Origin of the sequence: Emticicia sp. CRIBPO, from assembly GCF_009905725.1 — a bacterium.
Lineage (GTDB): Bacteria > Bacteroidota > Bacteroidia > Cytophagales > Spirosomataceae > Leadbetterella.
This window is the reverse complement of record NZ_JAAAKV010000006.1, coordinates 288,358-403,700: the sequence shown is the minus strand read 5'-3', so window position 1 is coordinate 403,700 and position 115,343 is coordinate 288,358. Positions and strand designations below refer to the sequence as shown.

Genomic DNA, 115,343 nt, shown 5'->3' with positions numbered 1-115,343 from the left:
ATTTGCTAAGCAAATATGCTGTTGGTTCTAAACATAAAGGTACTGTTCGTAACCTGACTAACTTCGGCTTGTTCCTTGAACTTGAAGAAGGTATCGACGGTCTTGTTCACGTTTCTGACCTTTCATGGACTAAGAAAATCAAACACCCGTCTGATTTTGTTAAAATCGGTGATGAACTTGAAGTAGTTGTTCTTGAACTGGATGGTGAAAACCGCAGACTGGCCCTGAGTCACAAACACCTGGAAGAAAACCCTTGGGATACTTTCGAAACTGTTTTTGAAGTAGGTTCAACTCACGAAAGTACTATCCTTTCTAAAAACGACAAACAAGTTAGCCTTGAACTTCCTTACGGTATCGAAGGATACGCTTTATTGAAAGGTATTGCTAAAGAAGACGGTTCAGTAGCTGAAACAGGCGAAAAACTTCCTTTCGAAGTAATCGAATTCAACAAAGAAGAGAAGAAAATCGTTCTTTCTCATACCAAGACATGGGAAGCTCCGGTTGAAGAAGACAAGAGCAAGAAAAAAGCTCCTTCTAACAACAAATCTGAGAAAACAAAATTGCCTGAGGCTGAAAAATCTACTCTAGGAGATTTGTCTGCTCTTGCCGCTTTGAAAGACCAGATGGAGAGCGATGCAGCTGCCCCTAAGAAAAAGGCAGTTAAAAAGAAAACTGAAGAATCAGAGGCTGAATAAGAATCAGAGTCTGATGATCTATAAAAAAGGCCATTTCCTGTCATGGGAAGTGGCCTTTTTTCTGTTATATCAGCCTTATCTTGAAATGTTTATGTAAGGACTTGCCGGGAAACCGGCCCTGGAAACGGAATTATTTCAGATTTAGTTATCTGTTTTAATGGAAATAATTGATTAAAATTTTGGAATTTGAGTTTCCGGGCGTACCTTTGCAGTCCGATTAATACAGAGATATTTTTTGTGTTAATTTAATCTTTTTAAGGTCCTGTGGCCGAGTGGTTAGGCAGAGCTCTGCAAAAGCTTGTACAGCGGTTCGAATCCGCTCGGGACCTCTTAAATTCGTATAAAAGTCATAGGCAATTCTTGCTTTAGTACCATTTGTTTATCATCTTTCTGAGATATTAACAAATGGTATTTTCTTTTCAAATCATTGATAATCAGTATCCTCTGGTTTTATTTGTAATTATTCTAAATTTAGGAGCCTTATAAAAAAAAGGATAATAAGTATTTGATTGGTAGTAATCCTGAATTAGTTTTGCAATCAGAAAAATTGCCTTATTCTATATTCATATGTTAAGCAAAAAATACAAACATTTACTACTTTCCTTATTTGCGTTTTTTATCCTATCCGAAACAGCTTTTGCTCAGGACGGAGATGCCGCTGCTGGAGAGAAAGCATTCAAAGCCAATTGTTCACAATGTCACGCCGCTGATGCAACGCAAGTTGTAGGTCCGGGTTTAGCAGGAATAGAAGATCGCAGAGATTTTGCCTGGATTAAAAAATGGATCAATAATTCAGCTGCTGTTATTGCCAGTGGTGATAAATATGCTGTTGACCTTTATGAAAAGTTCAACAAAACACCGATGACCGCCTTTCCTGGTTACGGAGATGCTGAAGTTAAAAACATACTGGCTTACGTAAAAGCTGCCAATGCCGCACCTGCACCTGCCGCTCCCGGAGCTGCACCTGTTGCTGCTGCTCAGGGTGGTGACGAAACCGGTGGTGGTAAATTCTTCAACATTGTCCTGGTTACCCTCCTTGTTATTATGGGTCTGGTTCTTGTAGCTCTTTTGGCTATTCTGAGACTGTTGACTAAATTATCAGGTGGTGATGACGAAGATGGAGAAGATGGCGTTTCAGGCGGAGAGAAATTCAAATCCAGCTTCAAAAACCTGGTAGCTAACAAGACAGTTCGCTCTGCAGTGATCTGGTTGTTCATCATCCTTGGTACCAAAGCCACACTTGATGGTCTTTATGGTATCGGTGTTCATCAGGGTTATGCTCCGAAACAACCTATTTCTTTTTCTCACAAGCTTCACGCCGGAGAAATGGAAATCAACTGTGCTTATTGTCATACAGGAGTATACAAAGGAAAGCAGGCGGGTATTCCTTCTGCGAGCATTTGTATGAACTGTCATAACACCATCAAAAGAGAATCTCCTGAGATTCAGAAAATATACACTGCCATTGAAAAAGATCAGCCGATTGAATGGGTAAGGGTTCATAACCTTCCTGACCTGGCTTATTTTAATCACTCTCAGCACACCAATGTAGGAGGCCTGGCTTGTGAAAACTGTCACGGTGAAATTCCTAAAATGGAAGTAGTAGAACAAAGATCTACACTGACTATGGGCTGGTGTATTGACTGTCACCGTAAAACGGACGTTAATGCTAAAGGCAATGCTTATTATGATACCCTTCTGGATGCTCATAATAAGACTACAAAAGATGCAATGAAAGTTGAAGATATTGGAGGTTTGGAGTGTGCTAAATGCCACTATTAATCGGCCGTTCAATACAGAAATAAATAATATAATAATTCGGAAAAACCTCTTATATAATAAGGAGTAATCAATAAAAGCTCATGGAGAATACTAAAAAAAGGTATTGGAAAGGGATTGAGGAGTTAAAAAATGACATCAATGTTGTTAAAAACGCTGAAAGAGAATTTAATCTTGATGACGTTGATGGCGGAACACATCGTAGGGATTTTTTAAAAATGCTGGGCTTTGGGGTTGCTGCAGTTTCACTGGCAGCCTGTGATGCTCCGGTTAGAAAAACCATTCCATATCTGAACAAACCGGAAGATGTGGAGCCTGGTATTCCTAACTATTATGCAACAACCTATGCTTCAGGAGGTGATTACGCCAGCATTCTTGTTAAAACGCGTGAAGGAAGGCCTATAAAAATTGAAGGTAACAAGTTGTCGGGTGTTACAAAAGGTGGCGTGAGTGCAAGAATTCATGCTTCGGTTTTGTCCCTTTATGACAATGAGAAACTGAAAGAGCCTCAGAAAGGTGGTAAAGCAACAACCTGGGCTAAGCTGGATCAGGAAATTGCTGCTTCGCTGTCAAAGGCCTCCAGTATCAGAATCGTTTCCAATACGATACTTTCTCCTTCTGCGAAGTCTGTTATCGCTGATTTTATTGCTAAATATCCAAGTGCAAAACATGTCGCTTACGATACCAATGGTGCAGACGGACTGATTGAAGGAAATCTTAAATCTTTCGGAAAAGCAGTTATTCCTTCTTACAGATTTGACAAAGCCAAGGTAATGGTAGGTATCAACTGTGATTTTACCGGTACTTGGATCTCTCCTCTGGAATATTCAAACCAGTGGGCTGAAACAAGAAAGGTAAGCAGTGGTAAGCATGGCAGTAAAACCATGTCACGTCACTATCAGTTTGAAACCGGAATGACCGTCACCGGTGCCGCTGCCGATTACAGAGGAATGATCAAACCTTCTGAAGAAGCCGCTTTTGCTGCAAATCTTTATAATAAAGTAATTACATTACTGGGCGGTTCGCCTGTTTCTGCTCCTAAAGTAGATACCCAGTATATCGATAAATGTGCGAAAGACCTCGTAGCTGCCAAAGGAGCTTCCCTGGTTGTTTCAGGTTCTAATGATGTAAATGTACAGGTGTTGGTTAACGCCATCAACAATGCCCTGGGTAATATCGGTAACACCGTTGATTTCGGAACGCCCGTATACTACAGACAAGGTAACGCTGCTGAAATGAATCAGTTTGTAACAGAATTGAAATCAGGACAGGTAGGAGCAGTTATTTTCTACGAATCAAATCCTGTATTTGATCACCTGAGAGGTGCTGAGATTGCAGAAGGATTAAAGAAAACTACTCTGAGCATTTCTACTGCTGACCGTGCTGACGAGACCGCTAAATTGTGTCAATATATTGCCCCGGCTTCTCACTACCTTGAATCATGGGGTGATGCGATGCCTAAAGCAGGTTTTTATTCATTGCAGCAACCAACCATTTCGACGATATACAGCACAAGACAGACAGAAGTAAGTTTACTTACCTGGGCTGGAGCAAATGCTGATTATCAGGCATATCTGAAATCATTCTGGTCTAAAAATATACTAACCGGCAAATCCTGGATTCAGGCTTTGCACGATGGTGTGTATGAAGTAGCCCCGGCAGTACCTGCAGGAGCATCATTTACCGCCAATGTAGCCGAAGCCGCGGCTTCTGTTGCAGCTCCGAAAACAGACCTTGAACTATCTGTTTTTGAATCTCTTGCCCTTGGAACAGGTGCTTATGCCAATAACCCTTGGTTGCAGGAGCTTCCGGATCCTATTTCTAAAGTTACCTGGGAAAACACAGCCGCTTTCTCTCAGAAAACAGCTAAAGACCTTGGAATTGCACAGGGAGACTGGGTTAAACTGACAGTAGGAGATAAGAGCATCGAACTTCCTGTGTTGATACAACCAGGTCAGGCCCACTCTACAGTTTCTGTAGCAATGGGTTACGGTAGAACAGACGCCGGTAAAGCCGGTAATGTAGGTTCAAATCCTTTCCCTCTGTTGGGATCTTCTAAAACTGCTTCGAATTTCTGGACAGGTGGTGTTAAAGTAGAAAAAACAAAAGACGGATATACACTGGCTCAGACACAAACCCACGAAACCGTAATGGGTCGTGAGGCTGTTGTTCAGGAAACTATCCTTTCAGAATATCTTAAGAATGATAAAGCCGGCCGTTATGAGCCGATGATTGCTACTTCAGAAGGTCTTAAGAAACCATATTCTATCACGTTGTGGAACGGACACGAGAAAAAGAACCACAGCTGGGGTATGGTGATTGACCTGAACACCTGTAACGGTTGTTCAGCTTGTCTTATCTCTTGTCAGGCCGAAAACAACGTGGCTGTAGTAGGTAAGAAAGAGGTAGTAAGAGCACGTGAAATGCACTGGATCAGATTGGACAGATACTACAGTACCGATGCCGATCTTGATAGCAGAACATTCAGCGGATACAAAGCGATGGAAGTTGCTTCAGAAAATCCTGAGGTTATTTTCCAACCGATGATGTGTCAGCACTGTTCAAATGCACCTTGTGAAACGGTTTGTCCGGTATTGGCGACAACCCACAGTTCAGAAGGTCTGAATCAGATGACTTATAACAGATGTGTGGGTACAAGATATTGTGCTAACAACTGTCCTTATAAAGTACGTAGATTTAACTGGTTTAAATATTTCGAAAACGACAATTTCGATTATAACATGAACAATGAATTGGGACGTATGGTGTTAAACCCTGACGTAACTGTTCGTTCAAGAGGTGTGATCGAAAAATGTTCTATGTGTGTTCAACGTATCCAGGCCGGTAAACTTGCTGCCAAGAAAGAGAAGCGTCGTCCGGTTGATGGTGAAATTGAAACTGCCTGTTCTTCTTCATGTCCTTCAGGCTCTATTATTTTTGGAGATATGCTTGATCCTGAATCAAGAATTTCTAAAGTTCTTGAGCAGGAAAAAGAAGGCAGAGCCTTCCATATGCTGGAAGAGATCAATGTAAGACCTCAGGTTACTTACCTGGTGAAGGTTAAGAACAAGGATGAGATTGTGGCAAAGAGAAGCAAAGCGGGTGATAAGAAAAAACACGCTGCTGAACCTGAGCATGCTGCAGAGCACAAAGCACATAGTTAATTAGATAGAAAATTATTATTAAACTTTAAATAAACAATCCTAATCGGATTTAGGGTAGTATTATGCAAGTAGTTTCACCTATTAGAGAACATTTGGTAACGGGTGGTAAAACCTATCACGACGTTACTGAAGACATATGCAGACACGTAGAGTCCAAGCCTACCAAAGAATGGAAAATAGCTTTTATTATTTCCGTTGTGGTGTTAATTTATGGTGCTTCCTGGGTACTGTGGACATGGTGGGAAGGTCTTGGAGTATGGGGTTTGAATAAGACAGTCGGTTGGGCATGGGATATCACCAACTTTGTATGGTGGGTAGGTATCGGTCACGCCGGAACGCTTATTTCAGCCATCCTTCTTTTGTTCCGTCAGAAATGGAGAACCTCAATCAACCGTGCCGCTGAAGCGATGACTATCTTCGCGGTATTGTGTGCGGCTTCATTCATCCTGATGCACATGGGGCGTCCATGGTTAGCTTACTGGGCTTTACCACTTCCGAACACCTTCGGATCTCTTTGGGTTAACTTTAACTCTCCTCTTGTATGGGACGTTTTTGCGATCTCTACTTACTTCTCGGTTTCATGTCTTTTCTGGTATATCGGTATGGTTCCGGATCTGGCTACGATCAGAGACAGAGCTACAGGCATAAGAAAATCTATTTACGGTGCACTTTCATTAGGATGGACCGGTGGTGCCAAATCATGGGCCAGATATGAAGATGTTTCTTTGATTCTTGCAGGTTTGTCTACTCCTCTTGTACTTTCTGTACACACTATTGTATCCTTTGACTTTGCTACTTCGGTTATTCCGGGATGGCACACGACGATCTTCCCTCCATATTTCGTGGCAGGTGCGATCTTCTCGGGATTTGCGATGGTTCAGAACCTTATGCTGGTGACGAGGGTAGTGTATAAATTAGAAGATTACATCACTATTGAGCACATCGGTCTGATGAATAAGATCATTACAGTAACCGGTTCAATTGTAGGTGTGGCTTATATTACTGAGTTTTTCATCGCTTTCTACTCTGGCGTACAATATGAAAGTTATGCTTTCTTAAACAGGGCGACTGGTCCTCTTTGGTGGTCATATGCCGCGATGATGACCTGTAACGTACTTTCTCCGCAGATTTTCTGGTTCAAGAGCCTGAGAGAGAACATTGTAGTATCTTTCGTGATTGCAGTAGTTGTAAACATCGGTATGTGGTTTGAGCGTTTTGTAATTATTGTTACTTCGCTTCACAGAGATTACCTACCATCAAGCTGGACTTACTTTACGCCTCGTATGGGTGATATTGGAGATTATATTTTCTCTTTCGGATTCTTCTTTACCTTGTTTTTCCTTTTCTCTAAATACTTACCGGTGATTAACATGGCAGAGGTTAAATCAGTATTGAAATCATCATCAGAAAAAACAACAGAAGAGAAAGAAGTATCAGCTCATTAATCAAAGCATTAAATTATAGACAGAAATGGCAGATAAAAAATATATAGTAGGGATATTTGATGACGAGGATGATGTAATGCACGCCATCGGAAACATCAGAGGTAACGGAGTTAAAATCCATGAAGTGTTTACGCCTTACCCGGTTCACGGACTTGATTTAGCCCTTGGCTATGACAGACCAAGAATGGGTGTTGCCGCTTTCCTTTTTGGTATCACAGGTACTTCACTGGCTTTCCTTTTGACTTTCTGGACTTTGGGAGTTGACTGGCCTATGAACATCGGGGGTAAAAACTTTTTCCCGTTCCCGACTAACATACCTATCGTTTTCGAATTAACAGTTTTATTGGCTGCTTATGGTATGTCATTCACTTTCTTCTTTATGGAAGGTCTGGGGCCAACAGTCAAACCGGTTATTTTTGACCCGAGAAGTACAGATGATAAGTTTGTCATGGCTATTGATCTGGGTAAAAACAAATCTTCTGAAGGCGACATCACAGAATTACTTAAGGGCAATGGTGCTACTGAAGTAAATATTAAAGAAATATAATTGATACTGTAGAATAGAAATAAAATGAAAATTACATTTAAGCATATCAGCATATTATTGACATTAGCAGTATTTGCGTTTGTTGGCTTAACATCTTGTAATGATCCGAATCAGACAGGATGGGAGTTTGCACCCAACATGTATAATTCCAGGGCTTACGAAGCACAGACTCAATGGAAAGAAAATATGATCAATCCGCACGGAATGAACATGAGACTTCCGGTGAAGGGAACCATTGCAAGAAGAAATTATAAGACTTCATTTTTACAGGATGACAGCACTGTCGTCAATGATCTGATGATTTACACGATCAACAAAGACAGTATCAGCATTTCGGAAAGGGTTTTGGTAAACCCAATTCCATGGTCTGATCAGGCTGAAGAAGATGGTAAAGTACTTTACGAAAGATATTGTCAGCATTGCCACGGAGCAAGCGGAGCAGGTGACGGTAAAGTAGGTGCGGTTTACAAAGGTGTACCTAACTACTCTTCTGATGCTTACAAGAATCTGAACGACGGACATATTTTTCACGTGATCACACACGGTAAAGGAAGAATGTGGCCTCACGCTGCTCAGCTGACGCCTGAGGAAAGATGGAAAGTTGTACATTATGTTCACCGTTTACAACTCGGTAACTAAAATATAGTAATAGATTAATTTTAAATCCCTTTAGGGAGGTTTTTAAATTTTAAAATAATGGCTCATAAGCACGAAATACCTTCGATTGAAGAATCATTTGAATTTAGTTCTGGACTGAAACGAAAACTTATAATCTCAGTTTTGGTCGGAATTGCAATGGTAGCAATTGGTGCCTTTTTATCAAGCAAAGGCTGGGATATCTTCAGCCCGGATTTTGGACATCATGCAGGCGGACACGGAGCCGAAGGTGGACACGAAGCCGGTCATCACGGTGCTACTTTGTTATCAAGAATCATTGCGAATCTTTGGATGAACAGTGTATATTTCTTAGGTATTTCTGTAGTTGGCGTATTTTTTATGTCATACAATTATGTAGCAAAAGCCGGATGGCAGGCGTCTTTGAAAAGGGTTCCTGAAGCTTTCCCTTCCTTCATCATTGTTCCGGCTATCATCATTCTTGCCTTGTATCTTATCCCTTCGACAAGACATATCATTTTCCACTGGACTCATGATGGTATCATGACTCCTGGAAGTGACAATTATGACCCGATTATTGCAGGTAAATCATGGTATCTTAACCACGGATTTTTCCTTGCCCGTATCATAGCTTACTTCGTAGTCTGGTATTACCTGTGGACTCAGATCAGAAAGTACTCTTTGCTGGAAGACGAAAGCAAAGATCTTGCTTACTATCACAAAAGCAGGTCTTACGCAAAGATGTTCCTTATTTTCTTTGCTGTGACGTCTTCTACTGCTGCCTGGGATTTGTCTATGTCAATTGACGTTCACTGGTTCTCAACCATGTTTGGTTGGTATCACCTGGCTTCATGGCACGTAGCGGGTCTTGCTGCCATCATGCTGACTATCATAACACTGAAAGGTCAGGGTTATCTTAAAGCAGTAAATGACAGTGTTATCCAGGATTTGGCCAAGTTGATCTTCGGTTTCTCTATATTCTGGACTTATGTATGGTTTAGCCAGTACTTATTGATATTCTATGCCAACCTTCCTGAAGAAACCATCTATTTCAGAGAAAGAATCAGCGGATACGGCGGAAGGTACTTTGCACCATTCATTATCAATTTGCTGCTTAACTTCGTATTCCCTTTCCTTATTCTGATGGCAAGAGGATCGAAAAGAAATTATACATTCCTTAAACTCGCTTGCTCCTCGATTTTGATCGGTCACTGGTTTGATTTTTATCAGATGCAGATGCCGGGTATCGCTAAAGAGCAGGGTGGTATTGGTTTGATTGAGTGGGGTACAACTTTGGCTTTTGCTTCGTTGTTTATCTATTTTGTTGCTAATCAATTGTCTAAAGCCAATCTGGTTGCTAAAAATCATCCGTTCCTTGAAGAAAGTTTACATCACGATATTTAATTTATTTGTAAACAAAACCTTATCATTAAATAGTTAATAATTAACATATATGACTCTTTTAATTGTAATATTTGCGATCGTGTTTTTAGTACTTACGGCTCTCGTAATTGGTAAGACGCAATCTCTTTTAAAGAAAATAGACAAGACAAAATCTGACACAGAAGAAGTAAGCTCAACGAAAGCCGATAGTGCAAATGATGCCAATGGTATTGCTTTGTTTGTTTTCTGGATCCTGAGTATTGTAGGTATTGTCTGGTCATTCCTTGATGCAAGAAAGCACTTCTTACCGGAAGCCTCTTCTGAGCACGGAAGACAGACTGACTACTGGTTCTGGGTTTCGATGATCGTCATCATGGTAGGTTTCTTTGTTGTGAATACTTTCCTTTTCTATTTCCCGATGAAATATCGTTTTAATAAGAACAGAAAAGTAACTTTTTATACTCACAACAACAGTCTTGAAGTAATCTGGACGCTTATTCCTGCTGCCATCATGGCCGGTCTTGTATTTTCAGGATTGAGAGTATGGAACAAGGTAATGGATGATGCCCCTCAGAATGCCGAAGTAATCGAAATCATGGGTAAGCAGTTTGGCTGGTTGGTAAGATACCCTGGTGTTGATGATAACAAACTGGGTAACTACAATTACAAACTGATGGATGATGCCGGTGGAAATGACATGGGTATCGATTTTACAGATGTTCATTCATTTGATGATTTTGGTAACGCTTCGGAGCTGCATATTCCTAAAGGTAAACCTGTTTTACTGAAAATCAGATCGAGAGACGTTCTTCACTCTGTTTTCATTCCTCACATGAGGGTTAAAATGGATGCTGTTCCGGGGATGCCGACCAAATTCTGGTTTGTTCCTGAAAAAACGACTGCGGACATGAGAGCTGAGCTGAACAATCCTGATTTTAACTACGAGATTGCCTGTGCCGAAGTTTGCGGACGTTCGCACTTTGCCATGAAATTATTATTGGTAGTAGACGAGCCTGAAGAGTATGAGAAGTGGAAGAAAAGCCAGAAGCCGTTCCTGACAGTGAACCCGGCTCTACTGGAAAAAGTGCCTGATAATCTTAAAGCTAATGCATTGAAATATATTCAGGTAGAAGCAGCACCGGTTGCGACAACAGAGGTGGCGGCAGATTCAACAGGAGCAGGTAACGCTGGTACAATTTTAAAATAACAGAGCTTAACATTTTATATATATTATGGCAACAGTAACACATTCAGAAAGTCATACCCACGACCATGATCATGATCATGAGGAACATCATCATGAATTAGGGTTCATCAGAAAGTATATTTTCTCAGAAGATCATAAGGTTATTGCGAAACAATATTTGATTTCAGGTATCGCCTGGGCGGTAATAGGTGGTTTACTATCTGTACTTTTCCGTCTTCAGTTAGGTTTCCCTGAAATGGACTTATCATGGTTAAGATTCCTTCTTGGAGACTGGATCAATGAAACTGGCAAACTGGATCCGAACTTTTATCTTGCTTTGGTTACCATGCATGGTACCATCATGGTATTCTTCGTTTTAACGGCTGGTCTGAGCGGTACTTTCTCTAACTTCCTGATCCCTCTTCAGGTAGGTGCCAGAGATATGGCTTCAGGATTTATGAACATGCTTTCTTACTGGATATTCTTTTTATCAAGTGTGATCATGTTTGTGTCTATGTTCATCAAAACCGGTCCTGCCGGTGGTGGATGGGTAATTTATCCTCCTCTAAGTGCTTTGAAAGATGCTAACCCTGGTTCACAGGACGGTATGACCCTTTGGCTGGTAGCCATGGCTCTTTTCATCGTTTCAAGTTTATTGGGTGGTATTAACTACGTAACTACAGTAATCAACCTGAGAACAAAAGGTATGTCGTTTGACAAAATGCCTTTGACGATCTGGGCTTTTACTTTCACCGCTATTCTGGGTATTCTTTCATTCCCGGTTTTACTTTCTGCGGCGTTGTTGCTTATTTTTGACAGAAGTTTCGGTACAAGTTTCTACTTGTCTGATATCTATATTAACGGACAGGCTTTACCTAACCAGGGTGGTAGCCCGATTTTGTTCCAGCACTTGTTCTGGTTCCTTGGACACCCTGAGGTTTATATCGTAATTCTTCCTGCTTTGGGTCTTACTTCTGAGATCATCGCTACGAATTCACGTAAGCCGATCTTCGGATACAAAGCGATGATTTTCTCCATGGCGGGTATCATGTTCCTTGCGTTCATCGTTTGGGCTCACCACATGTTCATGACAGGTATGAATCCGTTCCTAGGATCTGTATTTATGTTGTTGACTTTGATTATTGCGGTTCCATCTGCGGTAAAAGCCTTTAACTACATTGCAACAATCTGGAGAGGTAATATCATCTTTACTCCGGCTATGCTTTTCGCTATCGGTCTGGTATCATTCTTCGTTTCAGGTGGTTTGACAGGTATTATCCTGGGTAACAGTGCCCTGGATATCCAATTGCACGATACTTACTTTGTAGTAGCTCACTTCCACCTCGTAATGGGTTCTGCAGCGTTCTTCGGTATGATTGCCGGTGTTTATCACTGGTTCCCTAAGATGTTTGGCCGCATGATGAATAATACTTTAGGGTATATTCACTTCTGGGCGACATTTGCAGGTGTTTACCTGATCTTCTTCCCGATGCACTACATTGGTATCGCAGGTTTCCCTAGAAGATACTATCAGTGGTCTAAATTTGAGACTTTCAATACTTACACAGATTTGAATGCTTTCATTTCGATTGCCGCTATTGTAACGTTCCTGGCTCAGTTTATCTTTATTTATAACTTTGTTTACTCAATTTTCAAAGGTAAAAAAGCTACTTCAAACCCATGGCGTTCAAATACTCTGGAATGGACTACCCCGATTCATCCGGGTCACGGAAACTGGGAAGGAGAGATTCCAACGGTATACCGCTGGCCATATGATTACAGCAAGCCTGGTGCAGCTGAAGACTTTATTCCTCAGCATATTCCATTCTCTCAGACGCCGGAATCTAACCTGCCTGAGGAGACTGAACTAATTGAAAAAGAACAGGAATTGGCTAAGATCGTTTTCGATCCTACGATTCATGATTAATAATATTTTATAAGAGTACAATGTAATTGAGATTTGTATCTCTTTTACATTGTACTTTTTTATTGATGTGGTAAGTTTATTCAGAAGATTTGGCATTTTGACAATTGTATCGGTTTATGTACTGATATTGGTTGGGGGAGTTGTCCGGGCGTCGGGTTCAGGGATGGGTTGTCCTGACTGGCCGAAGTGTTTCGGATCATGGGTGCCACCCACTTCTGTTGATCAGTTGCCTGTCAATTATAAAGAGGTTTTCGGAGAAAAATTAAAAGGTGAGGTGATATTTAATCCTGTCAAAACCTGGATTGAATATGTGAACAGACTGGTAGGTGTTTTAATAGGTTTCTTTATATTCATCACCTTCGTCATATCATTCATCGCATTCCGGAAAAGTGATAAGCTGATCGTAGGATTATCCTTTCTCTCATTCTTACTTGTAGGTTTCGAAGGGTGGTTGGGAGCTAAGGTCGTTTCCTCAGAATTGCATCCGGGAATGATAACCATTCATATGCTCGTATCGATAGTGATTGTTTTGCTTTTGATATACGTTGTGTTCAGATCCTTTTCTGTTGATTCAAGACATCAGCATTTTTCTCACAGCAGACCTGTCAATTTTTTACTTGTTATTGGTGTATTCCTGATGATCGCACAGATTGTTTTTGGAACCCAGTTGAGAGAAGGGGTTGATTTGGCACAAAAACTGCTTGGCGATGAAAACAGGGACAGCTGGATCGGTACTTTAGGCGGCAAGATTTTTTATCATGCTTTCCTTTCAGCCCTGATCCTTTTGGTAACGCTGATTTTTAACAGGAAACTGGGCAGGCTGTTTAATGAAAAAGGAATAAGAAACTGGGGTTTAGGACTGGTCATTGTGGTTTCAGTGAGTATTTTGACCGGGGCTTTGATGGGAATTTTCGGAATTCCACCCGTTTTTCAGCCGGTACACCTTTTGTTGTCGGTTTTAATTTTAGGAATTCAATTTGTATTGTATATGATGCTCAATCCCGGACTGGTTTACTGGGGATTGAATGAAGGGAAAAAGTAAGATGGTGGAGAATACAATTAAAATATCGTTGGGAGCTAAGCTGAAGGCCTTTTATGACCTGACTAAGTTCCGTTTGTCTGCTACGGTGGTGTTTTCGGCTTGTATTGGTTATGCCCTGGCTTCTGATCATCTGAATGTCGGTAAAATGTTGCTTTTCGCTCTTGCTTCATTTTTTACGACTGCAGGTGCTAATGTTATCAATCAGATCATTGAGAAAGATCTTGATGTGATGATGAACCGTACAAAAGAGAGGCCTTTGCCTTCCGGCCGGATAAGTGTTCAGGAAGCTAAGATATTCGGCTTCGTGATTTCGATGATCGCTTTTGCTATTTTGTATTTTGAGTTTAATGCGAAGGCAACGGCTTTAGCGGCTTTGTCTCTGATCTTATATGGTTTTGTTTATACCCCGCTTAAAAGGGTAGGGCCGGTGGCTGTGGCTGTGGGTGCACTTCCGGGAGCTTTTCCTCCGATGATCGGTTGGGTAGCTGCTTCAGGGCACTTCGGACTGGAACCGGGTATTCTGTTTGCGATTCAGTTCTTTTGGCAATTTCCTCACTTCTGGGCTATTGCCTGGGTTTTGGATGACGATTATCGTAAAGCAGGCTTCAGATTGCTTCCGTCAAAAGGTGGAAGAGATATCAATTCTGCGATACAAATCATGGTTTATACCCTTTATTTGCTGCCTTTGTGCTGGGTACCTTATTACCTGGGAATGACGGGGATTAATTCTGCGGTGATTGCGATGGTGTTCGGGATTCTGTTCCTGGCTCAGACTTTTCTTCTGATGAAAAGAGTGGACCACAAATCAGCGTTACAGCTGATGTTCGGGTCGTTTATTTATCTGCCTGTGGTGCAGATTGCATATTTAATGGATAAAATTTAATGATGGCTAAGAGTATAGATATTAAAGAAGAACCTAAGCAGATATTGACCGTTAATAAATGGAAGTTTATTATCTGGTTATTTATCATCACGATTGTGATGCTTTTCGCTTCACAAACGAGTGCTTACCTGGTAAGAAGGGCTGAGGGTAACTGGACGGAGTTTGATATCCCGGTTATTTTCTGGTACAGTACGGTAGTGCTGATATTCAGCAGTGTGTTTATGCATATGGCTTACCTGGCAGTTAAAAAGGACGAGTTTGGTAAACTGAAGATTTTTATCTCCCTGGCTTTTGCTACCGGGGTTATATTCCTGGTGATGCAATACCTGGGATGGCAGGACCTTCAGAAAGCCGGGATTTATCTTAAAGGGAACCCTTCGGGATCTTTTTATTACATCTTTACCGGTTTACACGGAGCTCACCTGGTGACAGGCCTGGCGGTATTGTTCTTTGCGTTTATTTCGGCGATGAAAATGAACATTCATTCCAAAAACCTTATCCAGATTGAGGTGTGTGCCACTTACTGGCATTTTCTGGATATCCTTTGGGTGTACCTGTTCGTGTTTTTATTATATTTCAGATAATTTTTTTAACCAAACAATTAAACTTAGGGCAAATACAAAATCATTTTTTAAATTTGCCAAGTAATTTTAACAAAGTAATTCTATGGCTGTTTCAAAAACTTCAGCAACCCCGGAACACTTGATTTGGGAAGGTGGTACCCAACCAATGAAAATTGGGTATGGTAAATTGATGATGTGGATTTTCCTACTCTCAGATACCTTTACCTTTTCGGCTCTCTTGATTTCTTACGGGTTGGTTCGTTTCAGTTTTCCGAGTTTCAAGGATATCAATCCTGAAATGACTCATAAAACTTTCGAACTATCACATGATTGGTGGCCGGTACCTGAGAAAGTTTTTGAAGCTGTTCCTTTCCTTCACGGTATAAGCCTTCCTCTTGTTTTTGTGGGTATCATGACCTTTATCCTCATCTTCAGTTCAGTTACCATGGTATTGGCTGTTGAGGCAGGACATAGAAGAGACAAGGCAGATGTTGAAAAATGGATGTTATGGACTATTCTTGGTGGTTTTACCTTCCTGGGTTCTCAGGCATGGGAATGGTCACACTTTATACATGGATCGGAAGAAGGTCTGACGCTTGCTAACGGAGCTAAAGTTTTTGGTGCCAACCTGGTGACCAATGAGTACGGCCCTGCTGCCTTTGCCGACTTCTTTTTCTTCATCACAGGTTTTCACGGCACTCACGTATTTTCAGGAGTTGTGCTTAATATCCTGATTTTTTATAACGCTTCGAACGGCGTTTACGAAAGAAGAGGTCATTATGAAATGATTGAGAAAGTCGGATTATACTGGCACTTTGTAGATTTGGTGTGGGTATTCGTATTTACCTTCTTCTATTTGGTGTAATCGTTCATTCTAAAAAAATTAAGAAAAATGGGAAATCATAGTACTACTCACGAAGGAGAAAAATTAAAGCCACAAACCAAGGAGTTGTGGAAAGTATTCTGGATTTTGCTGGTATTGACTGCGATAGAATTCGTTATCGCTTTCGGTCTTGATACTGACAGATTCAAATGGACTAAGATCATTATATTTATCATTATGACCATTGTAAAGGCCTATTTTATTGTAGGGACCTTTATGCACTTAAAAGGAGAGGTTAAATCCCTGATCTGGACTATTATTCTGCCGAGCCTTTTTGTGGTTTGGTTATTGGTAGCCCTGATCGTAGAAGGTGGTTATATTGGTAGTGTTTAATATATGAAAAGTAATTTTTTAAAGGCTGGAATTCTGGTAGTGATACTGGTAATTCCAGCTTTGGTGTTTATTTTCTTAAAGCTTTTTGGTAAAAATAACTTTGACTTACCTTACTACTTCCCTGTGATCAATGAACGGGATGAGGTAAAGATAGTAAAGGGCGATACGGTATTTAACCAGGCTCCTGCTTTTCAGTTGGTCAGCCAGAACGGAGATACGCTGAACTCAGAAGAACTGAAAGGGAAGATCTTTGTAACCAGTTTCTTTTTCTCCCGTTGCGGGACGATCTGCCCTCCGGTGAATACCAACCTTTCGAGGGTTCAGGAAAATTTCAAACACGAAGATTTACTGAAACTGGTGAGTATTACTGTGGATCCGGCCCATGACAGTTCTGAAGTGCTTAAGGCGTACAGTTCGAAGTACGGAGCTTTAAAGGACAAATGGTATTTTCTGACGGGAGATAAGGGTTATATCTATAACCTGGCCATTAAAGGATTTAAATTACCCACTGCAGATGCTTCTGAATATGATAAAGGAATTGAATCAATTGACGAAACCTTTATTCACTCTGATAAGTTATTATTGATAGATGGGGGGGGGTATTTCAGGGGGATTTATGAAGGAACTGATAAAGATGAGATCAACAGGCTTATTGTAGAAATCAAAGTGCTGCTGGATCATCAGAAAAAACAAAAATAATTTTTTAGAATGGATATTACAGAGAAAAAATCATCATTACGACTGATCAATATCATTTCAGTTGTTATTCCTGTGGTGGTAGCTCTTTTACTGGGCATCAGGATGAAATTTGACCTGGGAGCATGGACTAAAACGCTTCCTTTGATCAATGCGATCATAAACTCCGCTACTGCTGTTTTTTTGCTGGTCGGACTGTGGTTTATCAAAAGCAAAAATATTGAAGCCCACAGAAAAGCAATGACCGCTGCGTTTTCACTCGGAGCTTTGTTCCTGGTTTTTTATGTGATTTATCACTTGTCAAACCAGGCTACTCCATATGGAGGAGAGGGAGCCATCAGGTATTTCTATTATTTTAACCTGATTTCGCACATTCTGGCTTCTCTCATCGTTTTACCTTTTGTGTTGAGGGCTTATTATTTTGGTTTTACCGGGCGTTATGAAGAACACAGGAAGATCACTAAAATAGCGTATCCGATCTGGTTGTATGTTTCTGTTACCGGGGTGATTGCTTACCTGATGATTTCTCCTTATTATACCTGATATACTTATGAAAAAGAGCATTGTACTTTTCGTTATTTTACTTCTGGTTTCAGCCTCACCTTCATGGGCTCAGTGTGCCATGTGCCGGGCTACTGTCGGCAGTAACTTAAGCGAGGGAAGAGGAGTGATCGGTACCGGGATCAATTTCGGGATTCTGTATCTTCTTTCTACGCCGTATTTACTTGTGGCGGGATTGATTTACATGTGGTACCGTACAGGAAAGAAAGAGCTGAAAGAAAGGCTGGCTTTAAAACAACGCATGGACGAAATTTACCAGGGATAAGCCGAAGATATATCAAAAAGGCCGGAAGTAATTCCGGCCTTTTTGTTTTTATGCGATGTCACAAATCTTGACAGCCTGTGAAAGAGAAGCAAGAGGGTCACGTTTAGGAATGAATTCCTGTCCTACATATCCTTTGTATCCTGTATCCACGATGGCTTTCATGATGGCAGGGTAATTCAGCTCCTGTGTCTCATCAATTTCGGCCCGGCCCGGCACACCTCCGGTGTGATAGTGTCCGAAGTAAGGATGGTATTTCTTAATGGTAGCGATTACGTCACCTTCCATGATCTGCATGTGATAGATGTCATAAAGCAGTTTGAAACGCTCAGAACCTACTTTATCACAAAGGGCAACTCCCCATTTGGTTAAGTCACACATGTAATCTTTGTGATTGACTTTGCTGTTGAGCAACTCCATCACCATGGTTACACCGTGTTTTTCGGCAGACGGCATCAGTTTTTTAAGAGCTATGGCACAGTTTTCAATGCCCTGCTCGTCGCTCATTCCTCTTCTGTTGCCTGAGAAACAAATCACTTTGTCAAGTCCGGCAGCTTTCAGTTTAGGAAATATAGTTTCAAAACTCGCAATCAGCTCATTATGCAAAGCTGGATCATTAAAGCCTTTTTCGATACCCAGTCCGGCACCCCATGGCATAGCACAGGTAAGACCGTGTTTCTGAAGGATCGGCCATTCGTCCGGTCCCTGAAGTTCCACTGATTTGATACCCATTTTTTTAGCCTCCACACAAAGGTCTTCCAAAGGGATTTTGCTGTAGCACCATCTGGCTACAGAATGGTTGATTTTACCATTAAGGTCAGCACCAAGGGCTTTTTCTGAAGCCGCAAAAGCTTCTGTCAGTGATATCATCGGAGATGATACTACCGCAGCAGTGCCCAGGATGCTTTTCAGGGCTGAACGACGCGATGAGTTTGATTTCATGATTAATATTTGATTGAATATGTTTTTATATAATATCTCTTAAGGTCTGATGCTTGCTTTTTCGGCGTTTGGAAAGTCTTCCGGTACCTTCTGGGTCACTTCTCCTTTCGCAACCCATTCCGTGCCTCTCTGAAGTGTTGTAATAAAGCCGACACACTTTTGCGAATCATTGCCATGTCCGAGCGTGGTATGGAAAATACGGCCCTTGCCATATTTGGTAACCATCAATACAGGCTCATGTCTGCCGGATCCTCTTTTCTCCGTCTGACTGTAGGACGTGGCGAGCACTTCAAGGGTCAATGCCCCCGGTCCTCTGAGCCTATCATACAGCTCGTCATTTTCATGCATCCAGCTTTCAGGCAGTCCTTTGGTGATCGGGTGATTAGGGTCTCTGGCTTTCACCAGGAACTGATGCTGATCACCATGACTTCCTCCTCTGCCCGGGCTGGTGTCTTTTACAAATTCTCCGTTTTGTTCATTATAGTACAGGTAAGGGCCTGATTTTTCATCACGACCTTCCCAGCCTCCGATGCCGATCATCTGGTTGTAGGCTTTCCATTGCGGGAAAGCATTGTCGGCGGCATGTACAGAAACAAAGCCTCCGCCGTTCTGCACAAATTTTTCAAATGCCTTCTGTGTTTCCACCGGCCAGGGCTCTCCGTTATAGTTAGATACCACCGCATCATAATTGGAAAAGACCGGTTTGAAAGTAGCCATATTGCCGCCTTTCGGTGGAGTAGTGGCCACGGTAACTTTAAAAAGCCCGGTTTCTTCCAGGTATTTTTTCATCATGATGGTCGTTTCCGGCCAGTTGCCGTGGTTGTTCTGACCATCAATGAGCAATACCTTGATCGGAGCCTGTGCCATTGCCGAGAACGACAACAAAAGAGCCAGGCAAAAAAAGAGCGATTTCCTTATGTTTGATTTCATGAGTTACTTTTGGACTTTGGCTGTAAACATCTGATGTTTCTGATTCCCTCCTGAGGTAAGGAAAGCCATCAGGTCTTTTAATTCTTCCGGACTAAGGCTGTTGATCAGACCAGGTAACATCACCGAAACAGATGAATACTTGGTTGAAACCACATTCTTTTTCAACACCTTCAACACCATGTCAGGAGCAAACGGGTTCTGAGAAATATAATAGGCCTCCTTGTCTTCGTTGGTCAGACGACCAACTACGGTCTCTCCGTTCTTTAAAACGAACTGGGTGGCTGCATATTGATCGGAGATGGCTTTGTCTGGTTCGATGATCGCTTCAAGGATATCTTTGGATGAGAAACGGGTTGACAGCTGGGTCAGATCAGGACCAATGTTTCCGCCTTCTCCCGCAATGCTGTGACATCTGGAACAGGTAATGGCATTGTACATGGCTTTGCCCTGTGCAAAGTTCCTGTTTACCAGACCACTGTCAATAACGGCCGATGCATTTTTAACTGACCAGTTTCTGCCAGGACCTTTAGGATAAACCGCCTGCACCAGGTCATTGCCTGACTGGGTCAGTAATTCTCCACCTGAAAGTTTGTCGTAAGCCGTCTTTTTGTCAGCAGGCACATTCGCCAAAGCCATTTTACGGGCTTTGTCAATGAAACCGATATAACTCACACCACCTCTGTAGGTGAAGGCTTTATTAAACCATTTCATGTATTTTTCCTGTAGGGCAGGTGTCCAGCCACTTTTTGAATTGCTCAGCAAGGTAGCGTAAAAGGTTTGCTGTACCGGTGGTATTTTCTCCAGCATTTTAGCAATATCAAGACCATATTGAGGGTTTCTCATGATCAGGTCGGCAGAAGATTTGGCAGTTTCGCCACCGGCCATATCACCTGCAGCATCTTTTTTGTCAAGTAGAACCAATGTTTTAGCAATTACCCCGGGAGCTTCAATATAAACAAGGACCTTACTCAGGGCCATGTTGATCGTAGTATTGGCTGAAGGATACGAAGGATTCAGAGCAGCTACAATCTGGGCTTTCAGGGCCGCGTCAGGTTGTCCCATTCTGAATAATACCAATTCATACGCTCTCAACAAGTCCGTCTGGCCTGTTTCAGAAAGCGTTTTAAAATTAATCGCTGTCAGTGCTTTCAGCAAAGTAGCTTTCTCAGTTACCGCACTGTGACGGATCAGGCCTGTCAGGGCATTGATGGCCGTTACAGGGTCTTTTTCGGTCAGGGCTTTGTCTTTCCACTCAGATACCGGCTGGTGCTCCAAAGCAATCCTGGCGGCGTACCTGATAAAGCGGTCAGGGTGTTTCAGCTGAGGCCATGCAGCTGCTACAGCAGCCGGATCAGCCTTACCATGGAATTTCTCCAGGCTTCTTCTTAATTCATTTTCTTTGGTTACAGAAGCAGCTATTTGTTTTCCTGTATCTTCTGTGCCATTATAATACACCCTGTAAAGGTCAGACTGAAGACGACGGCCGCCGGTAAGGAAATACAAAGCTCCGTCAGGCCCGATGGTGCCGTCTGTTAACGGTAATGGCATACCGGAAAGGAATTCTTCTCTTTCTGCCGTGTAACTTGCTCCTGAAGATTTAAGGTGCACCAGGTGCATGATTCCGAAACTCCAGTCGAAGGCTAACAAAGCGTCTTTATATTTGGAAGGAAATTTAGCTCCTTTTAAATGCAACAGGTTGGTAGGGGATCCCTGGCCGATATTTAGGATAGCAGGAAGGTTATCTGAAAAAGTAGGAGACCATTTGGCGGTTCCTGTTCTCCAACCGAACTCTGCACCTGATGTTACATGGCAGATACGGGTCGGGCGGTACCATGGTAAACCGAAGTCCCACTCCATGTCTGAGTCATAAGTAAAAAGGTCACCGTTTTCGTTGAAAGCGATGTCATACGGGTTACGGAAACCACCGGCTACCATATCCCAGTGTGTACCAGTTGAATCCACATTGGCAATCCATCCTGCCGGAAGGATCGGATCCCTGTCATGACCACGCGGGTCTTTGATCATCGGCAAAAGGTTATCATCCTGCCATACAGGAGGAAGACGATGAGAGTTGACAGCCGGAAGGTGGGTAAAGTTACCTGCTACAACATATAATGATTTTTTGTCAGGAGACAGGATCACGCTGTGAGGTCCGTGCTCCCCTTCACCGGTCAGGCCTTTCAGAAGAGTAACTTTGTCAAACTGATCGTCATTGTCGGTATCCTGGAGGCGGTAAAGTCCGCTGCCACGGGGAGCTTTAGGGTTTGCCCTGTTGTTGACCATCACATATAAGCTGTTGAAAGCATACAGCAAGCCCTGTGCATTGCCCATGCCTAAGGTATCTGTAGCAGTACCGATCTTTAGTTTTTCAATAACCGGGGCAGTGCCTGAACCAATTGCAGGGATTTTCAAGCGGTAAAGAGCTCCGTACTGATCAGAAGTGATCATTCTGCCTTTGTCATCAAATGCCATGGCCACCCACGATCCCTGCATGGATTCTGAAGGGCTGTAAAGGTGCTCAGCCACAAATCCTGGCTGTAGTTTAAGCTTCTCTGTTTTGGGATTGTCAGTATGACTGACAGCCGGTTCAGTCCGCTTGAGTTTGGTGTAAGAGGCCGCAATCAGCAGAAGCATTGAAAAGGCCAGAACAGTTTTAAAGATTTGATTCATTGATTCTTCAGGTTGAATATTTGTTTAATTTCAGGTGTTCGGTTGTTATTCTGTCAAATTTAGTTCTCTTCTGTTAAAAATACTCTCAGGCTGGGGCTTTTTATTGAATAAAATAGCCAAAACGTTACTGACAGTAGATACACACATGTTTTTATAAGTCGTAGCGGTCAGACTACCCACGTGTGCCGTAATGATGGTCTTGGGATGAGCAGTCAGGGGGTTGTCGGGGGATGGCGGTTCCACGTCCAGTACATCTGCTCCGAAACCTGCTATTTCGCTGTTATTCAAAGCCTCCAGCAAAGCATCGTGATCTACCAGGCCACCTCTGGCGGTGTTGATCAGGATGGCGTGTTTCTGCATCTTTTTCAACTCTTCGCTGCCGATCAGGTTTTTGGTATCTTCCAGTAAGGGCAGGTGCAGGGTGATGATATCTGACGAACTCAGGACTTCCTCGAGCGGCAGATATTGGTATGGCGTTTCCGGTTGAAATTTGTCCCAGTAAACGACATTCATCCCAAAGGCATCTGCTATTTTAGCTACCCTTTTTCCGATGTTACCCATACCGAGAATTCCCAGGGTTTTGCCGTTTAATTCGTCGCCTTCAAACTGGTTTCTCCATTCCCAGTTGCCTGCTTTAACCTGCCGGGCCGATTCATACAGATTTCGTTGCAGCATCAGCATGAGGGTCAGGGCATGTTCGGCGATGGTGCCGGAGTTTGATCCGGGGGCGTTAACCACCTTAATGTTTCTTGAAGTCGCCTCTTTCACATCCACATTGTCTAATCCAACACCGCAGCGGGCCACCACAGCCAGATCAGGACAGGCATCCATCAGCTTGGGATTGACCTGACCCTTACCCCTCGTGATGACGGCGTGAATGGGATTTTCAGCCAGGATCTGATCCACCGGAACAGACCCGTAAGCCGTAAAAATCTGGATATTTTCTTTTTCTGCTTCCAGCAAAGCCAAGGCTTCATCAGCGATGGTTTCCAGAAGGATCACATTTTTTTTCATTCCCGGTTTTTTTCACCATTAATAGATCAGTCTTTAAAGCCTGCATTCTCAATGGTTTTCTATAAGACAAAAAACTAAACGAATACCTTACCCATGATACAAAGTAGCATTCTCAGATTTGTAGCCTCTGAAGTCGTTTCTTCCTGAAACATATAATCCTTCCTGGTAAAGTTCATCTTCAAATATCGCCGGATCTACTTCGCTTCCCGGTACAGATGAAAACTCAACAAGATTGCCGGACGGGTCGCGTACAAACATCTGCATGGCTCCGTCAGGCAGTTGTCTTACTTTACCCCAAGGTGAGGTGTCGATCACTCCGAGTTCTTTCATGCGGTGAAAAATAGCATTGAAATCATCTACCTGCACACAGATATGACCTCTGAAAGACACTTTATCATCCCACTCCGAAAGGTGCAGCTGCTGGTCTTCATTGAACTTGAAGAAGGCGGTCGGGTAATCGAATACAAAAGCCGGAAGGGGAGTAAGACCCAGTTCATACTCATAAAACTCACAGGCTTTTTCAAGGTTGTCCACGATCAGGGTGACGTGGTTGATTTTTACTGCTTTTGCCATATTTTTATTGGTTTATGTCCGGGAGATGGCCCGGACTTATTCACATTTTAAGTTTCGTCAGTGCTCAGACTGTCTGTTTAAATTCATTTACAAAATCCCAGTTCGGCGTCAGACCTAATCCCGGTGCTGTCGGAGCTGAAATCATACCATCGACTGCTTCGATTTTCTCTTTAACGAGATCATACATCATCGGATTGCCACCCAGCGAGAATTCGATAACCGTAGCTGCAGGAGCAGCAAAAGCCACGTTAACCCCCGCCATGAATGAGAACGCAGAACCCCAGCAGTGCGGGGCAAGTTCAAGCTGATGTGCATGAGCCAGCTGGGCCACCCTCATCGATTCGGTAATCCCGCCGATGATGGCAGAATCAGGCTGAACGACGTCCAGTGCTCTTACCTCAATCAGGTCACGGACATCAAAGGCGGTGTACTCACTTTCACCTGCGGCAATCGGAATCGCTGTTGACGCCCTTACTTCTGCCGTGCCGTGTCTGTTATCAGGAGAGATCGGTTCTTCAAACCAGTACAAATTACAATCTTCCACACCTCTGCAGAATTGCTTGGCTTCCGGCACACTGAAGGTTCCGTGGGCATCGGTCATTAGTTTAATGTTTTCGCCTAAAGCTTCCCTTGCGGCTTTTACTCTTCTGACACTTTCGCCGACGGTTTCGTCCATCACACCCACACGCATTTTAACGCCTTTGAAACCTTTGGACACATAACCTAGTAATTGCTCACCGATCTTTTCTGTACCGGCCCAGCCACCACTGGCATAAGCTTCCATTTGATCGCGGCAGGCTCCGCCCAGTAGTTCTACCACCGGCACTCCCAGGGCTTTGCCCTTCAGGTCCCAGAGGGCGGTATCTACCCCACTCATGGCGGAGATGGTCAGCCCTCTTCTGCCCAGGATAGGGAATTTACGGCCTCTTTTCAATGCGTAATGATCACGGGTGCCGTTGTAAACGTGCTCCCAGATCCTGGTGATATGACGGGCGTCTTTGCCCACTAACAAAGGTTTAATTTCTTTTTCGACACAGGTTACGATCGAAGCACACACGCCTGAAGAACCTACTGCGGCTTTGGCCTCACCGAAACCCTGTAATCCTGAGTCGGTGGTAACGACCACCAGTGTCATGTCAAAATCAGTCAGAAGTCCGTAATCAGAAAAGTGTTGTTTTTCTTTAGGTATCGGACATCTCAGCCAAAAGGCTTCTACATTGGTAATTTTCATTAAATATTCTGTCTTGGATGTATATTTTAAACTAATAATTCTTTTTCTGCTTTGCCTTTCCCGTCAGGGGTGGTGTAAAACGGCCGCTTTTCCACTTCATATTGTGTATCCGGTGGAATCCCCAGGGCATGGTAAATGGTCTGATGGATCTGGTCTATCTTAATCGGTTTTTCTATGGTTTTACAAGGCCTTTCGTCGGCAGTTTTACCGTAGACAAACCCTTTTTTAGCCCCCCCGCCAAACATCAGCATGGAGCATCCGTCTGTAAAGTGACGATGCATACCGTAAAACTTCAGGTCGCTGAGGATATCGGGCTGGTTAACCTGTTCCAGTACCTTGGCATCCGGACGGCCCTCCACCATCATATCCCGGCTGAATTCGCTGGCCAGTACGATCATGGTCCTGTCGAGACGACCACTTTTGTCAAGGTCTTTGATGAGCTGGGCTACGGGTCCGTCGATCAGCTTCTTCATTTTTTCGAGGCGGGTATGGCCGTTTTCGTGGGTATCCCATCCCATAAAGGGCTCATATTCGGTGGTGACGCTGATAAATCTTGCTCCTTGCTCGGTCAGCCTGCGGGCCAGTAAACAGCCCAGACCAAACCGGCCGGTGTTATAAATATTGTAACTTTCTTTGGGTTCGGTTGAGAGGTCAAAAGCCTTGGCTTCGGGCGAATTAAGCAGCATGTAAGCCTGCTCCATCGATTGTTTGAGTGATTCTTTCTGGTAATCACTACCAAATTCTCCGACAGGGCTGCTTTTGATCAGTTCATTGTACAATTGATTGCGTCCTTCAAAACGTTTGGTCGTCATGCCCACAGGAGGTCTGACGCTGTCGAGGCCGGTGGTCGGGTCAGGGATCATGAAAGGGGCATAGGCATTGCCCAGGAATCCGGAAGTATGAAAAGCCTTAAGTTCTTCGGCTTCGCCCACGGTGAAACGCTGCCCGATGTCTACAAAAGCAGGGATTACCGGGTTCTTTGGGCCCAGTTGCTTCGCTATCCAGGAACCTATATGAGGAGCGGCCACGGTTTGGGGGGGCTCATAGCAGGTGTGCCAGTGGTACTGATGCCTCGAATGCAGGATGTGGCCCATGTCGGCCGCCACATAAGAGCGGATCAGCGTACCTTTGTCCATGATTTTTCCGATGGATTCCAGTCCCGCGGAAAAGTTAATGCCGTCAAGTACAGTAGGCACGGGTTTGAAAGTACTCAGAACCCTGTTACCCTCCATTCCTTTTTCATAAGCCGTATATCTTTTCGGATCAAAAGTCTCTGTATGGGCCATGCCTCCGGCCATCCACAGCAGGATGACGGTATCTGCTGAAGCTGAACTTCCGATACCGGTTGAGCAACCGCTCAGCATACTGGCTACGGGGGCATTGGCGGCCATCGCTGCCAGGGTGGCGGCACTGGTCTTCTTTAAGAAATCGCGTCTGTTCCAGGTGTATTTCATAAGACTCGCCTCATTTTTTGATCAAAATATCAGTTGAAATTCAGGATGCAAGGTAATGGCCCAGACCAGGTCCTGTATGCTTTCTTCCGTCGGACTGGCCCCTAGTACTTTCTGAGCTACCGCCATTTCCTTCGGCAAAGGATTTCTGTTTAAAGCCTTCTGATAAAGCAATTTAACGATTTGTTCCGGTTCAGCATATTTCTGTTTCCATGCTTTTGAACCCTTTTTGAGGGTCTCGTTAAAGAGCTTGCCATTGCTAAGCTCAAGGGCCTGTAAAAGACTGGCCTGGGAAGATCTTCCCGTCGAAACGGTCTCCCGGTTAGGTCTGCCCAATGCCGTCAGGAACTGGTCGTTTTTCACGATAGAGGCCCTGACAAAAGGAATGTTCTTTTTAATATCTTCCGGCAATGATTTCACGACGATCGCAGAATCAGAATAAACAGGTTGAAACACCGAACTCACGGCGTCTGAAAACTGCTCGGCCGTCAATCTTCTTCTGACCATGCCTTCAAATACAAAATCCTGGCGGGTGAGCAGGGCCACATCTTTGGCTCCTACCGAAGGCAATTGATAGGTATTGGACGTGAGTATTTTTTCAAGTAATCTTTTGATATCCGAGCCGTTGGCTACAAAATCTGAAGCCAGGTAATCCAGCAGGTCCTGGTCCCAGGGCATGTTGTCCATCATGTCGACGGGTTCTACAAGCCCTCTGCCCATCACCTGTGCCCAGACGCGGTTAACCAGCGTCCGGTAAAGTCGGCCGTCTTTAGGCTGGGTGAGGTATCTGGCCAGCATTTCCAGTCTTTTCTGTGTATTGGCTTTCGGGTCAATTTCCCCCAGGTCCTTGAAAAGCATCCGGGTGGAGGCCATCTTGCCGGTCGGCTTGTCGCAGCGGTTAATCTCCAGCGGCTTTTCCGCAAAAATATTGGCAAAAGCATAGGCATCGTCCAGTTTCCAGTCGCTGATAAAGCTGTCGTGACACGAAGCACATTTCAGGTTAAGCCCCAAAGCAATCTGTGAAACATTCTGGGCAGCCTGCATTTCAGTTCTCTGGCTGGCGTTGATCGTTCCCCGCCATTCTATTCCCCTGATAAACCCCCTGGATTCTTCCGTGGGACTGATCAGTTCGGATATAAATGTATTGTAAGGCTTGTTGTTAACCAGCGATGTGTACAGCCATTTCGAAATGTCGGACCGCCCCCCGGTGATGTACCCGGTGCCTGTGTAGTCATTTCTCAATAAATCATTCCAGAAACTCAGCCAGTGCTGTGCGTAATCATGTTTGCGGTTCAGCAGCTCACGGACCACGATCAGTCGTTTGTCCGGCCGCATATCATGGGTAAAGGCTTCCACTTTTTCAGGTGGCGGCAGCAGGCCGATGACGTCCAGGTAAACCCTTCTGAGGTAAGTACGATCATCAACAACCGGTTTCCATGAGATTTTCTTTTTATTGAAATAAGCATTCACAAAACGGTCGATCGGTTCAGTAGCCTGGGCGGTAGCAGCCGGGATGACGGGCATTCTCGGGGCCATTTCAGCGATCCGGTAAATGCTCTTTTCATTACCAGTTGGCCACGGGGCACCTTGCTTGATCCAGTATTCGATGATGGCTATTTCTTTGTCGCTGAGATGCTTGCCTTTGGTAGGCATCAGTTCTTTGTGACCCTCCGGCAAGGTTATTCTTCTGTAAAGTTCGCTGTCGCCGGGTTTTCCGGGGATGATCACTTTGCCGTCTTCGCCGCCGGCCATGATAAATTCTTTTTTGTCGAGCCTCAGGCCTCCTTTGCTTTTGGCTTCGCCATGACAATTGTTGCAGCTGTGGGCAAAGATGGTTCTGACCTCCAGGGTCAGTTCCTGCACCTGTTGTTCATTAAGCGGTTGACCGTCGCTGTTGGCCACAAAGGCTATGTCTCCCCGCTTTTCTGCAGGTTTCTCCTGGCCAAAAGGAAGTACTTCCGTCAGGAAATCTTCTCCATGGGTCAGTGAGGCCCCGTAATGTCCGGCGATGATGACACTGACAACGGTGGCGATCAGTAAACCTCTGAACCATTTGGTTTTTTGCACCCACAAAGCCCAGGCCGTAAGTAAAGTGATAGCCAGACAAGCGATGCCTGACCATTTATGAAATTCTGCCAGCCCTCCGGAGTATTCACCTTCTGTGACGAGTTGTAACCCTGCCAGAACGGACAGAGCTGTAGTGGCGGCACCGGTATAAACCAGGGCTTTTACGCCGTTGGCATAAGTTTTGGTTTTCTTTCTCCAGTCGATCACTTCCAGGGCAAAAGCAATGATCAGTAAACTCACCGGAAAATGCACCAGCAAAGGATGAAGCCTGCCGTAAAAGTTCAGCAGCCAGAAACCTTCCGCTGCTTCCGGTTCACCAGCAGCCAGAAGAGGTTTGGATACCAGCAAAAATACCAGGAACAACAGCCATTTTTTTTGAAGAAAATGGCTGCCGTTTTTGAAACTCTGGTATTCCTGATGCAGGAGATTCACGGTTTAGAGGTATTATTTTGAAGAAAGGAACCCCCGCAGGGATTCCAGTCATGGTAAGATTATTGGATCAGCGGTCTCAGTTCTTCGATAGACCTTTTGGTGAGCATGGTATAAAACTCTTCTGTTACAGACGAGCTGCCGTGGTCTTCCAGGAATTTCTTTTGCTCAGGTTCAAGACCGGTCGGGTCCAGGTCGATCGAGTTGGGGTAAGGATTGGCCGGGGTTCTGTCGAGCGGTGAACAGAATTCTACAGAAAGTACTTCGTCGTATTCAATTTCACGAAGGGTTTCAATGATTTTCGGCCAGTTGATGGTTCCCATGCCCGGGGCCATGCGGTTGCTGTCGGCTACGTGGAAACCCACCAGTCTGCCTTTGGCCCTTCTGATGGCGTCGTAGGTGTTGTCTTCTTCGATGTTCATGTGGAATGTATCCAGACAAACGCCGCATTTGGGACCTACTTCCTTCGCCAGGGCAAGTGCCTGGTCGCCGCGGTTGATAAAGTAGGTTTCAAAGCGGTTGATAGGTTCGATGCCCAATAATATTCCTACACTTTCAGCATATTCATAAATCTCTTTCATGCCTGCCACTGCCCATTCCCATTCTTCCTCAGGGCGGCCGTCAGGGATGATTTTACCCACTGTTCCGGGAACAACGGACACCATGGTACCGTCCAGTTCCTTTACCATCCTCACTACATCTTTGACATATTGTACGGATTTTGCCCTCTGAGCTTTGTCTTTGGCCAGGAGGTTACGGTCTTCGAGCATAAGGGTAACAGAACCCCAGCAGCCCAGTCCATGACCTTTAAGTAATTTTCCGATTTTTTTGGTGTCGTATAATTCCGGACTTCCCTGAATTTCGATTTTGTGGTATCCTAGTTCTGCGATTCTCCTGATAGTTTGCTCTATAGGCTCGGCACGCATCCAATTGTGAATTGAAAGTTCCATTTTAAGATTTGAGGTTGAATAATGACGAACATTAACCCGGGGTTTCCGGGATAGTGCTATAAACAAAAATAGTGGTTTAAATTGAATTAAACAGGGTTTGATTCTAAATTTTTAATTTTTATGACAGAAAGTATTGAAATCTGCGGGGAATATAAAATAAAATTGGGACGGTGGGATATCGTCTGCCTGTGCAGGCAAATTGTTTGATAAACCCAAAATAAAGACCTATTTTTGATCTTCACCTGTGGTAAGATTTTCATCATTTTAACTATCATTCCTTGAATTCACTGGCCCCGCATCCGCCGCGTATTTTCTATGAAATATTTGTCCGCTCCTTTTGTGATTCCAACCGGGACGGCAAAGGCGATCTGAACGGCATCACTTCCAAACTGGATTACCTGCAGGACCTTGGCATAGAAGGCATCTGGCTTACACCGTTCTTTCAGTCGCCTTCTTATCACAAATACGACGTGACGAATTACATGGAGATCGACCCGGAATACGGGAATAAGGATGATTTCCGGAGATTGCTGGATGAGGCCCACAAAAGGGGACTCAAAGTCATCATTGATTTTGTGATCAACCATACCAGCAGCCAGCATCCCTGGTTCCTGGAAGCCAAAAAAGGGAAGGATAATCCGTATCGGAATTATTACCTGTGGATGACGCCGGCTGAGATCGATTCCATGGGCGTAGCCGTCAGGGAAAAAACGGCCGACTCCTGGGAAACACAACCCTGGCACTGGGCCAACCGCGGTGATAAAGAGAAGTATTACGGGATGTTCTGGAATGGTATGCCCGATCTGAACATGGACAACCGTGAAGTAAGGGAGCAGATTTATGCGGTCGGCAAATACTGGCTTGAATTCGGGGCCGACGGCTTCCGGATGGATGCCGCCAAGCACATTTACCCTAGCTGGGAAGTGGAAAAATCACACGACTTCTGGGTGGAGTTCAGAGAAAGGATGGAAGCGGTGAAACCCGGCTTTTACCTGGTGGGTGAGGTCTGGACTTCGGCTGAGAAAGTCGCCCCGTTTTTCAGGGGCCTCAAAGCCAACTTCCACTTTGACCTGAGCCTGGCTTTGCAGAAGATCGCTTCGACCCAAACCGAAAGTGAGAACCTGGTGAATATGCTTTTAAACAATTACGACATTTTCGGAAGGGAGAACCCGGCATTTATTGATGCCACGATGCTGACCAACCACGACCAGGAAAGACTGGGAAGTGCGGTAGGCAACGATAAAAATAAGATGAAACTGGCTGCCAACCTGTTGCTGACCCTGCCTGGCAATCCCTATATTTATTACGGAGAAGAGCTGGGGATGCTCGGCAAAAAGCCCGATGAAAATATCCGGGAGGCTTTTCTTTGGAACACAAGGGCCAATGACAAAGACCGGACTAACTGGAAGAAACCCAATTTCAACACCGATTCACGGGTGACACCGCTCAGACTGCAGCAGCAGGACCCGGAGTCTGTTTACAACCATTACAAAAAACTGATCAGCTTAAGAAAGTACCATCCGGCCCTGTGGCAGGTTTCCCCGCCGAACCTTCAGGCGGCACAAACGGCCTGGGAAGGCTTTGTGACCTTCATCCGTCCGCATGAAACGGGTAGCCTGCTCGTCGTCCAGAACCTGCAGAGCAATACAGCCCTGGTGGAAATAAAAGACCCGGTCACAGAGACTGTCTTCAGTACATCAGGCTTTAAAAACATTGAAGGTAGTGTGATGGAGATACCGGGTTTTGGGATGGTGGTTTTCAGGTTGGGGTAGGCGGTCGGAGACTGCGTGACGCTTGTTCGAAGGTGGAACCTTCGAACAGCAGGGTCAATAATTAAATGAATATAAATATTTTATGAACCTGAGGATGAGATGCCTGATTTACTTCTTGTTGGTTTTAGGTGGGATGGCCTGCACCGCAGATGACGGCATTGCTGTCTATGAAAAAAAAGGAAGCAAACTATTCAGTAAATACATCTTTGCGATGGACGGCGGGTTCTTTTTTACCAACCTGAGAGATTCTTCTGACATTACGGTCATCGGGAAAAACAAAATACTGGTCAATAAAGACATACTATTTAAAAAGCTGAACGATCTGAGTGCACAGGTAAACGGGCCCTTGCTTCTCGAAGCATCCAATCATGAATCCGGCAGATACAGCATTGATAACAACTTTAATTATGACCTGAGATTTAATGGTGATGAGTTGCTGGTGAGGGAATATCGTTCTGACAGCACTTCAGTTTGTTACCTGGTAACACCTGATCAGGAATATATAGATTTACTAAAGAAGGCGATCAATAATTTTGCTCAGAAGCGGGGAAGCCATCACCGGGTGAGTGAAACAGACAACTCGGTTACCTTCAATATAAAGCTGAATGGAAGGACTTTCCGCCGCTCAAAATCGATTAATGATGACGATGTGATACTTTTGTACGAGTCGATCCGGTTTACACTCATGCAAAACCTCAAGGATAGTAGTAAATACCAGGCCATTCCGGATACGCTTAAAGTGCAAACTTCGGAGCGGTATTTTGGGTTGAGATAGTTTACCCTGTTAACAATCATTTATTCACATCGAAAGTATACCACTCCTCTTTTAAGAGTTCCGGAGCATCTTTTCACCGCTGCTTAATCACACCATGGCGGTCGTGATATTTAGAAACACTCCGCTGATACTCTTTTTCTTATTATTTACAGGTTAAAAGCTCGGGCCGATAGGTTCTGAGAGTATAAATTGGAGCTAAAAGCTCGGGCCGATAGGTTCTGAGAGTATAAGTTGGAGCAAAAAGCTCGGCCGAATAGGTTGAGAGAGCATAAGTTGGAGCTAAAAGCTCGGGCCGATAGGTTCTGAGAGTATAAATTGGAGCTAAAAGCTCGAGCTGATAAGTTCTGAGAGTATAAATTGGAGCTAAAAGCTCGGGCCGATAGGTTCTGAGAGTATAAGTTGGAGCAAAAAGCTCGGCCGAATAGGTTGAGAGAGCATAAGTTGGAGCAAAAAGCTCGGGCCGATAGGTTCTGAGAGTATAAGTTGGAGCAAAAAGCTCGGGCGAATAGGTTCGGAGTGTATCTGTCCGAGCTATTAGCTCGGAATTAGTGGCTTTTAACCATTATCTATAGTCTTGCAACTGGAAAGGAATAGCTTTGGGCGATGATAAAATATGTTTCAGGCAATGAACTGATGCCTCGAGTGGTTAAGGAGTAAGTTTTGTTAACTTAGAAAAGGCCTGGAGGTGCTTGAAGATAGTCTTATATTGTCATACACAGATAAAAGAAGACATTATTAAATAACTGAAAGAAGCAGTAAGTTTGTGAAAACAGACTTGTCCGGAAAATATTCCGACTGATGATTGAAATTATTGTTGCTATGAAAAGAGGCCGGGTAATACTTTTTGTTATTTTTTTTGCGTGTTTATTTGGATATAATGCTTTCAATGAATACCGGATGAAAAAGTGTCATAGGATTATTATTGCAAAACAGGAAAGGATTTCGGGCGGTTATAAGAACCAATTTGCAATGCATTATAGCTTCTCATATGATAGCGTAGTTTTCTTTTCATCGGGTTCTTTAAATAGTGATTTATACAGCGAGAAAGACCATTATAAATTGAAAGGGAAGCGGTTTTTCTTAAAAATTTTATGTAGCGACCCAAAAAATAGCAGAATAATATGGGACGTAAAAGTTCCGGATACTTTATCCTATGTTCCTGAAAAAGGATGGGAGAAACTGCCTTACGGACTGGATAGCTTGAGTAAATGAAAAATCCCGGGCTTCAGTGATATGCTGAAACCCGGGTTTGGGATCTTACAGATTCTTATATTCGTATTCGATGACAGTTGTCAATGCATTTCCCGGATTTAATTCCTGGGTTTTAACGATCTGGGCTCTTAAAGGATAGTTGCTTTTAGAGTCAGTAACCTTAAAGTCGAAATTAGCCGGAGATGGCGGATTGTTTGATGATGTACCCGGGTCTGTAAACTTCGCCGGAAATTTCGCATAAAAATTAACCGCCTCAGAGTTTCCTGCATAGAACTCAGGCCCTAAAACAATCGCTAAGCCTTTATCCATCGTCGAAAGTGGGTTTTTGAACTCACTGAACTCAAACTTGGCACCACCTGAGTAGGTCAGGGTATTGTTCTGATAAGTGTAGGTGTTTTCCGAAGTGCCTGATTTACGTTTTACGATATTACCGGTCTCATTGTAGACAAAAGACACGGTGGTAGAACCTTCTATCTGGTAGGAATCCAGAGTTTCACCTGCATAAACAAAATTGTATTTTGCAGCGGTGATATAAGGCTTGGACGGGTCACCCGGTAAAACCTGGATACCTTTTGCAGTATTGCCGGTTTTGTAGTCGATCAGGAAAGACCCCGACTGTGTGTCTGAAAGCTGACCGGTTTGGGTAAACAATTCGTATTTCTTGTTCACTTTCTCCACTTTTTTGCCAGTGGCGTCATAAATCAACTCATATTCAGAACTGGAAACTTTAATCCCGTTTTTGTTTAACAGGCTTGATTTTACTTTGCTCAGTTGTACCTGGTCTTCCTGGTTCTGGATAGGATCAGCCTCTTCTTTTTTACATGAATAAAAGGCGAAAATCAGGGCGGAAGCCAAAAGAATTTTTTTCATAACAGTAAAGGTATTAATGTGTTACAAATGAAATATGCTCCAAGGTAAAGCATTTTATAATGGTGTGCAAGTGTGTAAACGAAAAACTGATTTAACGGTCAGGAAATAATAAAACCACACCACTCACGGTTGCACGATGATCTTGTTGGCAGGTTTTTCAGTTTGTTTTATTCAGGTTTATGAAATACATGGATCGAATTTACATAGTGATCGTTTTGCAAACGACGGAGATGTTTTTATATTGGTTCTTTAATCAACCATCCCTTAAAACATGCTGATCACTGTCACCATCACTTCACTCCTTTTTATTCTTATTTCATTTTCTGTCACGGCTGATAACGCTAAATACCTGCTTTCGGGATATAATACCATGCCGGAAGCAGAAAGAGATTTGTTTGACCTGACAGGATATCTGAAATTCTTTAAACGTTTCTTCCAGGTGCTCGGGGTAGGTCTGCTTACTGTGTTTCTACTGCTTCAATACACGGTCGGGCCGGAGGTGGCTGGTATGTTCTTTATATTTTTGGTGCTGCTGAGTTTTGCAGGATTCGTCGCCTTCAGTACCCGGTTTAACCAATCCCCCGCATCCCGGAAAAAGACTTGGGTTAATTATGCTGTGGCTGCGTTGTTGCTTTGCATCGCCGTTGGGACTGCCGTTATGATGTATTCCGGCACCCGGCAGACGGAGATCGTTTTCAGAGAAAAAGAAATGGAGTTTACAGGTATGTACGATATGTCAGTTCCTTATGATAAAATTGATAGCATTGGCGTCGTAGATTCCATCCCGGCCATCAAAATGCGTAGCAATGGTTTTGCTCTGGGCAGATACCTCAAGGGCGATTTCAAAACCATGAACCGGGAGACCATAAGGCTGTATGTCGACACCAGTCACAGGAAATACCTGCGGATCAAAACCGATGACAAGGTTATTTTCTGGAGTGGGGAGGGGGTGGACGAGACTCTCAGGGAGTTGGAAAATAAAATATAACAGCGTCTTCAGATCTTAATGATCTCCGCAATAAAAATGATGACGTGGGCCATCGGGATGAAAAGGAATTGGCCGAGGATCGTTCCGAGAACCCTGGCTATGGCTACAAAGGCAAAATACTTCCGCATGTATCCTTCGGTTACAGCTCCGTCGATGACCTTGTCAACCAGGATCGAGTTAAAAGGTTCAATAAAAAGCATCATACCCAAAGTTCCCAGGCCAAGGGCCACACCGTTGAGCGAAAGGGCGGTGGTCCTGAGCAGAGGGTTTAAATACCCGGCATATAAACATGATAAGATGCTGATGGTTATAAAGCCATAAACCAGGATATTGATCACCAATAGTTTTACAGGCATGTCCTGGTAGGAGCTCAGCCGCCTGAAGTTCTCCCGGTTAGGAAACGCCAGGTGTTGTTTTATTTTAGCAAAAGACGACGGACGCAGAGAGGCTGTAATGACTTTAAGTACAGATTGTTGTCTGTAAAGGGACTCCACTCCTTTTTTTAGAATTCTGTGGAGACTGGGAATTGAAAAGGCACCAGCTATAGATCCGATTGTCGCAGAGAATATAATGAGTCTGAAAAGAAAATTATATGGTTGGTGACCTTCTATGATGCTCTTCTCAATGGTTTTCGCAAGAAGCGGTGCCTGGGTTGCACCGGCTACATTGGCTGCCAGGGCAATAATATTAAAAACAGAATTTGATGAAGCCACTTTTCTGGTCTGAACCCCGACAATCCTGGTAGAAATGATTACCACATTTACCCAGTTGATAAATGCCGTCAAAAAACATACGATGATAATGGAAGCGGGGATTTCAGACATTTTTATCAGGTTTTATTTTTCCAGGGAAAATGGCCCTCTTTTTCAGGTTGTAAATCAATAAAATCACATAACCGGTAATAATCCTCATGGTTGGCCAGATTGATAACCAATAAATTATTTCTTCCGGTAAAGTAATTAATTATCTCCTGATTATATTCCAGGTAATGATTTTTTAATATTTCCGGATGATAAAGATTATCCTCCGGCGTATTGTATAGCCAGTTGTGTGTATCCCAGTAATAGCCTTTGTAGGCATACTTTGATCTTTGGAGATCTTTTTTTTCAGGTAAATAGCCAAAACATTTCCGGCGAAAATTAACCACTGAATTATACCATTGTTCCGGAGAATCTCTGAGGGTAAGAATAAACTGACTTCCCGGAAATGCCTGATCAAGATACTTGTAAGTTTCAGGATAGGAGAACGGGCAGTCCTGGAATACCTGGGCTGTATGACAATATTCTATAATAGCCTGAAAGTTTCCGGCTTTATATTGAGGAAATAATTTTTCAGCTTTAGACTGGTTCCCAACAGGATAGCCCCGTGACTCAAAGAAATGTTTCAGAGAAGTTGTTCCGGTTTTATTTCTTCCGATACAGAAAATCTTCTTGCTATTGCCGTGACGGCTTTTTTTTCCTTTAATGTAATCTGTTAATATAGTGATTAAGTGACTCATTATGTTTCTGAATAACATCAGGTTAATTTAAAGACTTAAGGATTTCAGTCAATCCAAACGCGGCGGAAACGTATTTAGATTTGACGTTTTAATTGAAAAGACCTTTTTATATAATTTGACAGGGGCGTGTAAATAGATAAAAAGTTTTACCACAAAAGGATTTTGAATATCTATTCTCGTTTTCATCGAAAATATCTTTTTCCTTATACGGATTTTAGGACCGAAACGATTATAATAGGATATAAAACGACCGGTTGTTTTTACAGCGTTGTTTCCAAAGTGGGAGTAACACTTACACCAGAAATTCACATCATTTGCATAGTATTTTTCTGAAGCCCATCTCACGTGTTCAAGCACAGAGTGATGACAAATTACCATTCCTGAATCTATAAAAGATGTCTCAGGGTTAGAACTCAGCGAGAGGGGGAGTCCTGTCGGGAAGAGTCTGCTGCTGGCCCCATATTTCTGATTCCCGATCACCATTCCGATGAAATCCTGATCTGCATATTCCCGGTAAGTCAGATAGGCTTCATCAAGGAAAACAGTATCATCATCCAGCAGGAAGAAGTACCCGTCTTTGATATGATCAAAAATGGCATTCCTTTTTTTGACGGTGTCTGAGTCAAGGCAATCAACTTCATATACCCTGATCCGCTTGTCTTTGAGAAAGTCATTGGTCAGAGCCGGAGTATGTTTACTCTTTGAAATATGCCATATAATATCTTCGTGCCGAGGAATTGAATTATATACCTGGTCAAGAAATTGTGTCCTGTAAAGCGGTGTTGCAATGTGAAGCATTTCAGATTTCTTTAATTACTTTAGCAGGAGAGCCATAAACCATCACATGATCCGGAACATCTTTAGTGACCAGGGCACCCGCTCCGACGATGCTGTTCCTGCCGATTTTAGTGCCGTCGATAATGTTAGCCCCCATCCCGATCTGGGTATTTTCGCCTATAAATACATTTCCAGCCACATGGCAGCCGGGATTTAAAGTAACAAAGCCGGAAATAACTGTGTGGTGTCCCACTGAAGCATTCCTGTTCACGGAAACAAAATCTCCCAGTTCCGACCACGCCGCTATGGACACCAGGCTGTTGATCAGGCACCCGTTTCCCAGCTTTACCGTGCTCGAAACAGATGACGAAGCATGAATAATAGTCGCAAATTTTGAAGGGCTTAAACCAAAGTTTTCAAACAGCCGGCGTTTTGTACCTGTCTGAAACCCACCCAGAACGAACGAGGTTTCTTCATTTTGTCCTTCGAAAGATTTGAGGATTTCTATATCGAATTTTTCATTCCTGTATTCTTTTTCAAAAGTCAGTTCCAGGTTATTGATGATTTTTATCCGGGGAAAGCTCTGGCATGATTCGAGGTTATCTAAAATCATGGTAATTGTGGCTTCACTTTTACCCAATATAAACAGGTCTTTTATTGACATATCCTAAGGTTTTAAATACTGCGGCATCCATATAACTCATTCCCAATTCGTTCATGATCCTGTGTATCCGTTGGACCAGCTGCAGGTTAGTGGCCAGTTTTTTATCTTCAAAATAGTAATTATCTTCCAGACCTGTCCTTACTCCGTCACCTTCCATCAGACCTGTGACATTTGCCTTTAGCTGGGCCTTACCGATTCCTCCGAAACAAACTGTCGCTTTAGGAGGAACGTTCTGTAATAATGAACTGATGGTGGCTACATCGGTACCGGCATTGAACAGGTTTCCAAGAATAATATTGATGTAAACATCTTCAGGTAGGATGTCTTTGCTGATCAGGTACTTTGTATAGTTAAGCATTCCGGAATCAAAACATTCAACTTCCGGATTAACACCATACCTTTCCATTTCAGAAATCAGCCACAAAATAGTTTCGGGAGAATTGACAGAAGCCGATAGCGGAAAATTTAAAGAGGACATCGTCAGGGAGCCCATATCCGGCCTGAGACTGAGAACTTCGGTACGTAAAGATCTGTCTTCAAAATACCGGCCGCTTAGTGAGACGCCGATGACCAGGTCCGGAGCGTATTTTTGTATACCCTCGATGATCCTCTGGAATACTTCTTTTTTATAGGTATTAGCTCCGCTTTCATCACGTGCGTGGAGGTGCACAAGTGTAATTCCGACTTCATTACAGGATAAAACGTCATCTATGATTTCATTATAGAAAATAGGTGCGAGCGAGTTAGCAGATGAGGACTGAGTGCCTGTCGGACAAAGGTTGATTATTTTAGAGACCATGGAAATAATATGTTTAATGGTAGAGGTAGATTTTCTAAAAACGAATCTTAACTTCTGTGTCTTATGAAGGGCTTGTTAAGTCAGACATATATTCCGGATTATATTTCCGGACATACGACTTATCAGAAAAGCCAACTGTCTTAATCAATGCACGTAACAGGGAAAGCTGCCTAGTTTTCACGAAAATTTAGGCGAAAATAATAGTGAAATGTGTTAATTCAAAGGAATTTTATGAAGTTTTTGGAGCTAAACTTATCGAGTGGACACAGAATGAACTATGAAAATTGCGAAACCTTCAGCTTTTGATACGAATCCTTTTACTTCCTGCTTCTCAGGCTAAAGCCTTGTGAACATACCTGGGCAGTTGAAACATCTACAGCGATTTATAGGTTCAGATATTCATATTCAAAAACTGCCGTCTGATTTGACGTAAACCCGGTAGCCTCTGCTTTCAATGGGTAGTCATTTTTTGATTCCATGACGCTGAATACAACTTTATAAGAGCCTCCGGTGGGAGTGGGTGAATATGTTTTGGAAGCAAGATAATTGGCTTGCAGATATACAGGGGGCATATCAGTAACCATGCCGTAAAATATAAGTCCGGCAAATCCGGCAACTATGGGATCTAAACTGGCAAGTGGATTCTTATATTTTGAGAATTCAAAAAAATGAGTACCTCGGTCGGTATAATATTTCCCTTCAGTAAGCGTCCTGTCATTATAGGTGTAGTAATATTCGTTTTTATTAGCGATGATTGTAACAATATTGCCTTTAGCGTCATACTTATAGTATTGAGTAAAACCGACACTATTTGTGGAATAATCCAGCTGCTTTCCTTTGTAAATATATTCAGAAAAAATCGGATCACTGGTAGAATTAGGAGGATTTGGGGCAAAAACTGAACTTCGGATCAGATCGTCCTCATTGTGTTTAAAAGTCATGATTTCTTCAAAACTACTGGTAATTTTGCCGTCACTTGAAAAACTGGTTCTTGTCCTGGTCGCTTTTTCGACAATTGATGTATTCTCCTTATAGAAAAGCTCAATCGTAGTGGTAACCAGGAGCTGTTTTTTATCAGAAACATTGTGAAACTTTATTTTTTTCACTAATGTCTTAGGTTGAGGTTTTTCCGGAACAATTTCTTCAACCGGATCCGGTTTGGTATTTTCTTTTTTGCATGAAACAGCAAGGCAAATTACAGCGATTAGGAAAAGTTTTTTCATTGGGAGTAATCTTTTTGATCTAAGTGGTTTTCTGATAATGATCCGGACGGATCACGTACCCTTTGGAACTGTCCGTTGCTTTTAATGATCCAATATTTTAACCGATTGCTGAAAGGAACCAAACTCAGGGCTTATTCATAGTAAAACGTTTGTCTGATATAACTTTTCTTATCTTCTGAGCCTGAGTAACATGAGGTTACCATGGATTGCTTGTTGACTGTATATTCAAAAGGAGGGCTGACAGAACCATACATCGGTTTATAGCTTCCAGGCACATTCTTACTGAGCTTGTCCAGCGTAAAAGGATCATAAGCATTCGACCGTCCGACACTTTGAAAGCCTGTCAGGAAAAGAATTTCCTGCATGCCGGCGGGAAAGAAATAGTAGGGACTGAGAAACTTAATCTGATGATCTTTAATTTCGGTGAAGTTGTCATCAAAAATGGTTTTGCGGTATACGAGGTTATCGTTTGATTTTTTATAGATAATGATCGGGAAGCCATTCTGCTCTACGATAAGGCTGTCTGTTCTTCTGACGATTTTCTGATAGTTGGAAGTCCGGCCGTATCTTGAACTGTCGGTATAGCTGATCGTTGACAGGCTGTTGTTCTGGTCGTAGCCAAGTTTGTATCGCATCCCCATCTGATCCAGGTAGTCTGTAGATACTATGTTATCAAGCAGGCCTGCTGCGTTGTAGTTAAAAGTAGCGGATCTTTTCGGTACGGTCTTACGGTTGGTATAGAGGTCATCCCTTCGGAATTGTGTAAGTTTAACAAGTTTTCCGAGTTTGTCATAATCATAAATGACAGAGTCGAAAGAGTAGTAACTGATATTATTGTTATCAAAAGTGATGGTCTTGAGTAGTTTTCCGGCGGGTTCTTCCTTTTCAACGGATTCTTTTTTACACCCAATAAACAAAATTGCTGCACTCAACAGGGATAAAAACAGTTTCATAGCTTATATTTATACGTAAATGATCAGGGCTGCAAAAGTAGGTATGAAATCAATACGGAGAAAGGTTTTGGAGGGGATTTGTTGGTTTTTTTCATTTAATTATCTGGCTTTGTTCAATAGTGATAGGATTACTTCCATTTTACACAACTGATTTTGGTAAAGTGAGTAAAACAACAGGAAATAGAATTACTAGGGATTTGAATGGAAAAATTATCGGGCATTAATATATGAATATAACGGAGGTGTTTTTCGAGGAAATTTTCTATCCAATTATTGGTTTATGGAAGCAAGAATATTATTTGGAATATGGAAATAAAATGCATACGTGTATTACATCTTTAAGAGACGATTTCTTGGAAATTGAACATGTCGTGGAGATAGAAAATTTTGATAAGAAATACAATCAATGGGATTTTTTCATGGTATTTATAATTTATCAAGTATTAACGGAAAAAGGGCTACAACATTTAGAAAGTGGGAGAAAAAAACTTCTTGTAAACGAAATTGCAATTGCTGATTTTGAAGACCAGTTTTTGGAAAATTTGCAGTCTAAAGGAAATAGAAAGTATTTAGAAAAGTATAAAGGATTTAAGAATATTGAAAATTATAGGGCAGATTAGCACATTTCGTATTAATCTATGAGCTTATCGAGTTGGTAGCTCAATTAGTAAATCTTTCAAATCAGACAAATAAACCAGGAAATAAGATGAGATGGTTCAAATAGAAGAAGTACAAAACTTATTGGAACTATATGTAAGCAGGATTAACACCGCAATCCATCTTTTTTTTTAATATGTTTGAGGTTAAAAACCCGTGTAAACTATATTGGCAAGGGTTGGTTAAGAGAACAGGCTTTTTAGATAATGAGGGGAAAATTGAGTATTCAATTCATGGGTCAGGTTGTACAGTTGAGTTTGATAATGGGGACATCGTATCATTTGACTTTTTAGAGGATGACTCAATTACTTTTGATTTGTTTAAATTTGAGATTTTCGTCTCCGAGAAACTTAATAATTCAGGTGGTTTAACAAAGCTATTTCAAAAAATAGAACTGTATAAAAAAGACGATAAATGGGCATTGCGAAATAAAGTTGAAGGCTGTTAAGACGGGAATGGTTTCTGTAATTGATGTTTTAGCAAGTTGGGCAAAGCAATCAAGAGAGAAATATGTATTAGAATGTGGCTATGAATGCCGCATAGTATTCTATTCTCCGACCTTTTTTTGCCAGATTAAGAAAGTCTGTGAGACATGTTCAGTGTAGCTGGAATGATAATACGGATGAATGGAAATGCACTAAAGTTGAATCCGCTATTAATGTGTAGGAATCTTTGGAACAAGTAAAATTTGAAGTCTGATAGTATTTTGAAAATGGAGACGATAAAAAGAATTAATCATACTTTCTGTTGCATTTTTTTATTGCTTTCTCCTGCATGTAAGGATAAAAGAGAAAGCCAAATAATTAATGTTAGTCAAGAAGAAGTTGCGGTTATTCATGGAGAGTTGATGAATGCCCTTAATAACGGAGATTTTAAATCTTACAACGTAGCTTCTAATTATTACATATTAAAAGATAAGTGGCCTGAATTTTATTTTTATTCATTAATAATGGCGAATAAATACAATTGTCCTGAAGCACATTACCATGTGTACTCCTTTCTAACAGATAAAGTTTATATAGATCAAATTAATATGTATAGTGGTGATGTAATTACCAGAAAAATGTCTTTATATCACTTGTTAAAATCTTTTGAGCTGGGACACGAGCCATCAAAACAAATGGTTTTGGATATTTATAAAAATAAAAAAGTGCCAAAAGCAAGTGATATATTGTGATGATGACTACTAAATTATCAACAGCTTTATACTTTACAAGGGGGAGCCTCCCAACTTTAGGATAAGGTAAAAATAGCAATGAGATTATACATAATTTTTCCAGTTTTAATAGTGCCATTGTCAGAATAAGAGCCTAATCATCTACTTGTGTGAATTCAAAAATGAATAATAGTCAGGTTCATCATTGTACATATTTCAAATTAAAGAGTTTTCTTGTTCCGGTCAAAAGTCAAAATATTCAAAAGCCAGGTTTGACGTGAATTTCTGTGAATTAAGCTGAGACTTGATTAACACCTTTGTCGGATAATTCTTTTTGGCTTCCAAAACTATATACTGAACTTCATCTCTGGATGAAAGATAATTATTTTGCAGAGATATGGCAGGGTCAGATGATGGTCCGTATAAGTTTTTATTTATTAGTATAGCTATCGCTTTATCCAATGAATTTGTCGGGTTTTTGTATTGACTGAACTTATACTCGTATTCATCGCTGATACTACCGTTTATTGCTGTATGTATTGAGCGGGTAAGTACATTATTAATGTAACGGTATTCATTCGAAGTATCTTCGTTCTGAGCCTTGATCAGGTTGCCGGAGAGATCATAGTCGTAAATGCTTAAAGTGTTTAATGCGATGGAATACGCCGGATCAGTTTCAACTGAATGGATTCTTCCATCTGCATAAGAAAATTTGTATTCCTCGTCCATATTGACCAGCAGTACCTGATTCACTACCCGGTCTGCATTTGCAGTAATTACCTTGTTTTCTTTATCGTACTCAAAAGTATATGTCGCATCCAGTCTTGATTTTTTCACATGGTCAACATCGTATAAATAGTTAACAATGATTTTGTCAATTTTACTTGATGAAGCATCGTAAATAAAATCATACGAGTAGTGGTCTGTTTTTATTTGTTTTATCTTTGGAGGTACAATATGAAGCCCGGAAGTGGGATCTGTATATCCTTTTTTACATCCTGCAAAAAGAATCACTAAAGTTAGGGCGGACAAAAACTGCTTCATTCGCTTTTTGTTGTAAGTTATATGATATTGTTTGCAAAGTTGCATAAAAAAACCATATTAAAAAAGACATTCTCATAATAGAAATGTGTAATGCTAACAACAGAGTTCTACTCCCCCAATATCCCCCCAATCACCCCTTCCAACACCCCTTTCCTCTCCTCCAAATCCTCCAGCAGTGCCAGTTGGTTTTTGGCCCGGTTGAGGTTGTGTTCCGGGTATTTGATGGGGTAGTAGACGTCGCTGTTGAGGTAGTCGCTCAGAAAGCGGAGTCCCTGCATGTAGATCATGAACTGGCCGGAGTAGAAAAGGCTGGCTTTTTCAGATTCGGTCAGCAGGTCTTTCATTTCGGAGAGGTAGCCTTTCATCAGGGCTTCGTAATAGGGCTCCCTGACTTTGATTTTGTCGAAAGCGGTACTTTCCTCTGATTCCTCACAAACGTAGGTCCTGACCATGTCGCCGAGGTCTGAGATGATCTTGCCCGGCATCAGCGTGTCGAGGTCACAGACGCAAAGGCCTTTCTGCGTTTTTTTATCGAACAGGACGTTGTTGATCTTCGTGTCGTGGTGGATCATCCTTTGGGGATAATCTTTATCTTCTATAATCTGAATGTACTGGTCTACCAGGGCTTGTCTTCCCTGAAACGATGCAATCAGCTCAGCCGCCGTTGATTTTCTCTCTTCAGACGCATGGGCAATCGCCTCTTTGAATTGCTCAAACCGCCAGGCCAGGTCATGAAAACCGGGGATCGTCGGGTTGAGTTCTGAAACGGGCATGCCGTGCAGGTTACGGGTCAGGATGCCGAATTGCCTGGCTGCTTCGTAAGATTGCTCCGGGTCACTGGCTTCATTGATCGAGAAAGAGCCACGGATAAAAGGAGAGAGCCTCCAGTATTCTCCGTTATCGATCATCAGACCTTCTCCGGACAGGGTTTTTACTGGGCTGATAAACAGGTAATCAGGGTAATGTGCTGCTAAAAACTCAGCGGTGTTTTCCAGGTTCCGGTCGATGTCCTCCGGTGTTTTAAAAACATAGGTGTTGATCTTCTGAAGAATGAAGTCCGGTTTACCGGTGAGCGACCTGACCAGGTAAGTATGATTGATGTGCCCAGAACCGAACTTTACGAGTTCATATTCTTCCGGATTCAGCCCGAATGCCTGCAATTGATGATCCAATGTATAGTAATCTTAAGGTTATTTCCTGACCCTAATATAGGAGGTGAACGGCATAAGTTTTTAAAAAATATTAATAATTTGAGTAAAGAAGAAATTCGCGTCAAAAAGACACCTAAAATAATATAAATATTTCCAGAAAATATTTAAAAATATTTGGAAATATGATTTTTATTTTTATTATATTGCATAACGCAAGGATGTTATTGATTGAATGAGAAAGCCATAGCCATGCAACTGTAAAGAGCTTATAAATTCTCAATTTTTAATCAACATAAAACGATGAAAACATATTATGCCTCCTTTGCTCTTTTGATAGGATGCTGCTTCAGCTCCTGTCAGACCAGCCAGTCTTCTACTCCTTTTGATGAGGAGAAAGCGAAAGCCGAAATCATGGCGACTATACAGGAAGAAACAGACTGCTTCTTCAGACGCGACTACAACTGCTGGCAGGATAAATTTGTTCATAACGACTACGCTTATCAAGCCTGGAGTAACTCAGACGGTACATTTGACGCCAGCGTGGGCTGGAATGCGATCAATAATAATCTTGGGAAATATATTAAGGAAAACCCCGAAGAAAAAGAAGCGGAGGGGGTAAGCAGCCACCCGGTGGTGAAGAGGGAAAACCTCAAGGTACGTTTTTTCGGTAATAACACTGCCCACCTCACCTGGGATCAGTTTAACAGCGATTCCAAAAAAACGTACTACCTGCACAGCAAAGAGGTAAGGCTGATGGAAAAGGCTGATGGTAAATGGAAAATTGTCAACGTTTCAGCTTTCTGGAATTACAAAAACAAAATTCCGTTTAAAGACAAAATGTGAAATTAACCACAATGGGTAGCCCGTCCACGCAACTTTAATAGAAAAATACTTCATCCACGAAAAACCAGGCCGGTTCGCCTTTGCCGGGATGCCATTTCGGCAGCTTAGCCAGGGGCTTAACGACCAGTTTAATGTATTTTACCTGTCCTTTAGGTAATGAGATATTAATAGCCGCATTATTTTTTGGTTCCATCTTTTCCGGAGCTGCGGGGGTTGCCTTGCCGACAAGCTTCAGAGAAGATTTATCATCACCCGACCAGATTTCCACCACTGAAGGAGGCATAATGTAAGAATCTGTTTTCAGAAGGTAACTGATATTGACACCACCAACCGGCTGGGGAGCTTTGAATTCAAACAGGGCTTCCATATCCTTTCCCCTGTAAGCTATCCAACTTTGCTCATTGAAGTTGTCGCTCGACCCCTTTTTAAGGTCAATGAGTGTTTTGCCTCCTTTTCCCATATGCTTCGGATCCGGCGATTTTATTAAATAAGCCGTATCCGGAGAATAATTGGATTTGAAGAAAGTATACTCTACCTGCTCGCTGGCCAGCCACTTGTCTTTGGTGGCCAGTGCTCTTACTTTGGCGTAGCTGTCAATGAAGACCGGTTGTGAATAGAGCGGTGAATTCAGCGAATCCGGTTCCGAACCATCTACAGTATACCTGATCTTCACCTCTTTCAATGGGTGTTTGAATTGTATCCCTGTTTTTCCTTTGATGATAAACTCTTCATTGACCAGTACCGGAGGGTTTAGCTGGAGGATCTCATTCGGAGCCGGCACATAGCCGTAATCAAAGTTTATCTTGTTGTATTTCTTCTTCAGTTCAGCCAAGGCGGTTTCGTCAAGAGCGGTGCTCCATAAGAAGACTTCTTTCAGCGAAGGCATGTCCAGTACTTTGAGGAGGTTCTCTTTGCTGATTTTGGTATTGGCGAGGGCCAGTGAATAGAGGTTTTTACACTTTTTCAATTCCTGTAAAGTATTGCCTTTGATATCGGTCTGGTTCAGGACCAGCTTTTCCAGGTTCTTAAATCCTGAGATCTGGTTGATGTCCTCATCGGTCACAGGCATTTTGGCCAGGTTCAGCACGACGATCTGGTCTTTCACTTTGGAAAGGTTTTCGAGGGCTTTTTTATCGTATTTTTTGGTCACATAAAACTCTGCCTGTAAAGCCGGTGAGCCGGCTGCCAGCGGAAATACGGAACAAAAAGGGGTATTGACTTCTTTCAGGTCTGATTCTGAAGCTGCAGAAAATGTATAGGTTTTTTCCGGAGCTGCCTCTTCTGCGTTGACCAGTTTCAGGGCCAGGGCTTTGGTTTTGGATTGCCCGGGAAAAGCCGCGAAAGATTTCTTAAAATCTGCACCTTCCGTAATCCAGGCACTTAACAGGGCTATTTCATCCCCCGTCAGCTGAGGCTTGCCTTTAGGCGGCATGTGCTCTTTCTGCTCAACCGGCAGATTGACCCGCTTGGTCAGGTGACTGTTTAAGGCATCTCCGGCGACAAAGAGAGGGCCGTTTTTACCTCCCTTCATCATTTTGGCAATGGTACTCATATTGAGTTCGCCTTTCGTCTTCTGATCGTTATGACAAGACATGCATTTGGCTTCCAGGATAGGCAGGATGGCGGCTTCGTAAACGGCCTGTTTATCAGAGAAGGGTTTCTTTTCTGCTTTTTTGGCAAAGGCTTCAAACAGGTAGTTTTCTCCGTGGGTGATCTCCGCACCGAAATGTCCCGCAACAGAAATCAATACCAGTAATCCGAAAGAGGCAGATTTGAAGGTGCTGAAATTATGATAAATGCTATCAAAGGCCACAAAAAACAGATAAGCTACAAAACTAAGACCTGCCCCGGTCCATTTGTGCCACAACAAGGCTTTGGGATCATACCCGGTTTCCCTGGATAAAAACAGGCCCATCAAAGCCGCAACGACTGAAGTGAGGGCTACAAATGTGACACTGAGCCTGAGGATCTTTTCAAAGCTTCCGGACTCAAATTCTCCTTTCAGAAAGATGAATAAAATCATGATCACCACAAAACCGATCGGCAGGTGCAGCAGCAAAGGGTGCATTCTGCCCAGCGGACTCAGGTTTAACGGAATGATCAGTTTTTCATCAAAAACCAGCAAGAAGAGTAAAAGGCAGTTGAGCCCCAGAAGTAGCCAGGAAGAGAGCTTTAAAATTTTATTCATCAGACGATTGTCAATATCTTGTTTTGATCAGGCCCGGCCCGAACGCGTTAATGTTTTATCTTTTCAAAAGACAAGTGTAATGGTAGAATTACCTTGGTGCCTATCCATTCCAATTTTCTTACACCATCAAACCCGGAATGACTTTTCCTGCCACATCTGTAAGACGATATCGGCGTCCCAGGTGTTTATAGGTGAGCTGTTCATGGTTCAGGCCCATCAGGTGCATAATGGTGGCATGAAAATCATGGATATGCACCGGATCTTTGACAATGTTATATCCGAATTCATCGGTTTCACCATATACCACACCCGGTTTTACTCCACCACCGGCCATCCAGATGCTGTAGGCCCTCGGGTGGTGGTCACGTCCGTAATTGTCTTTTGTGAAATTGCCCTGGCAATAGTTGGTGCGGCCAAATTCACCACCCCAGATTACCAGTGTTTCATCCAGCAGTCCTCTTTGTTTAAGGTCTTTGATCAGTGCCGCAGACGGTCTGTCTGAATCCTGGGCCTGAAGCGGCATTTCGCCGGGCAGGTTACCGTGCTGGTCCCAGCCCTGGTGATACAATTGTACAAAGCGGACCCCTGATTCCGACAGTTTCCTGGCCAGAAGGGCATTGGCGGCGTAGGTTCCCGGCACGAGGCACTCAGGACCGTACATTTTAATGATATGATCAGGCTCTTTTGATAAGTCGGTTAATTCAGGCACGGCTGTCTGCATCCGGTAAGCCATTTCATACTGCTGTACTTTGGCCTGCACTTCCGGATCTCCGCTTTTCTCAAAACCTTCGTGATTGAGTTCCGCCAGTTTATCCAGCATTCTTCTGCGGGCTTCCTTGTCTGTGCCTTCGGCGTCATTAAGGTATAAAATAGGGTCTTCTCCGCTGCTGAACACCACCCCCTGGTGGGTAGAATCCAGGAAGCCGTTGGTCCAGAGTTTGGAATAAACGCCCTGGCCGTTGCCTCTTCCCCTCGAAAGCAGTACGCAGAATGCCGGAAGGTTTTTGTTTTCGCTGCCCAATCCGTAGCTCACCCAGGCTCCCATGCTCGGGCGGTTGCCCACCTGGGCACCGGTCTGCATAAAAGTAAGGGCAGGGTCATGGTTGATGGCTTCGGTATTCATGGTTCTGACGATACAGATGTCATCAGCAATGCTGCCGATATTCGGGAACAGGTCGCTGATCCAGGCTCCTGATTTACCGTATTGCTTGAATCCGAAATAAGAACCTATCAAGGGAAACTTGGTCTGGCTGGCGGTCATACCGGTCAGCCTTTGTCCGCCCCGGATAGATTCCGGCAAGTCTTCCCCGGCCATTTTATTGAGCATGGGCTTGTAGTCAAAGCTCTCCAGCTGTGACGGGGCACCGTTCTGAAACAAATAAATGACTCTTTTGGCCTTAGGGGCAAAATGAGCCAGACCCAAAGGCAGATCGCTGGCCAGATCACCTGCTGAACCTTTGAAAAGGTCCGGGATAAGTAATGATCCCAGGGCGGCAGATCCGAGGCCTACCGCTGTTTTACCCAGGAAATGTCTCCGGGTAATGTTGAGTTTATTCTTTAAAAATTCGTTTTCCATGATGGCTTGATTTTCAGATTCTCACAATGGCCTCTTCCATGTTATAAACCATCTGGATGGTCTGCATCATGGCAGCGGTAGCCGTTTTATTTTTTAAGTCCTTACCTTTAAATTCCCCGATTTTCAACAGACTGTCTGCTTTTTTCGGGTTCTTTTTGAAATAGTCCGATTCCGAAGTGAAGTATTGTTTCAGGATACCGGATTCTTTGGATGTAGGTTTCCGGCAGATGATTTTCCTGAAGGCACTTTCAAGCTTCTGATCATCGCTGCTGTTTTCCGTAATCAAAGCCTCTGCGAGCACCCTTGAAGCTTCCATCACCTGCGGGTCGTTCATCATCGCCAGAGCCTGCAGCGGGGTGCTGGTACGGCCACGCTGCACCTCACACTGGTCGCGGTTGCTGGCGTCGAAGATCAGCATGGACGGAGGCGGCACGGTCCGTTTGATAAACACATACATTCCCCTTCTGTAAAGGTCGCCGTCGTGGTCCTGCACATATTTTGAAAGGGACCCCCTTCCCGAAGTAGCCACTTCCCACAGGCCTTTCGGCTGATAAGGCTTGATACTTGGTCCGCCGATTTCTTCATTGAGGAGCCCTGAGGAAGACAAGACATGGTCTCGGATATTTTCGGCAGGTAATCTCAGTCTGGAAGCCCTGGCCAGGTAAATATTTTCCGGGTCGGTCTTTTTATGTTTTTCTGTGATTTTGGAAGACTGGCGATAAGTGGCTGACAACACCATTTGTTTGACAAGTCTTTTGATATTCCAGTGATGTTCACGGAAGTCAACCGCCAGCCAGTCCAGCAGTTCGGGATTGGTCGGAAGTTCACCCTGCATCCCGAAATCGCCGGTGGTTTTTACGATGCCTCTTCCGAAAAACTGCTCCCAGATGCGGTTCACATATACCCGTGCTGTCAGCGGGTTTTTATCGTTCAGCATCCAGTGCACGAGGCCAAGCCTGTTTTTCTCGAACTTGGTGGTGTCAAACGGCAGGATACTTTTCGGTAAACCAAAGCTCACCAAAGCCCCGTGATCGTCGTAATTACCACGATTCAGGACGTAGGTTGGTCTCACCAAAGAAGAGTCTTTCATGACCATTACCTCAAGTTTGGTGGTGTCTTTTTTATTGATGAACTTAAAAATCGATTTGACGTCCTCGTCTGTGATTTTCATGTTCGGAGGATCGGCGTAGGACGCATCAATCGTTCCGAAAAGGCCTTTTTCAGGCACCTGGTTAAAGAAAGCGAAGGTGCTGAAATAGTCTTTATGTGAAATCGGGTCATATTTATGGTCGTGGCATTTGGCACACTCAAACGTGAGGGCCAGAAACGACTTACCAAAAGTATTGGTCCTGTCGGTTACATATTCTACCCTGTATTCCTCGTCAATCACCCCGCCTTCCTGGGTGATTTTGTGGTTCCGGTTAAACCCGGTAGCCAAAAGCATCTCCTTGCTGGGGTTTTTCATCAGATCCCCGGCCAGCTGCCAGCTTAAAAACTTGGCATAGGAATAATTGGAGTTAAAAGCGTGGATCACCCAGTCACGCCACGGCCACATGGTCCTGAGGCCGTCGTCCTGGTATCCGTGCGAGTCGGCATAGCGGGCGATGTCCAGCCATGAGATGGCCATTTTCTCGCCGTAATGCTTACTTTTCAGAAGTTCGTCTACTATTTTCTCATAAGCGTTGGCAGAATTGTCTTTCAGAAAACGCTCCTGCATTTCGAGGCTTGGAGGTAGACCGGTCAGATCAAAACTTACTCTTTTCAGCAGGGTTTCTTTATCGGCCTCTTCATTGGGTGTAAGGCCTTTCGCATCCATCGCTGCATACGTAAAATGATCGATCTCATTTCTGACCCAATCCTTGTCTGCTTCGGGCAGCTGTTTTGGTTTTACCGGAGGGATAAATGCCCAGTGCTGTTTATACTTTGCTCCCTGTTTGATCCACTTTTCAATCAGCCTGATTTCGTGTTGGGTCAGTTTCAGATTGGATTCCGGCGGAGGCATCATCTGCGTAGAGTCTTCTGTGACAATTCTTAGAAATACTTCCGATGCATTGGGTTTGCCCGCCACAATGGCGTGGGCTTTCGGATTGTCTTTAAGGGCTGCAAAAGCACCTTCAGGGGTGTCCAGCCTGAGATTGGCTTCCCGCTTGTTGGCATCTGGTCCGTGACATTTGAAGCACCTGTCTGACAATATCGGCCGGATATGATAATTGTAATCTACCTGGTCGGGCATAGACCCGGTTTCGGCAGAGGAAGGCGTACATTGGCTTGCGAAATAAGCCACTCCTACCAATGAAACTGCGATGCATAGTTTGATGGTATGTCTGATCATACTAAAAGTCATTTTTGTAGCCTGCTGAAATTTATAGGTTGAATAAGCGTTCGATTTTTTTCTGAACAAATGTAATATAATTTTGTTTTATTCCGGGATCTGAGCATGACTAAAAAAATATTTATCGTATTTTTTTGATTTCTGTGGAGCGTATATATTAAAATTCAGCCGGTGAAGCGAAGGGAACATTTAAATGTAAAAAAATAATTTAACTTTCAGTCAGAAAACGGCAGGAATTACTAAGAATCAGTGTTTTGAAGGGGGGGGTATTGGCTTGAGCCGGACAATCGCTGGCAGTTGTGAGAGATTGTTGCTTCTCAGTTCTCTTGAAACGGAGAAGCAACAAAAAATAGTCAGATATATCTTTTAAGCTTCAGATGTTTTTCTGAAAACTCCTGTGTATTCCAATGTTCTGCGATGACCATCGCTGCTCCCAGAGAGGAAGCCTGGGCAAGGTCTGAAGCATACACTTCAATGTTAAAGAAGGCCTCGGCCAGTAAATGCATAAAAATCTCATTTTTGGAGAATCCGCCATCCACATAAATCCTTTTCGGGATTTTGACGTCAAAAGTTAAACGGATGGAGGCTACCTGCTGGGCTACGAGGTCTAGTAAAAACTGGTGATAAGCTTCTTCAAAACTTCTGAAAGTATTCAGATTTCTTTCGACAAAGGGGCTGTCCATCAACTCTCCCAATTCGGTTTGTTCGGGAATAGCCTGTTTGTGTATTTTCCTCAGGTGCTGAATGATTTTGTAGTCGAATTTTACCGTGGTGTAATAATCCAGCGGTTTCTGGAAATATTCTGAAAGGTGTTTTACCTGTCTTTCGTGTTCATTGCCTGAGAAAAGCCTCGAAGCCCTGACAGGATTGCCTTCGTAACTGATATAATTCAGACAATCCTTTTTAAGTAAAGAGGAAGTGAGCGGTGAATGATTAAACGGATTCAGGGTGATACACCAGGTGCCTGTCGATACCAGGACAAAAGGTTTCGGATCAGTTTTCAGGTACGGCACTAATGCTGCTGAGCTGTCATGAATTCCCACGCCGACAGCAAGGCTTTCATTTTTAACTATGGTTGAAGATTTTTGAGGCGGTTGGCTGATGGAATGCAGATGTTCCTGCTCTACCCACTGATGGTAATTGTTTTTTGAATAGTCCCAGAGGGCGGTATGACACCCCAGGCTGGTAAGTTCAGAATGAACCTCCCGGCTGAAAACAAAGCTCAGGTATTGAGGCAGGTGCAATGAAGACTTGCAATGCTTGAAAATCTCAGTCTTTTGTTTTTTGAGCCAGTACAGCTGCAGACCGGAATTCAACATCCCTAAGTCAGGAGAGGCTGTATCGGTAAAGAAATCCTCTGCGGGGCCATACTTTTCTAGAAATTCCTTTTTAAGAGCGGCGGGAAATTTTTTCAGGTAATTGTAAAGCGGGGCAATGGCTTTGCCTTCGTGGTTCAGGTGTACCAGGCTCGCACCGTAAGCCGAAAAATTAAGGGCTTTTACCTCAAAATCAGGATGTGAAGACAGTAATTCAAACTCGTCAGTCATCCATTTTGTCAGTGCCATCAGGTTGTCACAGGGATCGCCGTCGTCGTCCAGAGACTCTTCGAACCTGGTTTGTTTTTCAAAAACCACTTCATAATTTTCATTAAAAGCGAGGAGTTTCTTGTTGGTTTTCCCAATGTCAAATACGGCACAAACGTTTTGCATCAATTATATTTCCGGTTTTATTGTAGCCCAAATTAAGTCAGGAAAATTTACTTTTCAAAGAAGGATTTGTATTTGGCTAATTATAGCCGGTTTCTGCACTTTATCTTTGAAAAGGGGGCTTGTCATGTCATAATTGGCCTGAGTGTTGCCCCTAATTTGCATACTTCAAATCAGATACTTTCAAAACCCAGCCTTCTGATGTATTTTTGCGGGTAATCCGGAAGACAAGGAAAAAGGAGAACGGAAAAAGGACTTTGTTTTTTGATCATAAGGCTCGTTTTTGAGTGAGTATTCCGGAAAAGGCAGATCAGATTTAATATATAATAATTGCGGGATCGGGCAGTTGTCCATCCCAAATTCAACATTAGCAAAAAATGAATATACTCATCATAGGTTCGGGAGGGAGAGAGCACGCTTTTGCCTGGAAAGTCGCACAATCAAAAAGCTGCGGGCAATTGTATGTGGCTCCGGGAAATGCCGGAACTGAAAAAATAGCCCGGAATGTTAACCTGGCCGTTAGTGATTTTGCCGGGATCAGAAGTTTTGTGCTGGAAAATGCCATTGACATGGTAATTGTAGGTCCCGAAGAACCACTCGTTAAAGGTATCGTAGACTATTTCAAAACAGATAAAAAATTAAAGAAGATCAGGATTATCGGTCCTGATGCATCAGGAGCAAGGCTGGAAGGCAGTAAGGATTTTTCGAAAGCCTTCATGCAGAAATATAACGTTCCGACGGCCTATTCAGAGACTTTTACGAAAGACACTCTTGACGAAGGATTAAAATACCTGGAAACACAGCAGGGCCCATATGTACTGAAAGCAGACGGACTGGCAGCAGGAAAGGGTGTGATCATCACAGAAGATGTGGCAGAGGCTAAAAAATCTTTGCACGAAATGCTCGCTGAAGCCAAGTTCGGAGACGCCAGTAGTAAAGTACTGGTAGAACAATACCTTCACGGCATAGAGCTTTCTGTGTTTGTATTGACCGACGGGAAAAATTATGTGATACTGCCGGAGGCGAAAGACTATAAAAGAATCGGGGTTGGTGATACAGGCCTGAATACCGGTGGTATGGGGGCGGTTTCCCCTGTTCCGTTTGCGGATGCGGAGTTCCTGGCTAAAGTGGAAGAAAAGGTGGTGAAACCTACGCTTTACGGTTTGCAGGAAGAAGGCATCAAATATGTCGGTTTTATTTTTATCGGTTTGATGAATGATAACGGGAATCCGATGGTGATTGAGTACAACGTCAGGATGGGAGACCCTGAGACAGAGGTGGTATTGCCGAGGATCAAATCGGATCTGGTAAAGCTTTTCAAGGCTGCTGCTGACGGTAAACTGGACAAATTCAAACTGGCCGTTCATGCCAAATCTGCTGTGACCACGATGGTGGTGGCAGGTGGTTATCCGGAAGATTACCGTAAGGGAGACAAGATGGAAATTCCTGATCCTGAGAAAGACGGCCTGGTGTTTCATGCCGGTACTAAAAGCCAGGGAGACAACGTTGTTACGAACGGCGGACGTGTGATCGCCCTGACCGGGATGGCCCGCACCATGACTGCCGCGGTGAAAAAATCGCAGAAAATGGCGAGAAAAGTGAAGTATAAGGGAAGTTACTTCCGAAAAGATATTGGTAAAGATTTAATGAAGTATTTTGATAAATGATTAGATTTGTTTTCCAAAGTATTTGCTTTGTGAAAAATTTAATTAAAATCAGACTATTCTTTCTGTAAATATATATGGGTTGTGGACAATGTTCGTCGGGAGGGTGCGGAAGTATCAAGGCGGTAAATATAGGAGAGAAATCCAACCACGTCACAGTAGCCGGATGCAGTAGTAAAGGTGGATGCGGCAGTGGTGGATGTACTAAAATGAATTCTTTTGACTGGCTTTCCAACATGGAAACGCCGAAGTCGATGCGATATAATGTAGTGGAAATCAAGTTCAAAGGGGGCAGGAAAGAATACTTCCGGAATGTCCACAATCTTGAACTTTATACCGGTGATTTTGTGGTCTGTGAGATGGCCTCAGGGTATCATATCGGGACGGTTTCATTGCAGGGAGAGCTCGTAAGGCTCCAGATGATCAAGAAAAACATCCAGGATGGGTCTGAAGTCTTGTCGATTCTGAGACTTGCGAACGAAAAAGACCTCGAAAAACACTCACAGGCGATCAACCGTGATTTGCCTACGATGTACCGCACCAGGGAGATATCCAAGCAGCTGGGCCTCCAGATGAAACTCTCTGAGGTGGAATACCAGTCGGACAATACCAAAGCTACGTTTTATTATTCTGCAGACGACCGCGTCGATTTCCGGGAACTGATCAAGTTGCTGGCAGGGGAATTCAAGATACGTGTAGAGATGCGTCAGATCAGCCTTCGTCAGGAAGCGGCCAGGATCGGCGGTATCGGATCATGCGGAAGAGAGCTTTGCTGCTCTACCTGGCTTACAGATTTTAAGGCCATTCCGACGGCTGCGGCCCGTTATCAGAACCTTTCGCTCAACCCGACCAAGTTATCAGGACAATGCGGAAGATTGAAATGTTGCCTGAACTATGAGCTTGAAACTTATATTGATGCCATCAAAGATATTCCTTCAGTAGACAGGCCGCTTTTGACCGAAAAGGGAGAAGCAACCGTCCAGAAAACAGATATTTTCAGGAGAATCATGTGGTTCAGTTACCCTAACGAAACCAACTGGTATCCGATAGCCTGCTCACAGGTGGTGGAGATCCAGAAGATGAACCAGAAAGGCCTTAAGCCGGTAGGATTGGAGAACCTTGTTCAATTGGTGGATGTGGCTCCTCAGTCTAAGTCTTCGAGTATCAATAATGACCTTGAGCGTCTGGATAAGAAGTTCTCCGACAAGAGAAGATCCGGCGGCGGAGGTGGTGGCGGAAATGCTGAGAATGCTGGTGGTAATAAATCGGGGAACCGGAACAAACGCCATAACCGGAACAGAAATAACAACCGGAATAATAACAACCCGAACAACAACGCTAATCCGAAATGAAATTTTTCAGGCTTCTGAGTATTCCTGTTCTTTTGTCTCTTTTTGTTTTCTCCTGTGCCAGTAACAACGGGGAAGTAAAGGAAATCCGGGATTTGAAAGACGGGAAATGGGCGATTGCCAAAAAAGAGGTTTTTAACTTCGAGATCAAAGATATTTCTAAAGTCTATGAGATGAATTACCTGGTGAGGAACTCCATTTCTTATCCTTACTATAATTTGTATCTGAACCAGGTGCTTACCGGGCCTTCGGGTGAGGTGGTTTCCAGCTCAATGGATGAGGTTATCCTGTTTGAAGAAAAAACCGGAAAGCCTTTCGGAGATGGGCTGGGGGATATTTTTGATCACCGTATGCAGGCCCCCAAGTATAAAGATTTCAGGTTTCCGAAACCCGGAAAATATAAATGGGTCATTAGCCATAATATGCGTCCTGACCCACTTACCAATATTCTTTCCATAGGAATAGAAATTACTCCGCAAGTTAAATAGCAGATTATAAGCTGCTTACCAGAAGATTAAATTTTTGAAGATTGACTTTCGCGGTTGTCGCAAGGTTTAAAGCCTGTAATGCTTCTGTTTTTGCAGTCACTTTATCTCCCGTTTTCTGATTTAGTCTTGCCGATTCATAATAATATTCAGCCAGGGCGTTTCAAATGGTTCATAAATTGATTTTTATGAATAATTAAGTCCAAAAACCTCTCTTAGTAAAGATGTTCTCCTCAAAAGTTTAAATTCACAGCTAAACAAATATATCCATATATTGTGTATCGCTTGAAAGGTTTATAATTTATTGTTTCTTTACACTACGAAGAAGTGTTTCAAAATGAATAAAAAGAGGATATTGACAAAAAGGAGTGAGATAGATACTGATAATAAACTTGTTGAAAATACTTGAGTAATTTGTTATAAATGAGATAATGAATAGTTAATTTGTAATTTGATATTAATATAAATGAATTCTTTTTAAAATGCTTTACGCCAGATATCTTTCTATTTTCCTTCTTCTTATAATATTTTCATGCCAATCAAAAAAGAAAGATTGGGTGTCAGAAAATGAAGAATTGTTAAACGAAATAATTGACTCAGAGGTTATAATCCCCAGTAGCTTAAAGAAGGCTAAAATAGCATCTTTTTCAAATACGAAAGGAGAAAAGCGATTTAAGATAATTTCATACATTGATGGCACGTGTGTAACCTGTATAAATAATTTATTGTATTGGAAAGAGTTCAATAAGAATGTTATTTTGACAGATAATGATATTGAATTAGTTCTAATAGTCTTTACAAATGATGAAGACTATTTTGAAAAGGAGTATCTCATAAAATATGGACTTGATTTGCCAATATATTATGACCGCACAAATGATTTTATTGTAAAAAATAAGTTGTTCGATCATCGTATCCAAACTCTCTTACTGGGTTCTAGCAATGAGTGTCTGGTGTTAGGCAATCCTGCAATTAGTAAAAAAATAGAGAAATTATATTTAAATAGAATTTTTAACAATCGATAATTTAACCTTCTTATTATTAGTTGATTATGTAAATTCTGGGCAATGATTGAATATATAGACGCAGATTTGTTTTTTTTGACAAACTATAGATTAACGTAAGGGGATACGAATTTTTTGAAGAAAGCTTGTAATTTTAAAATAGGCAATGTATTATTGTGCTTATTAAATTAAATTGTAACATATGAAAAATCTTTTTTTGTCAGTATGCACAGCCTTGTTAGTTGGTGGATTGCTATCCAGTTTTTCAGAGGTAGATGATCAAAGTTCTGTTGAAGAGAATTTTGAAGCTCTTAAAGGAGAGACTAGTATTTCTAGATGTAAGCCTAAAAATACAAACTTTACATGTACCGACGGGAAAACGTATTATTATGGAGAAATTGTTTGGGAAAACAATTAATTGTTTTTTATCAAATGAAATTTATTTCAACAATGAAATGCTCACAATTAATACTATTATTAATTGTGAGCATTGTTATTTCTTGTAAGTCTTATGAAAAAGGAGACTTAAAAACTTTAAGATCGAGTGTATTTATTGCTGCTGAGAATCTACATAGTCCATACTCAGTGGGGATATTTAATGATTCCCTCTTAATAGTAGGGAATTATAAATCGGATTTTATCATTGATATTTTTAATATCAATGATAAAAAAAATGTTAAGAGTTTTAAGAATGATCAAAAGGGTCTCGATCTTGTTTCTGTTACCACGATTCAGACGTTTGTAAACAATGATTATTCTTTTTGCATAAATGATATCTTGACAAATAAACTTATTTGTTTTAACAAAGAGATTGATGATTATAAAATTAAATTGGATTCATCGTCTCTCATTAATCTTCCACGCGAAGATTACGGTAAGCTTTTGGTGGGGAAGAATGTATGGATTGGGGAAAGCAGAAGTAGTAACGGAAGGTTACTTTTGGTTGATAAGGATAAGCAGAGTTTAGGATTCTTTTTAGATTACCCTAGTCCAGATAAGATTAGCAAATATATAGATGAAAAAAATAATGCTAAATTATATCAACCAATGTTCAGTTTGAAACCTACAATGGATAGATTAGCTGTTGCGACTTATGGAGCTGATTTAATTAATGTATTAAATGTTAAGGAAAGCAATCTTGAAGAACTATGGAGGCGATACAGAGCGTATCCTAATGATATAAAACTGATTAAATTAGGTTATGATTCTTTAGCAGTTAAAAGTAATCGGTCAAAAATGTATTATCATGATATTACTTCAAATAATCATGGATTTTATCTTTCTTATTTGGGACAAGCCGTCTCTTACTATACAAAAGACTATTTTTCAGATAAAATTTATTTTTATGATTGGACTGGTGAAAAAGTAATCACTTATAATCTGGATAGGAAGGTGGTAAGAATAGCGATTAATATGGATAATAGTATTTTATATGCTTTATCGCCAGATGAAAATGGCCAATTAGAAATCATTTCTTTTGATATCGATCACGAACTGCTTTAAAGTATGTCCACAAGGTATTAATAATTTGTGGACATACTTAATAAGTACCTTAACCGGTAGGCTGTTTTTTTTCGAGAGATAAATTTCTAATACCCATAAATTACTTAAAAATTCGCAATAAACATTTTCAGTATTAGGCCGTTAAAAACTACTAACAAGGAGATTAAATTTCTGAAGATTGACTTTCGCGGTTGTCGCAAGGTTTAAAGCCTGTAATGCTTCTGTTTTTGCGGTAACTTTATCTCCCGTTTTCTGATTTAGTCTTGCCGATTCATAATAATATTCAGCCAGGGCGTTGTTCTCTTTGATCAATGGCTTGGCTTTTTGCATCCATCCTTTGGCTGTGACACTGTAACTTGCGTCAGGATAAACATCGTTGAACACCTTGGTGATATACACCAGTGACTGACCATTGCTGCCGTACATGGCCGCCATTTTCTTTCCTATATTTAACGCTCCGGCAGCTTTTCCTTCTCTGATCAGGGCTTTGGTTTCAAACTCCCAGGTTACGCCGTCAGCATATTGTGCAGCTCCTGCTTTGCCCATGTATTGTTTAATGAGATTGATCTTGTCGGTACCATACAGCCTGCCTCTGGGGCTATATAAAGATGCTTGGATGATTCTTCCAAAGACAGTATTTTCATTCCCTTCGTGGCCCTCTTTTTTCTCAATGGCTGCCGCCTCAGCCGAATGATTGAACCAGTATTTGGCAAAACCGTTGTCAATGTCCGACACACATTTTTTGGTCAGTTTCCAGCTCAGCTCGGAGCCCAAATCTTTTTCAGGGAACCCTTTGAAGAGTTCTGATGCTACTGATAAATTAGCTAATGTGTCTCTTGAAATCAAGGCATATGAAGCATAGGCAGTCAGAAAATCAAGGGATCTTTCACCTGTTCTAAAACGTTCGGCATAGCTCGAGGATCTTTTTTCTGGAGACTTGGCTGTGTTTGCCACTAGTTCAAATGAAGAAACTTCTGGGTTTACTTCAGATTGATGAAGTAAATTTCCATCACCATCAAAAAATAGGAACTGAGGGAAGCTCGGCAGGAAAATATTTTTCTGATTCAGGAATTTAACCAGCTCGACATTGCCTACGTCCAGTTTGAAATTGATGAAATTGGAATTGTAGATTTTAGCTACTTCAGGTTTTTTGAAGAAAGGCTCAAGTTTCTGACAAACCGGACAGGTAGGAGAATAGCATTCCACAAAAAGGATTTTATTACTGCTTTTGGCTTTCTGTAAAGCAGCATTGATATCGGTTTCCCAGGTGACTTCGTTCGGGTTGATGGCTTGCTGTTCGGTAGCCGTTTCGGTTCCCTGTGTTTTGCTCTGACATCCTAAGACGGTTAAAAGGAGAAGTGTTCCGGCCAGTTTAATGGTATTCAACATATTCATTTGAGACATTGAGATTGTTTTGGTTTTTGGAAGGTTAAATTACTCAAACAACAAATATAGGTTTGTTAATGCAAAGTTAAATACGAATATTAAACAATTTGACGGCAAATTAACGGATCAGGTTACGGCCGGTTTAAATACTTAATCCGGAATTCCGCTGAGGTTCTATCCGGAAATGATTAATTTTGCCAGATAAATCAATATTACATGTATAAAGTATACGGAATCCCGAATTGTGACACAGTCAAAAAAGCCACTACCTGGTTGAAAACCAATGGAGTAGATTTTGAATTCCATAATTATAAAACAGACGGAATCACCAAAGAGAAAATAGAAGAGTGGCTTAAGTTTTTCCCGCTTGACAGGGTCGTGAACAAAGCCAGTACCACCTATAAAGGGCTTTCAGATGAGGAAAAAGAAGCTTTAAGTTCTCCTGAAACAGCCATCCCGATCATCATAGCCAATACTTCCCTGATCAAAAGGCCGGTTATCGAGGATCAGAAAATTGAAATGCTCGGCTTTGATGCTTCCAAATATTCAGAGTTTTTCAAAGACTAAGCAGTCTTATCTTCCTCCTGTTATGATTTCGTAAAACCTGGGCCTTGTCTTTTTTAACCTGTAGGCGATTGAAATACAGATGGCTATGGTTATCAACGGAGCGGTCAGGTAGATCACAAGAGAAGTAAACTCACTCGTTTCTAAAGTGAAGAAAAACACTTTTTTGACGATGGTGAGTAAAGGCTCATGGCTGGCATAAAGAAAGAAAGAAAAAGAGGAAACCCCGAAATATTTGAAATCAGCAAGTTCAGTAGCTTTGAATAAGTAGTCATACATTATCCAGAGGCTGAATACTCCCGTCAGGATACTCAATTTGAGTAAAATATTTAATAAAATCGGGTTGTTTAAGTCTGTAAAAACCAGGATGGTTTTAGCCAGGATAATCAATAGCCACAGGCAAAAGTAAATCCAGGGGTTTTTCGTAAACCTGGTTTGTATCAGCTTTTCAACTTTGCGGATACTGAGGAATGAACCGCAAACGAAAAAGAACAGGGCCTCTTCGAAAAAAATCACAAAATTAAACCCGAATATCCAGGCCGGCAGTAATAATAATATGCTCAGATATTTCAGGTATCTGACAGCTAAATAGATAAGCGGAGAAACCAAGGCCAGCATGATCAGATCCCGGATAAACCATAAGGGATACGAAAGCGGATTCAGAAAAACCGAAGACAGTAATTCGTTAGCTGAGAGATCTCTGACAAGTTTGGAGGTAAAGAATTTTTCAGAAAAAGGGAGGGACTGCAAAATGAAGAAGATAAGCAGGCTTAAAAGAGACCAGAACAAATAAGGAATTACAAGTGTCTTTGCCCTTTTCTTTATTTTTAAAAAGAACTCGCGGGGTTCGCCCTTTATATTAAGAAAGAACAGGTACCCGGAGATGGCAAAAAATAAAGGTACTGCCACTCTTGTTAATCCCTGTGAAATAAACTCCTGGATGAAATAGCTGTATCCTTTTTCTGAAATAAGATATTCAGACGGAAACCTTACCAGAACGTTCGAGGAATGTATATAGGTTACCATGAACGTGGCAAAAAATGATATAGCTTTTAGTTTTATACTTAAGTACTTATTCATGCGTGGCTATTTTAAGTCAATGGATCCTCTGATGCCATTAACTTTATTCCAGATCATGGGTCCGGTATTAGTTAGAAGATATTGTTAAAATCTTTTCAGGTTCGATTAAAAATTCTGAGCGGCAAAGGTATCAGTTATTGTACAATATTCATAACTTCCTTTTTTATTTGACCGAAAATATGCTTAACATTTTTTCAAAGGTTAAGCTTTTTCAGTTCACTCACCGCGAAATCACAGGCCCTGGCCGTTAAAGCCATGTAGGTCAATGACGGGTTAACGCAGTTGGATGAGGTCATGCATGCCCCGTCGGTAACAAACACGTTTTCACATCCCCAGACCTGGTTATGAGCGTTCAATACCGAGGTTTTGGGGCTTTTACCCATTCTGGCGGTGCCCATTTCATGTTTGGACAGGCCCAGGGCGAATTTTTTGGAGTTGTTGATTTTAACATTTTTAACCCCGGCAATCTGTAGCATCTCGGCTGCGTCATTGCCCATATCTTCCCTCATTTTCATTTCATTTTCTTTGATTTCGGCATTGAAAATGATAGAAGGCATCCCGAATTTGTCTCTCTCCAAAGGATGAATGGTCATACGGTTATCTTCATAAGGAAGGCATTCCCCGAACCCTCCGAAGCCCAGTGTCCAGGAGCCGGGATGCGTAAGTTCATTTTTGAGGTCTTCCCCGAAACTGATTTCTGCAACCATCCTGCTCCAGCCTTGTCTGCTGGCCCCTCCCTGGTAGTCGAATCCACGGATATAATCCCTTTTATCATTACCGATGTTGCGATACCTGGGGATGAAAATGCCGTTGGCCCTGCGACCAAAATAATAATCATCTTCGAAGCCTTCAACAGTACCGGATGCCCCCACACGCGAGTGATGATCCATCAGATTCCGGCCCAGCTGTCCGCTGTCGTTACCCATTCCTTCAGGGAAACGGTCAGAGATAGAGTTAAGCAATACGTGGGTACTGCCGATGGTGGACGCATTGAGAAAAATGACTTTGGCGTAAAACTCAATAGACTCCATCGTGTTGGCATCTATCACTTCCACACCTTTGGCTTTTTTGGAAGCGTCGTCATATAATACTTTGGAAACCACCGAAAACGGCCTGACGGTCAGGTTGCCGGTTTTCATGGCAGCCGGCAATGTGGCAGCCTGGGTGCTGAAATAAGCACCATAGGGACAGCCGTTGCTGCAGGCGTTGCGGTACTGGCAGCTTGCCCGCCCCAGTTCCAGCTGAAAGTCTTCGGGTTGGGTCAAATGAGCTACCCGCCCTATCGTAACATGCCTGTTGCCTTTATACCGGGCTTTTATTTTCTGCTGAAAATCTTTCTCCACACAATTCAGTTCCATGGCGGGCTGGAAGATGCTGTCAGGCGTATGTGACAAATTCAAAGCCTCGCCGCTGACACCGATGAATTTCTCAACATAAGCATACCACGGCTCAATGTCTTTATATCGGATAGGCCAGTCGATCGCAATACCGTCCTTAGCATTGGCTTCAAAGTCAAGGTCGCTCCAGCGGTAAACCTGGCGACCCCAAAGCAGCGATTTGCCGCCGATTCCGTTTCCTCTGAACCAATGGAAAGGTTTTTCCTGCTGATACGGGCTTTCTGCATAAGGCAGCCAGAAATCCTGGTTGGCTTCTGTGATCGGATAATTCCCTTCGACGGTTTCGTAAGGAAATTTCTCCTTCATGGCATTGGTTACCCTGTTGCGATGCGGAAGCTCCCAGGGTGGGGTCAATGCATGTTTATAATCTTCAATGTGTTTCTGATCCCTTCCACGCTCCAGAAGAAGGACTTTAAGTCCTTTTTCGCACAGCTCTTTGGCTGCCCAACCCCCGCTTATTCCGGACCCTACGACAATGGCGTCGTAAGTCTGACCCTTTCTTGCATCTGAATTTAAATACATTTTCTAATGGTTGAATATTATAGTTTTCCAAAAATATCAAAAAATGACTGCATCAAAAGAATCTTGTCCATTAAAATGTATTTAAAATTCAATTTTCTTTTTGAACGGGCACCAAATTATTTTATTCCTCTTATTAAACGGATACTCAAATGTTTTTAACATATTCGTATAAAATTAAACCCTTCAAATCATGCTGCGTAAAATTTTATACGGTCTCGGAATTATCCTGATCATTGCTCAATTTTTTAAACCTGAAAAGAATATTTCTTCAGAGTTATCAAAAAACGACATAAGTACCCGTTATGAAGTGCCTGGAAATGTGAAGGTTATTCTTGAAAAAGCTTGTAATGACTGCCATTCGAACAACACGAAGTATCCATGGTATGCAAACATCCAGCCGGTAGCCTGGTGGTTAAACGACCATATCAGGGATGGTAAGAAGCATTTGAATTTTTCTGAGTTCACGGCTTACACCTACAAACGTGCCGATCATAAAATGGAGGAAGTAATAGAGTCGCAGGAAGACCACTGGATGCCGCTTGATTCCTACACATGGCTGCACAAGGATGCGAAATTGACAGAAGAGGAGAGAGGGGAGATTGTCGGCTGGGCAAAAGGCCTTCGTGTTAAAATCATGGCCGACAGCGTCAGTTCGGTTAAGTCTGAATAAAATAAAGAAAATCTCTGATTGCTCAGAGATTTCTTCGACCACTAGGATTATTAGTCTACAGCACAAATGCAATTGAAGACAGCTGTTATTTGCAGGCAAATATATAGCTGTTGGTTTCGGACGAAATCTTATTGTTTCGTTCCATGGTGGTCTCCGATTTGGTTGGGAGACCATCTTTATTATAGAGATAGCTGATGGTGGTTTTCTGGTCTACACGACCTTTTCCATCATAAATCCTGCCTTCCAGCATGTTGTTTTCACCAAAAAAGGAAAAGAAGTTGTTCGCGATTCCGACAAAACCCATGGCGGCATATTTATAGACTTCCGGGCAGAATTGCTTTTTGTCGTCATATTTTTCACCCCAGAAAGCCAGGCTTTCCTGGTCGTTGTCTATGCTGGAGTAAACTTTGGAAACGTTGTCTCCGTTATATTCTATACGTGTTTTTCCGGATACTTTCTTTCCGAAAAGCTCTACACTGGTAGTAATGCTGGCAATGTTGTTTTCTGAATTGTAAAGGAAGTCGTTATGCATAAATTCCACACCCGACAGGGATGTTTTGGTCATAACCACTTTGTTTTTGTCATCGTAAAGAAAAGTGATGATGTACTTTGAAGTGGAGGTGCCGGTCTGGATCTCCATTTTTTCAGGGAGATTTTTGGTATTATATCTGAATAGCAAAGTAGTAGGGATAGAGTCTTTGCTATAAACACGGATAAGCCTGCTGGCTACCCATTCATATTCGCGGATACTTCCTTTGATTCCGCTTACTGATAACAGAGGACATTTCGAATCTGAACCCGCCATCGGATCGTTGTCCTTTTTCCGGCACGAGAAGACGGTCATTACCATAAACAATATGGCAATTGTCTTCACAATATTTCTGTTCATTTCTAATTTTATAAATAATTCACTCAATAACAAATAGTATTATTGCAACAATTGTACCGTTTTAATAAGTTTTAGAGAGGGGATGAAATAAACCTCAGAAATGGAAGAAAGCTATTTATTATATTATATTTTTACTTCAAATATTTATATAACTGGCTTTTATTTTCAAAAAACAGATTTTTTGAAGTCGTATTTTGCTGATTCTCAGAAGTAATTTCTGAGAGCTGCTTTTTGTACAAAAATTATGCCATGAGGTCTGCGGCGATTTTTGCAGAAGACAAAGCCAGGGGAATGCCTCCTCCCGGATGCACACTGCCTCCGACAAAGTAGAGGTTCCGGATATTTTTTGAAAAGTTGGGATGACGGAGAAAAGCCGCGAACTTGTTATTGGAGCTGTTGCCATACAATGCTCCCTGGTCGCTGGATGTTCTGTGTTCTATCATTACCGGATCGAGTATTTCTTCGGATACGATCAGGGGGCTGATGTCGCACCGGAGTATCCTGCTTAATTTGGCTATCACATTTTTCCTGGCCTTTTCTGTTATGGCCTGCCAGTCCTGGCGATCGTTGGCCGGGGCATTCAGCAGGATAAACCAGTTTTCACAACCTTCAGGGGCATCAGTGGGTTGGTGCTTTGAGGTGATGTTGAGATAGATGGTAGGATCATCGTAAATTTCCTTTTTGTTAAACTGGTACTCAAACTCTGTTTTGTAATCGTCAGAGAAGAAGATGTTATGTAGCCCCAGGGTTTTAAATTCTTTTTTAATGCCCCAGTAAAATATCAGCCCCGAGCCGCTTTTCGGCTGGTCAAGTATCCTGTCAGGATGTGGGTGACCGGGTAAAAGTTTTCGATAGGTCGGAGTAACATCCATATTACTGACGATGGCGTCAAATGCCTCTGAAATACCGTTTTCAGTTCTGATCCGGTCGGCTTTCCCGTCTTTAACGATGATTTCAGTAACTTTTTCATTAAAATGAAACCTGACGCCCAGGTCTTTGGCCAGCCTGTAAAGACTTTGGGTAATGTCATGCATTCCGTTTTTGGGAAAGAAAGCCCCGACGTTGTATTCCAGGTGAGGAATAATGCTCATGGTGGCCGGCGTCTGGTAGGGGTCTGAGCCGTTGTAAGTGGCATAGCGGTTAAACATCTGGACCGCCTTTGATGTTTTAAAAGCTTTTTCGTTGGCCTCGTTTAAAGTGCCGAAAATGCCCATTTTTGGCAGGTTCAGGTAGCCCTTGAAGGCTTTGGCTGATAACCAGGTTGAAAATTTGTGTAAAGAATCTTCGAGGAATAAGCCGCTCAGGACTTCATATTTCAAACGGCTTTGAGAAAGGTACCGACTGATATTTTCTGCAGGCTCTCCAAGAGTTTTCTCTGCTTCCCTGGCAAATTCCTGTACGTCGGCAGGAACAATAAGTTCTGTGCCGTCTTCCCAGAAATAACGGCAGATTTCATCCAGTCTGATGTATTCAAAGTAATCCCGTGGGTCTTTACCGGACAATTCAAACAATTCGTCTACGAGGCGGGGCAAAGTAAAAAGAGAAGGGCCGGCATCAAACCGGAATCCTGATTGAGAGAAAGCGGTCAGTTTCCCGCCCGGATATGCGTTGGCTTCATAAACCTCCACGTCATAATTTTTATGACGAAGCCGGATGGCTACGGCAAGTCCGCCGATACCGGCACCAATAACAGCCACTTTTTTATGCTTCATTCGGGTGTTTACAAACGGTCTGATTTGATTGACAAAATTAATACAAATGAGCGACGGCCATTGTTTAATATTTTTTTTATTTCAGGGTATTCAACTTCGTAATACTGTACTAAACCCATCCCTTTGAGTATTTTTTTGATATGGTTTAGGCATGTTTAAAAGTTTTGACTAAATTGCCTCCTTATTGCGTGGCGTACAAAAACAATAAAGCCGTACCTTGAAAATTAACCTTTTATAACACCCCCCGATGGCTAAAATTCTTGTAATTGATGACGAAAAATCTATCCGGGATGCTCTGAGAGACATACTTGAATACGAAGGATATGAAGTAGACGAAGCAAAAGATGGTCAGGAAGGACTTGACATGGTTTTACAAAGTCCATATGATGTTGCTTTATGTGATATTAAGATGCCCAAAATGGATGGGCTCGATGTTTTACTAAGAGCTAAGGAAGAAGGCGTTTACACTCAGTTTGTCATGGTTTCAGCTTTTGGAAATGTTGAAAATGCCGTTGAAGCCACCAAAAGAGGAGCCTTTGATTTTATTACCAAGCCACCGGATCTGAATCGTTTGCTGGTAACAGTAAGAAATGCTATTGAAAAGAGCAACGATATAGAAGTCATAAAGACCCTGAAAAAAAGGGTGTATAAACTGAATGAGATTGTAGGGGAGTCTTCTCTGATCAATAAAGTGAAAGAAACCATTGACCGCGTGGCTCCTACGGAAGCCAGGGTGTTGGTGACCGGTCCTAACGGGTCAGGTAAAGAGATGGTAGCCAAGCAGATACACGAAAAAAGCAACCGTCTGAAAAAGCCTTTGGTGGAGGTCAACTGTGCCGCCATTCCTTCTGAACTGATAGAGAGTGAACTTTTCGGTCACGAAAAAGGAGCTTTTACATCAGCCATCAAACAACGTATAGGTAAATTTGAACAGGCTGACCAGGGTACATTGTTCCTGGATGAAATCGGTGATATGAGCCTTTCGGCACAAGCTAAAGTATTGAGAGCTTTGCAGGAAAGTAAGATTACCCGTGTGGGGGGCGAAAAAGAGATCAAGATCAATGTCAGGATCATTGCTGCTACCAACAAAGACCTGAGGAAGGAAATAGCGGAAGGTAACTTCAGAGAGGATTTATACCACAGGCTGAACGTGATACCGATCTACGTGCCGCCCTTGTCTGAAAGAAAAAATGATATTCCGCTTCTGTGTGATAAATTCCTGCAGGATATCTCTGAAGAATACGGTGATCAGATTAAGACCTTCTCTGACGAAGCGATGGAGCACATGAAGAATTTCCCGTGGACAGGTAATGTCCGTGAACTTCGCAATGTCGTGGAGCGTCTGGTGATCATGTGCGGAGATGTGATCTCGGTCGACGATGTTAAACTTTACGCAGGACTCGGATTATAATCAGAAGACAGCCATGATATGAAAAAGGCAGACCCGCGGGTCTGCCTTTTTGTTTTAGAAACGGAGGATAACCGGCCCGAGTAAACCAGACTCTACCGGGATCCAGCCGGATGCATCAAATGGCTTGTATTGAATATCGACGATGTTGATGTCATAAAATTTCTTCCAGGGTACTCCTTTTTTGTCCAGGTACCTCACTCTGTTGATAGAGAGGTTGGTCACTTCTATTTCCACCAGGTTGTTCTTCTTTAATAATCCCGCCGGAATCTGTACTTTAAAAGGAATGGCCCAGGCAGAGCCGATTTCTTTGCCGTTGATTTTAACGAGGGCGGTCTCTCTCACGTCTCCCAGGTCTATTTCGGCTCTTTTCCCGATCATGGCTTCTTCGACACTGAAATTAAGCGAGTATCTGGCTTTGCCGCTGAAATATCCTGCCAGGGTATCCTGTGAATCCGTCCATGAACCCAGAGTTTTGGTTTCAAAGCTTTTTGGAATAAACGGCTCGCCTTTGATAAAATCTACTTTCCAGTTGCCTGAAAGTGGCAGGTCCTTGGCGGGCGAGAATGTTTTCCAAGCCGGGCCGGTTTGTTTTTTAGAGAAGGTTTCTATAAAAATACTTTCTCCGGGGGCCAGACTGAGGTCGGTTTCCAGACCGGAAGGCAGTTTTTTGAAATCAACCAAGCCGCTTTCCTTTGTCATCGGGTTAAAGAACCGGACAGATGCTGCGGTGGATGCCAGGGTAATTTTGCCGCTTTTAAATCTTGTGTTTTGATTCGTGATAAAATAGATATGCCCCGTTGGGGTCTTCTGCCTGATAAAATTCAGGCCTGATTCTGCTATTTTTTCCTGACGCACGCCTGCGTTTCTGAGGGTTTGATTCAAGCCGGAAAGCGGGCCGGATTTGAATTCCCTGATGATTTTGTCAAACTCAGCCTGGCGTTTTTCCCAGTCATGAAAGCCGTTGACAAATTTGGGAAGCCGATCTGCAAAAATGATTTTTGCTCCTTTCTTCCGGAGTTCCTGAAGCTTTTGTAAGGTGCTTAATGAAATATAATCAATCGGTGGTACCACAATGGTCTGGTAGGTCGTCCCTCCTTCGGTGGCGATTTTGCCGTTTTTGAAGGCAGATGCGGCTATTTGTTTGTCGGATACAAAATCGAAGGAATAGCCATGGTTATTCAGTTCGTCAATGGTTTTTCTGAAAATCTCAGTAAAAACGCCCCCGCTTTTGATATTATGGACGTCAATCAGGTGTATTTTTTCTTTTTTACTGGCCGTATGCCATAAATCATAAATAGGAAAATAGAGCAGGACATCATTGTCAGAAACCGATTTCTGAAGCAGGTCCTGGCAACGCTCAATGTATCCGTTCAAGTGAGGCAGGGCCTCATAAAAGTGACTGTTTTGATTGTAATTTGTAGACGCGTAAAATAACCAGCCGGGGAACGGCTCTGCGGGTGGCGAATAGGTCAGGCCGTGATAGAAAATATGGTTGATGCCTCCTGTCAGCGATTCGTCAATTAAAGGTTTGATTTGCGAAAGAGCAACTTTGAAATGGTTTCCCAGCCAGGTGGAAGTTTCGGAAGAAACCAGTTTTTTGCCGGTAATATGAGCCGGTGAACTGGCCAGTTTGAGCACTGAAGCATCCGGCATTCCAAATCGTGACTCCTGGTAGTCAGGGTCTTGTCTGTAAAGCGGGATGTTGTAGGGCTTTGATCCGAAAAACTCACTTTCAGGGATATCAGACAGGGCATAAAGGTCTAGGATGTTGGCCGGCGAGCCGTGTGATTCGTTCCGGACAGGTTTGTTGAATTTATGACCAAATGCCACATAAGACTTTGTGAAATTCTCATACAAAAGATCTGAGATGGTTTCATGATAGTCAGACCAGATTCTCTTTTCAAGGTCTGTGTCGGCCGTGTTTTTAGCAAGTACATTCAGGTGGGGCATTAAATCGTACCCTCTGAAAGCCTTGAATTTTTCGGGAAACAAGGCGGTCCAGTTGGCCCCGTACACTTCATATGAGTCATTATAAAATGCCCTTACACCATAGTTTTTCTTTGAGAATGCCTCTTCAAAAGGCCTAAAATAGTGATCCAGGGCCGTTTTGTCAAAGTGGTCTACCACAAAACCTTCTCCGCCGGGAGCAGCCCTTTTTACTTTTTGCCTGGTAGGAGCTACCTTAATGTCGTACTGATCGCCGGTTTGGACTATCCTGAAGTTTTTGGCCGCGTCCTGTTCCGTCACGTGAGCCCCGCCAAAGGGCCAGCCTGTGCCGACAGACATGTCGATGCCCAGGCCCAGCTTTTTAGCTTCCTGGGTAGTATAGTCCAGTATTTCGAGCCATTGAGGGCTGAGGTATGAAATGAATTTTTCCTCTTCTCCTTTTACGCCGTAAATGGGAATGATGTGCATGCCCCCGAATCCGGCTTTGGCGTAAGATTTCAGGTTGGTTTGAATATCCTGTTTGTTGACAGCACTCCCCGGCCACCACCAGTAAGCCCAGGGTTTGGCTGTATTTTGTGCCCGAACGTTTCCGGATATTCCGGACAATAGAAAGACAAAGAAGAGGTACTTCCTGAGCATGAGTTTTATAGGATGACGGTTGAATAATAGTAAAAATACTCATCATCAGCTTATAATCAAACTTCAATGTCGGAATGCGGAGGTTTAGTGGATGATTAAGGTGTGGGCCTCCATTTAAAAGAATGTTGATCAATGGCCCGCATGGTACATAAAATACCATCAAGATGGTCGTACTCATGTTGTAAAAGTTCTGATAAATCACCTTCTATTGCCCATTCCTGTGGCGTCCAGTTTTCATCCAGGTAGTGTATGGTCAATGATTTATGACGACTCACTTTCACCAGCAGGTTGGGGAAACTCATACAATCATCCCAAAGCTCAAACATTTCGCCGCTTAAATCTGTCAGTTCAGGGTTAATGAACACCACCGGCTTATCAATGTTCATATAAATCAGACGTTTCATGATGCCGAGTTGTGGAGCAGCGATCGCCCGTCCGAACTGATATTTATCCCTGATTTCCTGCATGACATTGTGGAGGTCAGCCACCCAGTTTTTGACCAGGGGTAATTCAGATTCCAGTACCGGCTCACACACCGAATAAAGCCTCGGGTCGCCCAGAAGAAGTAAATCATCAAGTGTTTTCATCATTTGTTATTGTAGAGGAGTAATTTATATTCCTTTTTTCTTTCTCCATTGTCCTTTCTCCGGAAATCTAATCCATCAACTCCCACGCACTCTGATACGCCTCCAAAGCTTCGGCGTATTCGATAAACCCGGCATAGAACGGAAAAGTAGCCAGGGTGGCACTGTCACCCACAATCACCAGTTTTTTTCTGGCCCTTGTCATCGCCACATTCATTCTTCTTATATCCTGCAAAAAGCCGATCTCTCCCTTGTCATTGCTTCTGGTCATACTTATAAAAACAATGTCTCTTTCCTGACCCTGGAAGCTGTCGATGGTATTGACCGAGATTGAATTTTGATAATTTCTCAGATCGAAGGAAGCGTCGACCAGTTCTCTTAGTATATTGACCTGTTGCTTGTAAGGAGATATGACAGCTACGGTCGGGAAATACTCCCTGGCATAATAATGGTCTAATTCAGTAGTTATTTTTATTAACTGCTTCACCAGAAAAGCCGCTTCTTCAGGATTGGTGCTGCTGGTTCCGTCTAGTTTTTCATCGAAACCGCAACCGGCGGTATCGATAAAATGTAAAGGAGCGTCGTTGTCAAACAGTAAGTGTTTAGCCACAGAAGCATGGGCTTTGAGCCTGTCTTTATAAAACACTTTAGAAGAATACCCCTGGATGGCTTCGTGCATACGGTATTGTTCTTCGAGCAGCGTCACTGCTTCAGGATGTGCAGCTACACATTTTTCGAGCAAAGTGGTACTTAAGCCTTTTTTGGCTGCTTCTTCAGATTTGATAGTAGGCGACAGCTGCAGGTGGTCACCGGCCAGCACTACCTTTTTTGCTTTCAATATGGGAATCCAGCAGGCGGGCTCCAGGGCCTGTCCGGCTTCATCAATGACCACCGTATGATATTGTAATGCCCTGACAGTGTAATGATTTGAGCCGACAAGGGTGGCGGTAACCACATGGGTTTTGGTCAGTATATCGTCAATGATGTATTGTTCCGAATTACCCACTTCTTTCATGATCTTGTGGGCCTCGTCAAACAAGGCTTTGCGTTGGTCACGTTCGGCTTTACCAAAGTTTCGCTTGTATTTGTGGGCCATACTTTTGTATTCCTGGGCCTGCTTTTTCAGCTTTTTGATCTCTTTGGTGTATGGATGGTCCGTCATTTTACTGTCGAGTGTCAGGCTCATCAGTCTTTCTGAAACCCTGGCCGGATTGCCGACGCGGAGTACATTCAGGCCTTCCTCTGCCAGTTTTTCGCTTAACAGATCAACGGCCGTATTGCTGGGAGCTACTACCAGTATCTGCTTATGATCCCTGTTTGCCAGGGCTTTGATGGCCTGAACCAGCGTAGTGGTTTTTCCGGTGCCGGGAGGGCCGTGAACAATAGCCAGTTCATTGGCTGCCAGAATATTATTAACTGCTTTTTGCTGAGAAGGGTTTAACCCGGGGATATTCACCACAGGAACATCTGTATGAAATGACGGTGATTTTTCTCCTGTGAGTATCTCAATCAAACGCCCTTCCGGTGAATCCTTGATGGAGATAGCCAGTTTAAGGGCTTCCTGCATTTCATCATAACTGTTGTCATCAAAAAGCAGATCGACGCCCAGTTTCCCGTCTCTTGACCACTCAGGTAGCTCGTCTGTTCTGAGGGTGATCTTGAGGCGGTTGCCGCCTGTATAGTTAATGATTCCCTCGACACGGTCTGTTTTAGGTTCATGATTGCTGAACAAAACCGCCGGCATACCAAAGCGGAACTGATGCGAAATGTCCTGGTGGGTGGTGCGTTCCACTTCAACAGTAATATAATCCCCCCGGCTCATTTCAGAGCCTCTGATAGCAATCGGATACCAGGTGAGCCCGTTGGCCCTCCGCTCCGAAACCGACGATGATTCTGTTAATTTTCTGTACTGATTTCTGTCTTCCTCCCTCTCAATCCTGAGCAGCTCAAGCAGTTGTTTAAAATAATGCATGTGCAAAGGTACGGGGTATTGGAGTTTTTAAAGAAATAGTTCGGGAAATTGTTGTGTTTAAGGCATGGGACGTAAAATGATCCGGTGTATTTGAAGCCAGAGCAGTATCTGTCCTGCTCTGGCTTCAAAGACTTAGTCTTCCAGGTTAAAAGTAGCTTTCACCAGTTCGTAGTTGGTAAAATCAATGTTTTTCATTCTGGCTCCCACGGCCCCTTTTATTGTAACTATCCGTATTTCAGGTTGATGTTTGGCCACAAGCTCCCTGTAGAAAGATAAGGGTTTATTCAGAAGCTCAGGAGCTGTCGTAGAGTATGAGCTGGCACTCCCATTTACATAATTGGTTTGATAAGGCGAGTTAAAATAAACATTTGGATCCCAGTAGTTTTCCCTGATGTTTCCATTCAGACTTAAGGTCACGCTAGCAAAATCGTTACTATTATCAGTAGTTCTTCCATCTATTTTAAAGTAACTACTAGCTCCCAGGTAAGCACTACCACCACTGATGGTTTTCACCAGGTTATATCCTGCCAGAGAATTGTCATACTCCATCGTATTATACCTGATGTAATATATGATAACCCCGTTGTCAATAATGTCTTTAGTGAACAAGGGCTGCACGGTGCTCTTCAGTTTTAGAGAAACGTAAGTCTGATAAATGCTGCCGTTAGAAGTATAACTGTATATACTTGCTGCTCCGCCGGTAAAGTCGAGCTTCATCCATCCGGTAGATTTAACACTGGATTCGGCGTCTTTTCCATCTTGCCCGGGTGTGCCCGCAGCTCCTTGTGCCCCATCTTTACCGTTAGCTCCCTGAGGCCCGGCAGGACCCACCGGCCCTTCCGGCCCTTCCTTACATGAAAAAATAAGAGTTGATAAAGCAATGAACGAGTAAATAATTGTTTTTTTCATTAACGTTAGTAAAATTAAGAGTTTAAAATATTAGAATAGGTGCTTAATTCTTAAGTTTTGTAATAAGAAAATGGTTAACTGAGTATATAAACTTGGTCTTCGGCCTGTCTTTTAAGGCTGTATCATTAATAATAAAAAGAGAATTAGTTTCGACTTGATTTTGGGCGGAACTGATCTTTTAGTCTTTCAGATTAAAGGCCTGTCTGACCTGCTCATAGTCAGAATAGTCTATATTTTTCATCCTGGCTCCAACCTCACCTTTTATCGTAACCAGGCGAACCTCAGGTTGGTGTTTCGCTATCAGTTCCCTGTAAAAGGATAGGGATTGGTTTACCAACTCAGGAGCTGTACTTGAAAAGGAAACAGGATATCCATTTTCATAAGCAGTATAAACCGGGGTTTCAATTGAAACGCTTGGGTTCCAGTAGTTCTCTCTTATAGATTCTCCCAAATAAAGGAAGATGGATGAGAAATCAGTTTCTTTATCAGTAGTCCGGCCTTCAATCTTAAAATAGTTTCTGGCGGCGGTGGACGGAGTGCCTGTTTGTATATTGGTTACTAAAATATAATTGCCCAGGGAACTGTCATACTCTAACGTGTTATATTTTATATAACTCAAGATCAATCCGTTATCAATAATATCTTTTGTGAATAAGGGTTGGTTGTTACTTTTTAATCTAAGTGAAACATAAGTTCGGATAATTTTTGAGTTATAAGTGGAGTTATTCAAAGTTGCCTGCCCGCCGGTAAAATCCAGCTTGATCCAACCTGTCGAGTTTACGCTGGTTTTTGCATCTTTTCCATCCTGTCCTGGTGTGCCCTGTACTCCCTGTGCCCCGTCTTTGCCATTCGTACCTTGCGGTCCTGCGGGACCCACCGGGCCTTCCGGTCCTTCTTTGCAGGAGAAAATTATGAAAGATGAGGCAAGGAACCCATAAATAATTGTTTTTTTCATAGCCTGGAATTGGAATTTGAAGGGTACTTTGTTTAGTAGTTAAATTAAGATATTGTTAGTTGTTTCCTGTTAGTAATAAGGGTGTTATCCCTTGTCTGGCTAAGTGTTTTATGTGAACACGTTGTTCGTAATACGTATTCAGACCTTTCTTTGGTCCAGACAACTTTGATAATGACCGAAATGAATAGCCAGGCCGATTAGGGTAACAATACGCGGTACATTCTATTTGAGTCTTTAGAGATTCTAAAACTAGTTTTAGGACCAAGACCCAAAAGTCTTTAAGAATCTTAAGAATGAAGAGCGTAAGTAATAAGTCACCCGATTCGTATAATGATTTGCAAGTTAATTACTTTTCATTTTTTTTCAAAGAGGATTCTTGATTTCGAAAACTGTTCTGATAAAAATATCAATAGCAATCAACTTCAGTAACAATAAGTGTAAACCGTTCCAGGGTCTTTAATCCATTCGAAGTTTAATTGGGCTGAAAGAATACTGGTCACACAAATTTCCTTGATAAGGTTTTTTGTAGCATTCATCGAGCCAAGATTGGAATGGTAACCAAGGTCGAGCTTTGTGAGCTTATTTTGGCTGCAGTCCAAAGAAATCAATTCGATATTCTTGTTAAGGTTGAGAGAGGTTAACGAATTTTCTTTGCAGGTGAGTCGCAAAAGGTTGATGCTTTTTGTGACATCAATGCTGTTTAATAAATTGTTGTTGCAGGCAAGTACTTTCAGCTCAGTACAATTCTCAACATTCAGACTACTCATCGAACAGGAATTGCAACTGAAAATTTCGAGACGTTTGTTCTGACTACCATCGAAAGAAGAGATTTTGTTGTAATCCCCAATGAATGCTTGAAGAGCTGGGTTTTTATCTGTTTTTAAAGAGGTGAGCAGATTTTCACTGATGTACAAGCCAGTGATTTTCTCATTTTTACTCAGATCTAGGGCTGTAATTTTATTGACAGAGCAATCCAGGGCAATAAGCTCTGAATTATTGCTGATGTTTAATGCCGAGAGAGAATTACTGAAACAATAAAGTCTTTTAAGTTTTGGACATTTGGAGATATTTAACTGAGATAGCTGATTAGTCATACACATCAGGTCTTCCAAAACTGGTTTTTCTCCTAATTCAAGATTTTTCAGGCCATTGGCAGGACACTGCAGACTTTTAAGCTTGAAATTTTTAGAGACATCTAAGGAGGGAATCCTGTTGTTTTCACAGTTTAGGCTTTCAAGGTTTGCGTTTTTCTTGAGATTAACAGAAGTAAGGAGGTTGTTTGCCAGGCCCAGGTTTCTGAGCTCTTTAAAGGCCTCAATACCTTCGAGCGTTTTTATACTTCTTCCACCCAGGTTCAGGTGAGTAACCCTCTCTGCATCTTTGATCTCAATTCTACCGTTTACCTGGCCATCTTTATCAATGTTTTGAGCAACCAGCGATTGTTCAAAATTATTGTCAGGGATCTCAATGAAACTTTGAACCCGGGTTTTGACAGTAAAAATGGCTTCTGATTTGAGTCCTTTCGGATCAGTTGCGATCACTTTCCCCTGACCAGTGTAATTGAAATCCAGATCGCTAATTACCAGATTAGTTTCGGTCAGGTTAGTCGCAAGTGTATCGTCCAAAAACACAGAATAAGTTACCATTTCTTTTTCCGGGTCTTCCGCACGCGTCCAAATAAGTTCTATAGTTTTTCCGTCTTCTTTTAGTTTAAATTCTACCGTAAATGCTTTTGGTGGTTGATTGGGTGTTAAGGGGTCTTTTTTCTTACAGGAAATGATTGTTAGTAAAACAAATAGCAGCAGAATAGAGCGATACTTCATAACAGAATATTACTTTGCTTTTAGGGTTCTGCCTGCAAATTAGTAAAAATTCATTTATATACTTTATTAAACGCGATTATGCATTGTTAAATTTATTTTCTTTCAAACCACCCGCTTCTTATCGCTTTTGCTGTGAGTTCGGCCATATTTTTGACGCTGCATTTGAGGAACATGTTTGAGTGGCGATGTTTTGCGTCAGATAGATTCAATTACAGGCCCATTTTGTTTTAAAATGAAGCATAGCGATTTAAGATAGATATGCTTTTACACTCCATTGGCGGTTACTGTTGCTGAGGTAATTGTAGTAAAACCGGGACAAATAAAAATGTGGTTTAATACTCAAAAACCCCCGCCTCACTTTTAATCGTCACTTTTTTGCCCTCGTGTGCTTCTACACGGCCTACTATCTGAGCTTCAATGCCGAAGGAGGTGGCAATGTCAATCACCTGTTGGGCATAGGCTTCTTCAAGGTAGACTTCAAGGCGGTGGCCCATGTTGAAAACCTTGTACATTTCCTGCCATGAAGTACCGCTTTGTTCCTGTATCAGACGGAAAAGCGGAGGGATCGGGAATAAATTATCTTTGATGATGTGCAGATCGTCCACAAAATGTAAAACCTTGGTCTGTGCACCACCGCTGCAATGTACCATGCCATGGATCTGTGGCCTGATCTGATCCAGAAGTGTTTTAACTACCGGAGCATAAGTCCTGGTAGGTGAAAGGATCAGTTTGCCGATGGTTACTTCAAGATCATCATTAATTTTGATTTTTTCCGTCAGTAGTTTTTTGCCGGAATAAACCAGTGAATCGTCGATACTCTGGTCATAACTTTCCGGATATTTTGAAGCATATAGATGATCTAAAACATCATGACGGGCTGAGGTGAGGCCGTTGCTGCCCATGCCTCCGTTATATTCTGTTTCGTAAGTGGCTTGTCCGTAAGAACTGAGACCGACAATGACATCTCCGGCCTTGATGCGGTCGTTTGAAATCACCTCTGAGCGTTTCATCCTGGAAATGACCGTTGTGTTGACGGCAATGGTTTTAACCAGGTCACCAACATCAGCAGTTTCTCCACCTGTACTGTAAATCTCCACGCCGTTGTTTCTCAGCATTTCAAGTACTTCCTCGCCACCGTTAATAAGCTCGGAAATAACAGAACCGGGAATCTTGTGTTTGTTGCGGTCAATGGAAGAAGACATCAGGATGGGACCCGTAGAGCCTACACACAGCAGGTCGTCCGTGTTCATGATGATGGAATCCTGAGCAATGCCTTTCCACACTGAAATGTCGCCGGTTTCTTTCCAGTATAAATAAGCCAGCGAGGTTTTGGTACCAGCCCCGTCGGCATGCATGATGTTACAATAATCAGGATCACCGCCAAGGGTATCCGGCGATATCTTACAGAAAGCCTTTGGGAAAAGACCCTTGTCTAACTTTTCTATCGCTTTGTGAACATCTTCCTTGGAGGCCGAAACCCCCCTTTGCATATAACGGTCGGTCATTTATCTGGTATATTGTTTCCGGGTGCAAAGTTATGGATATCTGGATAAATAAAGCCCGGATTTCTTTGTAATTTGTTTCGAATATGCTTTAATTTAAAAAATTATATATTCAAACAATCAAAAACACTATGGCTAATCCCGTATTTTCTCAAAAAACACTGGATCGTTATGATTACACACAGGATGGGAATGATGTAATGACGGTCAATAGTACCATTAATAAAGTAGGTATTCTTTTACTTCTTGTTTTTGCTTCGGCAGGCTTTTCCTGGAACGCCATGGTCAGTGGCTGGACAGCTGCACCGGCTATGATCACTATCGGGTTTATCGGTGCTTTTGTTACCGCTATCATCCTGATTTTCAAGAAAGAGTGGGCTCCTGCCCTGGCACCCACTTATGCCATCGTTGAAGGCATGGCTTTAGGGGCATTGTCGGCTTTGTTTGGTCAGCTGGCTTTTTATGCCGTCGGACTTACTTTCGGTGTGGTGCTTATTATGTGGGTGCTTTATAAAACCGGAATCATAAAAGCAACTGAAAAATTTGCTTTCTGTGTTACTGCAGCAACCGGTGCGGTGGCTTTGCTGTATTTAGTTACCTGGGTTCTGGGCATGTTCCATATCACCGTTCCGTTTATTCATGAGAGCGGATGGGTTGGCATTGGTTTGTCTGGGGTGATTGTGACTATTGCTGCCCTGAATCTTATCCTGGACTTTAATATGATTGAAACAGCCGCAGCACAAAGGGCTCCTAAGTTTATGGAATGGTATGCTTCTTTTGCCTTGCTGCTGACGATTGTTTGGCTGTATCTTGAAATCCTGAGATTGCTGGCCAAGCTGAGAGATTAAAAGCCGGTGGATTTATATAGAAGGAGAGCCTCTTCACGACTGGTCGTGGAGAGGCTTTTTTACTGATAAGTTGTCAGGCGGGTTCAGGCAAATACCATCTGATCTTTCCGGAGAAATACATGATGGCAGCGAGAATGATAAAAAGGCCTGGACTTCCGATAAGGAGGGTGGTGTCCTCGATGGTATGATCATATAAATGAAACCACAATAAGGACATAATGACCCCGATGAGGACGGGGATTTTTTTATCAGAAAACAGGCTACGCGAATGCAAAACAATTAAACTCATGGTCGTCAGGGACGAAATCATATAGGCGGTGTTAAAGGAGGTGAATTCAGAGATCAGGAAAGGTAAGGGCGGTAATCAGTTTTTTTTCACGGGCTGTTACAGGTTGGTGTATGCTATTCATAGTTCTAGTTTAAAAAGTACTTTGTTTTGCAAAGTAAATGGATAAAAAATTTTACTTGGATTTGATTAGTTTTTCCAGAACGTTCAGATGGTCGTCAAAAGCCTTACGGCCATCAGGGGTCACAGAATAAGTAGTGCTGGGCTTACGGCCCACAAACTCTTTTTGCATAGCCACGTAGCCCGCATCTTCGAGTGTACGAAGGTGGGTGGCGAGGTTACCGTCAGTGAGGTCAAGTATTTCTTTCAATCCCGTAAAACTGATGGTATCATTAACCAGCAGTACTGACATAATGCCAAGACGGGCTTTGCTTTCGAATGCTTTATTGAAATTGTCTAAAATCATTTTTCGTATTTAAAATACATCACTGTGCCATATAAAATGTGCAATACACCAAAACCTAATACCCAGAAAATCAGAGAATAACCTGTTAATACCATGGACGATAAACCCAGAACTATTTCAAAAATCCCCAGATAGTACAAATCTCTGACGGTATATTTTGAAGCATTTAACAAAGCTAAACCGTAAAAAATTAATGTAGTGGATGGCACCACCCACAAAACCCCGTGACTGATCAGCCCTATGCAAAAAAGTCCTCCTGTAACCAGCGGGAATAATAAACTCACCGTTACCTTTTTGGAGAGATTATTCCATACTTTTTCGCCTGACTTATTTGCTTTTCTTATCGTGAAATAGATGCCCAAAGTCACAGCAGCTACCAGTGTTATCAATGCAATATTAATGATATAAGTTCTGAATTCATTCGGATTGGTATAAGATTGTGCCTCAAAAATCCCTTTTGGCTCAATATTCCCGGTAAGTTCTACTTTTTTCTTATAAACCAGTATGGCCGCCACAATGGCTACAATACCGGCCGCTACACCGGAAAGTCCGCTGAGTGACAGGAATTTAGAGGACCTCTCCATCATAGATCTGATTTCTTTGAGGTTTTCCAGATGTTCGTTCATTTGTTTAATATTTTTGGAATGAAAATAATCAATGCAATGATGGCGGCTGCAATCGCTAAAAACAGAACCCCGGCCGCTGACATGTCCTTTACTTTTCTGATGATCTCCCGCTTTTCAGGCGATACAAAATCACACAATTTTTCTATTGCTGAATTAAATGCTTCTGCCGACCACACCAGTCCGGTCAGGATAATAATGACAGACCACTCAATATAATTAAGTTTTAAATAAAATCCGGCAATGACGGCCAATATTGTTGCCAGAAAATGAAAATGAGCATTGTTCTCATTTCTGACCAGATCATAAATGCCCCTGAATGCATATTTAAAGCTATGCAACATTTTTAATGGATTCATTATTTCTGGGAATCAGATTATACATGGACAAATATAAGCCAATAAGTACAATTGAAAAAACAAAGGTCATTTGTAAAGCCAGCGGATTGTTCAATTCGCCTAGTGCGGTTCTGAAAAGACGCAGCGGATGGAAGAAGAGATCCCAGCTGTTGAACCTGACAAACCTGCCCAGGTACAGCCCGAAGCCTGACAAGCCTAAAGAGGCCAGCATGAATATCCAGGCCATGAATTTACCGAACATCTTATTCAATACATCATGAGAAACATGCAGGGAATAAAAACCTAAAGCAAGACCGGTAAGTGCCACTACGAAAATGCCGACAGAATCAAACCAGAGCATGTTTTTTTCAAGATGGCTGAGGTGGATGAGGTCGGTGATGATGTAAGGGGCATTCGGGAAAAACAACAGCCAGAAAGCCAGCAGGATGCCGGTCGTGAATAACCTGTACCGCGTGTTAGTGTTTTTGTATTTCTGCAGTTGTCGTCTTGACCACAAGGCGAACAGCAATGGAATCCAGGCAAGGAGGAAGTTCCAGACCAGGAAAATCCCGGCTATCTGGTGGGTGAGGGCCATCCTGAAAACCATAAGGAAGCCACAAAGTAAAGTCAGAATAAACAAGCTGCTGGTGGGTTTGCTGGTGCCGGAGAGGAATCCTGATCTCATAAAGTCTAAAGTGATTTATTGTTAAAAAGTACTTTGAATTACAAAGTTATGCTTTGAATTGATTATTCCAAACTGTTTTTGAAAAAAAATGAATGATTGACACAAATTTATCTCCTGAATGCCACGGTATGACCAGAAAAGAGGTGGCTGATAAAGGGAAAATGGAATTGAATTGGTAGTTTTGCGGCGAAGAATAAATGTTTATATGCCAAAATCTAAAAAAGTAAACGAGTCCATCACCATCATGACCGAAATGGTCATGCCCAATGATACCAACACCTTAGGAAACCTGATGGGAGGAAATCTTATGAGAATGATGGACGTTGTAGGAGCCATATGTGCTCAGAAACATTCCAACCGTATTGTCGTGACAGCCTCTGTCGATAATGTTTCTTTTGTCAATCCCATTCCTCTCGGCAATGTGGTTACACTTGAAGCCAAGATCACCCGTTCATTTACTTCTTCGATGGAAGTTGTGGTAACCGTTTTTTCAGAAAATATTCCGGCCGGCATCAGGATGAATACCAACCAGGCCTTTTTGACTTTCGTGGCCGTAGACCAGAGCGGCAGACCGATAGAGGTACCTGTATCTGTTCCGGAAACTCCGGAGGAAGTTAATTTTTATGAAGGGGCTTTAAGAAGAAGGCAGCTCAGGCTCGTATTGGCAGGCAGAATGAAACCCGAAGAAGCTACAGAATTGAAAGCGATATTCGGAATGTAAAAAAAATACCCTATTTTTGCACTCGCATTTCAGGCCTCGTAGTTTAATGGATAGAACGAAGGTTTCCGGTACCTTTGGTAGGGGTTCGATTCCCTTCGAGGCCGCAAGGTCGCTTTATGTAAGGTAAAGCGACCTTTTTTGCTTTAAAAAGGCTCCTTATTTATTCTATGATATACTTTTCAGGTAATCATAGGTCTAGAGAATTTCTTCGACAGGCGTTAATATCCGCTCTTAAGTGAACACATTTTCAGGAGATGTTCATTTTAAAAAGAAATTTGAACATATGATTTTCAGCGTTTGACGGCAGGCAAAAATTACCCTTTAAAAAAACGGATCAACAGGATCTCTGTAAGCAGAAACGCCAGTGCGGCAATCAGGAAGTACTTCCAAAGGGATTTTCCGGCTGTGTTTTCTCTGAAAGTATCAATAAAATCACCATCCAGCAGGTTATCATAAACCGTCACGTTCTTCTGTCCGGCGAAGATATTTTTTAGCTCTTCAGGAGAATAAGTGTCCATTTTAGATTCTTCGTTATCATGATTCAGGGCGATGATTTTTTCAGTTTTTCCATTGATCTGTAAGTCGAAATAACCGGACTTCAGCACCTGGTTGTCGCTCAGTTCGGCCGAGTTGGGAAGTTCAAGGTACAATACCTTACCGTTTAGTCTTTGGATAGGAATGATCTCAAAATCACCGCTTTTAAGTTTGTAGTTAGCGTTTTTCGGAGCATTGGGCATGAAGAAACTGATGTCTTTTTCACTGAAATTGTAGGCTATGCGTTCAGACTTGCTGCTCATGGCTGCAATTTTAAACATGGTCGGTACGAAAAAAGCATGTTCTGCAAAATTGCCATAGGTCCCTGTCAGTGGTGAGGCCATCAGGTAAACATAACCGTTGCCTATAGAAGTCTGGCTCAGGAAAGGCTGTCCGTTTTTAAAATTCAATAATTTTTGTCCTATGCCCGACCAGCTGACCTCCGGAAATGCCTTGGGCAGGTTAATGACCCCATTGGAATTGCTTCTTTCAAACACGTCTGAATAAAAAGGAGAAGACTTGTCCGGTTCGGCGATATCAACAAAACCCTGTGGCGTGACTACATTTTTATTGAAAGTGAAATTCTGAATGCCATATTGACTCAGAAAAACATTCAGATTCGCGACATCGGGCGTTTCTGAAGGGCTGATGAATACGCTGCCGCCTTCAGCAATGAACTTCTCTATACCGGCTTTGATACTTCCTTCCAGCGAGTTGATTCCTTCGAGCAGGATCAGGTCTGCATTTTGAAACTGACCCGGGTCCACGTTGGTGATGCTGAATGTCTTGTAATTGAACAAGCTGTCGTTATGATACATTTTGCCAATGTAGTCAGCAGGGCTTTTTTGCTGAAACAGATGCAGGATGTTTAACGAAGGTGAGGCGTTCAGTACAAAATAGTATTCATTATCAAACACAATGGGCTGATCGTCAAAAGTGATTTTGCCTTTGCGGTATCCTTTGTCTCTGACGGTGAAATTGAATGAGGCCGTGGCAGAGCTGTTGGCAGGTATATTGACAGAAGAGGTCGAAGACTGGGTGTCGTCTATGAAAAGTTTGAGGGGCAGTTTTTCAACGGCCTTATCTCCTGAATTGAAAACTTTGACCTGCAGGATGTTATTCTGCATTTCCCGGATCATCGGGGAGGCCAGCCAGACGGAATCAACAAAGACATTCTTGGAGGCATTGCCCTGTACGGGCACTACGAAAATTCTGTTAAGAGAATCAAACTGGATATTTTTAAGATCACCACCTGTGCTTTTCTGAAAGTCAGAAAACCAGAAAAAGTTATTTCCCTCATTATGACTGTGTTTCTGAGCCAGGCTCTTTTGCCTTTTGTAAATCTGCTCGTAAGAACGCGGCGTAGTGGCAAAGTCGAGGGTAGTGAGACGGTCTTTTATTTTGGAGGCATTGACCGTAAACTGTTCATCCCCCGTGAAATCATTGGTAATGAGCTGTATGTTGGAGGAGGTTTTAAAAACTGAAAGCAGTTCATCTATTTTAATGACGGCCAGGTCCAGGAATCTTTTGTTTTGTGTGGTGTTTTGCATGCTGAGAGAGTTGTCCAGGTACATGCTGTTAATGCCTTTGTTCTGAGCGGCATTGATAGACGGATTATGGATAAACGGCTGGGCAAAAGCAAGGACAAGACAGGTAATAAACAACATCCTTGCGGCGAGAATCAGCAGATGTTTTAATTTCCTGAATGAAGAAGTCTGGGTTTCAACAGTTTTCAGAAATGATACGTTGGAGAAAAATATCTTCCTGGTTTTCCGGAAATTGAATAAGTGAACAATAAGAGGGATACTCACCGCCAGAAGCCCCCACAAAATTCCGGGAAATAGAAACTGCATATTTAAATTCTTTAATCGATCAACGTAATTTGTACCAAAAGAACATTTACTTTTTCATATAATCACCTCTGGAGAAGGATTTTTCGATAAAACAGTACAACAGGATAAAGAAATAACGACTGCCCATTTCCTTTATTTTCAGTTTGGATTCGCCGTATTTCCGGTTGGTCCAGCTATTCGGCACCACTTTGTAGGAATATCCTCTTACGATGGCCTTCAAAGGGAGCTCTATGGTCAGATTAAAATGAGGGGACATGAAAGGTTTGATGCCTTCTATGGTCTCTCTTTTGTAAAGTTTAAAGGCATTGGTTGTATCATTATATTTGATCCCCATCATGACCTTAACAATAAAATTAGCCACCCTGTTGATGATCTTTTTATGAACCGGGTAATCAATAACCTTGCCGCCTTTTATCCACCGGCTGCCAAATACCGCATCCGCATTGGTTTCTACCATGGTCTGATAATATCGGACAAGATCTTCCGGGTCGTCAGAAAGGTCGGCCATAAAAACAGCCACACAGTCACCAGAAAATCTTTCCAGTCCATATCTTACCGCATATCCGAAGCCGTTAGGCCCGGTATTGGTCTCGAAGTTCAGTGTAGGTACTTCATTTTTTAATCCAGTTAATACAGCCAGTGTATTGTCTTTTGAGTTATCGTTGGTGACCCAAATCTCGTGATCAATTTTATACTTGGTTAAAGTCTGATACAGTGATTTGATCGTTTCCGGAATTGATTCCTCTTCATTATATGCAGGAATGACTACGCTTAATTTCATATTGCAAATTTCCAAATATAAATTGGTGTTGCCAAAAGTATTTTATTAGTTTTCAGGATCATGAAAACCAGTGAGTAAATTGTATTTATCCAGAAATTTAATTTATGAAAAATTAACATTTCCATTACAACCAAAATCAAATAACTTTTTTATTTAACGGCAATTTTATTTGCTATAATTATACTTTTTATATAAAAAATATGATTATAAATGTATTTTAATCTAATTTTAATTTACTGCTTTTGTGATCTGTTATCAAACCTGTTAAATTGGTAAAGAAAATGAATTGTCAATAAACTAAAAAAAAACTTCTATTATGATGAAAGCTAGACTACTTTTAGTAGCGATTAGCTTTTTATTGTGTCTGGATTCCTGGGCCCAAGTAAAAAGCATCACCGGTAAAGTAACGTCCTCGGTTGACGGGTCTCCTCTTCCCGGTGTCAGTGTGTCTGTTAAGGGTACCTCGAGGGGTACAACAACTGATGTGAATGGTTCTTATAAATTTGATGGAGTAGAATCAAAAAACACATTGGTTTTTAGTTTCATAGGTTTTGTGACCAAGGAACTTGCTGTGGGAAGCCAGACTGTGATCAATCTTCAGTTAGACGAGAGTGCCCAGGAGTTGGCGGAAGCAATCGTTATTGGTTATGGAACCACTTCTCCGATTAAAAAAACAGGTTCTATTTCAACAGTAAAGGGTGAAGAAATTGAAAATACCCCTTTTACGTCTGTTGATAAAGCTCTTCAGGGTAGAATTGCAGGTTTGCAGTCTACCGGTGGTTCAGGACAACCTGGTTCGGTTCAGAATATCAGGATCCGTGGTATCGGCTCAATGACAGCCGGTTCAGATCCTTTGTATGTAGTGGATGGTGTGCCGATCAACTCCGGTGACCTGACCAGGAACACTACTACGGCCAATGCTCTGGCGGGTTTAAACCCAAATGACATCGAAAGCATCTCTGTGTTGAAAGATGCGGCTTCTTCTTCTATATATGGTTCACGTGCTGCCAACGGGGTTATCCTGATCACGACCAAAAAAGGTAAATCAGGCAAGACTCAGTTCCGTTTTGACACGGAAGTGGGTGCTTCAAGCGTAGGTTACCTGAGTGATGCCAACAGGCCTTTGAATACGGCTGAATGGAGAGAACTGACTGCAGAAGGTTTAGTGAACTCAAAGCAGGCGGCTGATTTGACTGCAGCTCTGGCCCTTGTTGACCAGAACTTCAGAACCAACACAGGTGTGGATACAGACTGGCTGAAAGAAGTGACCAGAACCGGTAGCCAGCAACAATACAACCTGTCAGCAAGTGGTGGAAATGAAAAAACGCAATTCTATCTTTCAGGCGGCTATTTCAAACAGCAAGGCACGGTGCTTGAGTCACAGTTTGATCGTTATACAGGTAATGTTAACCTTTCAAACAAGGCTACTGATAAACTGACCTTCAAGACCAACCTGATGATTTCTGCAACCGGACAGAAAGGCCCTGGTACAGGTGGTCTTTTTGCTAACCCTGTATTGGCTACTTATTTCCTTTTGCCTTCCTATGCGGTTAAAAATGCAGACGGTACACCAAACATTACGGGACCTGATTTCCCTGCCGGTGGACTTTATAATCCTGTGGCAATTGCCAAAATGGATAAAAGAAAAACCACTGGTTTGAAAGGTCTGGCTACTGTAGCTGCTGAATATCAGTTGCTGAAAGATCTGAAACTTTCGACTAAAGTAGGTATTGACTACAATAACTATGAAGAAGATGTTTATAATAACCCGTTCTATGGCGATGGAAGAAATGACGCCGGACGTTCTTCAAGATTATACACCCGTTATTTCAACTGGGTGTGGACTAACCTTGCTGAGTATGTATGGGATGTTAAAGATGATGATGATTACGTGTTAAACGTAACAGCCGGTTATGAAGCTCAGAAATCTATGCAGTTTTTCCAAAACTCTGTAGCTTACGGTCTTCCGGGTAACCTGAACATCACAGTGCCTTCTGCCGGTTCTGTTTATAACTCAGCCATCGGTTCTAACAGTGATTATACTTTCGCATCAGCCCTGGCTATTGCCAATTTCTCTGTTAAAAACAAATACATTGCTTCTGGTAGTTTCCGTAGAGACGGTTCTTCAAGATTCGGTATCAATAACAGATTCGGTAATTTCTGGTCTGTGGGTGGTGCATGGAACATTGACAAAGAAGAGTTCCTGAAAGAACTGACCTGGTTAAATGCCTTGAAACTACGTGCATCATACGGTGTTAACGGTAACGCGGCGATCGGTAACTATGACTGGCAGCCTACGTATGCTTATGGTGCTGCTTATAACTACCTTGGTTCTACCGGTAGTGGTCCTGATGCTGTAGGTAACATTAACCTGACATGGGAAACCAACAAACCTTTTGATATCGGAGTGGATGCTTCATTGTTCAATAAGCGTTTGAACGTAACCCTTGAGTGGTATAAGAGATTAACGACCAACTTGTTGTTAAATGAGCCTCTTTCAAGAACCTCAGGTTTTACATCTTTCAAAAACAACGTAGGTTCATTGGAAAACAAAGGTGTTGAGGTTACATTGACAGGTACCCCGCTTGAAATCGGTGACTTTACATGGGAAGCCAGCTTCAATATATCGCTGAACAAAAACAAAATTCTTTCATTAGTTAATGATGCAGACCAGGTTGATGGTGCGTTCATCAGAAGAGTCGGAAAAGACTATCAGTCATTCTGGGTGAGAGAGTGGGCTGGTGTGAACCCTCAGACCGGTGCCCCTCAATGGTACGTGGAAGGTTCAAACGGTGAAATTACCGAGACCTACAACTCTGCCAAGCAGGTGATTCACGGTTCTGCCACCCCTAAAGCGTTTGGTAGCTTTGGATCGACTTTCTCTTTCAAAGGTTTGAGTCTTGATTTCTTGTTCTACTATAACTTCGGTAACATGGTTCGTGATGCATGGGCCAACTATACTCAGAGTGACGGGTATAACTCTACATTCAACAGAGTGGCAAGTCAGCTGGCAAGATGGCAGAAACCTGGCGATATCACCAATGTTCCCAAGTATGTTTATGGTGGTGCTTCTGCTTCCAACTCTTTTTCGTCGAGGTACCTTTATGAAGGCGACTTCATCCGTTTGAGAGATATCAGCCTTGGGTATACCATTCCATCTAAATGGGTTTCGAAAGCTAAATTATCTAACGTGAAATTGTATGTAAGAGGTAGTAACATCTGGACATGGGTGAAAGATAAAAATCTTCCTTATGACCCTGAAACTGCTATCAACAGTTCAACTAACTTAGATATTTACATTCCTAAAACCGTTACTGGTGGTTTACAAATAGGGTTTTAATTCATCATCTCCAAAAGAAAAATCATGAAAAGATTAAATAATAAATTAATATTAACCGGAATTCTCGTTGCAAGTTTCTTTTCTTCATGTAAAGATTCTTTCCTTGAATTGCAACCTTACACGCAGGTGTCCAATGAGGCGGCTGTAGCTACTGAAGCCGACCTTCTGGTAGCTTTGAGAGGTACTTACGCTCAGTTGAGAAGTGCCAACCTTTTCGGACGCACCATTCCTGTAATCGGTGACTTAGGTGCTGACAACGTATTTATTTCTTCCAGAAACTCAGGAAGGTACTTTGCCTTTGATCAGTATGTGATCACTACGGCAAGTGCTGACTATGAAGGTTTCTGGAACAATGCCTACACCGCGATTCTGAGAGCTAATAACATTATTAACTCTACTTTGCCTGAAAACGCCAACGTTAATCAGCTTAAAGGTGAAGCGTATGCCGTAAGGGCCTTGCTTTACTTTAACCTGGTCCGCAGTTTTGCGAAGTCTGAAGGTGAAGGTGTTCCGTTGGTTTTGAAATATGATCCTACCCTGAAGCCTGCCCGTAATACGGTGGCTGAAGTGTACACCCAGATTCTTGCCGATCTGGATAAGGCTTACACGCTTCAGACGGTTTATAACGGTTCTGCGAGATTCTCTAAATACGCTGCCCGTGCTTTGGCGGCGAAAGTAAATTTCTACAAAGGAGATTATGCTGCGGCACTTACTTTTTCGAAAGACGTGATCGATAACAGCGGGTTTACTTTGCTGACGTCTGACAAAGTGTTGGCTTACTGGGCTTCACCGGCTTCAAACGCCGCTACGGTGAAAACCGAAACCTTATTTGAAGTTTCAGCTGATGCTACCTTGAACGCAGGTACTGATGAATTAGGATACATCTACAACCAGGCCGGATATGGCGACCTGTTGGTGAATGAAGAATTGTACAAATTGTATACTGCTACAGACGTGAGAAAAGGACTTGTGGTGGTAGGAGCAAGAGCTCAGGCTGAAAACCCTGCTCTAATTGTGAACAAATATCAGAACGTAGCCGGTGACAGGGACGACAAGAAAGTACTTCGTATTTCTGAAGTGTACCTGATTGCTGCTGAATCTGCTGCCCGTTCTAACAACGAAGCAGATGCTCTTAAATATCTGAATGCTTTGACAGCTCAGAGAGACAAAGCCCAGGTGAATGCTTCTACAGGTGCCCAGTTGATCGAAGACATCATTCTTGAACGCAGAAAAGAACTTGCTTTTGAAGGTGACAGATACTTTGATCTTACCCGTCTTAAAAGAGATATCGTAAGGGTGGGAGGTAATTATAAACTAAGAAATGTTCCTTACAGCAATAATTTCAGAATCGGGCCAATACCTCAGACTGAAAGAAATGCGAATCCAAACATTTCTCAGAACCCTGGCTATTAATCATCCGGTTTAAAGAAAAGCCCGGGCTGAATTTTTCAGACCGGGCTTTTTCATTTTATGTGGCTCTGTACTCCTGATTCTTTTCAGTAATTTTATTTTTCCGATTTTCAGATGTAAATTAGAATGCGTATACAACGTTGTCAATCCGGGCTCATACACATCAGTCATATATCAACCTTTTAACCTTACATAAATGAAAAAAGCATCACTTATAATATTTTGCCTGCTTGTTCAGGTCTGCCAGGTAAACGGGCAGTTTCTGAAAGATGGTTTGGGCAGGCCGATCAAAGAGAATAAATATATCAATGTAGACGGCTCTCCCTATTTGTTTGACAACTGGCTAAAGGGTGATGTAAAATCGAACGACGGCATAACAGATAAAAGTAACGAGCTTAAATATGATGTAGTAGAGGACCGCATTTTATTTAAAGGAGAGCAGGGAGTTGAAATGGACTTTGTGGACCTTATTGTTTCTTTTACACTGTTTTCTGATGAAGGAAAAAGGAATTTCAGAAGATTTGCTGATATTACCGAATACCAGGGGATTCCTTTTTTTGAAGTACTGAATGAGGGAGAAAAGCTCATCTTGTTAAAGAAAGCCATCAGGTCTGTCATGTATAATAAAGCTTACGGTTCTGCTACTACCACGAAAAGTTTTTCGCAGACAATAAAGTATTATCTCCTGAAAAATGACGGTTCTTATGTGAGAATCAAAAAAGATAAGGGTGCAATTATGGCCGCTTTGGCCGATAAGACTGCTGAAATGGAGCTCTATCTGAAGACAAACAAAACTGATTTCAGAAAAGAGGAGGATCTTGGAAAGCTGTTTACCTATTATAATACTTTGTAAGTGCTCTTGAAGTGTATACAAGGCCGTTTTTCGGGATTCCCGGTATGTGTTAAGTTTTCTGTTTTTTTAATCATTAATGCGGCACTATGGTATGTATTTATACGTTATATTGCTGCAAATTCAACTATAATTATATTCAGATTTATGAAACGTTTAGTTAAACCTTTGTTTGTATTTTTATTTATCCTGCTGGCTGATCATCCGGTGGTACAGGCTCAGTTTATGAATGATGTGGCGGGCCGGCCTATCCGTACGAATAAATACGTTGAAGTTGATGGCTTTCCATTCTTGTTGGAAAACTGGTCTAAAGGAGAAGCAAGTTCTGATAAGGGAGTAACGAGTAAGAACCTTGAATTAAAATATGATGTGGTAGACGACAAGGTTACTTTCAAAAGCGAAAAAGGAGACGAGATGGAGTTTGTGAACTTTATCACTTCATTTACCCTCTACGGAGATAACGGCAACAGGAATTTCAGGAGATTTTCTGAAATCAAAGAGTATAGCGGTGTGCCTTTCTTTGAAGTCCTGAATGAAGGAGATAAGCTGAGGGTGTTAAAAAAGACAGCCAAAACCGTTATGGAAACCAAGGCTTTTAACTCTGCCACGGCTACAAAAACTTTTTCGGAAAGTGTCAAATACTTTCTTTTGAAAAAGGACGGAACCTATGAGAGAATTAAGAAAGACAAAAAATCAATTACCGGAGCTATGGCAGATAAAGCGGCAGAAGTGGAAGCTTTTATAAAAACCAATAAAACGGATTTTAAGAAAGATGAACAGATCGGAGCTTTGGTGACTTATTACAACGGGTTGTAAGGATTGATTCTGAAAGGCATAAAAAAAGCTGTTCCGGTCCGGAACAGCTTTTTTGATTTAAACCCTCCTGCTGATGTTATCATACATCTGAACAAGCGTGGTTTTAAGGTCATATTTCCAATCCCATCCGGGATAATGGGCTTTGAATTTAGAAAGGTCTGAAATGTACCAGATGTGGTCACCTATCCTGTTGGTTTCTGAATAGCTGTAGTTCATCTTATTACCTGTGATCTCCTCACAAAGGGCAATCCCTTCAATCATAGAAACATTGGAGAACCTGCCGCCTCCGGCGTTATACACTTCACCGGCTTTAGGGTCCTGGTAGAAATGCCAGAACATGTTGACAAGGTCCCACGAGTGGATATTGTCTCTCACCTGCTTGCCATTGTAACCGAATATGGTGTACTGGTTTTTGGTGATGGCACATTTCATCAGGTACGCCAGGAAGCCGTGAAGCTGAGCTCCCGAGTGGTTAGGTCCTGTCAGACAGCCACCTCTGAATACCCCGGTTTTCATGCCGAAATATCTTCCGTATTCCTGCACCAGCACGTCAGCGGCTACTTTCGAAGCCCCAAAAACAGAGTGTTTGGTGTGGTCAATGCTCATCTGCTCATCAATTCCGTGGGCAAAATAAGCGTGGTCTTCAGCAATCTCCCAGCGGGTTTCTTTTTCAACCAGAGGAAGGTAATTAGGATTGTCTCCGTAAACCTTGTTGGTAGAAGTAAATATAAAGACAGCCTCAGGGCAATACTTTCTGGTCATCTCAAGCATTACCAGCGTGCCGTTGGCATTCACGGTAAAGTCAGTAAAAGGCTCACGGGCGGCCCAGTCGTGGCTTGGCTGTGCCGCGGTATGAACTACCAGGCTGATGTCGGTACCATATTCAGCGAAGATCTTTGATATTTCTTCTTCTGACCTGATATCGGCTTTGTAGTGCCTGTAATTTTTGTAAGCGTCTTCAATTCTGATTTTGTTCCAGTCGGTGGAAGCTTCAGGGCCAAAAAAATACTGCCGCAGATCGTTATCTATTCCGATAACCAAGTCAAATTTTTCTGATAAAAAAGCAACGGACTCACTTCCAATCAAACCTGCAGATCCGGTAACTAAAGCGATTTTCATTTTACAATTTGGATTAAAATTAAAAAGCAATCAGCCAAGAAGTTATAACTACCTGACAAATTGCTGTACAATAAGGTGAATTAAAAAATTAAGCCCCTTTGGATACTGAAGTTGTATCAAATACCATATAATTTCTGACGAATGGCGTTGGTACGTTTTTCGAGTTCAGGATTTGGAGTATATTGTACTTTTAACTGACGTGCTGTAGAATCAGGATGTACACCATAAACCCACTCGCTTCCGGCTTTAACGTCCTTCTGCTCAATCTTGTTATTATTTTGATAACTACATGAAGCAAGACCAAGGGTAACCAGGGTCAATAATATAATGATGTTATTTTTTTTCATTTAACGAGTATGTCTATAAATTTGTACAAAAATAAGATTAGCAATTGAAAAACCCAAAAATTATTATAAAACTTAATTATTGAGGGGAATAAAAAAGTCAGAAGATGAAATACGATGTGGTAGTTATTGGTGGCGGGATTGTCGGGTTGGCCACTGCTTTGAACCTGAAGCAGCAAAAACCCGGACTCAGGCTGGTGATCATTGAGAAAGAAAATCAACTGGCTGCTCATCAGACGGGACATAACAGCGGGGTGATCCATTCCGGGTTGTATTACAAGCCGGGAAGCCTCAAAGCCACCAATTGTATTTCTGGCTATCATATGCTGATCGATTTCTGTGAAAAAGAAGAAATTCCTTATGAATTATGCGGAAAAATCGTGGTGGCTACTCAAAAAGAGCAACTGCCGATTCTGGAAGGGTTATATAAAAGAGGTATTGAAAACGGGCTGACAGGATTAGAGAAACTGTCTGCCGGTCAAATGAAGGAGATTGAGCCGCATGTAGCCGGGATTGAAGGCATTAAAGTGCCGCAGACCGGGATTATTGACTATAAACAGGTTTCGGAAAAATATGCTCAGAAGATAAAGGAGCTGGGAGGAGAACTAAGGCTGGGAGAGAAGGTAAGCTCTATATCTGAGTTAAACGGCGTTTCGACGGTGGTCACCGACAAAGGAAGTTACGATGCCACGCTGGTGGTTAACTGTGCCGGGTTGTACTCCGACAAAGTGGCTCAGATGACAGAGTCGGAGAAAATCAAACTGCAGATCATTCCGTTCAGAGGGGAATATTACGAATTGAAACCTGAAAAACATTACCTGGTAAAACACCTTATCTATCCTGTGCCGGATCCTAATTTTCCTTTTTTAGGAGTCCACTTTACCCGGATGATCGGTGGAGGCATTGAGGCAGGCCCTAATGCGGTGCTGGCTTTCAGAAGGGAAGGGTACAAGAAATCGGATATCAGTCTCGGAGAATTTGGAGAAACCCTGGCCTGGCCGGGATTCAGAAAGGTAGCGGCCAAATACTGGAAAACAGGGATGGGTGAGTTTTACAGATCATTTTCCAAGTCTGCCTTTACGACGGCCTTACAGGAACTTATTCCCGAAATCAGGAAAGAAGACCTGGTGCCGGGAAATGCCGGGGTGAGGGCCCAGTCCTGTGACATTGAAGGGGGGCTGTTAGACGACTTTTCAATCATTGAAAATAAGCAGGCTATCAATGTTTGTAATGCCCCGTCACCGGCGGCAACTTCGTCGCTGGCAATTGGTAAAACGGTGGCCGGACTGGCTTTAAAAAGGTTATAAGGGCCGCGGCTTTTTCAAAACTTATGGTGTTTATTTGTCATGAAGTTGTAGATTTGTAAATTAAAATATAGAATGTAAACTAATCCGGAAAGGATGTCGGCACAAAACATTATTTTTCTTAACCTGTTTTTCTACCTTTTGGGCTTTTTGATCTTGTTTGGCTTCAAATCTTATATTTTGAGTCAATTTGCAGGATGGCTTTCATTGGTGATCAATGTGTTAGGGGTGTTGTTTTCATTGAGCCTCATCATGAACGTCACCTCAGAAAGGGGTATTGAGATACCCTGGATCAATCTGGGTGATACCGTTGTTTCGTTTGATATTCTTCTCAATGACCAGACTACCTTCATGTATTTCCTGGTTCAGATCATTGCTTTTTTTGTACAGCTTTTTTCTACCAAATACCTGGCTAAAGACCCGGCGATTTCAAGGTATTACGCGTATCTCAATCTGTTCATCCTCTCTATGCTGGGGGTGATTATTGCCGGTAACCTGATGCAATTGTATTTTTTCTGGGAGCTCGTCGGTTTTTGTTCTTATCTCCTGATCGGTTTCTGGTACGAAAAATCAGCTCCGGCCAATGCATCGTTAAAAGCCTTTCTGATCAACAGGATAGGTGATGCGGGTTTGCTGATCGGTATATTTCTCGTTTTCTATCTTTTCAAAACCTTTAATTTTATGGAGTTGAGAGATAGGTTTGCGGGTGTTTCCACAGGAGTTTTTCATTTGAATACATTTGGGTCATGGAGTGCCGGGCAATTGCTCACTGCGGCCGGGATCCTGATGTTTTGCGGTGCAGTGGCCAAGTCTGCACAGTTTCCTTTACAGGTATGGTTGCCTGACGCGATGGAAGGCCCCACGCCCGCTTCAGCCCTGATACATGCGGCTACGATGGTGGCGGCAGGGGTATTTTTATTGGCCAGGGTGTCTCCGATCCTCAGCCACGATGCGGGTTTTGTGATTGCCATTGTAGGGAGTTTTACGAGTATTCTGGCGGCTTATTCCGCCATTTTTCAATACGATATTAAGAAGGTCCTCGCCTATTCGACGATCTCTCAGCTGGGTTTTATGATTGCCGGGATAGGCGTGGGGGCTGTAGGAGCTTCGCTTTTTCATCTCACTACACACGCCTTTTTTAAGGCAGGTTTGTTTCTTAGTGCAGGGGCGGTTATTCACCATCTTCATCATCAGCAGGACATGAGGAAAATGGGAAATCTGCAGGACGAAATGGAAGTGGTGTTTTATGGTTATGCCATATGTGCGGCTTCTCTGGCCGGGATTCCTTTGTTCTCCGGTTTTTTGTCAAAAGACGCTCTGCTGATTTCGGCTTATGCCTATGCTGAGGCCCATCATTTTTCTTACTACCTGATCATTCCGGTGTTGTTGCTGATCAGTTCGGTGATGACGGCCTATTATATCATGCGGCAGTTTGTGATGGTATTTCTCAATCGTCAGGGTAATCCGATCGAAGAGACTTATCATGATATTCTGAGCGGGCTGGAAGGGGTGAAAAAATCCTTTCATGATTTGCTGACCGCAGATGATGACGCCCAGGGAGATGAAAAGATCATCAATTTCCTGCAAAAACTCGGGGTGTTCGAAATCTCGGTGCTCGCCATGAGCCTGGCTTCGCTCTGGTTTGTGTTTTCGGCAAGTCCGTTTACTTTTTCAGATGTGTGGTTCATCAAAATTTTCGGTCAGACCGAGTCTCATGCCGCCTGGATACCTTACACTGTACTTGGGGTTTCCCTGGCCAGCATGATCGCTTCTTTTTTCATCACGCAAAATGAGATCAGGAATTTTTATGTCAACAGTGATGCACAGAAATCTGATTCATGGCTGAGGAAGATCGGACTCAATCACTTTTATCTCGACTATTTTTATTTCAATTATATCCGGCCTGTGTTCACGGGTAAACTGAATACTACCGAACCCGAACCGGCGGCTTCCTTTAAGAAGGGATTGCCCGGTGTGGTGCATTACGCAGACAGTACGTATATTGACGGTATCACAAAAATACTTGCCCGGGGACTGATGTTTATTTCAGGGATTTCTGAAAAGGCAGAGCGGTTGCTGATAGATAATTTTGTGAACGGCGTCTCAGAATATGCCCGCAAGTCGGGTCACTATGGCAGGAAAATGCAGGGCGGGCAAATTCAGTTTTACCTGGTGTTGATGATAGCATTGGTGATATGTATATTAATCTTAAAGACATTTTTGTTTTGATACTATGAATTCAGGGCTACTTACTTCCTTAATCTTTCTGCCACTGGTGGGTGCGGGTATCATCCTGTTGCTGCCTGATGTATACAAAGCATCTTTTAAGTGGATAAACCTGATTTGTAACGTCCTGAACCTGATCAACGCCCTCACGCTTTACGGGTCATTCAACAAAACAGAACCGTCTTATCAGTTTCTTGAACATTATGAGTGGATCAGGCTGGATATCGGCAAAAGCGGGGTGATTTCTATAGATTATGTGCTGGGTTTGGATGGTATTAACCTCCCTATGGTCATTTTATCAGCTATTATCCTGCTGATCGGTGGCATCTCGTCATTTTCAATTGTCAGGAGACCCAAAGCCTATTACAGCCTTTTCCTGCTTTTGTGCAGCTCAGTGATGGGTTGTTTTGTGGCTCTTGATCTTTTTCTTTTCTTCCTGTTTTTCGAGTTCATGCTGCTGCCGATGTATTTCCTGATCGGGATATGGGGAGGCGAAAACAGGGAATATGCTTCTTTGAAGTTCATCATTTACACCCTGGTCGGTTCTGTTCTGATCCTGATTGTGATGATTGCCGTAGGCATGTCATATACCGATATTTTCTTCAGCAAAGAGTATGGAAAAACGGTGCACACCTTTGATTTCAGGCAGTTGAAAGATACCACAAATATTATTAAGAACTCGTTTCTGAGCATAGACAGTCCCTGGAAACTGATGGGAATTCCTGCCAGGGAGCTGATGTTTGTTTTGTTATTTATCGGTTTCGGGATCAAACTCCCGATGGTGCCGTTTCATACCTGGTTGCCGGATGCCCACGTGGAGGCCCCGACCGCGATCTCTGTTATCCTGGCCGGCGTATTGCTTAAAATCGGGGGTTATGGATTGATCAGGATCGGGTATGGTTTTTTCCCGGATATAGCACCTGATTTTACAGTCTGGGTGGCTGGAGCAGGAGTACTGTCTGTCATTTACGGGGCTTTGAATGCCCTGGCTCAGACAGACCTTAAAAAACTGATCGCTTATTCTTCTGTTTCTCATATGGGTTTTGTGCTTCTGGGTATTTCTGCCCTTAACGCCGAAGGGATCAACGGGGCTGTTTACCAGATGTTCAGTCACGGTATTTTATCAGCGATGCTGTTTTTATGTGCCGGGGTGATCTACGATCAGACCCACAACCGTGAGATTGCCAACTACAGAGGTCTGGCTAAAAAAATGCCTTTCTTTACGGTAGCTGTTTCGGTGGCCTTTTTTGGCTCCCTGGGCCTTCCTACGCTGTCCGGTTTTATCGGAGAGTTCTTCAGTTTACTGGGAGCATTCCAGTCGGACCTGATGCCGAAGTGGATGCCGGTTCTGGGGGTTTTAGGGATTGTTTTATCGGCAGTATATTTATTGTGGACTTTCCAGAAGATGTTTTTTGGAGAATATTATATCAGCGAAAAGTTAGAAAAAGATAAAATTGTGGACCTGGACAGGAGAGAAATGCTGATGCTGACCGTGCTGGGTGTGTTGGCGTTTTTATTCGGTATATTCCCCAACCTGATTTTTGACATATCTAACCAGACCGTACAGGAATTTTTGACCCGACCTTAATGAATAAACACTTACAGGAAATAATAGAAAGTACAAGGTTGATTCTGCCTGAGGTCATCCTCATTGCGGGTATTCTGCTGTTGACCGGAATTGTCTCTTTTACGAAAAAGACGCCCGAAAAGCCGAAATTCAAACGCTTCTATTTCTATTCGTTTGCCCTTGTTATTTTATACTACAGTTTTAGCCACAGCCATTACGAGGCCCTTTTTGAAAAAGGGGATGCGTTTCATGCTTTTGGAGACATCCTGCTGCTTGACAAAGGAGGCATGAGTTTCAGGTACCTTATCCAGTTGTCGGTATTTCTGTTTCTGCTTCACGGTGTGGCGTTCAGATACCGGTATGACGGAGAGTATTTCATCCTGATCTTTACGGCTGTGCTGGGTATGGCTATCATGACGATGACGACCCATTTTATGGGTATTTATATTGGTATTGAATTGGTTTCTATCGCTTCTTATCTTCTGGTGAGTTTAAATAAAAAGAAGGAGAATTTTGAGGCAGGTATAAAATACCTGATTTTCGGGGCCACGAGTTCCGCCCTCATGCTGTACGGTATTTCCTTGTTTTATGGTATTTCGCATACCCTTAATTTCCTGGATCCTTTGTTCCTTCATTCCATCCATTTTAATGCAGACTGGGCTGTGCAGTCCATCTGTTTTCTGGTTTTAGGAGGTATTTTGTTTAAAATGGCAGCAGCTCCGTTCCATATCTGGGCTCCTGATGTGTATGAGGCCACACCCGCACCTATCATTTCATTTTTGTCATATGCTCCGAAAGTAGCGGCCTTGCTGTTGATGGCCAGGTTTATTGAAGCTTTACATGCTGATTTTACGGTCATTCTTTCGGTCATTATTATCGTTTCCTTATTTGTCGGTAATTTCTCTGCCCTCTGGCAAAAAGACGCGAAAAGGATGCTGGGTTATTCGGGCATTGCCCATGCCGGATTTATGCTGATCGGTTTATTGAAAGCAGGTTTTGATGATTTTTACTCGGCCTATTTTTATGCGGCTGCTTATTTGCCGGTTACGATGGGGGCGTTCTTCCTGCTGGATGTTTTCAAGAAACAGGCGGGCTCTTATCTTATTGAAGACTTTAAAGGGCTTGGTCAGCACAGCGTTATTTTAGGGATCAACGCGATTATCCTGATGGTGGCCCTGACAGGTTTGCCGCCGACGATCGGGTTTACGGCCAAGTTGCTGATATTCAGTTCGGTGGCCGATTCGCTTACTTCAGGTTCTTCGCCTTTCTATTTTACAGTGCTGGCTTTCGGGTTGATCAACACAGCGGTGTCTATTTACTATTATCTGAAAATTCCGTACATCGCCGTGGTCAAAAGCAGGTACAAAACCCATAACCTGGCGGGAATTCCTCTGCATTTGTTACTGATACTGACGCTTTTTAGCCTGAGTGCGATTTTGCTGTTTATTTATCCGCAGTATCTTGGCGGGCTGCTGAATAACATTTAAAAACTTTCAGGATTTACTCCAGTTCAAGCACTCCTTTCCTGTATTCCTTGGGATTGGTATCCATAAACTTCCGGAACTGACGGTTGAAATTTGACAGGTTCTTGAATCCTGATTCATAGCATATTTCCAGGATATTCATTTCAGTTTCCATCAGCAGTTTACAGGCATGTCCGATGCGGATCTCATTGACAAAGTCTACAAAGGTTTTCTGGGTACGTGCTTTAAAATAGCGGCAAAAAGCCGGTTCGGTCAGCCTGGTAAGTGAGGCTATCTCTGAGAGATTGATATCAGACCTGAATTTTTTGAAAACATAATCAAAGACAATGTTCATCCGGTCGGTGTCTTTAAGACTGCTGCCCGTCATGCCCATGCCTGAGAGTATCCTGTATTCTTTGGAATGTGACATCAGGTTGAGTATTTCTATCAATCCGATCAGGCGGCCAACCTTGTCGGCTTCCAGCATCCTGTAAATTAAGGCCGTGATTTGCTGGCGGGTATCCCCAAAGAACTCCAGGCCGAACAAAGAGCGGTTCATCAGCTTGTTAATTTCGGTCATCTCAGACAGGTTAAAAAAGCCCGGACCAAGCGAATCTTCCAGGAAATGAATCACCACTGAGGCAGGTTTCAGGGCAGGGTTGGGCTGATAGAAGGAGTCGTCTGCCCGGTACCAATGCGGAAGGTTACTGCCGATCAGTGCCAGGTCACCTTCCTGATAATCAGAGACATGGTTGCCTACAAACTTCTTTCCGAAGCCTTTTTCGCTCAATACAATTTCAAATTCCTTATGATAGTGCCACGGGGTTTCAAAATGGGGGCTCTCAAACCTTTCCGTCAGAAACGAGGAACCATAAGAAAGAGGCAACTTTTGAAAAATAGCTTTTTTTATCATGATAATATCAAAATAGTATTGGTAATTTCGTTCCCATTGGTGGATTGATAGGTTCAAAAATAAGAAATTTGTAATTCTATCTGTAAATAATATAATAAATAAAGTTTCTCAAATACTTTTTTTGCAATAATGCTCTCCAATAAATCAATAGTCATTATCGGTGGCACCACAGGGCTGGGTCTTTCTGCTGCCAGGGCATTCGTTCGCCAGCAGGCAAAAGTAGTGGTGGTAGGAAGGAATCCGGAGAGTTGTAAACAGGCAGAAGCAGAATTGAGAAACAGTTCAGCAGCCTTTGCCGGGGATGCTTCGGATCCTGAAACGGCCGAAAAAGCGATAGCCTTGTGCCTGGAAAAATTCGGGAGTTTTGACGGCTTGTATCATGTGGCCGGAGGAAGCGGGAGGAAATTCGGTGACGGGCCTTTGCATGAACTTACCCTTGAAGGATGGAATAAAACAATGGAAATGAACCTCACCAGTCTCATGCTTTCCAACCAGGCTGCTGTCAGGAAATTCCTGGAATTGGGCAAGGGAGGGACGATCCTGAACATGGGCTCTGTGCTGGGATTTTCGCCTTCGCCGCAGTTTTTTGTGACCCATGCCTATGCTGCGGCAAAGTCGGCGGTGACAGGATTTACGAAGTCAATTGCGGCCTATTATGCCGGAGATAACATCAGGGTTAATTTACTGGCCCCGGCTTTGGTCGAAACGCCGATGTCACTAAGAGCTGCGGGAGACGAAAAGATCATGGATTTTATCAAAACCAAACAACCCCTGGATGGCGGAAGAATAGGCAGGCCGGAGGACCTGGATGCGGCGGCGGTGTTTTTTATGTCCGACGCTTCGGGGTTTACCACCGGGCAAACCCTGTATGTCGACGGGGGATGGGAGGTGTCCGAAGGACAACTCCGGTAGGTCTGTGCCTCAAGGCACGGACTCACATAAATAATTGTTGTATCTTTTATTCAACCTTAAATATATGAAAACAGCCATTGGTATTGACCTTGGCGGTACGGTAGTCAAAGGCATCCTGATCAGGGAAGGCGGAGAAATTATGCAGCAGCATTATATTTCAACCCGGGATGATCAGGAGGGCCTCTGGCGAAAAAATGTGCTTGAAATGGTATCCTATCTCCGTGCTCTCACGGATGAGCCTGTGGAAGTGATCGGCTTGTCTGCCCCCGGCTTGCCGGACCAGGACAACGCCTGTATTGCCCACCTGCCCAACCGGCTGCATGGGCTGGAGAACTTTAACTGGGGAGCTTATTTTGGGCAGAAAACCTATGTCATTAATGATGCTCACGCGGCCCTGATGGCTGAGGCCCGTTTCGGATCGGCCAAAGACTACAAAAATGCTTTACTGCTTACTTTGGGTACCGGCGTCGGTGGAGGCATCATGCTGAACGGGGAGCTGCACCAGGGCTTATCACAAATGGCGGGGCATCTTGGTCATATCTCGCTCAACACGGGGGATGATGAAGAAAGTATTCTTGGGATACCCGGAAGCCTGGAGTATGCCATTGGCAATTATTCCATTAAAAGGCGGTCCAGAGGACAATATGAAAGTACACTCGATCTTGTCGGGGCCTATCGCAAAGGGGATCATTATGCCACCTGGCTGTGGCTGGATTCTGTGAGGAAACTGGCGGTGGCTCTGAGCTCCCTGATCAATCTGCTTTCTCCTGAAATCATCGTACTGGCCGGAGGAATCACCCTTGCGGATAAAGACCTGTATGAGCCTTTGATGAGATTCCTCGATCTGTATGAATTCAGGCCGGCCGGAAAAACCACTTTGATCAGGCAGGCCCAGTTCGGAGACCTGGCGGGGGCTATCGGGGCAGCAGGATTTGCTTTAAATAAAATCAGTTAATCAAAAAAAGCCTTCGGGCCCAATCTTTATAAAATGTCATATACCTCTCAATATCTTGAAAAATGCAGTGAGCTGATCAGAACCGTAGCTGCCCAGGAAGTCAACATAGCCAAGGCGGCTGAATGGTTTGCAGAGTCAATACTCGCCGGCCGGATGGTGCATGTTTTCGGCAGCGGACACAGCCGCATTATGGTCGAGGAAATGTGGCCGCGTTATGGTTCTTTCCCCGGTTTTAATCCTATTGTTGAACTATCCCTTACTTTTCACAACCTGGTCGTGGGAGCCAACGGACAGCGTCAGGCCATGTTTCTTGAGAATGTGCCGGGTTTTGCGGAGAAAATCCTGCGGAATTTTGACCTTTCACCGGTTGATACGGCTTTGGTGATTTCTTCGTCCGGATGTAACGTGGTGCCGATTGAGATGGCAGAGATCTTCAGGAAAAACGGTATTAAGACAGTGGGAATTATCTCAAAAAGTCATTCAGAGGTCAGTACCAGCAAAAGGGTAGACGGTTTGAAACTCCAGGATTTCTGTGACTTGGTGCTGGATTCAGGAGCCCCGGTGGGTGATGCCATGATCAGGATAGAAGGGCTGGACACTCCTGTGGCTCCGGGTTCAACAGTGGGCTCTTGTATGATCATCAACAGTATCAAAGCCGAAACGGCTAATCTTCTCACTCAAGCGGGCCGGCCGCCAAAGGTATTGAGTGCCGGGGCAGTAGTGGGAGCAGAAAGGGCTGTGGAGTTATTCGAAGCCGCTTATGATGAACACGCCCACAGGATCGCAGGAATGTATAAAAATTTAGGAATTCAGAGTTATGTATCGGATCAGCATTCGTGAGATAAAAGCACCGGAAACATGGCCCGTCAGGCAAAGGGTGATGTGGCCGGACAAGGATATCGAATTTGTTAAAATCGACAATGACGAAGAGGGCATTCATTTCGGATTGTTCGAAAATGACACGCTGATCTCTGTTATCTCCCTGTTTGCTAAAGGCGATGAAGCCAGGTTCAGGAAGTTTGCCACGGAAAAGGATTTCCAGGGGAAAGGCTACGGGGCCAGGCTGCTGAACTTCCTGATCGACGAAGCCAGGAGAATGGGAATAAAGACTTTGAACTGTGATGCCAGGCTTACGGCCGCCCCGTTTTATAAGAAATTCGGGATGAAAGAAAGCTCTGAGGTATTTACCTACAATGAAAGAGGAATGGAATATATAAAAATGCAAATCAAGCTCTGAAAATATGATTGAATCATTAAAGACCCTTTATGAACGTGATCTGAAAAGACTGAGAGACGAGCTGGAAGCGTATCCGGATGAATCGTCACTCTGGCTGATCAAAAATGAAATTAAAAATTCGGCCGGAAACCTGTGTCTTCACCTGATGGGAAACCTCAATCATTATATCGGTGCCCAGATCGGCGGGACGGATTATGTGCGTGACAGACCCCTGGAATTTTCGGATAAAGATGTTCCGAGAGAGCAGCTCACCCGCCAGATTGACGATACAAGGAAAATGATCGCTGAGGTTTTAGGCAGTATAAGCCCTGAAATTTTAGCTGCCAACCATACGGAAGAATACCAGGGAGGGGCCAATACCAATGAATTTTTCCTGATTCATTTATACGGGCACTTTAATTATCATCTGGGGCAAATCAATTATCACAGAAGACTCATTCAGGACTAAACCAATTAAAAATATGCAACCGATACCTGTTAAAACCACTGTTGTTGGATCATGGCCTTTTCCGGGATGGCTCGAATTCGCCTCTGAGAACCTGGATAAATTCGGCAAAGCCGACCTCAGCGAAATGATTGAAGATGCTGTGGTCAATGCCATCCACGACCAGGTGACCGCCGGGCTGGACGTCATCACCGACGGTGAACAAACCCGCCTGGATTTTAACCTTTCGTTCTACGGCTTTATCAAAGGATTGCAACCGAATCATGAAGAAACCAGGAAGTTTGGTCCTCCGGCCCATGACCAGCGTGGCAAACATACGGTCGTAGAGCCCCTGACGGCTCCTAAAGGCCTGGGTGTAGTAGAAGAATACAACCGTTTGAAAAGACTGGCTCCGGCCGGTAAGATATTGAAAGCTTCCATTCCCGGTCCTTATACTTTGTCGGGCAGGATGCTGCCGGGTGAAATCTACAAAGACCGCTGGGAAATTACAGAAGCACTGATCCCCGTGGTAGCCAGGGAACTGGAAGCCCTGGTGGCGGCGGGAGCTCAGGAGATCTGTATTGATGAGCCCTCTATGTCATGCTATGCATATCGTGAAGACACCAAAAGATTTGTAGATATTTTTAACAGGACTGTGAGCGGGATCGTGGGTAAAACCAGGATCGGAACACACCTCTGTTTTGGCAATTTCAAGGGCCGGTCCGTCGGAAAGAAAACCATTGCCCCGATGTTGCCTGATTTTCTGGACATGAACGTAGACGAAATTCATACGGAAATGACGGTGCTCAATTTCGCCGAAGTACATCTGCTAGAACGTTTTGCCGAAAAAATGGACGTGGCCGTAGGTGTCATTGATGTCAAAAGCTATTATATCGAAACAGTGGAAGACGTGATGGAGCGTATTGATAAATGTCTGAAATATGTTCCTGCCGAAAAACTGGCCGTTGCACCGGATTGCGGCATGTCTCAGACTGCCCGCTGGGCTACCCGCCAGAAACTGGCCAACATGTGTGAGGCTGCCAGACAAACCAGAAAAAAGCTGGAGGTATGAGTCTCATCAAACCCAGACAACAAGACGGGAAGATTTTAGCAGATATAAAATCCTTCGATAGTCCTTCCGGATTTAAAATCTGGTGGCTGGCTCAAAGCGGATTTCTGATCAGCTGGCAGGGGAGACATCTGTTGTTTGATCCGTATTTGTCTGATTCGCTGAGTGTCAAATACCAGTATACTGCCAAGCCTCATGTCAGAATGAGCGAGCTGGTTGTTGCCCCGGAGGGATTGGACTTTATTGATATCGTTACTTCATCGCACAACCATACCGACCACCTGGATGCGGAGACGCTGATGCCCATTCTGAAGAATAATGAAGATATAAAATTCATTATACCGGAAGCCAACCGGAGTTTTGTCTGTGACAGGCTGAAATGTCCGGAAGATTTTCCGGTGGGGTTGAACGACGGGCTTAGCTTTGAGTGGAAAGGATTCAAAATTCACGGCGTTCCGGCGGCACACAATGAACTGGAGCGAAATGAAAAAGGAGAATGTAAGTTCATGGGTTTTGTGGCACAGTTCGGAGAATATTCGGTCTATCATTCAGGAGATACACTCTGGTATGAGGGCATTGTGGATATATTGAAACCCTTTAATATAGATGTGGCTTTTTTGCCTATTAACGGCAATAAACCAGAGCGGAAAGTAGCCGGGAATCTGAATGCTGAAGAAGCAGCCAGGTTAGGCAAAGAAATAGGGGCAAAACTGGTTATTCCACACCATTATGACCTTTTTGAATTTAACACTGCTGATCCAAAGGAGTTTGAAGAAGCATGTGAAGAATATGGAGTCAGCTATAAAGTGCTGGAATTGGGAGAAGGTGTTGTCTATGGAATTTAACGGACATGATTAACAAGATATCTGAATGAAAAATCTGATTTCAAGAAGGGAGGCATTGCAAAGCTCTGCGTCTCTGCTGGCTTCTGCGATGGTTTTGCCATCTGTTTTCAAAGAGTTTAAATCCATGGGCATCGGTATCGGAGCCTGCGACTGGTCCATCGGGAAAAACTATGATGTGGGAGGGGTTGAGGTGGCCGCCAATCTCGGACTTGACGGTTTGCAGGTCAACATGGGATCGGCCGCGAACGACATGCATTTAAGAGACCCGAAAATCCAGAAACAATACCTGGATGCTTTCAAAAAATACAATATCAAATGTTCGGGATTAGGTCTCGGAGAACTGAACGGCGTGCCTTACAAATCTGATCCACGCACAGATAAATGGGTGGAAGATTCGATTGACGTAGCCAAAGTGCTCGGTGTTAAGGTGATTCTTCTGGCCTTTTTCTATAAAAATGACCTGAAAAATGACCCGGAAGGTACAAAAGCAGTTATTGAAAAATTTAAAAAGGTAATGCCGAAGGCCGAGGCAGCAGGCGTTACTTTCGGGATAGAATCCTGGTTGAATGAGGCTGAACACATGCATATTATCAATGAAGTGGGGTCGCCCAATCTCCGGGTATATTATGACGTGGCGAATTCTACCACCATGGGGTATCCGATTTATGATGAGATCAGGTCCTTGGGTAAGCAGAAGATGATCTGCGAAGTACACGCCAAAGAAAATGACTTTTTACTGGGACAAGGTAGGGTCGATTTCCAGGAAGTGAAAAAGTGCCTGAAGGAAATTAAATACAAAGGATGGATGCAGATTGAAGGGGCCATCCCCCCGGGCAAACCAATGTTTGAAAGTTATGTCGAAAATTTAAGATACCTAAGGTCTGTATTCCCTAAATAACCTTTAAAAATGAACAAAAAACTTCTGACAGGGCTGCTGTCTGCCGTCATTTTAATAACTATTTCTTTTAAGAGCATGGAGTCCGGGAGTAAATTCAGGACGACTGATTTACCGTTCTCATTTGCGGCGGATGATTCTTCAAAACTTTACTGTCCTGAAGACATGGAAATTACCCTTTGGGCTGAATCACCTATGTTTTATAACCCGACAAATATCGATATTGATGCCAGGGGCAGGGTTTGGGTGACGGAAGCGGTCAATTACCGGGATTTTAATAATAAACCCGACAAAAGACTCAACCACGAAAAAGGAGAGCGGGTGATGATTCTTGAGGATACCGATCAGGACGGCAAAGCGGATAAGTCGACGGTTTTTGTAGAAGACAAGGACATGAAGTCACCATTGGGCATTGCCGTGGTGGGCAACAAAGTATACGTTTCTGCCGCTCCGAATATTTACATTTATACAGATGAAGACGGAGACGACAAGGCGGATAAAAGAGAAGTATTTCTGACCGGTTTCGGCGGATTGGACCATGACCACTCGCTGCACTCCGGGGTGATGGCTCCTGACGGACAGTTCTTTTTCAACACCGGAAACGCGGGCCCGCACATCGTGACGGACAAAGCCGGCTGGACTCTGCGTTCCGGAAGTTCTTATGCCGGAGGAACGCCTTACAACCTCAAGAACCAGGGGAAACAAGTCTCTGACGATGGCAGGATCTGGGTAGGAGGCCTGGCCCTGGGGGTAGGAAAAGACGGAAAGGGATTGAAAGTGATGGGGCACAACTTCAGGAATTCCTATGAAGTAGCCATGGATTCATACGGAAACATGTGGCAGAATGACAATGACGACCAGGTGATTGCCTGTCGTACCAGCTACCTGATGGAAAACGGCAATGCCGGTTATTTTTCAGCAGACGGCACCAGGTTTTGGGTGGCCGACAGGCGTCCGGGACAGGATATTTTTACGGCCTCGTGGCACCAGGAAGATCCGGGTGTGATGCCAGCCGGGGACAACACCGGGGCCGGTTCGCCGACGGGCGTCCATTTTTATGAAGGAGATGCTTTCGGTCCGAAATACCGGGGTATGCTCATGAGTTCTGAAGCAGGCCGGAACGTGATATTCAATTATTTCCCGAAGAAAAACGGGGCGGGCTTTGACCTGAACCGCAATGACCTGGTGAGTTCACAGGGGCCGCAGTCCAGCGAAAAATATGACTGGTATGAAACCGGGCAGGACAAATCCAAATGGTTCAGGCCTTCGGATGTGTGTGCTTCTGTAGACGGGTCTATTTTTATTGCCGACTGGTACGATCCGATCGTAGGTGGTCACGCCATGCATGATAAGCTGGGCTATGGCCGTATTTACAGACTGACCCCGAAAGGCAAAAAACTGACTTTACCTAAAATAGATCTTTCTACCCCTGAAAATCAGGTGGAGGTATTGAAAAATCCTGCACAGAATGTCCGTTACCTGGGTTTTGAAGCCTTGCTGAAAGGTGGGGAATCATCGGTTCCTGCAGTAAAAAAACTACTGACTGCTGAAAACCCTTTTCACCGGGCGAGGGCCGTCTGGCTGTTGACCCAATTGGGTAATGCAGGTAAGGCAGAAGCTGAAAAACTACTGACCTCATCTGATGAGAACCTGCGACTGGTGGCATTCAGGGCTTTGAAAGGTCAGGAAAAAGACGTGACGAAGTTAGCCCGGAAAATGATGAACGACCCGTCTCCGGATATCCGCCGAGAGGTGGCGATTGCTTTGAGAGATGTTTCTTTTGATGCATCCAAAGACATCATAACTACCCTTATCAAACAATATGACGGAAGGGACCCATGGTACCTGGAAGCCCTCGGAACGGCTTCCGACAGGAAGGAAACGGAAGTGTATGAAATCATTAAAACAATGAAGTCAGACCTTTCGGAAGACCAGCAGATCAATTTATTGTGGAGACTGCACCCGAAATCAGCAATTGAAGAAATAAAGACAAGAGCAAATAACAGTAAGACTTCGGTTAAAAACAGGGCCAAATTGCTGACTGCCCTTGCTTTTATCCCTGAAAAACCGGCGGCTGTGGCGATGATAGCCTTGTCAAAATCAGCCTTAAAAGATGTGTCCGTACAAGCCTTATGGTGGGTCAATTTCAGAAAAACCAACGACTGGGCGGATCACATGAACTGGGAGGCCGTGGCCGGAGAAATCATGACCCCGCAAATGAAGAAAATGCTGGTGGCAAAAGATAAACTGAGGGATCCTAAAACACCGCTGACTGAGAAAATAGCGGTGGCTCAGCAAATGGCTAAAGACCCTGATGGGGGTGGTATTCTCTGTGACATGAGGGCAGCCTACCAGTTAAGCGACGATATCGCCAAAGAAGTAAGCGACATCATTTTTAAGAATCCGAGTCAGAGTGTCAGGATCATGGCCAGCCAGTTTTTTCCGAGAAATGGCTCTCCGCTTAAACTCGATTTTGTAGCCAGGATGAAAGGGGATGCAGAGAAAGGCAAGGTGATTTACGCTACCTATTGCACCACCTGCCACAGACATGGGGAAAACGGCAACGATGTGGGGCCGGACCTGACCAGCATCCACACCAAATTTGATAAACTCAGTCTGCTGGACGCTGTCATCAACCCTTCCGCGAACATTGTTTTCGGATTTGAGAGCTGGTCGGTGGTAACTAAAGCCGGTAAAAGCTACTTTGGGTTTATCATTGGTGATGATGGGAAAAATATCAGCCTGAAAGACCCTTCCGGGAAAATCCAGGTCATTAAAATAACCGACATCGGGAAGAAGGAAAAAATGAAGGATTCGCTGATGCCCGATCCTACGGCATTGGGGCTGAAAGAACAGGAGTTATCCGACTTAAGCACCTATTTATTGAGCTTTAAATAAATGACAACTTGATTATGAATGAAAAAAAAGAGCAGAATGACCGGCGGCATTTCCTGAAAAAACTTCCGGTGATTGCTTCACTTCCTTATCTCGCATTCCAGAAAAAACAGGAAGCAATGCCTGTTTCCTGCAACAGTTATAACTGGCTGACTTTCTACAGGAGGTCTGGTGGTGTCTGGGGCAAAAACCTGGACGAGGATTTTATGGAGTTTTCTAAAACCGGGATTAAGGCGTATGAGCCGGGTCTGAGCGGACTGGAAGAAGCCAGGCAACTGATACCGGTTTTGAAAAAATATGGTATTGCCATGCCTTCGGTGTATGTCAACAGTACGTTGCATCAGAAAGACAAGGCTGCGGAGTCCATCAGTGCAGTTTTGAAAATCGCGGATGAGCTGAAGTCTTTCGGCACAAAAATCATCGTGACCAACCCATCGCCCATTAAGTGGGGTAGCAATGATCTGAAAACGGATGCGGAACTGGAAACGCAGGCCAAAAGTATGGAGGAGCTGGGCAGACAGCTGAAACAACGCGGCATGACGCTCGCTTATCACACCCACGACATAGAATTGAAAGCCGGAGCCAGAGAATTTCACCATATATTGCTGAATACCAGTCCCGAATTTGTATCTTTCTGTTTTGATGTCCATTGGATTTACAGAGGATCTTCCAATTCCCAGGTGGCTGTTTTTGATGTGCTTAAATTGTACGGAAAGCGGGTAGTGGAACTCCACCTCAGACAGTCGAAAGGAGAAATCTGGTCAGAAACTTTTGGCGAAGGCGACATCGACTATGCCCGTCTGGCCATTGAACTGAAGAAACTGAACCTGAGGCCGCACCTGGTCATTGAACAGTGTATTGAAGACAAATCGCCCGATACAATGAATGTTGTGGAGGCCCATATCAGGGACCTGGAACAAGTAAAAAAAGTATTCAAACCTATATTACAACCTTAGAATATGAAAAATACAAGAAGAAACTTTTTAAAGCATGTAAGTGCCACCGGAGCAGGCCTGGCCCTGGGGGTTCAGGCCCAGGCCAATGCCGCAGAAGCAAAAATACTGGAATCGAAAATAAGGGTAAGTGCCGTTGATAAGGTGAGGATCGGTCTGATTGGCTGTGGAATCATCGGTCATTATGATACCGATACGGCCCTGAAAGTAGAAGGTGTAGAGCTCGTTGCGGTTTGTGATTTGTATACCGGCCGCCTGGAAAGGGCCAAAGAGAAATGGGGCAATGCCATATTTACGACCAGGGATTACCGCGAATTACTGGCCAAAAAAGACATTGATGCCGTTCTGATCTGTACGCCTGATCACTGGCACCAGAAGATTGCCATCGATGCCATGAATGCCGGCAAACACGTGTATTGTGAAAAGCCGATGGTGCAAAAAATCGAAGAAGGCTATGCCCTGATCGAAACCCAGAAAAGGACCAAGAAGGTATTCCAGGTGGGTAGCCAGCGGGCCAGTAGCGTAGCCATCCACGAAGCCAAAAAAGTACTGGACAGCGGAATCATCGGTGAACTGACTTATGTGGAGGCTTTTTGTGACAGGACAGATTCCAAAGGAGCCTGGCAGTATTCTATCCCTACGGATGCTTCGCCTCAGACCATTGATTTTGATGCTTTCCTCGGTAAGGCTCCCAAGGTACCGTTTGACGCCACCCGGTTTTTCAGATGGAGAAACTACAAAGACTATGGTACAGGTGTAGGTGGCGATTTGTTTGTGCATTTGCTGACAGGCCTTCATACCATGACCAATTCTATAGGCCCTGATAAAATATTCTCGCTGGGCGAGGTTAACTATTGGAAAGACGGACGCGATGCCTACGATATGCTGAATGCCCTGATGAGCTATCCTAAAACCAAAGACCATCCGGCGTTCCAGTTTTATACCCGCGTGAACCTGGCAGACGGCGAAGGTGCCGGCGGATTCGGTATCAAGCTGATCGGAACTGACGGGGTGATTGATATCGGATGGAATGAATTTAAAGTGAGGACGCTGAAGCGTAATTCTGCCCCGGGCTACGGTGGCTATGACTCATTTGACAGTTTCTCTGCCAAACAAAAAGAGGACTTCAAAAAATGGTATGATGATAAATACGGAAAAGCAGCCACAGGCGTTGAGATGGGTAAGGAAACGGCCTTTATGCCTCCAAAAGGCTATGACGACAGGCTTGACCACATGATTACCTTCTTTAATGGTATCCGGACGGGCAGCCCTATCCTGGAAGACGCGACCTTCGGTTTGAGAACCGCCGGGCCGTCGATAGCCTGTAATATCAGTGTTGAACAAAAGAAACAAATCGGATGGGATCCGGTCAAAATGAAAATTATCTGAAAAATATGTTTACCCTCAGGGAAGTTGCCAAAATGATTGACCACTCGCTTCTTCATCCGACGATGACGGATGAAGAGCTGGTGAAGGGCTGTGAAGTCGCCAAAGCTTATGATGTAGCTGCGGTTTGTATCAAACCTTATTTTGTAAAAGAAACGGTAGAATTGCTCAAAGATTCGGATGTGAAAGTCTGCAGCGTGATCGGATTTCCGCATGGGAACAGTACCATCCAGTCGAAAGTGTATGAAACCCGCCTGGCCTGTAAAGACGGGGCCAAAGAAATAGACATGGTGGTGAATGCCGGTAAAGTGCTGGGAGAAGACTGGTGGTATGTCAAAAAAGAGATCAATGCCATCAATAAGGAATGCCTGAAACACGGAGCTATTCTGAAGGTGATCTTTGAAAACGATTTTCTGCCTTTGAATAAATACAAAATAAAACTTTGTAAGATCTGTAATTCCGTAGGTGTGGCATTTATCAAAACCTCGACGGGTTATGGGTATGTAAAGCAACCGAACGGTGATTACAATTATAAAGGAGCAACCGAAGAAGATCTCATACTGATGCGAAAATATGCAGATCCTGCCGTCCAGATCAAAGCGGCCGGAGGGGTGCGTACCCTTGACGGTTTGCTAAGGGTAAAGGAACTGGGATGTACCCGGCTCGGGGCATCGGCCACCGTGGCCATTATGGAGGAAGCCAAAAAGCGGCTCGGACTGGAAAGTCAGAAGGTGGAAGCCGCTACTTCGGGATACTGATTTAAATAGTAAAAACTGAGCCTGGTCATAACCAATAAAAAGCTTGCTTTGGATGGTTACCTGACCGGGCTTTGCTTTATCTTTGCAGATATGAAAATCCTGAGGTGAAGAAACTTAAATTCGTATTTTTTCCTGTAATTGTCCTGGTATTGTCC

102 protein-coding genes and 2 tRNA genes (2 of these 104 only partly in view) are annotated in these 115,343 nt (G+C 43.1%); 59 read left to right on the top strand and 45 right to left on the bottom strand.

Going from position 1 to position 115,343, the window contains the following annotated elements; genetic code table 11:
- The 18 genes from rpsA to GVN16_RS14795 form a co-directional block, all read left to right on the top strand.
- A protein-coding gene (rpsA, locus tag GVN16_RS14880) for a 30S ribosomal protein S1 (protein WP_166564684.1) crosses the window boundary here: on the top strand, positions 1-695 show its end. Its footprint begins 1,135 nt before the window's first position; 695 of the gene's 1,830 nt are visible here — the last part of the coding sequence; its start codon lies beyond the left edge, outside the window; its stop codon occupies positions 693-695.
- 258 nt (positions 696-953) lie between these two features.
- Positions 954-1,024 (top strand) — tRNA-Cys (locus GVN16_RS14875).
- A gap of 238 nt (positions 1,025-1,262) precedes the next feature.
- Entirely contained in the window at positions 1,263-2,477 is a 1,215-nt protein-coding gene (locus GVN16_RS14870; protein ID WP_166564683.1) for a c-type cytochrome, read from the top strand.
- A gap of 80 nt (positions 2,478-2,557) precedes the next feature.
- Positions 2,558-5,638, top strand: a complete 3,081-nt coding sequence (locus GVN16_RS14865; protein WP_166564682.1) for a TAT-variant-translocated molybdopterin oxidoreductase — start codon at positions 2,558-2,560, stop codon at positions 5,636-5,638.
- Between the two features lie 62 nt (positions 5,639-5,700).
- Positions 5,701-7,083, top strand: coding sequence for an NrfD/PsrC family molybdoenzyme membrane anchor subunit (nrfD, locus tag GVN16_RS14860; protein ID WP_205748870.1), 1,383 nt, complete (start codon positions 5,701-5,703; stop codon positions 7,081-7,083).
- A gap of 25 nt (positions 7,084-7,108) precedes the next feature.
- A complete protein-coding gene (locus GVN16_RS14855) occupies positions 7,109-7,630 on the top strand; it encodes a DUF3341 domain-containing protein (protein ID WP_166564681.1) in 522 nt (173 codons plus the stop codon).
- A gap of 24 nt (positions 7,631-7,654) precedes the next feature.
- A complete protein-coding gene (locus GVN16_RS14850) occupies positions 7,655-8,269 on the top strand; it encodes a cytochrome c (RefSeq protein WP_166564680.1) in 615 nt (204 codons plus the stop codon).
- A 57-nt stretch (positions 8,270-8,326) separates the two neighbouring features.
- Positions 8,327-9,649, top strand: a complete 1,323-nt coding sequence (locus tag GVN16_RS14845) for a quinol:cytochrome C oxidoreductase (RefSeq protein WP_166564679.1) — start codon at positions 8,327-8,329, stop codon at positions 9,647-9,649.
- Between the two features lie 49 nt (positions 9,650-9,698).
- Positions 9,699-10,835: a cytochrome c oxidase subunit II gene (locus GVN16_RS14840; RefSeq protein ID WP_166564678.1), complete on the top strand. Its 1,137-nt coding sequence runs from the start codon at positions 9,699-9,701 to the stop codon at positions 10,833-10,835.
- Between the two features lie 25 nt (positions 10,836-10,860).
- A complete protein-coding gene (locus GVN16_RS14835) occupies positions 10,861-12,741 on the top strand; it encodes a cbb3-type cytochrome c oxidase subunit I (RefSeq protein ID WP_166564677.1) in 1,881 nt (626 codons plus the stop codon).
- 97 nt (positions 12,742-12,838) lie between these two features.
- The gene (locus tag GVN16_RS14830) at positions 12,839-13,783 is read left to right on the top strand and encodes a heme A synthase (protein ID WP_229244188.1); all 945 of its coding nucleotides are present in this window, start codon (positions 12,839-12,841) and stop codon (positions 13,781-13,783) included.
- Positions 13,767-14,666, top strand: coding sequence for a heme o synthase (gene cyoE, locus GVN16_RS14825; RefSeq protein ID WP_229244186.1), 900 nt, complete (start codon positions 13,767-13,769; stop codon positions 14,664-14,666). Before GVN16_RS14830 ends, cyoE begins: the two co-directional genes overlap by 17 nt.
- Positions 14,666-15,250 (top strand): heme-copper oxidase subunit III, encoded by a 585-nt coding sequence (locus tag GVN16_RS14820; protein ID WP_409013171.1) that lies wholly within the window; start codon positions 14,666-14,668, stop codon positions 15,248-15,250. Before cyoE ends, GVN16_RS14820 begins: the two co-directional genes overlap by 1 nt.
- Positions 15,251-15,332: 82 nt before the next feature.
- Positions 15,333-16,094, top strand: coding sequence for a cytochrome c oxidase subunit 3 (locus tag GVN16_RS14815; RefSeq protein ID WP_166564676.1), 762 nt, complete (start codon positions 15,333-15,335; stop codon positions 16,092-16,094).
- A 27-nt stretch (positions 16,095-16,121) separates the two neighbouring features.
- On the top strand, positions 16,122-16,445 hold the full coding sequence (locus tag GVN16_RS14810; protein ID WP_166564675.1) for a cytochrome C oxidase subunit IV family protein: 324 nt from the start codon (positions 16,122-16,124) through the stop codon (positions 16,443-16,445).
- Positions 16,446-16,448: 3 nt separating this feature from the next.
- Entirely contained in the window at positions 16,449-17,144 is a 696-nt protein-coding gene (locus tag GVN16_RS14805; RefSeq protein ID WP_166564674.1) for an SCO family protein, read from the top strand.
- A 9-nt stretch (positions 17,145-17,153) separates the two neighbouring features.
- On the top strand, positions 17,154-17,684 hold the full coding sequence (locus GVN16_RS14800; protein WP_166564673.1) for a DUF420 domain-containing protein: 531 nt from the start codon (positions 17,154-17,156) through the stop codon (positions 17,682-17,684).
- Between the two features lie 7 nt (positions 17,685-17,691).
- Complete coding sequence (locus GVN16_RS14795) at positions 17,692-17,967, top strand: hypothetical protein (RefSeq protein ID WP_166564672.1); 276 nt, start codon at positions 17,692-17,694, stop codon at positions 17,965-17,967.
- 48 nt (positions 17,968-18,015) lie between these two features.
- Here the strand turns inward: GVN16_RS14795 and GVN16_RS14790 are convergent, their stop codons facing one another.
- From GVN16_RS14790 to GVN16_RS14750, 9 genes are all read right to left on the bottom strand, one after another.
- Entirely contained in the window at positions 18,016-18,906 is an 891-nt protein-coding gene (locus GVN16_RS14790; protein ID WP_166564671.1) for a hydroxypyruvate isomerase family protein, read from the bottom strand.
- A gap of 39 nt (positions 18,907-18,945) precedes the next feature.
- Complete coding sequence (locus GVN16_RS14785) at positions 18,946-19,836, bottom strand: ThuA domain-containing protein (protein ID WP_166564670.1); 891 nt, start codon at positions 19,834-19,836, stop codon at positions 18,946-18,948.
- A 3-nt stretch (positions 19,837-19,839) separates the two neighbouring features.
- Positions 19,840-22,506: a c-type cytochrome gene (locus tag GVN16_RS14780; protein WP_166564669.1), complete on the bottom strand. Its 2,667-nt coding sequence runs from the start codon at positions 22,504-22,506 to the stop codon at positions 19,840-19,842.
- Positions 22,507-22,551: 45 nt separating this feature from the next.
- On the bottom strand, positions 22,552-23,520 hold the full coding sequence (locus GVN16_RS14775; RefSeq protein WP_166564668.1) for a 2-hydroxyacid dehydrogenase: 969 nt from the start codon (positions 23,518-23,520) through the stop codon (positions 22,552-22,554).
- An 87-nt stretch (positions 23,521-23,607) separates the two neighbouring features.
- A complete protein-coding gene (locus GVN16_RS14770; protein ID WP_166564667.1) occupies positions 23,608-24,093 on the bottom strand; it encodes a VOC family protein in 486 nt (161 codons plus the stop codon).
- A gap of 64 nt (positions 24,094-24,157) precedes the next feature.
- On the bottom strand, positions 24,158-25,324 hold the full coding sequence (locus GVN16_RS14765; protein WP_166564666.1) for a mandelate racemase/muconate lactonizing enzyme family protein: 1,167 nt from the start codon (positions 25,322-25,324) through the stop codon (positions 24,158-24,160).
- 26 nt (positions 25,325-25,350) lie between these two features.
- Complete coding sequence (locus GVN16_RS14760) at positions 25,351-26,778, bottom strand: DUF1501 domain-containing protein (protein ID WP_166564665.1); 1,428 nt, start codon at positions 26,776-26,778, stop codon at positions 25,351-25,353.
- A gap of 21 nt (positions 26,779-26,799) precedes the next feature.
- Complete coding sequence (locus GVN16_RS14755; RefSeq protein WP_205748878.1) at positions 26,800-29,169, bottom strand: DUF1549 domain-containing protein; 2,370 nt, start codon at positions 29,167-29,169, stop codon at positions 26,800-26,802.
- A gap of 164 nt (positions 29,170-29,333) precedes the next feature.
- Entirely contained in the window at positions 29,334-30,221 is an 888-nt protein-coding gene (locus tag GVN16_RS14750; RefSeq protein ID WP_166564664.1) for a sugar phosphate isomerase/epimerase, read from the bottom strand.
- Positions 30,222-30,499: 278 nt separating this feature from the next.
- Here GVN16_RS14750 and GVN16_RS14745 point away from each other — a divergent pair, with 278 nt between their 5' ends.
- From GVN16_RS14745 to GVN16_RS14735, 3 genes are all read left to right on the top strand, one after another.
- The gene (locus GVN16_RS14745) at positions 30,500-31,993 is read left to right on the top strand and encodes an alpha-amylase family glycosyl hydrolase (protein WP_166564663.1); all 1,494 of its coding nucleotides are present in this window, start codon (positions 30,500-30,502) and stop codon (positions 31,991-31,993) included.
- Between the two features lie 82 nt (positions 31,994-32,075).
- A complete protein-coding gene (locus GVN16_RS14740) occupies positions 32,076-32,768 on the top strand; it encodes a hypothetical protein (RefSeq protein ID WP_166564662.1) in 693 nt (230 codons plus the stop codon).
- A gap of 798 nt (positions 32,769-33,566) precedes the next feature.
- Positions 33,567-33,980: a hypothetical protein gene (locus tag GVN16_RS14735; RefSeq protein ID WP_166564661.1), complete on the top strand. Its 414-nt coding sequence runs from the start codon at positions 33,567-33,569 to the stop codon at positions 33,978-33,980.
- A gap of 45 nt (positions 33,981-34,025) precedes the next feature.
- Here GVN16_RS14735 and GVN16_RS14730 read toward each other — a convergent pair whose 3' ends face one another.
- Positions 34,026-34,850, bottom strand: a complete 825-nt coding sequence (locus GVN16_RS14730; protein WP_166564660.1) for a hypothetical protein — start codon at positions 34,848-34,850, stop codon at positions 34,026-34,028.
- Between the two features lie 271 nt (positions 34,851-35,121).
- On the opposite strand from GVN16_RS14730, the gene GVN16_RS14725 reads away from it, so the two are divergent.
- Positions 35,122-35,838, top strand: coding sequence for a DUF3784 domain-containing protein (locus GVN16_RS14725; RefSeq protein ID WP_166564659.1), 717 nt, complete (start codon positions 35,122-35,124; stop codon positions 35,836-35,838).
- An 8-nt stretch (positions 35,839-35,846) separates the two neighbouring features.
- Here the strand turns inward: GVN16_RS14725 and GVN16_RS14720 are convergent, their stop codons facing one another.
- The 7 genes from GVN16_RS14720 to GVN16_RS14690 all read right to left on the bottom strand — a co-directional run bounded on the left by GVN16_RS14720 (position 35,847) and on the right by GVN16_RS14690 (position 41,752).
- Positions 35,847-36,662: a lipid II flippase family protein gene (locus tag GVN16_RS14720; protein ID WP_205748868.1), complete on the bottom strand. Its 816-nt coding sequence runs from the start codon at positions 36,660-36,662 to the stop codon at positions 35,847-35,849.
- Positions 36,663-36,667: 5 nt separating this feature from the next.
- Positions 36,668-37,336, bottom strand: a complete 669-nt coding sequence (locus tag GVN16_RS14715) for a sulfotransferase (RefSeq protein WP_166564658.1) — start codon at positions 37,334-37,336, stop codon at positions 36,668-36,670.
- Between the two features lie 48 nt (positions 37,337-37,384).
- Positions 37,385-38,134, bottom strand: a complete 750-nt coding sequence (locus tag GVN16_RS14710; protein ID WP_166564657.1) for a hypothetical protein — start codon at positions 38,132-38,134, stop codon at positions 37,385-37,387.
- 1 nt (position 38,135) lies between these two features.
- Positions 38,136-38,777, bottom strand: coding sequence for a hypothetical protein (locus GVN16_RS14705; protein ID WP_166564656.1), 642 nt, complete (start codon positions 38,775-38,777; stop codon positions 38,136-38,138).
- Positions 38,746-39,576 carry a 3-keto-5-aminohexanoate cleavage protein gene (locus tag GVN16_RS14700; protein WP_166564655.1) on the bottom strand — a complete coding sequence of 277 codons (831 nt, stop codon included), beginning with the start codon at positions 39,574-39,576 and terminating at the stop codon, positions 38,746-38,748. The genes GVN16_RS14705 and GVN16_RS14700 overlap by 32 nt, the downstream gene beginning before the upstream one ends.
- A gap of 383 nt (positions 39,577-39,959) precedes the next feature.
- On the bottom strand, positions 39,960-40,799 hold the full coding sequence (locus tag GVN16_RS14695) for a hypothetical protein (RefSeq protein ID WP_166564654.1): 840 nt from the start codon (positions 40,797-40,799) through the stop codon (positions 39,960-39,962).
- Positions 40,800-40,930: 131 nt separating this feature from the next.
- Complete coding sequence (locus tag GVN16_RS14690) at positions 40,931-41,752, bottom strand: hypothetical protein (RefSeq protein WP_166564653.1); 822 nt, start codon at positions 41,750-41,752, stop codon at positions 40,931-40,933.
- Positions 41,753-41,979: 227 nt separating this feature from the next.
- On the opposite strand from GVN16_RS14690, the gene GVN16_RS14685 reads away from it, so the two are divergent.
- From GVN16_RS14685 to GVN16_RS14675, 3 genes are all read left to right on the top strand, one after another.
- Positions 41,980-42,372 (top strand): hypothetical protein, encoded by a 393-nt coding sequence (locus GVN16_RS14685; protein WP_166564652.1) that lies wholly within the window; start codon positions 41,980-41,982, stop codon positions 42,370-42,372.
- A 173-nt stretch (positions 42,373-42,545) separates the two neighbouring features.
- A complete protein-coding gene (locus GVN16_RS14680) occupies positions 42,546-42,857 on the top strand; it encodes a DUF6896 domain-containing protein (protein ID WP_166564651.1) in 312 nt (103 codons plus the stop codon).
- A gap of 264 nt (positions 42,858-43,121) precedes the next feature.
- Complete coding sequence (locus GVN16_RS14675; RefSeq protein WP_166564650.1) at positions 43,122-43,586, top strand: hypothetical protein; 465 nt, start codon at positions 43,122-43,124, stop codon at positions 43,584-43,586.
- 222 nt (positions 43,587-43,808) lie between these two features.
- Here the strand turns inward: GVN16_RS14675 and GVN16_RS14670 are convergent, their stop codons facing one another.
- Together GVN16_RS14670 and GVN16_RS14665 are read right to left on the bottom strand one after the other, a co-directional pair.
- Entirely contained in the window at positions 43,809-44,609 is an 801-nt protein-coding gene (locus tag GVN16_RS14670) for a hypothetical protein (RefSeq protein ID WP_166564649.1), read from the bottom strand.
- Between the two features lie 107 nt (positions 44,610-44,716).
- Positions 44,717-45,781, bottom strand: a complete 1,065-nt coding sequence (locus GVN16_RS14665; RefSeq protein ID WP_166564648.1) for a phosphotransferase enzyme family protein — start codon at positions 45,779-45,781, stop codon at positions 44,717-44,719.
- Positions 45,782-46,060: 279 nt separating this feature from the next.
- On the opposite strand from GVN16_RS14665, the gene GVN16_RS14660 reads away from it, so the two are divergent.
- Entirely contained in the window at positions 46,061-46,603 is a 543-nt protein-coding gene (locus GVN16_RS14660; protein WP_166564647.1) for a hypothetical protein, read from the top strand.
- A 34-nt stretch (positions 46,604-46,637) separates the two neighbouring features.
- Here the strand turns inward: GVN16_RS14660 and GVN16_RS14655 are convergent, their stop codons facing one another.
- The 4 genes from GVN16_RS14655 to GVN16_RS14640 all read right to left on the bottom strand — a co-directional run bounded on the left by GVN16_RS14655 (position 46,638) and on the right by GVN16_RS14640 (position 54,408).
- Entirely contained in the window at positions 46,638-48,791 is a 2,154-nt protein-coding gene (locus tag GVN16_RS14655; RefSeq protein ID WP_166564646.1) for a c-type cytochrome domain-containing protein, read from the bottom strand.
- A gap of 118 nt (positions 48,792-48,909) precedes the next feature.
- Positions 48,910-50,367: a DUF1501 domain-containing protein gene (locus GVN16_RS14650; RefSeq protein WP_166564645.1), complete on the bottom strand. Its 1,458-nt coding sequence runs from the start codon at positions 50,365-50,367 to the stop codon at positions 48,910-48,912.
- A gap of 13 nt (positions 50,368-50,380) precedes the next feature.
- Positions 50,381-52,699, bottom strand: coding sequence for a PSD1 and planctomycete cytochrome C domain-containing protein (locus GVN16_RS14645; RefSeq protein ID WP_166564644.1), 2,319 nt, complete (start codon positions 52,697-52,699; stop codon positions 50,381-50,383).
- Positions 52,700-53,052: 353 nt separating this feature from the next.
- Positions 53,053-54,408, bottom strand: coding sequence for an FGGY-family carbohydrate kinase (locus tag GVN16_RS14640; protein WP_166564643.1), 1,356 nt, complete (start codon positions 54,406-54,408; stop codon positions 53,053-53,055).
- Between the two features lie 374 nt (positions 54,409-54,782).
- Between GVN16_RS14640 and purD the strand changes: the two genes are divergently transcribed.
- From purD to GVN16_RS14610, 6 genes are all read left to right on the top strand, one after another.
- On the top strand, positions 54,783-56,072 hold the full coding sequence (gene purD, locus GVN16_RS14635; RefSeq protein WP_166564642.1) for a phosphoribosylamine--glycine ligase: 1,290 nt from the start codon (positions 54,783-54,785) through the stop codon (positions 56,070-56,072).
- A 74-nt stretch (positions 56,073-56,146) separates the two neighbouring features.
- Positions 56,147-57,421, top strand: coding sequence for a regulatory iron-sulfur-containing complex subunit RicT (locus GVN16_RS14630; RefSeq protein ID WP_166564641.1), 1,275 nt, complete (start codon positions 56,147-56,149; stop codon positions 57,419-57,421).
- Complete coding sequence (locus tag GVN16_RS14625) at positions 57,418-57,906, top strand: gliding motility lipoprotein GldH (RefSeq protein WP_166564640.1); 489 nt, start codon at positions 57,418-57,420, stop codon at positions 57,904-57,906. The genes GVN16_RS14630 and GVN16_RS14625 overlap by 4 nt, the downstream gene beginning before the upstream one ends.
- A gap of 479 nt (positions 57,907-58,385) precedes the next feature.
- Positions 58,386-58,928: a hypothetical protein gene (locus GVN16_RS14620; RefSeq protein WP_166564639.1), complete on the top strand. Its 543-nt coding sequence runs from the start codon at positions 58,386-58,388 to the stop codon at positions 58,926-58,928.
- A 181-nt stretch (positions 58,929-59,109) separates the two neighbouring features.
- Positions 59,110-59,325: a hypothetical protein gene (locus GVN16_RS14615; protein WP_166564638.1), complete on the top strand. Its 216-nt coding sequence runs from the start codon at positions 59,110-59,112 to the stop codon at positions 59,323-59,325.
- Between the two features lie 14 nt (positions 59,326-59,339).
- Positions 59,340-60,410 carry a BF3164 family lipoprotein gene (locus GVN16_RS14610; protein ID WP_166564637.1) on the top strand — a complete coding sequence of 357 codons (1,071 nt, stop codon included), beginning with the start codon at positions 59,340-59,342 and terminating at the stop codon, positions 60,408-60,410.
- Positions 60,411-60,551: 141 nt separating this feature from the next.
- On the opposite strand, the gene GVN16_RS14605 is transcribed toward GVN16_RS14610, so the two are convergent.
- Positions 60,552-61,814 carry a thioredoxin family protein gene (locus GVN16_RS14605; RefSeq protein WP_166564636.1) on the bottom strand — a complete coding sequence of 421 codons (1,263 nt, stop codon included), beginning with the start codon at positions 61,812-61,814 and terminating at the stop codon, positions 60,552-60,554.
- Between the two features lie 198 nt (positions 61,815-62,012).
- Between GVN16_RS14605 and GVN16_RS14600 the strand changes: the two genes are divergently transcribed.
- Positions 62,013-62,363 carry a Spx/MgsR family RNA polymerase-binding regulatory protein gene (locus tag GVN16_RS14600; RefSeq protein WP_166564635.1) on the top strand — a complete coding sequence of 117 codons (351 nt, stop codon included), beginning with the start codon at positions 62,013-62,015 and terminating at the stop codon, positions 62,361-62,363.
- A gap of 6 nt (positions 62,364-62,369) precedes the next feature.
- On the opposite strand, the gene GVN16_RS14595 is transcribed toward GVN16_RS14600, so the two are convergent.
- Positions 62,370-63,440, bottom strand: a complete 1,071-nt coding sequence (locus GVN16_RS14595) for an acyltransferase (protein ID WP_166564634.1) — start codon at positions 63,438-63,440, stop codon at positions 62,370-62,372.
- A gap of 194 nt (positions 63,441-63,634) precedes the next feature.
- Positions 63,635-65,359: a GMC oxidoreductase gene (locus GVN16_RS14590; protein ID WP_166564633.1), complete on the bottom strand. Its 1,725-nt coding sequence runs from the start codon at positions 65,357-65,359 to the stop codon at positions 63,635-63,637.
- A 190-nt stretch (positions 65,360-65,549) separates the two neighbouring features.
- On the opposite strand from GVN16_RS14590, the gene GVN16_RS14585 reads away from it, so the two are divergent.
- Entirely contained in the window at positions 65,550-66,029 is a 480-nt protein-coding gene (locus tag GVN16_RS14585) for a heme-binding domain-containing protein (protein ID WP_166564632.1), read from the top strand.
- Positions 66,030-66,114: 85 nt separating this feature from the next.
- On the opposite strand, the gene GVN16_RS14580 is transcribed toward GVN16_RS14585, so the two are convergent.
- Together GVN16_RS14580 and crtD are read right to left on the bottom strand one after the other, a co-directional pair.
- Positions 66,115-66,918 (bottom strand): hypothetical protein, encoded by an 804-nt coding sequence (locus GVN16_RS14580; RefSeq protein ID WP_166564631.1) that lies wholly within the window; start codon positions 66,916-66,918, stop codon positions 66,115-66,117.
- Positions 66,919-67,160: 242 nt separating this feature from the next.
- Positions 67,161-68,630 carry a 1-hydroxycarotenoid 3,4-desaturase CrtD gene (crtD, locus tag GVN16_RS14575; protein ID WP_166564630.1) on the bottom strand — a complete coding sequence of 490 codons (1,470 nt, stop codon included), beginning with the start codon at positions 68,628-68,630 and terminating at the stop codon, positions 67,161-67,163.
- Between the two features lie 247 nt (positions 68,631-68,877).
- Here crtD and GVN16_RS14570 point away from each other — a divergent pair, with 247 nt between their 5' ends.
- The gene (locus tag GVN16_RS14570) at positions 68,878-70,041 is read left to right on the top strand and encodes a sigma-54 dependent transcriptional regulator (protein ID WP_166564629.1); all 1,164 of its coding nucleotides are present in this window, start codon (positions 68,878-68,880) and stop codon (positions 70,039-70,041) included.
- 54 nt (positions 70,042-70,095) lie between these two features.
- Here the strand turns inward: GVN16_RS14570 and GVN16_RS14565 are convergent, their stop codons facing one another.
- The 7 genes from GVN16_RS14565 to GVN16_RS14535 all read right to left on the bottom strand — a co-directional run bounded on the left by GVN16_RS14565 (position 70,096) and on the right by GVN16_RS14535 (position 80,375).
- Entirely contained in the window at positions 70,096-72,627 is a 2,532-nt protein-coding gene (locus GVN16_RS14565; RefSeq protein WP_166564628.1) for a glycosyl hydrolase, read from the bottom strand.
- Positions 72,628-72,722: 95 nt separating this feature from the next.
- Positions 72,723-73,214 carry a peptide deformylase gene (locus tag GVN16_RS14560; RefSeq protein ID WP_166564712.1) on the bottom strand — a complete coding sequence of 164 codons (492 nt, stop codon included), beginning with the start codon at positions 73,212-73,214 and terminating at the stop codon, positions 72,723-72,725.
- 67 nt (positions 73,215-73,281) lie between these two features.
- Complete coding sequence (locus tag GVN16_RS14555; RefSeq protein WP_166564627.1) at positions 73,282-75,183, bottom strand: AAA domain-containing protein; 1,902 nt, start codon at positions 75,181-75,183, stop codon at positions 73,282-73,284.
- A 132-nt stretch (positions 75,184-75,315) separates the two neighbouring features.
- A complete protein-coding gene (locus GVN16_RS14550; RefSeq protein ID WP_166564626.1) occupies positions 75,316-76,092 on the bottom strand; it encodes a collagen-like protein in 777 nt (258 codons plus the stop codon).
- Positions 76,093-76,270: 178 nt separating this feature from the next.
- Positions 76,271-77,047 (bottom strand): collagen-like protein, encoded by a 777-nt coding sequence (locus tag GVN16_RS14545; protein ID WP_166564625.1) that lies wholly within the window; start codon positions 77,045-77,047, stop codon positions 76,271-76,273.
- 422 nt (positions 77,048-77,469) lie between these two features.
- The gene (locus GVN16_RS14540) at positions 77,470-78,870 is read right to left on the bottom strand and encodes a leucine-rich repeat domain-containing protein (RefSeq protein WP_166564624.1); all 1,401 of its coding nucleotides are present in this window, start codon (positions 78,868-78,870) and stop codon (positions 77,470-77,472) included.
- Positions 78,871-79,202: 332 nt separating this feature from the next.
- Positions 79,203-80,375, bottom strand: a complete 1,173-nt coding sequence (locus GVN16_RS14535; RefSeq protein ID WP_166564623.1) for an AIR synthase-related protein — start codon at positions 80,373-80,375, stop codon at positions 79,203-79,205.
- A gap of 128 nt (positions 80,376-80,503) precedes the next feature.
- Between GVN16_RS14535 and GVN16_RS14530 the strand changes: the two genes are divergently transcribed.
- A complete protein-coding gene (locus tag GVN16_RS14530; protein ID WP_166564622.1) occupies positions 80,504-81,220 on the top strand; it encodes a Bax inhibitor-1/YccA family protein in 717 nt (238 codons plus the stop codon).
- A 73-nt stretch (positions 81,221-81,293) separates the two neighbouring features.
- On the opposite strand, the gene GVN16_RS14525 is transcribed toward GVN16_RS14530, so the two are convergent.
- The 5 genes from GVN16_RS14525 to GVN16_RS14505 form a co-directional block, all read right to left on the bottom strand.
- On the bottom strand, positions 81,294-81,563 hold the full coding sequence (locus GVN16_RS14525; protein WP_310587433.1) for an inner membrane CreD family protein: 270 nt from the start codon (positions 81,561-81,563) through the stop codon (positions 81,294-81,296).
- 118 nt (positions 81,564-81,681) lie between these two features.
- Positions 81,682-81,972 carry a transcriptional regulator gene (locus GVN16_RS14520; protein ID WP_205748867.1) on the bottom strand — a complete coding sequence of 97 codons (291 nt, stop codon included), beginning with the start codon at positions 81,970-81,972 and terminating at the stop codon, positions 81,682-81,684.
- Positions 81,969-82,598, bottom strand: a complete 630-nt coding sequence (locus GVN16_RS14515; RefSeq protein ID WP_205748866.1) for a hypothetical protein — start codon at positions 82,596-82,598, stop codon at positions 81,969-81,971. The genes GVN16_RS14520 and GVN16_RS14515 overlap by 4 nt, the downstream gene beginning before the upstream one ends.
- A complete protein-coding gene (locus GVN16_RS14510; protein ID WP_229244184.1) occupies positions 82,595-82,939 on the bottom strand; it encodes a diacylglycerol kinase family protein in 345 nt (114 codons plus the stop codon). Before GVN16_RS14510 ends, GVN16_RS14515 begins: the two co-directional genes overlap by 4 nt.
- The gene (locus GVN16_RS14505) at positions 82,929-83,618 is read right to left on the bottom strand and encodes a DUF1361 domain-containing protein (RefSeq protein WP_166564619.1); all 690 of its coding nucleotides are present in this window, start codon (positions 83,616-83,618) and stop codon (positions 82,929-82,931) included. The genes GVN16_RS14510 and GVN16_RS14505 overlap by 11 nt, the downstream gene beginning before the upstream one ends.
- Positions 83,619-83,823: 205 nt before the next feature.
- On the opposite strand from GVN16_RS14505, the gene GVN16_RS14500 reads away from it, so the two are divergent.
- Together GVN16_RS14500 and GVN16_RS14495 are read left to right on the top strand one after the other, a co-directional pair.
- Entirely contained in the window at positions 83,824-84,339 is a 516-nt protein-coding gene (locus GVN16_RS14500; RefSeq protein WP_166564618.1) for an acyl-CoA thioesterase, read from the top strand.
- Positions 84,340-84,371: 32 nt separating this feature from the next.
- Positions 84,372-84,443 (top strand) — tRNA-Arg (locus GVN16_RS14495).
- Positions 84,444-84,653: 210 nt separating this feature from the next.
- Here the strand turns inward: GVN16_RS14495 and GVN16_RS14490 are convergent.
- Complete coding sequence (locus tag GVN16_RS14490; RefSeq protein WP_166564617.1) at positions 84,654-86,726, bottom strand: BatA domain-containing protein; 2,073 nt, start codon at positions 86,724-86,726, stop codon at positions 84,654-84,656.
- Between the two features lie 46 nt (positions 86,727-86,772).
- Entirely contained in the window at positions 86,773-87,507 is a 735-nt protein-coding gene (locus tag GVN16_RS14485) for a glycosyltransferase family 2 protein (protein WP_166564616.1), read from the bottom strand.
- Between the two features lie 316 nt (positions 87,508-87,823).
- Here GVN16_RS14485 and GVN16_RS14480 point away from each other — a divergent pair, with 316 nt between their 5' ends.
- From GVN16_RS14480 to GVN16_RS14465, 4 genes are all read left to right on the top strand, one after another.
- Positions 87,824-90,847: a TonB-dependent receptor gene (locus GVN16_RS14480; protein WP_166564615.1), complete on the top strand. Its 3,024-nt coding sequence runs from the start codon at positions 87,824-87,826 to the stop codon at positions 90,845-90,847.
- A 24-nt stretch (positions 90,848-90,871) separates the two neighbouring features.
- Positions 90,872-92,260 carry a RagB/SusD family nutrient uptake outer membrane protein gene (locus GVN16_RS14475; protein WP_166564614.1) on the top strand — a complete coding sequence of 463 codons (1,389 nt, stop codon included), beginning with the start codon at positions 90,872-90,874 and terminating at the stop codon, positions 92,258-92,260.
- Positions 92,261-92,453: 193 nt separating this feature from the next.
- Positions 92,454-93,110 (top strand): hypothetical protein, encoded by a 657-nt coding sequence (locus tag GVN16_RS14470; protein ID WP_166564613.1) that lies wholly within the window; start codon positions 92,454-92,456, stop codon positions 93,108-93,110.
- 144 nt (positions 93,111-93,254) lie between these two features.
- Entirely contained in the window at positions 93,255-93,923 is a 669-nt protein-coding gene (locus GVN16_RS14465; protein ID WP_166564612.1) for a hypothetical protein, read from the top strand.
- A gap of 57 nt (positions 93,924-93,980) precedes the next feature.
- Here GVN16_RS14465 and GVN16_RS14460 read toward each other — a convergent pair whose 3' ends face one another.
- On the bottom strand, positions 93,981-95,042 hold the full coding sequence (locus GVN16_RS14460; protein ID WP_166564611.1) for an NAD-dependent epimerase/dehydratase family protein: 1,062 nt from the start codon (positions 95,040-95,042) through the stop codon (positions 93,981-93,983).
- A gap of 116 nt (positions 95,043-95,158) precedes the next feature.
- Positions 95,159-95,389: a hypothetical protein gene (locus GVN16_RS14455; protein WP_166564610.1), complete on the bottom strand. Its 231-nt coding sequence runs from the start codon at positions 95,387-95,389 to the stop codon at positions 95,159-95,161.
- Positions 95,390-95,493: 104 nt separating this feature from the next.
- Here GVN16_RS14455 and lhgO point away from each other — a divergent pair, with 104 nt between their 5' ends.
- From lhgO to GVN16_RS14435, 4 genes are all read left to right on the top strand, one after another.
- On the top strand, positions 95,494-96,693 hold the full coding sequence (gene lhgO / locus GVN16_RS14450; RefSeq protein WP_166564609.1) for an L-2-hydroxyglutarate oxidase: 1,200 nt from the start codon (positions 95,494-95,496) through the stop codon (positions 96,691-96,693).
- 93 nt (positions 96,694-96,786) lie between these two features.
- On the top strand, positions 96,787-98,919 hold the full coding sequence (locus tag GVN16_RS14445) for an NADH-quinone oxidoreductase subunit L (protein WP_166564608.1): 2,133 nt from the start codon (positions 96,787-96,789) through the stop codon (positions 98,917-98,919).
- Positions 98,920-98,923: 4 nt separating this feature from the next.
- Positions 98,924-100,504 (top strand): NuoM family protein, encoded by a 1,581-nt coding sequence (locus GVN16_RS14440; protein WP_166564607.1) that lies wholly within the window; start codon positions 98,924-98,926, stop codon positions 100,502-100,504.
- Positions 100,504-101,970, top strand: a complete 1,467-nt coding sequence (locus tag GVN16_RS14435; protein WP_166564606.1) for an NADH-quinone oxidoreductase subunit N — start codon at positions 100,504-100,506, stop codon at positions 101,968-101,970. Before GVN16_RS14440 ends, GVN16_RS14435 begins: the two co-directional genes overlap by 1 nt.
- A 13-nt stretch (positions 101,971-101,983) precedes the next feature.
- Here GVN16_RS14435 and GVN16_RS14430 read toward each other — a convergent pair whose 3' ends face one another.
- Positions 101,984-102,859, bottom strand: coding sequence for an AraC family transcriptional regulator (locus GVN16_RS14430; protein WP_166564605.1), 876 nt, complete (start codon positions 102,857-102,859; stop codon positions 101,984-101,986).
- A 129-nt stretch (positions 102,860-102,988) separates the two neighbouring features.
- Here GVN16_RS14430 and GVN16_RS14425 point away from each other — a divergent pair, with 129 nt between their 5' ends.
- The 13 genes from GVN16_RS14425 to GVN16_RS14365 all read left to right on the top strand — a co-directional run.
- Positions 102,989-103,771, top strand: a complete 783-nt coding sequence (locus tag GVN16_RS14425) for an SDR family NAD(P)-dependent oxidoreductase (protein WP_205748865.1) — start codon at positions 102,989-102,991, stop codon at positions 103,769-103,771.
- 64 nt (positions 103,772-103,835) lie between these two features.
- The gene (locus tag GVN16_RS14420) at positions 103,836-104,726 is read left to right on the top strand and encodes an ROK family protein (RefSeq protein WP_166564604.1); all 891 of its coding nucleotides are present in this window, start codon (positions 103,836-103,838) and stop codon (positions 104,724-104,726) included.
- A gap of 33 nt (positions 104,727-104,759) precedes the next feature.
- The gene (locus GVN16_RS14415) at positions 104,760-105,566 is read left to right on the top strand and encodes a sugar isomerase domain-containing protein (RefSeq protein ID WP_166564603.1); all 807 of its coding nucleotides are present in this window, start codon (positions 104,760-104,762) and stop codon (positions 105,564-105,566) included.
- Positions 105,544-105,963 (top strand): GNAT family N-acetyltransferase, encoded by a 420-nt coding sequence (locus GVN16_RS14410; RefSeq protein ID WP_166564602.1) that lies wholly within the window; start codon positions 105,544-105,546, stop codon positions 105,961-105,963. Before GVN16_RS14415 ends, GVN16_RS14410 begins: the two co-directional genes overlap by 23 nt.
- Positions 105,964-105,967: 4 nt before the next feature.
- Complete coding sequence (locus GVN16_RS14405; RefSeq protein WP_166564601.1) at positions 105,968-106,411, top strand: DUF1572 family protein; 444 nt, start codon at positions 105,968-105,970, stop codon at positions 106,409-106,411.
- A 13-nt stretch (positions 106,412-106,424) separates the two neighbouring features.
- Positions 106,425-107,459, top strand: coding sequence for a methionine synthase (locus GVN16_RS14400; protein WP_166564600.1), 1,035 nt, complete (start codon positions 106,425-106,427; stop codon positions 107,457-107,459).
- The gene (locus GVN16_RS14395; protein WP_166564599.1) at positions 107,456-108,301 is read left to right on the top strand and encodes an MBL fold metallo-hydrolase; all 846 of its coding nucleotides are present in this window, start codon (positions 107,456-107,458) and stop codon (positions 108,299-108,301) included. The genes GVN16_RS14400 and GVN16_RS14395 overlap by 4 nt, the downstream gene beginning before the upstream one ends.
- 25 nt (positions 108,302-108,326) lie before the next feature.
- Positions 108,327-109,199, top strand: coding sequence for a sugar phosphate isomerase/epimerase (locus GVN16_RS14390; RefSeq protein WP_205748864.1), 873 nt, complete (start codon positions 108,327-108,329; stop codon positions 109,197-109,199).
- Positions 109,200-109,208: 9 nt separating this feature from the next.
- Entirely contained in the window at positions 109,209-112,094 is a 2,886-nt protein-coding gene (locus GVN16_RS14385) for a PVC-type heme-binding CxxCH protein (protein ID WP_166564598.1), read from the top strand.
- A 14-nt stretch (positions 112,095-112,108) separates the two neighbouring features.
- On the top strand, positions 112,109-113,047 hold the full coding sequence (locus GVN16_RS14380) for a sugar phosphate isomerase/epimerase (RefSeq protein WP_166564597.1): 939 nt from the start codon (positions 112,109-112,111) through the stop codon (positions 113,045-113,047).
- Between the two features lie 3 nt (positions 113,048-113,050).
- Positions 113,051-114,433, top strand: a complete 1,383-nt coding sequence (locus tag GVN16_RS14375; RefSeq protein ID WP_166564596.1) for a Gfo/Idh/MocA family oxidoreductase — start codon at positions 113,051-113,053, stop codon at positions 114,431-114,433.
- Entirely contained in the window at positions 114,403-115,188 is a 786-nt protein-coding gene (gene deoC, locus GVN16_RS14370; protein ID WP_229244183.1) for a deoxyribose-phosphate aldolase, read from the top strand. Before GVN16_RS14375 ends, deoC begins: the two co-directional genes overlap by 31 nt.
- Before the next feature lie 104 nt (positions 115,189-115,292).
- Positions 115,293-115,343, top strand: the beginning of a protein-coding gene (locus GVN16_RS14365; protein WP_166564594.1) for a hypothetical protein. The gene runs 732 nt beyond the window's last position; 51 of the gene's 783 nt are visible here — the first part of the coding sequence; it begins with the start codon at positions 115,293-115,295; its stop codon lies off the right edge, out of view.

Bases quoted from the DNA above. Each gene is read 5' to 3' on its own strand.
- GVN16_RS14675 (WP_166564650.1), top strand. From the start codon at position 43,122: ATGGAGACGATAAAAAGAATTAATCATACTTTCTGTTGCATTTTTTTA.
- GVN16_RS14580 (WP_166564631.1), bottom strand. From the start codon at position 66,918: ATGAACAGAAATATTGTGAAGACAATTGCCATATTGTTTATGGTAATG.
- GVN16_RS14535 (WP_166564623.1), bottom strand. From the start codon at position 80,375: ATGACCGACCGTTATATGCAAAGGGGGGTTTCGGCCTCCAAGGAAGAT.
- GVN16_RS14685 (WP_166564652.1), top strand. From the start codon at position 41,980: ATGAATATAACGGAGGTGTTTTTCGAGGAAATTTTCTATCCAATTATT.
- GVN16_RS14765 (WP_166564666.1), bottom strand. From the start codon at position 25,324: ATGAAAATTACCAATGTAGAAGCCTTTTGGCTGAGATGTCCGATACCT.
- GVN16_RS14555 (WP_166564627.1), bottom strand. From the start codon at position 75,183: ATGCATTATTTTAAACAACTGCTTGAGCTGCTCAGGATTGAGAGGGAG.
- GVN16_RS14625 (WP_166564640.1), top strand. From the start codon at position 57,418: ATGAAATTTTTCAGGCTTCTGAGTATTCCTGTTCTTTTGTCTCTTTTT.
- GVN16_RS14695 (WP_166564654.1), bottom strand. From the start codon at position 40,799: ATGAAAAAACTTTTCCTAATCGCTGTAATTTGCCTTGCTGTTTCATGC.
- GVN16_RS14530 (WP_166564622.1), top strand. From the start codon at position 80,504: ATGGCTAATCCCGTATTTTCTCAAAAAACACTGGATCGTTATGATTAC.
- GVN16_RS14545 (WP_166564625.1), bottom strand. From the start codon at position 77,047: ATGAAAAAAACAATTATTTATGGGTTCCTTGCCTCATCTTTCATAATT.
- GVN16_RS14770 (WP_166564667.1), bottom strand. From the start codon at position 24,093: ATGGCAAAAGCAGTAAAAATCAACCACGTCACCCTGATCGTGGACAAC.
- GVN16_RS14455 (WP_166564610.1), bottom strand. From the start codon at position 95,389: ATGAAAAAAAATAACATCATTATATTATTGACCCTGGTTACCCTTGGT.
- GVN16_RS14730 (WP_166564660.1), bottom strand. From the start codon at position 34,850: ATGAAAAAAATTCTTTTGGCTTCCGCCCTGATTTTCGCCTTTTATTCA.
- GVN16_RS14415 (WP_166564603.1), top strand. From the start codon at position 104,760: ATGTCATATACCTCTCAATATCTTGAAAAATGCAGTGAGCTGATCAGA.
- GVN16_RS14595 (WP_166564634.1), bottom strand. From the start codon at position 63,440: ATGAATAAGTACTTAAGTATAAAACTAAAAGCTATATCATTTTTTGCC.
- GVN16_RS14790 (WP_166564671.1), bottom strand. From the start codon at position 18,906: ATGAAATCAAACTCATCGCGTCGTTCAGCCCTGAAAAGCATCCTGGGC.
- GVN16_RS14835 (WP_166564677.1), top strand. From the start codon at position 10,861: ATGGCAACAGTAACACATTCAGAAAGTCATACCCACGACCATGATCAT.
- GVN16_RS14795 (WP_166564672.1), top strand. From the start codon at position 17,692: ATGAAAAAGAGCATTGTACTTTTCGTTATTTTACTTCTGGTTTCAGCC.
- GVN16_RS14780 (WP_166564669.1), bottom strand. From the start codon at position 22,506: ATGAATCAAATCTTTAAAACTGTTCTGGCCTTTTCAATGCTTCTGCTG.
- GVN16_RS14750 (WP_166564664.1), bottom strand. From the start codon at position 30,221: ATGGAACTTTCAATTCACAATTGGATGCGTGCCGAGCCTATAGAGCAA.
- GVN16_RS14615 (WP_166564638.1), top strand. From the start codon at position 59,110: ATGAAAAATCTTTTTTTGTCAGTATGCACAGCCTTGTTAGTTGGTGGA.
- GVN16_RS14430 (WP_166564605.1), bottom strand. From the start codon at position 102,859: ATGATAAAAAAAGCTATTTTTCAAAAGTTGCCTCTTTCTTATGGTTCC.
- GVN16_RS14760 (WP_166564665.1), bottom strand. From the start codon at position 26,778: ATGAAATACACCTGGAACAGACGCGATTTCTTAAAGAAGACCAGTGCC.
- GVN16_RS14800 (WP_166564673.1), top strand. From the start codon at position 17,154: ATGGATATTACAGAGAAAAAATCATCATTACGACTGATCAATATCATT.
- GVN16_RS14850 (WP_166564680.1), top strand. From the start codon at position 7,655: ATGAAAATTACATTTAAGCATATCAGCATATTATTGACATTAGCAGTA.
- GVN16_RS14565 (WP_166564628.1), bottom strand. From the start codon at position 72,627: ATGCTCAGGAAGTACCTCTTCTTTGTCTTTCTATTGTCCGGAATATCC.
- GVN16_RS14410 (WP_166564602.1), top strand. From the start codon at position 105,544: ATGTATCGGATCAGCATTCGTGAGATAAAAGCACCGGAAACATGGCCC.
- GVN16_RS14380 (WP_166564597.1), top strand. From the start codon at position 112,109: ATGAATGAAAAAAAAGAGCAGAATGACCGGCGGCATTTCCTGAAAAAA.
- GVN16_RS14815 (WP_166564676.1), top strand. From the start codon at position 15,333: ATGGCTGTTTCAAAAACTTCAGCAACCCCGGAACACTTGATTTGGGAA.
- GVN16_RS14570 (WP_166564629.1), top strand. From the start codon at position 68,878: ATGGCTAAAATTCTTGTAATTGATGACGAAAAATCTATCCGGGATGCT.
- GVN16_RS14805 (WP_166564674.1), top strand. From the start codon at position 16,449: ATGAAAAGTAATTTTTTAAAGGCTGGAATTCTGGTAGTGATACTGGTA.
- GVN16_RS14610 (WP_166564637.1), top strand. From the start codon at position 59,340: ATGAAATTTATTTCAACAATGAAATGCTCACAATTAATACTATTATTA.
- GVN16_RS14505 (WP_166564619.1), bottom strand. From the start codon at position 83,618: ATGAGATCAGGATTCCTCTCCGGCACCAGCAAACCCACCAGCAGCTTG.
- GVN16_RS14385 (WP_166564598.1), top strand. From the start codon at position 109,209: ATGAACAAAAAACTTCTGACAGGGCTGCTGTCTGCCGTCATTTTAATA.
- GVN16_RS14735 (WP_166564661.1), top strand. From the start codon at position 33,567: ATGATTGAAATTATTGTTGCTATGAAAAGAGGCCGGGTAATACTTTTT.
- GVN16_RS14550 (WP_166564626.1), bottom strand. From the start codon at position 76,092: ATGAAAAAAACAATTATTTACTCGTTCATTGCTTTATCAACTCTTATT.
- GVN16_RS14620 (WP_166564639.1), top strand. From the start codon at position 58,386: ATGCTTTACGCCAGATATCTTTCTATTTTCCTTCTTCTTATAATATTT.
- nrfD (WP_205748870.1), top strand. From the start codon at position 5,701: ATGCAAGTAGTTTCACCTATTAGAGAACATTTGGTAACGGGTGGTAAA.
- GVN16_RS14775 (WP_166564668.1), bottom strand. From the start codon at position 23,520: ATGAAAAAAAATGTGATCCTTCTGGAAACCATCGCTGATGAAGCCTTG.
- GVN16_RS14840 (WP_166564678.1), top strand. From the start codon at position 9,699: ATGACTCTTTTAATTGTAATATTTGCGATCGTGTTTTTAGTACTTACG.
- GVN16_RS14485 (WP_166564616.1), bottom strand. From the start codon at position 87,507: ATGAAATTAAGCGTAGTCATTCCTGCATATAATGAAGAGGAATCAATT.
- GVN16_RS14655 (WP_166564646.1), bottom strand. From the start codon at position 48,791: ATGAATAAAATTTTAAAGCTCTCTTCCTGGCTACTTCTGGGGCTCAAC.
- GVN16_RS14690 (WP_166564653.1), bottom strand. From the start codon at position 41,752: ATGAAACTGTTTTTATCCCTGTTGAGTGCAGCAATTTTGTTTATTGGG.
- GVN16_RS14520 (WP_205748867.1), bottom strand. From the start codon at position 81,972: ATGATTTTAGACAATTTCAATAAAGCATTCGAAAGCAAAGCCCGTCTT.
- GVN16_RS14435 (WP_166564606.1), top strand. From the start codon at position 100,504: ATGAATAAACACTTACAGGAAATAATAGAAAGTACAAGGTTGATTCTG.
- GVN16_RS14670 (WP_166564649.1), bottom strand. From the start codon at position 44,609: ATGAAGCAGTTTTTGTCCGCCCTAACTTTAGTGATTCTTTTTGCAGGA.
- GVN16_RS14660 (WP_166564647.1), top strand. From the start codon at position 46,061: ATGAAAACATATTATGCCTCCTTTGCTCTTTTGATAGGATGCTGCTTC.
- GVN16_RS14725 (WP_166564659.1), top strand. From the start codon at position 35,122: ATGCTGATCACTGTCACCATCACTTCACTCCTTTTTATTCTTATTTCA.
- GVN16_RS14715 (WP_166564658.1), bottom strand. From the start codon at position 37,336: ATGAGTCACTTAATCACTATATTAACAGATTACATTAAAGGAAAAAAA.
- GVN16_RS14600 (WP_166564635.1), top strand. From the start codon at position 62,013: ATGTATAAAGTATACGGAATCCCGAATTGTGACACAGTCAAAAAAGCC.
- GVN16_RS14460 (WP_166564611.1), bottom strand. From the start codon at position 95,042: ATGAAAATCGCTTTAGTTACCGGATCTGCAGGTTTGATTGGAAGTGAG.
- GVN16_RS14500 (WP_166564618.1), top strand. From the start codon at position 83,824: ATGCCAAAATCTAAAAAAGTAAACGAGTCCATCACCATCATGACCGAA.
- GVN16_RS14390 (WP_205748864.1), top strand. From the start codon at position 108,327: ATGAAAAATCTGATTTCAAGAAGGGAGGCATTGCAAAGCTCTGCGTCT.
- GVN16_RS14515 (WP_205748866.1), bottom strand. From the start codon at position 82,598: ATGAACGAACATCTGGAAAACCTCAAAGAAATCAGATCTATGATGGAG.
- GVN16_RS14720 (WP_205748868.1), bottom strand. From the start codon at position 36,662: ATGTCTGAAATCCCCGCTTCCATTATCATCGTATGTTTTTTGACGGCA.
- GVN16_RS14420 (WP_166564604.1), top strand. From the start codon at position 103,836: ATGAAAACAGCCATTGGTATTGACCTTGGCGGTACGGTAGTCAAAGGC.
- purD (WP_166564642.1), top strand. From the start codon at position 54,783: ATGAATATACTCATCATAGGTTCGGGAGGGAGAGAGCACGCTTTTGCC.
- GVN16_RS14470 (WP_166564613.1), top strand. From the start codon at position 92,454: ATGAAAAAAGCATCACTTATAATATTTTGCCTGCTTGTTCAGGTCTGC.
- GVN16_RS14845 (WP_166564679.1), top strand. From the start codon at position 8,327: ATGGCTCATAAGCACGAAATACCTTCGATTGAAGAATCATTTGAATTT.
- GVN16_RS14445 (WP_166564608.1), top strand. From the start codon at position 96,787: ATGTCGGCACAAAACATTATTTTTCTTAACCTGTTTTTCTACCTTTTG.
- GVN16_RS14400 (WP_166564600.1), top strand. From the start codon at position 106,425: ATGCAACCGATACCTGTTAAAACCACTGTTGTTGGATCATGGCCTTTT.
- GVN16_RS14870 (WP_166564683.1), top strand. From the start codon at position 1,263: ATGTTAAGCAAAAAATACAAACATTTACTACTTTCCTTATTTGCGTTT.
- GVN16_RS14865 (WP_166564682.1), top strand. From the start codon at position 2,558: ATGGAGAATACTAAAAAAAGGTATTGGAAAGGGATTGAGGAGTTAAAA.
- GVN16_RS14810 (WP_166564675.1), top strand. From the start codon at position 16,122: ATGGGAAATCATAGTACTACTCACGAAGGAGAAAAATTAAAGCCACAA.
- GVN16_RS14560 (WP_166564712.1), bottom strand. From the start codon at position 73,214: ATGAAAACACTTGATGATTTACTTCTTCTGGGCGACCCGAGGCTTTAT.
- GVN16_RS14710 (WP_166564657.1), bottom strand. From the start codon at position 38,134: ATGCTTCACATTGCAACACCGCTTTACAGGACACAATTTCTTGACCAG.
- GVN16_RS14680 (WP_166564651.1), top strand. From the start codon at position 42,546: ATGTTTGAGGTTAAAAACCCGTGTAAACTATATTGGCAAGGGTTGGTT.
- GVN16_RS14490 (WP_166564617.1), bottom strand. From the start codon at position 86,726: ATGCAGTTTCTATTTCCCGGAATTTTGTGGGGGCTTCTGGCGGTGAGT.
- GVN16_RS14650 (WP_166564645.1), bottom strand. From the start codon at position 50,367: ATGGAAAACGAATTTTTAAAGAATAAACTCAACATTACCCGGAGACAT.
- GVN16_RS14425 (WP_205748865.1), top strand. From the start codon at position 102,989: ATGCTCTCCAATAAATCAATAGTCATTATCGGTGGCACCACAGGGCTG.
- cyoE (WP_229244186.1), top strand. From the start codon at position 13,767: ATGAAGGGAAAAAGTAAGATGGTGGAGAATACAATTAAAATATCGTTG.
- GVN16_RS14475 (WP_166564614.1), top strand. From the start codon at position 90,872: ATGAAAAGATTAAATAATAAATTAATATTAACCGGAATTCTCGTTGCA.
- GVN16_RS14540 (WP_166564624.1), bottom strand. From the start codon at position 78,870: ATGAAGTATCGCTCTATTCTGCTGCTATTTGTTTTACTAACAATCATT.
- GVN16_RS14395 (WP_166564599.1), top strand. From the start codon at position 107,456: ATGAGTCTCATCAAACCCAGACAACAAGACGGGAAGATTTTAGCAGAT.
- GVN16_RS14510 (WP_229244184.1), bottom strand. From the start codon at position 82,939: ATGTTGCATAGCTTTAAATATGCATTCAGGGGCATTTATGATCTGGTC.
- GVN16_RS14820 (WP_409013171.1), top strand. From the start codon at position 14,666: ATGATGGCTAAGAGTATAGATATTAAAGAAGAACCTAAGCAGATATTG.
- GVN16_RS14585 (WP_166564632.1), top strand. From the start codon at position 65,550: ATGCTGCGTAAAATTTTATACGGTCTCGGAATTATCCTGATCATTGCT.
- GVN16_RS14590 (WP_166564633.1), bottom strand. From the start codon at position 65,359: ATGTATTTAAATTCAGATGCAAGAAAGGGTCAGACTTACGACGCCATT.
- lhgO (WP_166564609.1), top strand. From the start codon at position 95,494: ATGAAATACGATGTGGTAGTTATTGGTGGCGGGATTGTCGGGTTGGCC.
- GVN16_RS14740 (WP_166564662.1), top strand. From the start codon at position 32,076: ATGAACCTGAGGATGAGATGCCTGATTTACTTCTTGTTGGTTTTAGGT.
- GVN16_RS14700 (WP_166564655.1), bottom strand. From the start codon at position 39,576: ATGGTCTCTAAAATAATCAACCTTTGTCCGACAGGCACTCAGTCCTCA.
- GVN16_RS14480 (WP_166564615.1), top strand. From the start codon at position 87,824: ATGATGAAAGCTAGACTACTTTTAGTAGCGATTAGCTTTTTATTGTGT.
- crtD (WP_166564630.1), bottom strand. From the start codon at position 68,630: ATGAAGCATAAAAAAGTGGCTGTTATTGGTGCCGGTATCGGCGGACTT.
- GVN16_RS14630 (WP_166564641.1), top strand. From the start codon at position 56,147: ATGGGTTGTGGACAATGTTCGTCGGGAGGGTGCGGAAGTATCAAGGCG.
- GVN16_RS14405 (WP_166564601.1), top strand. From the start codon at position 105,968: ATGATTGAATCATTAAAGACCCTTTATGAACGTGATCTGAAAAGACTG.
- GVN16_RS14605 (WP_166564636.1), bottom strand. From the start codon at position 61,814: ATGTCTCAAATGAATATGTTGAATACCATTAAACTGGCCGGAACACTT.
- GVN16_RS14465 (WP_166564612.1), top strand. From the start codon at position 93,255: ATGAAACGTTTAGTTAAACCTTTGTTTGTATTTTTATTTATCCTGCTG.
- GVN16_RS14640 (WP_166564643.1), bottom strand. From the start codon at position 54,408: ATGCAAAACGTTTGTGCCGTATTTGACATTGGGAAAACCAACAAGAAA.
- GVN16_RS14375 (WP_166564596.1), top strand. From the start codon at position 113,051: ATGAAAAATACAAGAAGAAACTTTTTAAAGCATGTAAGTGCCACCGGA.
- GVN16_RS14855 (WP_166564681.1), top strand. From the start codon at position 7,109: ATGGCAGATAAAAAATATATAGTAGGGATATTTGATGACGAGGATGAT.
- GVN16_RS14440 (WP_166564607.1), top strand. From the start codon at position 98,924: ATGAATTCAGGGCTACTTACTTCCTTAATCTTTCTGCCACTGGTGGGT.
- GVN16_RS14645 (WP_166564644.1), bottom strand. From the start codon at position 52,699: ATGATCAGACATACCATCAAACTATGCATCGCAGTTTCATTGGTAGGA.
- deoC (WP_229244183.1), top strand. From the start codon at position 114,403: ATGGGATCCGGTCAAAATGAAAATTATCTGAAAAATATGTTTACCCTC.
- GVN16_RS14785 (WP_166564670.1), bottom strand. From the start codon at position 19,836: ATGAAATCAAACATAAGGAAATCGCTCTTTTTTTGCCTGGCTCTTTTG.
- GVN16_RS14705 (WP_166564656.1), bottom strand. From the start codon at position 38,777: ATGTCAATAAAAGACCTGTTTATATTGGGTAAAAGTGAAGCCACAATT.